Genomic DNA, 115,343 nt, shown 5'->3' with positions numbered 1-115,343 from the left:
TTTGGTCAAAACCAGTCAAGCTCACCGATTCTAACTCAAGACCGTTCTTTTCAAGATCGTTAGCCACGCTTTGCTGAACTTTTTGTACAAAGTCAGCACGCTGCTCATGCATTTCGGTCATGCTCATTTCAGCAGCTACGGCACGTAGTACGTCAACAAACTTAGACTCCATTAGCTTTTTAACTTCTTCAGCGCGAGTGGTGCGCGTTCCTAGCGTTTGCGCAGCCATTGATATGCCATTGGCATTGGGGGCCACGCGTAAATAAAAGTCTGCCTTAACATCAACACGCATGCGATCTTTGGTAATAAGCGCGTCTTTTTGAATTTTTTCCACTTCTATACGAAGGGTGTTCATATTTACTGGAATTATTTCGTGAACGACAGGAAGCACGATAGCGCCACCGTCCTTAATGACTTTTTCACCGCCTAAACCGGTTCTTACGAACGCTGTTTCTTTCGTCGCGCGGGTGTAAAGTTTGGCAAAGATAAGGCCAATAACGATAAGCCCTACAACAATAGCACCGGCAATAAAGAGTATTGACGGCAAGCTAGATGGTTGAATTGTATCCATACTTTTATCTCTTTTAGGTTATAGGTAGCGGGTTGCTAACCAGCTGTGTTGTTTTTTCTGAACTAAAATGACGCGCTCTCCCTGTGCGAACAACTCTTCATCTTCGAAAGGTTCTACTAACACAAAATGAGGCTGTGAATAATGGTCGGTAAACTTTGCTTCAGCTGGGTTGCCTCGGCTTGCTTTTCCAATCGTGATTTCGGCCACAGACCCAATGAAGTCATCGCTGTTAACCGCGCTAGACTCTACACTAGGCAACAAGCCTGAAATTACCTTTACGGTTTTAGCTGTTACGAATGCGCCAATAACAAATGCAAGAGGAACGGATAGGAAAGCTGGCAAGGTATAGCCGAGTGCACTCGCTGTTAAGCCGTTAACCATCAAGCCAACTAAACCGAATAGAGTAAGAAGTACTACCAGGTAAATAAGAAAGGGAACTTTATTGATATTAAGCCAGTTGGCAAACGAGGTATTCAGAAACCCATCGCCATCAAACTCTGCAAAATCATCGCCTAACCCCAACAGGCTTATACCAAAAATAGTGCTAACAAGTTCTAGTATGAAAATAAAGAAAACGGCTATAAGCGAAATGCTAAACCAGAAGTTTGTAGGGGAAAGAAGAACATCTGTCATTTACACCATCCATGATGACTAACTTGCTTTTATTCTTTATACCACAGAACAAAAATTAAGCCAGCGTCTGACACATGTACTTTCGGCTAGTTTGTAACAAATAATGATGGGGACTAACTGAAGTTATGTTTCTGCAGCATCACATCATTTTCAGTAACCTTCAATACACTGCCTTGATCATACCAATCGCCAAGTACAATACGAGTTGCAGGCTTGCCGTTTGCTGTAAGGCTATGAATGTTGGGTCTGTGTGTGTGGCCATGTATCATGCGCTGCACGCCCCATTTTTCCATGACTTTCACCACTTCTTCAGGCGTGACATCCATAATATCTGGCTTAAGATTTTGCTGCTTAGCCTTACTTTCCTTGCGACCGTTATCGGCAACACGCTGTCGATACCATAAAGGAAGCGCAAGCATTAAACGTGGCCACCACCAACCGCGGGATTTCTTGCGAAACTTTTGATAAGCAACATCGCGAGTGCATAGTTCGTCACCATGAGTAAGCAGGGTAGGTGTGCCGTATAAGTCTACAACTTCTTGTTCGTTTAATAACGTCATGCCGGCTTTTGATAGCCACTTTTCACGTATGGCGAAATCGCGATTACCGTGAATAAAGTAAATAGGGCAATGCTGACTCACTGCCTTGAAAGCTGATGCTATGGCAGTGTTAAATGGAGTAACGTTGTCGTCGCCAATCCAAACTTCAAACAAGTCACCAAGAACGTAAAGTGCATCAGCATTAATCGCGTCTTCTTTTAAAAAGCGCATTAAGCATTCTGTAATGTCAGGGCGGTCGGCACTTAGGTGCAAGTCGGCAATGAAGTAGGTGAACGACATAAATCTTCTTATTGTGGTTTAAAAAACCGCGTTAAAGTAACGCGGCTTGTTCTTAACTCAAGGCCTTAGTATGTCTTGAAAATCATATTGGCCAAGGCGTTATTGAGACAGCTATTCAAGCATAGATGTCAGCGGCTATTTAAGAAATAGTCGCTTTTTCAATGATAACAGGCTCAACAGGAACATCCTGGTGATAGCCGCTGTTACCGGTTTTAACGGCTTTAATTTTTTCAACAACATCCATACCTTCAGTTACTTTACCGAATGCACAGTAGCCCCAACCATTGACAGACTTGCTAGAGTGGTTAAGGAAGTCGTTGTTATTTACATTAATAAAAAACTGAGCCGTCGCAGAGTGTGGATCTTGGGTACGCGCCATCGCGATTGTACCCACTTCGTTTGCTACGCCGTTGTCCGCTTCGTTTTCAATAGGGTCTTTTGTGTCTTTCTGATCCATATCTGGCGTAAAACCACCACCTTGGATCATGAAGTTGTTGATTACACGGTGAAAAATAGTGTTATCAAAAAAACCGTCTTCAACGTAAGAAATGAAGTTAGCTACCGTTTTAGGCGCTTTATCTTCAAAAAGCTCTAGGGTGATGTCACCGAAATTTGTTTTTAACGTAACCATTGTGGTTTGTCCTGTGTGTTAGCATACATATAAAGTGGCGGCATTTTAGCGCAAAACGAGTCGTTAGCGCAAAGAGACGGTTATCGCAAAACCCAGCAATATCGTTGCAAAAGGCTTGTACCATTTAAATCGTGACAGTGCTAAACTTTGCGGCCGAAAAATTATGACATATAGGAAATATAGACATGCTACATCTTTACAACACCCGAACCCGTGAAAAAGCGAAGTTTGTACCGCTTCAAGAAGGGAAAGTGGGTTTGTATGTTTGTGGTATTACCGTTTATGACCTAAGTCATATGGGTCATGCCCGTACTTACCTGAGTTTCGATGTCTTAGTACGCTACATGCGCCACCTTGGTTTAGATGTGAAGTACGTGCGCAATATCACCGATATCGACGATAAGATTATTGCTCGCGCCAATGAAAATGGCGAAAGCTTTGAGGCGCTAACTGCACGCACTATTGCCATGATGCACGAAGACTTTGCGGCGATTAACTTACTAGAGCCAGACGTCGAGCCGACAGTAAGTGGACATATGGATGAGATCATTGAAATTATCCAGCGACTAATGGACAAAGGCTACGCCTATCAAGCCAAAAGCGGCGATGTACTATTCGACGTAAGCAAGTACGAAGATTATGGCAAGTTAAGCAAACAAGACTTAGATCAGCTTAAAGCGGGTGCTCGTGTTGAAGTGGCGGCAGGAAAAGACGACCCGCTAGACTTCGTACTGTGGAAAACCACCAAGCCTGGTGAGCCGGCATGGCAATCGCCATGGGGCGAGGGACGTCCGGGATGGCACATTGAATGTTCTGCAATGAATCATAAGCATCTTGGTGCGCACTTTGATATTCACGGCGGTGGCTCAGATTTAACGTTCCCACATCACGAAAACGAAGTGGCTCAGTCGTGCTGTGCGTATGACACACCTTACGTAAACGTGTGGATGCACGCGGGTATGGTACAGGTTAATGACGAAAAAATGTCTAAGTCATTGGGTAACTTTTTTACCTTGCGCGATGTGCTTAAAGAGCACGACTCAGAAACATTGCGTTTCTTCCTGATGTCGGCGCATTACCGTAGCCAGTTAAGTTACTCTCAAGACAATATTACTCAAGCGAAGGCCGCCCTAGAGCGTTTGTATACAGCCCTTCGTGGTGTTGAAGTAGATGAAAGCACTGATCTGAGCTACGGTGGCTATCTGAAGCGTTTCGAAGCAGCAATGAACGACGACTTAAACGTACCTGAAGCTTTTTCGGTGTTATTCGACGTGGCACGTGAGCTTAACCGCCAAAAAGACAATGCTGACGAAGCGGGTAAATTGGCCGCGGTTCTTAAAGGTCTAGGTGCAATTTTAGGTATGCTTCAAAGTGACCCAGATACTTACCTTAAAGGCGGTGAAGGCAATGACGACGAAGCGGCTGAAATTGAAGCGTTAATTAAACAGCGTAACGATGCCCGTGCCTCCAAGGACTGGGCAGCGGCAGATGCCGCGCGCGATGCGTTAAACGCAAAAGGCGTAGTGTTAGAAGACGGCCCAAGCGGTACTACGTGGCGTAAAGCGTAATTAGCAGCCAATACTTTTTAACAGAATGAAGGCCCGCATTTGCGGGCTTTCTTTTTAGTTAAGCGTAAAGCGCACACCGAGCTTTCGTCATTGAACAGCGGTTTTTGGATATACGCGCGAGGCTAAACATCTGAAAGTAAGATGGTATCTCCCGAGCTAACGTTTAATGCTTGTGCTGTTTTGCGAGAGATAACAGCTATTTCGTCTTGTTCTTCGGTTTCTGCCATCATTGCATAAAAAGGCTGGCTCAACGTGGCGACAAGCGTCATTTTACTCTCGGTGACACGCTTAGTACCTTCGCCAACTTTTATTCTTACTTGCCTTGTTGATTTGACAGTTTTTAGGCTTAAAACTTCAGCTTCCATACTTGGCGCACCATCAAAAATATCGATGTAGTTCGTGAATTTAAACCCTTCTTTTTCAAGCATTGCCAAAGCGGGTTGGCCGTCGTTATGTGGTTTACCAATAGCCAACTGAGCCTCTTTGGGTAACATATTTACATACAGCGGAAGTTTAGGCATTAAATCAGCAATAAATTGATTTCCGTTTACGGCACCATATAAATCCGCTTCAGCGTATGTCATAGGAAAAAAGTGACGTCCGACGGCATTCCAGAAAGGCGATTCCCCATCCTTATTTACATAGCCTCGTAGATCGGCCATGACCTGCTTTGGAAATACATGCTGATGTAAGCCCATAAAAAGGTAGCGGACTTTTGAAAGTAGTTTTCCGTTGAAGTGTTTTCTGTATTCGGGCAGTAAGTAGAGCGATGCCACTTCCGCGAAACCCTCAAAATGGTGACTTAGGTGCAGTATGTCATGGATGTAGTGTGCGCCTAGTGATTTATTTCGCTGTGCGACTTTTTCTCGTTTGTAACTATAAAAACTGTCTTCTTTTCCTAATTCACCAAAAATTGCAGATGTACCAATAAGCTTGCCAGTTCGAAGGTCCTCCAATACAAACAAAAGGTAGTCTGGACGCTCTTGACGCATAAGTTTTTGTTCTTCTCTAATGGAACGCTTTAATTTGTTATCAAGCGTTGCTCTATCCGGTGGGAAGGTTGTCATACCTGGCGATGCAGCTTCAGCTAACGCAAGCAAGCCTTCCAAGTCATCACCTTTTGCTAGCCTCACGCGGGTGTCAAAGCTGATGTTATTAGTCGTAGTTTGTTTAGCGCCAATCGTTTTACACTCAAGGTGAATACCCGCGACCATGCAGCGGACGGAGCCTCCTCCCATTTCAATAGTAGGCACTGCGATGGGAAGTAAAGTAAGATCGCTGGGTAGTAAAGCTAGTTGCTCTTCGTTCATTGAACTAAAAGCAGTGTCTGATATAAGTAATAAACGTTTTCCATTGCTATTCAAAAGCTCTAGGCAGTTTCCGGCAAAACTATTCACTTGTTCTTCGCTAATTTCGATGACGTTTTTACCCGTCTCCTTAAGTGTTGAAAGCACCACATTTTTGTCGCTTTCTTCTATCATGCTAGTAGCAACAATGGCAAAATCACTGCCCACACACATCATTACGTTGGTGTGGTAAATCGCCGTACCAGCAGTATCAAAGGCGCTAAAACATATAGGCGTTAAACCAATAGCTTTACACGCCGACATTACAGCTCTCTTATTGGCTCGTTGGGATAGGCAAACATAGGCTAGCGCGTTTACATGGTCGATCACCATAGCCCCTGTACCTTCAACAATATCTCCGTCTTCTTCAAGGAAAGATAAATCTTTAGCTTGCTGTACGATATAGTGTTGCTGCAGATAACTGACAATATCGTCACGACGCTCCGCTCGGCGGTTTTCACAGTACATAGGGTAGGTGACAAGCAAACCGTTGGGATGTGTACTTAACCAATTATTTGGAAATACGGCATCGGGCGTGTTTTCCCCTTCTGTTTCAAACACCTCTACCGTTATGTGGTTCATACGTAAAGTGCGAACCATCTCATCAAATTCCGCACACGCATTTTTTGATATTTCCGCTCTATTTTTTCCCGTCGATACAAGGGGCTTCTGAAAACTATTGTCTTTGGCTGTTTGTTCGTTGGGGCGAAAGGCACAGGGGCGTACCATTAAAACGGAATTTGGTGTAGTTAATCGTGAGTTTTTGATGTGACTGGCTTGCATATAACGTCCTACAGCCCTTAGCTGAAATATTTCCACTGAAAAGAGCGTGTATTTTATTCTCTGGCGAATTCACTTAACCATGCTCAAGGTGTTGCAAGTTGTTATTTAGTTTAAGCATAATGCTCAATTGTTTTATCATTATGCTTTTTCGCTAATTAGTCTTGGATAATGCGTTAATGACTCGACGATTTGTTTATCTATTGGGGAAACGACCATGTATGTAGATTTAGATGCGAAAGATCGCGAGCTTCTCGATATATTGAAGCGCGATGCGCGAACACCTGTAACCGTGCTAGCTGAAGTCCTCTCGTTATCGCGAAATACGGTGCAAAAACGAATCGACAGGTTAGTAAATTCGGGGGTGATCGACGGTTTTACTATTCGTGTTAACGAGCAGCTGCAACCAGACAAAATAAAAGCTCTTATGTCAGTCGAGCTTGAAGGGCTTAGTACAACACAGCTTATTAGTAAGCTTAGGCAGGTGAATGGTGTTGAGCGGTTTCATACTACAAACGGAAATTGGGATTTACTTATTGTTATAACCGCCGAAAGTCTCGCGCACTTAGATGGCATTTTAAAAGAAGTGCGCGGCGTTAAAGGCGTGCTTAATAGTGAGACGAGTATTATTCTGTCTACTACTGAAAAATAGTGTGTACGCCTTATCAGTCTTAGCAGCTATTGTCGCCATTTATCCATCGATTTACATCATCACTTAAATTTAAGTCTGTGCCCAAGTTAAACTCACCTTCTCGAACAGATACCTCGCTGCCGTAGGTTGAGTGGGTAACGGTGACGTGTAAAAAAGGATATTGCGGGGTGCTCCCTTCTTTACGACTGGCCGTGAGTTTGTAGCCGTTTTGTATTGTATACGTGTTTACGACTATATCGCTATGGATTGGCTGATGCAGTGTGGACCAGCATCGGTTTGCATTGTATTCAATGCGCTCAACTATTTTTTCAGGTTCTTGGTTGGTGGAAATAGAAGAGGTCGGCAAGATCACCATGCAGCCTGAAGCAAACGCCGTTATACAACTTGCAAGTATTGCGTGGTTAAATGAGCGGCTGAACATTCTGCAGCGTTTAATTTTCATCATAAGTCCCTCTAATCGTTATAATTATATTCGTAAGGACTTTATATTAGCTTATTTGTATGAACAGTGGCTGAACAGAATACTGCTAGCGTTCACCTTGACTCTATCGCTTTGCAAATTAATTAAATTTCGGGCTTGCCAGTGGGGATTGCCGATTCTTTTTCGGTGAGATGTGACTTCCAACGCTGCTGTGCAACGTGCGCTTTCACCAGTTCTAAGCATTCGTTTACAACGTTAAGTACTTCTTTATCAAGTGCATCGGCGGTAGGGGTATAGTCGTGCATGCCGACTGAAATGAAATGGTCGATGCGCTCTGCGTCTAAGTCGCTTAACAGGTTAACTAGCGATGTGGTCACGATATCGGTGACTGACTCTTCCAACGTATTCTCAATGGTTTTGCCGATAACAGGTAGGTAATGCAGGGAAGAAACTTGTGCATTACTTCTCACCGCTTTACCCACGCTCTTGCGCACGTGCTCCCGTATCACCTCGCCGTGCTCTTCGCTTTGAATTGACTGGCCTAAATGGTTGATAACGCCAGCCATCCATTGGGTAATGACAGGACGGCGGGGGGCCAGTACCTGTGCGTTGATATCGTCTAACAAAGGCGAACCTGCTGAGATGTCTTTTTGCGCATCGCTGAGCACTTTTACAACAATTCGGTCGCTTAACTCTTCGACAAATACATCGTAGTAAAACGCAAAAAAGCGAAAGACCGCGGTTTGATTTAAGTCGATGATTTCGAATTTGTGCAGGCGGTGCAAAATAGAAAATATGCGCAAGAAACGAAATAGGCGGGTAGGTCCAGTAGGGATTAGACCTATGATATCGTACCAATGCAAAAACGGAAAAAAGTACCAGCGTAAGTGTTCTTTACGCACAATAGCTACAACCCACCGGAAGCAAAATTCGCTGAAGAAAATGGCGATAAACACCAAGTCGACCAACAGAAAGTTGTTGTGAACGGGATCGTAAGCACTAAGAAAAGCGGGAAAATACGTGCCCAATAGACCATAGACAAAGTCGGTGGCGTATAAGGCATCGAAAATGAGCCATGTTAGGTTCACAAAAAGTATACCTAACATGACTAAATCTAAGATTAACCAAGGCGTTTCATGACTGTTTCGCAAATTTTCTCGGTTAATTCTTAGCATTTCCTTATCCTGTATTCTGACTTAAAGCGTAACGTAAATGCAGTTAGGCATGAACAATATTGAACTTTAAGTATTAAAGGTTAGCTTGATGCGTTCAACCTTGTTACGTCTACATAAAGTTTTAGCTTCTGACCAGGTTGTAGATAGCGCTTAGTATTAAGTGAGTTCCACTTGCCTATGTCGCTTACTCTAACATTGAACTTGCCGGCGATACGAGACAACGAATCGCCATTTCTTACTGTGTAGGTCACTTTTTTGGTAACACCGTCTTGCGCTTTACCTTCCTGCCAGATAACTAAGGTTTTGCCAGGGTGAAGCATATCGCCAGGGGCCATACCGTTCCATTTAGCTAATTGTTTAGTGCCTATATTGTACTTACGGGCAATATCCCAAAGCGTATCACCAGATTGTACGGTATGACGTACTTTTTGCTTAGACGTGTTGCCGTTCTGCAAGCTGGCTAGACGCTGTTCCTGAGATAATGTGTAGCTGTCCAGTTCTTGAAGTGCTACTGGTACCATTATCGCTTGACCCACGCGGATCATGGACGAGTCTAGCTCATTCACTTTTTTAAGAACTTTCACGGTGGTGTGATATTGCTTAGCGATTTTACCTAAGCTGTCGCCGGGCTTCACCGAGTGGCGTACCCAGTTCAATCGCTCTTTTTGATCAATTTTAGCCAGTGCTTGAGAGAACGCAGCAGCCTTATCAAGGGGAAGTATTAATCTATGTGGTCCTTCTGGTGACGTTGCCCAACGATTGAACCCTGGGTTTAACCCGTGTAGTTCTTTTAAAGACATACCAGCAAGTTCGGCGGCAAACGCTAAATCGACCTGTGAGCCGATATCAACCACTTCGATAACCGCTACATTCTCAACTTCAGGCCACGCATACGCATATTCATCTTTATTTTTTAGAATATCAGCCAGCGCAAGCAATTTAGGCACGTAAGCACGTGTCTCTTTGGGTAAATTTAAGTTCCAAAAGTCGGTAGGTTTACCCGCGCGTTTGTTAGCTTTAATAGCCCTTTGAACGCGGCCTTCGCCACTATTATAGGCGGCAAGTGCGTGCAGCCAATTACCATCAAACATTTCGTTTAGATAGGTTAGATAGTCAAGTGCACCTTGAGTAGACGCAACAACGTCTCGACGTCCGTCATACCACCAATTCTGTTGCATACCAAAGCGCTTACCTGTGCCAGGAATAAACTGCCACATACCAGCCGCTCGGCCATGGGAATAAGCAAAGGGATCAAAAGCACTTTCTACTATTGGTAAAAGCACAAGCTCCATCGGCATGTCGCGCTTTTCAATTTCTTCGGTAATGTAATAAAGAAAAGGCTTGGCGCGTTTTACAACGCGAGCCATATACTCTGGGTGCTTCAGGTACCATTTACGCTGTGCGCTAATGCGTTTGTCGTCAGGGATAGGTAAGGCGAAATTCGCACTTGCACGTTCCCATACGTCAGTAACGACCGCCTGCGTATGCATATCCGGTGTATCGGTAAGCTCAGCGCCTTCTTCTAGCGTATCATCATTGGGGTGAACAACATCAATAACGCCGTCTCTTGCAATTTCACAATCAGAAATGGCTTCTTCGTTGTTATGAATTTCACTGCACGCTTCTAGCGAAGCGGTTTCGTTACTTTCTAATTGTGCATTGTCGTTATTATTATCGGTTAACTGACAACCCGTTAAACCTAGCGCCAATATCAGTGGCGACAGTGGGAAAAACTTCAACTGCATATATGAAGAAACCTCGTGGAGCACTGCAAACCGACCATGTTACGATAATCGGCTTACTTTTGCATCAAAACTCATCTTTCCAGCGGCGAACTGCAGCAAATACCGCTACATCGTCAGCCAGGTTATTTTCGCAATAGGCTTCGGCAGCAGTTTTCACAGAAAGTTCATGAGCCCGTAAAAATGGGTTTATGTTTTTTTGCTCTTTGAGATTACTAGGTAGTGTAGGCTGACCTTGAGCGCGTTTTTCTGCCACCCACTGTGCGTAGTCACACAGCGCCTTATTGTCTGGCTCTACGGCTAAAGCAAACTGGACATTAGCCTGAGTATACTCATGTGTACAGAACACTTTCGTGGTGTCGGGCAGTCGCTTTAACTTATTCAGTGAATGATGCATTTGCTCTGGCGAACCTTCAAACAATCGTCCGCAACCTGCTGAAAATAACGTGTCGCCGCAAAACAATGCGCCATGCCCGAAGAAAGCAATGTGATCAAGGGTATGACCTGGCACTTCCATTACTTGCAGCGCCATTTTAAAAACAGGTAGCGAGACAGTATCGCCTTGAGAAACAGATTTAGTTATTCCTCTTATGTGATTGCCTCTTGGGCCAATAACTGGCAAATCTGGTACTGCAGATACTAATTTAGCAATACCACCTGTGTGGTCTCTGTGGTGATGAGTGATGAGAACTGCACTTAGCGTTAAGCCTTTAGCTTTAATAAAGGCCAGCACTGGCTCAGCATCACCTGGGTCGACAACAATAGCGCTACTCTCGTTATAAATACACCAAATGTAATTGTCGGTAAAAGCGGGAATAGGATGAATGGCTACGCCTGAAGGAAGTGTTTCTGCCGTCATAAGAGTACCTGCTTGTGTAGGTAGAATTATGCGTTACTATAGGGACTTGTGAAGAGCAGAGCAACCTAAGAGCGCGCAGTGTTAATGAGATCGGCGTTTAAAGCCAAACCGCCACGCTACCCTACAAATTGGAATGATTTCCCCGCGGGAGAGCACATTCGACATGCGGTCAATGCAGTTTGTAGCGATTATGCTGAGCGAATTTTTGGGTATCACTTTGCCAAACTAGGCTCGCTAAGTGCCGATATAAATCTCGATACCAGCCCAATTCGACACCACATCAATCACGTTCCGTTTAATGACCTAGCTAGCGAGCAGCCACACCACAATGAAGCGAAAGAGGGCTTTCCCAATCACAATGCATCGGGTATATCGTTAGGCGGTGATAAACGCGAACCGAAAATAAGTAGAGAAAACACGGTAGTGGGGCAGTCGCACTGCTTACCCTTCGCCGAAAACAGCATTGATGGCTTTCTACTTGCTAATGAATTAGATTTTGCGCAAGACCCTCACGAAATATTAAGAGAAGTAGACCGCGTTATTACACAAAACGGTTATGTGATCATAAGTGGCTTTAACCCCTTAAGCCTCGCCGGAATTGCCAAATTTCTACCTGTTAAGCGCGGAAATATCCTACACGATGCACGCTTTTTTACGTCCTATCGCATTAAAGATTGGCTTCAGCTGCTGGGATTTGAAATTGTTGAACAACGTCAAGTGATGTTTTCAACGCTCTTTTTTCAACAAAAATGGAAAGGGGCGGTTAAGCTTCAAGACTATTTAGCATCTTATTTTCCATGGTGCAGTGCGGTGTACGTAATACTCGCGAAAAAGCGGGTAATCCCCATGACGGCCATAAAACCTAAACGCAATTTAAAGCCGCGTTTTTCCGCGGTAGGGGCAAGTGTAAGGACTTCTACGATGAATCGCACGCTGCGCTAATATTGTTAATGTGTATGCCATGTGCAAAGAGAGCACGCCACGCTCTTAACTTAGAAGCGGTGACAGGCGCTAACCACCTTCTAAATTTACCAAGATGTTGTACTAAAACGGATGGCTTTCGCTTTTTTACACAAGTTTGAAAGGGGAATAGGAGATAGCATAGACTGCTATCTCCCAACTGAGACGCTAGTCGTCACTCGTTTTATAGAGGTGAACATCTCGCTGTGGATATGGGATGCTAATGCCTTCTTCATCAAAGGCTTTTTTAACTTTTTCCTGCATATCCCAGTAGTAAGGCCACAAGTCATCTGTGGCGACCCACGGTCTAAACATTAAATCGACTGAGTTATCGCCTAATCCGCCTACACAAATTCTTGGTGCAGGGTCGGTCAACGAGCGCTCATCTTCTTCAAATAGACGCTGCAACACCTTCTTCGCTTTATCGATATCGTCATCGTAGCCTATACCAAATGTCATGTCGCAACGGCGTTTATCATATACGCTAACGTTAATTAACGTGGCATTAGATAGGCTGCCATTGGGAATAACAATGCGCTTATTGTCAAAAGTGTTAAGTACAGTATAAAGAATTTGTATCTCTGACACTGAGCCTAAATGACCCTCTGCTTCAATGGTGTCACCCACTTTAAAGGGTTTAAAAATCAGTATTAGCACACCGCCAGCAAAGTTCGCCAGGCTGCCTTGTAATGCCAGACCAATAGCTAAACCTGCAGCACCCACGACGGCAATAAATGAGGTGGTTTCAATACCTATCATTGAGGCAACTGAAATCAACAGCATTACTTTTAGCACCGCACTGATAAGTCCGCACAGAAACTTATTTAACGTGGGATCCTTTTTACCTAGCCGATGATCTAATAGGTTTACAAAACGATTCACTAACCAAAGACCCACCACCAAAGTAAGAATAGCCAATAATAATTTGGGGGTGTAAGTCATCACCAGTGAAATAGCTTTTTCGGTTAATTCCGATAAATCGATATTAGTCCCGAAGAAATCTTCCATAAATACCTCTTTTATTAATTAACCACGTTGATTACGTTAAAAAAAGAGGGTTAGATCGCCTTGATTCAAACCGAACGGAGCTGCGCTGTTTTTTGACAAGAATTTTCTAGCCGATTTGCCTTAGGCAGATAAGGTTAGTGAGTGGGTAAGTAATTAGTGAGGGAGGAGTGTAGGATGATAAGGCTTATTAGCATACCAAGTTACGTGCTTGCACCTTGATTCTGGTTATATGATTTTTGCTTTATAAATCTAAGCGCCGCTTTGACCGCCCAATAAAAAAGGTGACATCCCGTCGCTCAATAGCGCTGAATGTCACCTTACTTTTAAGGGGGCGCTTTACAGCTTACTTAACACGCATACCCGGCTTTGCACCTTCGTGCGGCTCAAGAATGTATAGCTCGTCGCCACCAGGGCCCGCGGCTAATACCATGCCTTCACTCATGCCAAAACGCATTTTACGAGGAGCGAGGTTCGCCACCATTACCGTGTGCTTACCAATTAGGGCTTCAGGCGAGTAGGCCGACTTAATACCTGCAAAAACTTGCTTGGTTTCGCCGCCTAAATCTAGCTCTAAGCGCAGAAGCTTATCGGCTTTTTCTACGTGTTCAGCTTTAGCGATACGCGCAATACGTAAATCTACCTTGGCGAACTCATCAAACGAGATAGTGTCGCTAATAGGGTCTTTAGCAAGCGGGCTGTCTGGGTCGATTGCCGGTGCTGCTGGCGCTAGGCTTTCTTTTGAATCTTCAACCATGGCGTCAATTTTATCCATTTCTACACGCTGCATCATCGGCTTAAATTTGTTGATGGCGTGGCCTTTCAATAGGGTTTGCAGTGAATTCCAGTCGAACTTGTCGTTTAGGAATTCTTCTGCTTTTTCTGCAAGTACTGGCAGTACAGGCTTTAAGTAAATCACCAACAGACGGAACATGTTGATACCTAGCGAGCACACATCGTGTGTGAACTGCTGCTTAGTCTCGTCTTTAATGGTTACCCAAGGTGCGTTGTTATCAATGAACTGGTTTGCTTTGTCAGCAAGGGCCATGATTTCGCGCACGGCTTGGTGGTATTTACGCTTCTCGAAAAGTGCAGCAATGCTCTCTGACGCGTTTTGGAACTCTGCAATAAGCTCTGGCTCAATCACATTGTCAGACAATTTGCCGTCGAAACGCTTAGTGATAAAGCTTGCACAGCGGCTTGCAATGTTAACCACTTTACCTACCAAGTCTGAATTCACTTTTTGTGCGAAGTCAGTAAAGTTTAGGTCGATGTCGGTAACACCGTCGCCTAACTTAGACGCAAAGTAGTAACGCAGATACTCTGGGTTCAGGTGGTCAAGGTAAGTACGGCCTTTTATAAAGGTACCGCGCGACTTTGACATTTTCGCACCGTTTACGGTGACGAAACCGTGAATGTTTACACCAGTGGGCTTACGGTATCCCGCGCCTTCTAGCATGGCAGGCCAGAACAGGCAGTGGAAGTAGGTTATATCTTTACCAATAAAGTGATAAAGCTCAGCCTCTGAGTCTGCTTTCCAGAAGTCATCAAACTCTAGATTGTTTTGGTCGCAGAAGTTTTTGAAACTAGCCATATAGCCAACCGGCGCATCTACCCACACGTAGAAGAACTTGTTCGGCGCACCTGGAATTTCAAAACCGAAGTAAGGCGCATCACGGCTGATGTCCCACTGTTGAAGACCTTCAGTAAACCATTCTTGCAGCTTGTTAGCCATTTCTTCCTGCAGGGCACCTGAGCGGATCCACTCTTTTAACATGCCTTCAAATTTTGGCAGGTCAAAGAAGAAGTGCTCAGACTCACGTAGCACTGGTGTAGCCCCCGATACTACGCTGCGAGGGTTTTTCACTTCTGTTGGGCTATACGTTGCGCCACATACGTCACAGCTGTCGCCGTTTTGATCTTCTGCGCCACAGCTAGGGCAGGTACCCTTAACGAAACGATCCGGCAAGAACATTTCTTTTTCAGGGTCGAACAGCTGATTAATGGTGCGTTTGCTGATGTAGCCCGCATTATCTAAACGGGTGTAAATTTCTTCACACAGCGCCTTGTTTTCTGGCGAATGGGTTACATAGTAGTTGTCGTAATCTACATGAAAATCAACAAGGTCTTGGTGATGTTCAGCACGCGTTCTTGCCACCATTTCTTCTGGTGTAATGCCAAGCTCTTGGGCCTTAAGCATAACCGGCGTACCGTGTGCATCGTCGGCGCAAACACTGTAACATTCGTTTCCGCGAAGGCGCTGAAAACGAGTCCAGATGTCGGTTTGAATGTGTTCTAGCAAATGACCTAAGTGAATAGAGCCATTTGCGTATGGCAACGCACTGGTTACCAGAATTCGGCGTTTTTCTGACATAATGACGTTATTGATTCTTTGCGTTTCAAAATGGCTGCAAATACTAGCGGAAAACCGCGTTTTTTGCATTACGTAATTCACACAATTCTACTACTAGTAAGGCATTTTATGTTCTTTTCTCGCAAAGCAGAGCCGGTAACTCAAAAAGTTGCTGTAATTTTGGCCAAGTATTTTTCTTTAGATGTTGAAGATACCTTGCCATGGTGTGCTTTTAGCCAGCCAGAAAATGAAGATGCCGGTGTAACAGTTACCTTGCCATTTTGTATAGCTACACAGCTAGACGCGCTTAAACAAGAAGTGCTTAACCAGCTAAAAGGGAAGCTTGGCGATGACCAGCTTACGTTTAAACAAAACGTAGCAAGTGGAGAAACAGAAGTCGCACCTGTTACTAACATCAAAAACATCATAGCGGTGGCCTCTGGCAAGGGCGGTGTAGGTAAGTCGACAACCAGTATTAATTTAGCGTTCGCGCTTATGCAAGAAGGCGCGAAAGTTGGGATTTTAGATGCCGATATTTATGGGCCGTCTATTCCCATTATGTTGGGCAACCCCGATGCGCACCCTGAAAGCGAAGATAATAAGCACATGCAGCCCCTTATGGCACATGGGCTGGTGGCGAACTCAATTGGTTATTTAGTGCCTCAAGAAGATGCGGCGGTATGGCGAGGGCCGATGGCAAGCAGGGCGTTAAAGCAGTTGCTAGATGAAACCCTATGGCCCGTGCTGGACTACTTAATTGTAGATATGCCACCGGGTACCGGCGATATCCAACTGACGATGGCGCAACAAGTACCGTTGACTGCTTCAGTGGTAGTTACAACGCCGCAGGACTTAGCACTAGCCGACGCTCAAAAAGGTATAAGCATGTTTGAAAAAGTGAACGTGCCAGTATTAGGGCTTATTGAAAATATGAGTTACTACCAGTGTAGAGCCTGTGGTACCAAAGATTATGTGTTTTCAAAAGACGGTGGCGAGGCGCTTGCCGAACGCCACGGACTGCCGCTTTTAGGTCAGCTACCGCTTGATATCCATATTCGCGAGCATGGCGATGCCGGCACGCCTTTGTTAATTACCTCGCCCGAAAGTGCATTGAGTGAAAGTTATCGCGAGGCTGCTCGCGCCCTGTCTATGCAATTGGCCCTTACTGTTGCGCCACGCAAAGGGGCAGTAAAACACATTAAGGGCAACCCTATTGGCATTGTTGGTAAAGAGTAACTAGCTTGAAATATCTAGGTAACAAATATCAGGAATGCCCGATGGATAGGTAAATTCAGACAGGTGTAGTAAAGGTGAATTATAGCCAGGTTCGATTGCTTAAATTTAAAATTTGATAAAACTATACGAAAATTGCGCAAAAGCAGATAAAACAAGCCTTTGAGCAGTTGAATGCATGCGGCGACATACGCATAATAGCGGCCTAACGAAATGAGGAATACACCATGCGCTTGTGCGACCGCGATATCTACCAACATCTGCAAGATGGAAAAATTAAAATTGACCCTACACCCAGCTACGATCAAATAAGTGGTGTAACGGTAGATATCCGCCTAGGTAATAAATTTCGCGTGTTTGAAGATCACCAAGCGCCGTTTATCGATTTAAGTGGGCCGAAAGCACAGGTTCAAGAAGCGCTCGACCATGTTATGAGCGATGAAATTGAACTAGAAGAGGGTAAAGCCTTCTTTCTACACCCTGGGGAGCTAGCGCTTGCCATTACCCACGAGTCAGTAACCTTGCCCGACAACATCGTAGGTTGGTTAGACGGGCGTTCTTCGCTTGCGCGTTTGGGCTTAATGGTTCACGTGACCGCGCATCGAATAGATCCAGGCTGGTCGGGCAACATCGTTCTTGAGTTTTACAACAGTGGTAAGTTACCGCTAGCGCTTCGCCCTAAAATGAAAATAGGGGCACTTAGCTTTGAGGTTTTATCGGCGCCAGCCGAAAAGCCGTACAACGCACGAGTGGACGCTAAATACAAAGGCCAAGCAGGCGCTGTTGCAAGCCGAATCTCGTCAGACGACGAGAGTAAATAAAAGAAACCGTTTTAAAAACACGTTTTTTTTCGCAAAAGCGTAGTGCGTTTCCCGCTAATTACTGATAGAAAATATAAGAGCAATAACTAGCACTTATAATAAAGCTATTAGTAACGGGAAGCGCAATGCACACAAACTCTGAACCTTCTTCAGAAACTCTACAACGAAAGCCAACACGTAAAAACAGTATAATTCTATTTGCCTTTATCGCTTCAGTACTATGTGGCTTGGGATTGTGGGCCATTGATCAGCCCAGTGAGATCATTTTTACCGCAGCAATTACGCTGTTTGTCGCTGTGCTCTGGGTGACTGAAGCGCTCCCCATTCCCGCTACCTCACTTTTACCCTTCGCGCTATTCCCGCTATTTGGTGTGTTGTCTCACAGCGAAGCTGCCTCTGCTCTCGGAAGCCACGTTATCATTCTATTAATGGCTGCTTTCATGCTTTCAAAAGGGTTGGAGCGCGCTAACTTACACAAGCGTTTCGCCATTTACATGTTGCGTATAACGGGCAGCGGCAGCCCGCTCAAACTGGTACTGGGCTTCATGTTAACAACCGCAGTACTCAGTATGTGGATTAGTAATACGGCAACAATCCTAATGATGTTGCCAATGGCTATCGCTATTATCAACGCAGTAGACAATCCCCGATTTGGCGTGGCGCTTATACTTGGTATCGCTTATTCGGCAAGCTTAGGTGGGGTGGGGACACCGATTGGGACGCCACCTAATATTATCTTTATGAGCGTGTATGAAGAGACTCAAGGTATTGAATACAGCTTTATCGACTGGATGAAAACAGGCGTACCAATCGTAATACTAGGCGTACCTATTATGGCCTTATGGTTAGCGCGCGGTATTAAACAAGTGGGGAACATCGATTTACCTGTCCCAGGCACATGGACAAAAGCCGAGAAGCGTGTTCTTGCTATTTTTGGCACTGTCGCTTTAGCTTGGATTTTCAGACCTTTTTGGACTGCTTGGATAGGCATAAGCACAATAAGTGACAGTACTATTGCCGTAGCGGGTGTTGCTGCTATGTTCTTTACAAACAGCGGAAACGATAGCGGTGAAGTAGACGAAAAAGGAAACAACGACAAACTGCTTGATTGGAAAACCGCAAACGATATTCCGTGGGGCATGTTGTTATTGTTTGCTGGCGGTATTTGTATTGCCAAAGCATTTATGTCATCGGGCTTAAGTGTTCTTATGGGAACATGGTTAACGGGACTTTCTACGCTTCCTGTTCTTCTGTTGGTACTTGGAATTTGCTTGTTCGTTACCTTCTTGACGGAAATTACCTCTAACACGGCAACATCTACACTACTAATGCCAATTCTAGCGGCCGCGGGTATGGCTGTGGGCGTAGATCCTAAGTTGTTGATGATCCCCGCGGCAATTAGCGCAAGTTGCGCTTTTATGCTGCCAGTAGCTACAGCGCCTAACGCCATTGCATACTCAACGGAAAAGTTCGACATAAAAACTATGGCCAGAGAGGGTGTGGTGCTAAACGTGTTAGTTGCACTGGTAGTCACTGGGGTGTGTTACGTTACGCTGGCCTAGCTTGAACGCGCTTTTGTGAAGGAGATACGCCAATCTCTCTTTTAAAAGCCTTTGAAAAAGAAGCTTCCGTTTCGTAACCATATTGGTTTGCAATGGTAATTAACGGCTTGTTGCTTTGGATTATTTCTGTGCAGGCACAACGCAGGCGCCATTGCGTTAGGTATTTAATTGGAGTTACGCCTGCACAGGCTTTGAACTTTGCTGCGTAGTTAGATTTAGACATATTCGCAATACTCGCCAGTATTTCTACGTTCCAATGTTGTTCAGGCGCGTTATGCAGCGCTTGAAGGCTATTTGCTATGGCCGGATGCAGTAGAGCCCCTAAGGTTGATGAGTACTTGCTCATTAAATGCTTCACAATCAAAAGGAATACAACCTCAGCGATTTTGTTTAGCAGAACCGACGAAGTGAAGGTTGAGTCCGACACTTCTAACGACGCGCTGATAAGTAACTGCAGACTTTCATGTAGCACTCTACTTTCTTTTGATGCTTTTTTAATTATCCAAAATTCTGGCAGTTCTTTTGTTATTACTCTCATTAAAGGGTGCTGATACTCGAAGTAACCGCAAAGTAGCACCGGGCCTTCAGCTCTTAGTTTCTCGCTAAGAGGAATAGAGCTTGCGCTAACATTTTTGTAAGTGTGAGTTTTTGTAGGGCTTAAAAGGTGTGGGCTATCAACAGGCAGTAAAACCATGTCGCCTTTTTCTAACAGAACTGGGCCGTCGTCGTTACGGTGTAAGTAGCATTGACCGTGAGTTACGGCGTGAAAATTAATAAAGCCGGTGCCAGAAGTGTCAATTTGCCAGTTACCGCAATATTGTCCGTTGTGAAATACATTGGTGGTTATTTGAAGTTGGTCAAAAAGGCTTTCTAAATTTTTCATGGTGTTTTGGACAAGTATTTAAGCGTTTGGAGCATGTTTGTATAAGACCGAAGTACGTACCATATTCTTCGAACTTATACAGAGATAGTGTGAAAACACTCGAAACACCAATGTGGAGAAGAAATAGCATGAGAGTATTCTTAAAAGGTAGTTTATTTGCAGTTTCACTAATTGCTAGTGGCGCGGTATTCGCTGGCGTTGATACAGAGACCGACGAAAACGGAATTATTTTAGCCGGGCACGACGCTGTAGCTTATTTTACTGAAGGTAAGCCAGTGCTGGGTAAAGCGACTATAACGGCTGTCCACAACGACGCTATTTACCGATTTTCATCGCAGAAAAATAGAGACATGTTTGTAAGCAACCCAGACAAATACACACCAGCTTACGGCGGCTTTTGTGCCTACGGCGCAACTTTTGGTAAGAAATTTGAAATAAACGGCAAAGCGTTTGAAATTGTTGATGGCGTACTTTATGTGAATAAAGACGAAAGTGTATACAAAGCATGGGCTAAGAACATTCCTACTCATATAGATGAGGCGAATGAAGAATGGCCAGAAATCAAAGATGTAAGTGCAGACGACTTGTAATAAGCTTCGTTTTAGATGGGTTTTGTTTACCAAATAATCGTTTAGGCGGTTATTTGGTTTTTTTACATTGCAAAGTCGTTGAAATTGAGTAGACTTGTCGGCTCTTTCGGTCGGTGTGTAGCGCAGCCTGGTAGCGCACTGTCATGGGGTGTCAGGGGTCGGAGGTTCAAATCCTCTCACACCGACCAACTTCTCTCTCCCCATTCAATGGCTTATGCCATATATATCAAAGTAAAATCGAAACTCACTTTTCTTGTACCAATATACAGCAGTAAATTTAGCTCAATAAAAGAGTGCATACTTGTATATACACTCTTAAACATTATTAGCGCAAAGCCTAGTTGGTTTTAATGCTCAAGATGTCGAAAAGCATCAATAGAGAACCCGCCATAAATAACCATACTCCAGCGGTTGCAAATTTGCTGAAGGCTGGCAAGAAAAGGGTACTTCCCCAAAAAAAGCACAAGCAGGCGGCTACACCCAATTTGTTATTTTGTACTTGTTTCATGATAGTCATTTTCACGTCTTCCTTACTACTATATAGAAGGTTGAAACTGAAGGCTTACTGAAATACGGTTCCAGCTATTAATTTGTAGAATAATAGACGTGAGTTCTATCAGCCCTTCTTTTCCGAAGGTGCTTTCTACACTGTTATACATTTCTTCAGTAATAGTGGAAGAGTGGATAAGCGTTAACGCTTCCGTCCACGCTAATGCTGTTCTCTCTTCAAAACTGAAACAGTCTAGCTCTCTCCATGCAGACAATACATCAAGCCTTGACTGATTTTCATCAGACTCTCTCGCTTCTTCGGCGTGCATGTGTTGGCAGAAGCCGCACTGATTAATTTGTGACGCACGAAGCTTAACTAAATGTATGAGTTTATGACTTAAAGTACTTTTGACTGAAGGCTTAACCAAGCCTGTGAGGTGTTCAAGAATATGAGGATATTCAGAATATAGCTCAGATTGTGTAATACGTTTTTTCATAGTGATCTCCTTTAAACTGCGGAGAACTATAAAGTCTAAGCAAAACGCTTAATTGTAAATTTGCGACAACTTTCGCTTTCTATACTGAAGGGGCGTTTCCAGCGCGAAATCACTAAACGAATGCGTAAAGTGCGCTTGGTCGAAGTAACCACATGCCAATGCGATGTGGCTCAGCGCTTCAGAATTTGAGGTTAATAACGATCGAGCATGGCGTATTTGAGCAAATTGATACAGTTTGTTTGGCGAGAAACCAAAGTTAGTGCGAAATTGGCGCTCCAGCGTTCTTCGGCTGACGCCGAACTGATCGGCAAGATGTTGTGGGGGCACCAGTAAATTCATCGACTGATAAAGCATGCGCTCCCATTTCTGAAAGGCTCCATCAGTATTTTCTGCTAGCTCAATCAACCAGTGCTGTATTGCTAAGCACTGCTGGCTAATAGTTTTTCCAATAAGATAGGCTTGCAGTCGTTGATAGGAATCACGCTGCTTAACCATAGCCAACGCGATGTCGATTTGTTGGTTTTTACTGTCATCAAAGGTTAAACCGAACAAGTATTTCAAGGCACCGGGCCTAAATCTTACACTTATTTGTCTGCAAGCCAGTTCCCACGGCATGGCGCAGACCTGAGTATGGTAAAACAATTGTGCTTCACAGTTAGTTTGATCGAGATAAAAAGTCAAACTAGAACCTGCATCGGGATAAAATTTTTCGTTTAGCGTTGTAGCTGAGCCTTCTGGGTTATCAATCACCCATATGCATTGTACAAACCGTTTTATGGAAGCAGCAGGGGTCACGAAACCAATATCAATCTGCTTAAAGCTAGCGGCAGGAATAATTTCGTTGTTGGTTGAAGCGTCCATAAACGTTGGTTGCGAGTCTAGAGTTAAATCAGTGAAGCGTTATATTACCCCTGTCGCGTGCCGTATCAAGACAAAGTTTCACGTTTAGTTAGCGTAGCGACCTAAAAAGCTTGCTATAGAGTTCACCACGGCTTCAGCACTTTCAATTTGCGGATAGTGCCCAATTTGATCGAGTTCAATTACGTCTGCATTAGGAATGAGTTGTTTGTACCGCGCCACCATATGCGCGCCAGAGATTGGATCAGCCATGCCTGCGGTTAGTCGAAGAGGGGCATTGGCATTTTGCAGTGCACTTACCCAGCGCTCTCGGTATTGTTTACGTTGCTTCATATAGTCCAAAAGCAAGTGCATGTGTTGGTGACCATTATTTGTACTGATAAGTATCCAAAAATCATTGATGTCTTGATCTGAAGGAGGTGTGTTTGGGCCAAATATGTTGTGCATGCTTTTTCGAATTGCATTTTTGTTTAAAAAGCGAATGAGTAAACCACCAATTGGAGAGAGCAGCAGCTTTTGAATGGGCAGAGCACGATGTGTCTCAGGAAAAAGCCCACCGTTAAGTAAGTGCAGCGATTCGATGCGAAAGGCGAGGTCGTCTTCCAATTGCCGCGCCATCATTTCTTGCGCAACCGTATCACCGTAATCGTGAGATAGAACATGGGCACTTGTAATACCCAAATGCCTTATTACCTCACTTATCGTGTCGGCTTGCTCTTTAATTAAGTATTTTTTTGGTGACTTATCGCTAAAACCAAACCCCGGCATATCGAGCGTCACGCATTGATACTTGTTTGTAAGTGCTGGCCATATTTTAGCCCAATCAAAACTTGCGGTGGGGTATCCGTGAATGAGTAATAGTACTGGTCCCGTGCCTTCTGTTTTATAAAAAACTTGCTGACCGTCGACGTTTAAAAAGTGGCCGGAACTTCGCCATTGTGAAAGTTGCATTTCTACATGCCTTGTTATGCTTTTGTATTTAGCTTGCCCAGCCTTTGATGTTAGGTCTGTCGTGAGGGCGACATTTTAATAATGTCGCGCGCTGCACAGGGAATTTATAACGCAGGGTATAGGTTGTGGAAAATGAGAGGCACGCTAGGCTTCAACCGGAATACACACGGTTACTTTCGTACCCTCTCCTGGGGTTGATGTTAAGTCAATCTCACCGTTAAATTTTTGTCGTACTAAGTTGTATAAAATATTTAGGCCCAGCCCTGTACCGCCTTTATCACGAGCCGTGGTGTAAAATGGCTCGAATACCTTCTTGTGAAGTGCCTCTGGTATACCTTTGCCATTGTCTTGTACGCTAATCACAATGCCTTTGGCATTTTTACTGCAGCTCACACTCACTCTATTTACGTCGTTATTTACAGATGGACCAAAAGCGTGACGCTGAGCATTCGAGATTAAATTTGTTAGCAATTGGGCAATAATACCGGGGCAGGTGGTTATTACTAAATTGGGCGTAACGTCTATGCTTAGCTCAACTTGTTCTTTGCGAAGCATGGGCTTTAAAGGGTTACAGACTCTAGGGATATATTCGTCTAATGCAATTTCTTCTATTTCTAATGACGTTTGGTCAGCAGAAGTGCGCTTAAAGTCTTGTACTAAATTCGCTGCCCGCATCAGGCTCGTTTCAGCCAAGTTTAGCCCTTCAGAGCAAATAGCTTCAAAGTCTTTAAAACCCTGCTCGGTTAATTCATCGTTTTCGAAGTCTCGATAGATGTCTTTTAGTTCTTCTTTGCAGTTACTGACGGAGGTGAGTGCAATGCCTAACGGCGTATTAACTTCGTGAGCAATGCCTGCGACTAGATTTCCTAACGCCGCCATTTTTTCTGACTCGACGAGCTTTTCTTGTGCGGCCTCGAGTTCAGCCGTGCGGTCTATTACTTTTTGCTCAAGGGTTTGGTTGGCCTCAATTAGCCTCTGCTCGTAATCTGCGCGCTCATTTGCACTCACTGCACGCCCGTAAAGGTCTGCCAGTGACGCCGCAAATACAACTTCATCGGCATGCCATTCACGGGCTTTGCCTTGGTGTTCACAGCAAATTATCCCAATCATTTTGCCGCGGTGGCGAATAGGGACATCAAGCATAGAGCTAATCCCAAGCGGCGTTAAATACACTTCTGCAAATTCAAATGTTGCAACATCTGTTAATGCGTCGTGGGCCGCAATGGTTCTCTCTGAATCTAGCGCCTCGAAATAATGAGGAAAGTCTTTCCGGGTAAGCACTAAGCTTTCGTGGTCTAGGTCATTACCCTTATCAATGAGCAATGTGCACTGTACCAGTGTTTGCATTTCATCATAAAGCCAAATGCCAGCTCGAGTAATTTGCAAACCCTCACACACCGAGTTGATAATAAGTCTAGAAGCAACGTCTAATTCACCTTTATCAATATCTGCGCTTTGGCTAACGCGTAATAAGATTAGTTCTAGCGATTCTTTCATTCATCTTCGTCCGGTTCTGTGGCTCGAATTTCAAGGATCCTGTCGAAGTGCTCTATCATAATGTGGGTGATTAGCGGATCGAATTGTTTCCCGGAATTCTCATGAAGATAGGCTTTTACTTCCTCAGGACTCCATGCCGGTTTATAGCAGCGCTTAGATAGCAATGCGTCGACAACGTCGACAATTGCCATAATACGACCCTCCACGGGAATGTCGTCTCCAGCTAATCCTTCAGGGTAACCTTGACCATCCCACCGCTCATGATGCGTTTTCGCAATGATGGCGCCCATTTTAGCAACGATGCGATCAGATCCCGCAAGTAGCTCGTAGCCTTTTTGTGCATGGGTCTTCATGATCTCCCATTCTTCTGGGTCGAGTTTGCCCGGCTTATGTAAAATAGTTTCAGGAATGCTAATTTTACCCACGTCATGAAGTGCGGCTGAATACCGTATGGTCTCAATAAACTCTCGGCTCATGTGAAGCTTTTCAGAGAGAAATTCGGTCATAAGAATGACCCTTCTCACATGGCCACCGGTCTCTTTACTCCGCATTTCGATTGCGTCGCTAAGCACCATAATGAGTTCTTTTTGGGTTTTTTGTATGTCTTCTTTTTGCGTGAGATTTTGGAATATTACCGCCACATTAGAGGCAAACATCTCTAAGGTCTTGCGCTGCAGAGCATCCAGTGGATGATCTAACTTAACATACAAGATGTTGTGGCTATCTTCTCCAGTAGGGTAGTAGCCGATGAATAAATCTTTAGACTGATAGTGACTTTTGCTTTCTAAGACTTGTTTGATTTCTTCTTCGATGGTTTCAGGAATTCGGCTAGAAATTCCTGGTTCGCATAATCCAACTAGATCGCCGCTGGCACCTAGCACCGTCATGGTCGTATCGCCATATAAGTCGGTGTGCTGAGTAGACAAGTAGAGTACAGAGTTGTTTAGGTTAAGCAGTGTAAGTGTCTGTTTCAACACTGCGGTGCCAAATTGGGCTAAAGACTGGCTTGCTAAAACGGAAGACGAGGATTTTAAAACGTCTTCCATACCGCGCTTACCTTGCTCAATAGTCTGAATATCCCGATACGACCTTATTGCTGTGTACACACAAGACTTAAGTTTAAGCGATGATAATTCAGTTTTGGCTTTGTAGTCGTTTATGTCGTAACGCCTGATTACCTCTTCTTCCGGCGCCTGACCAGGTTGACCTGTTCGCAGAATAAGGCGGGCGGTATGGTTATTGAGCTGGTTGCGAATGGCATCAACCAAATTCAAACCCGCATCGTCAGTTTCCATCACCACATCAACGAAAGCGAGAGCGATGTCTGGATTTGCTTTGAAAAGTGCTAGGCCTTCAGCGCCACTGTGAGCTGATAGAAATTCAACCCCGCGTTTTTCGAAATTAAATTTCCGCAGAGTGAGTTTAGTGACCTCATGTACGCCTTCTTCATCATCGATTATGGCTATTTTCCATGGAGCTTGGCGAGAGGTGGATTGTTCTGTTTTTGACTTCTTAAATAACGACATACATAGCGCTATAAACGTTTAGATACATTAAACGTAAGCCACAATTTTCAATCTCGCAAACTTACTCGACAAGTTTTGTTCTAAAGTTCAATGAGCATATTTTGATGACAGAAGTCTCTTTATCATCAGTTAGATGTGTTTTAGGCAAGTATTAAAAATATGCCATGTTTGTTAAATTGTGGAGCCCAGCAGATTCCAGTAAGAGAAAACTGCTGGGCCGCGATACCTTACAACAATAGCGTTTAGCTATCTTCGATAGGGGTATTTTCAGTAATCGGTACCGTATTTACGTCGGTATCTAAGCTTTCTACCGCATTTCTTACGCCTGCGGCGTAATCTGGGTGTACCTTTTCTAGCACGGCGTACCAACGCTCTTTTACGCTATCTGAGCACGGGCCCATAGCGGCAGCGTAGTTTTTGTATAGCCGTTCTTTTTGATCATCAGAAAACATCTCATACAGTTTTCGCGGCTGCACGTAATCCACATCTGCTTCATCTTGATGATATCTATCAGCGTCTCCATCAATGCGAAGCGGAGGCTCTTTCACTGAAAAGTCAGCCACCGGACCTTCGTATTGATTGGGCTCATAGTAGGCGTCAGGGTTACCAAAATCATTGGTAAAGAAGCGCATCGCGCCGTCTTTGTGATAGTGGTTTACCTTGCTATTTTTCGGCGCGTTTGCGGGGAGTGCTTCATAGTGTGTGCCCAAACGATAGCGATGGGCATCAGCATAAGAAAATATGCGAGCCTGAAGCATTTTGTCAGGGCTAAAGCCAATACCAGGGACAACATTTGACGGACTGAATGCTGCGTTTTCTATCATTTGAAAGTAGTTTTCTGGATTTCTGTTCATTTCCAGTTCGCCAACTTCAATAAGCGGATAGTCATCGTGCGGCCACACCTTGGTTAGGTCGAACGGGTTATAGCTTTGCTGTCCTGCTTCCTCTTCTGGCATGGCCTGAATGTACATTGTCCATTTTGGGAAATTGCCTTCTTCAATGGCGTTATATAGCTCTTCTTGATATTTTTCCCGAGTGCTTCCAATGATTTTTTCAGACGTTTCATTGGTGTAGTTTTTAATGCCTTGTTGAGTTTTGAAATGGAACTTCACCCAATGACGCTTGCCTTCTTTATTCCACATGCTGAAAGTGTGGCTGCCATAGCCGTTCATGTGCATAGGTGACACCGGAATACCACGGTCCGACATTAAAATGGTAACTTGATGCACGCTTTCTGGCTGTGCAGCCCAAAAGTCGAACATGGCTTCTGGTGAGCGCAGGTTAGTTTTCGGATGACGCTTTTGCGTACGAATAAAGTCAGGGAACTTGTATCCATCACGAATGAAGAAGATAGGAGTATTATTACCTACCATATCCCAGTTGCCTTGTTGTGTGTAAAACTTCAAGCTAAAGCCTCGTACGTCACGCTCGGTATCAGCTGCGCCTGATTCTCCCGCTACCGTAGACCACCGGCTTAATACTTCAGTTTGTTTACCCACTTCCGAGAATAGGTCAGCGCATGTGTAATCGGTAATGTCGTGCGTGACCGTAAATGTGCCCTGTGCACCCCAGCCTTTCGCGTGAACGACACGTTCTGGAATTCGTTCGCGGTTTTGATGCGCTAACTTTTCAATGAGTTGATAATCTTGTAAGAGGGCGGGGCCGCGCTCTCCTGCTGTTTTAGTGGTTTCGTTACTTACTACGGGGGCGCCTGCCGACGTGGTTAATTGCGGTTTCTTAGCCATTATAAAACTCCTTTCGTATGCTTTTTTTGAAAGCCAAACTTCCATAAACATCATGTGTGCCTGACTCATGACATGCTTTTGCTACGCACTGCTAAATGAAAGGGTTTACAAACTTCTATATATATCTATAAAAACAAACAATCTGAATTAGGTTTGCCACCTATTGAAGAGCAAACTCGTCGTGTTTACTCTAACTTAACAAGTTCAATTACCGCGTTTAAGGAAGTGTATGAATTTTGCCGAGTTTGCAGCATCAAGAAAGAGTGTTAGAGGGTTCACTAAACAGCCTGTTACTAAGGAAACAGTAGACGCGATTATCAACGCAGCGAAGTGGGCGCCATCGTCCTATAACACGCAAACCTGGAAAATTCATGCAGTAACAGGCGACGTGCTTGATAAAATTCGTGAAGGCAACACCAAAAATACACTTGAAGGTAAACCGCACGTTCGAGACTTTCCCTACAAAGAGGACTACGAGGGGATTCACCGTCAGCGTCAAATTGATGTAGCCATACAGCTGTTCGACGTAATGGGAATAACCCGAGAAGACAAGGAAAAGCGTATGGATTGGATGATGCGCGGCTTTAGGCAGTTTGATGCGCCCGTTTCTTTGGTGCTTACCTATGACAAGGCTTTAGAGCCAGCAGGGATCACGCAGTTTGGTTTAGGGTCGCTGGCGTATGGCATCGTGCTAGCTGCATGGGACTTAGGGCTTGGTTGTGTTATCAATGGTCAGGGCATTATGCAGTCCGATGTGGTACACAAGCACGCTAACATCCCTGATGATGAGGCCATTATGATTTGCATAGCCTTGGGCTATCCAGACCCAGAGTTCGCTGCAAACGAGGTTCGATCAACTCGCGCCGACAATGAAGAGTTTGTGACGTATCACGGATTTTAGCGTTTTTCGATTTAGGCAGATTGTTATTTTTTCAGTAACCCAATGCTGCGTTAAGCCATCGGCATGAAAATGTCCGTTTGAAATATCATGAGCTTCTAAAACAGCGCCTTCACAACGGAACATTTCCGAATTTTTAGTGTAAGTGGTTACTTTGTTAGATGATTACTTAAAAATCGTTCTATCTCGGGCGCGGGGAGTGGCTTGCTCCAATAATAGCCTTGCCCCAAGTCACATCCCATTTTTATTAGCTTTTCTAACGCGGGTTTACTTTCAATACCTTCAGCTACCGCTTTCATGCCAAGGCTGTCGGCAATGCTGATAATTGCTGCAACTAAAGGTGCGTCGTTTTCCCCAATGCCCAAGGTGTTGATAAAAATGCGGTCTATTTTGAGTTTGCGAGCGCTAAATGTCTGTAGATAATTTAAATTAGAGTAACCGGTACCAAAATCATCAATAGCAAAGTGCACGCCTAACGATTTAATGGCTTCGAGTTGTTCGCCAGTGGTGCCATTTTCATCCGCGAGGATGGTTTCAGTTAGCTCCAGCTCTAAAAATTGCGGTGCTAATTGTGAATTTTGCAAGGCCTGCTCAACGACCGCAGGGAGCGTACCATCTTTGAATTGTGCGAAGGATAAGTTTACGGCAACCGTAAGATTAGTATGACCGTTTTCATGCTGTTTAGCGCAAAATTCACAAGCCTGGTTTAACACCCACGCACCAAGAGGGATGATCAGGCCACTGCTTTCCGCTAAAGGTATGAACTTGTCGGGGAATATCATTGATCCGTCTTTCTGAGGCCATCTCAAAAGCGCCTCTACTGCTTGAACCTCGTCAGAGGCAAGGTCTATCAACGGTTGGTAGTACACCTCGAATTCATTGGCCTGTACAGCCGGGCGCAAACGCTGAATAAGTGTGAATTTTTCATCGTTTTCTTCGTCAAAGCGAACGTCATAGTATTCGTATCTATTTCTACCGTTGCGTTTCGCTTCGTACATGGCAATATCAGCTTTTCGGCACAGCTGTTTAAATTTAATTCCGTCATAAGGCGCTTGTGCTACACCAATTGAACCCGATACTACCACTTTGGTTTGCAGCACTTCGAATTCGTTCGAACACCACGTAATTAAGTTCTTACATAAATCATCGATTTCAGATTTGTCTGATATTTCTGGCGCCAACACAATAAACTCATCGCCACCGAAGCGTATTAAACTTTGCTTTGTGGATAGGTGGTCGGTGATGGTTTGAGATATTTTTTGAAGAAACCGATCGCCCGCAGCATGACCAAGAGCGTCATTCACGGGTTTAAAGTTGTCTAAGTCTATGAACAGCAGCGCGAGCTGAAGCCCTTTTTCTTCACTCTCTCGTAGCTTTTCGTTGAAAAGTCGCTCGCCCAAAATCCTATTTGGCAAGTTTGTGAGCGGATCGTGATGTGCTAAGTGCTGGATATGTGCTCTATTTTGCTCAACTTTAGACACCTCTTGCTGCAGTGACTGCATAAGCCGACGAATATCCTGTATCAAAATAAAAACGCTGAAGCCCGTAATAACGTAAATAACCATGATGAAGAGCACGTGAGACCAGCTCAAAATAGGCGGGTTTGGTGTTACTACATCGTGCATAATCAACCACGTAAGCGTAATGCACTGAAGAAGCACTAAAGATAATACGGTGCCAAATAGGGCAATTCCACCTAATAAAGCCGCAAATATGATGACGCCAGGATAGCCAATCATGGCGATATCAAATACGCCTGCACCTGTTGCGGATAGGGCAAACAGCATTGACGACATAGCGCCTAAAAGTAGGTAACTGCTGGTGGTAACGTAATACTTGTATGCGAGCGAGCCAGTGACGATTAATGAGAACAAGCCCAGTAAAAAGATATCAAAAGTTATGCCTCTCGCGACCAGAGACGAAGCGAAAAGCCCGAAGCCTGTTACCGCGCTTATTTGAATGACACGGCGCCTTCGGAGTGACGTTAGATCAGCAAGCTTTGCTGATGAGGAAAAAAAATCTTTAACCTGCATTCTTCCAAATCTTGAAGGAGGTTTATAGCAACCTTAAACCTAACTTGGAAAAAAGCAAGTGCAGAGACGCGACGTTATACGTTATTGGCAAAAAACGAGGAAAAACACAGCAGTGCTCGAAAACACTGCTGCCTGTAAAGTCAATAATTACCTTTCGTCTGATGGTGCGTAACGCTCCAACCAGTGTGCATATGGTGCAGGCATTACCCAAGATGGTTTTTCAACGCCTAGCTTTTTCGCTGCAAAGTAAGACCAATGTGGGTTAGTAAGATGCATTCTACCTACCATAACAACGTCAAGTTGTTGGTTTTCAATGGTATCGTTGGCGAGCTCTGGTGTGTCTACTCCCCAAGCTGTAGCAACCGGGATCCCGGCTTCATCACGTACCTTTTTAGCAATTGGAGCAAGGAAAGCCGGGCCCCAAGGAATATTCGCATCAGGTGTGTTAAAGCCAACGCTAACGCTAACGAAATCAGTACCAATTTCTTTGAACTGTTTTACAAGTTCGATAGACTCGCTCAACGTCTGTTCGTCATCACCATCGTATTCGATAACGCCAAAGCGTACGGTAAGCGGTAGGTTTTCAGGCCAAACCGCACGCACTGCGCTCAGTGTTTCAAGTAAGAATCGACCACGGCCTTGCGCATCACCACCGTATTCGTCGGTACGCTTATTGGCGTGCTTCGAGAAAAAGCTTTGAGCCAAATAACCGTGGGCAAAATGCAGTTCAAGCCACTCGAATCCAGCTTCAAGCGCGCGCTGGGCACCTTTCACAAAGTCACTCTTAACGCGCTCAATATCGGCTTTGGTCATTTCTGTAGGCGTAACAGGTAAGTGTGCCCCAAAGGCTTCTGCCGAAGGTCCAATAGGCTGCCACCCTTTTTCTTCACTTGGCTGAATGTGGTCATCACCTTCCCAAGGGCGGTTAGCACTCGCTTTGCGCCCGGCATGTGCAATTTGAATTCCAGCAACAGCGCCTTGGCTTTTTATACGATCAGCAACATTTTTTAAGCCACTAACGTGTTCATCTTTCCAAATACCTAAGCAATTTGGCGTGATGCGTCCTTCTGGCGAGACGGCGGTTGCCTCAACGATAACCAATCCAGCACCGCCTCGGGCAAATGACTGGTAGTTTGCTTCATGCCACTGGTTTGTAAACCCATCTTCTGCAGAGTATTGGCACATAGGAGGCACAGCAATACGATTGCGAAGCGTCACGTCTTTTAACGAAAATTGTTCAAATAATGCAGTCATATTTCTCTCTTTTTAAATAAACACAAAAGCACTCAGCGAAGGCTGAGTGCTTTAAAATCTAGGGGTTATGCCGCAAGAGTTAGAATTTCACGGGCTTTAGCAAGGTCGATGTCACCATGCTCGCCAAGCGCTGTTAAGCCGTTGCGTTCAAGGTTCTCGATTAGCCCATCAATGGCAGACTTTTCAATGTTGTGGTCTGACAGGCGGGTTTTAACCTGCATAGTTTCAAAAAAGTCCTGAACCGCTTTTATGGTTAAGTCGATGGCCTTTTCTTTGTCATCTTCCTGAATGCCAAACACACGCTCACCTAGCTGCAGAATTTTTTCCTGCTTTTTGTCACGCTGCACGAACATTAACGACGGTAGAACAATTGCTAGGGTCACGGCGTGATCTAAACCGTGTAACGCCGTAAGTTCGTGACCTATCATATGTGTGCCCCAGTCTTGCGGTACACCTTTGCCGATTAATCCGTTAAGCGCCATTGTTGCTGACCACATTACGTTTGCACGCACATCGTAATCCTCAGGCGTCGCTAACGCTTTAGGACCTTCTTGAACTAAGGTTTGTAAGATTCCTTCTGCAAAGCGGTCTTGAAGCGGTGCGTTTACAGGGTAGGTAAGGTATTGCTCAATCACGTGAACAAAAGCATCAACCACGCCGTTCGATACTTGACGTGGTGGTAGTGAATAGGTGAACTCAGGATCGAGTACGGCAAAAACAGGCTGAACTGTTTCAGAAGAAAACGCGCGTTTTTGCGAGGTTTCTTTTCTGTTTACTACCGAGTTACCGTTACTCTCAGACCCTGTCGCAGGTAAAGTAAGTACTGCGCCAATAGGTAATGGATTTTCAAATGCAGCACCTTTAACAAGTATGTCCCACGGATCGCCTGCAAAGTTAACGGCAGCAGCTACGAATTTCGCGCCATCAATAACACTTCCACCGCCAACCGCAAGAATGAAGTTCACGTCATTTTCACGTGCGACATTCACAGCTTTCATCAGTGTTTCAAATTCTGGGTTTGGTTCAACACCCTGAAATTCAATGACTTCAGCACCTGCTAGTGCAGTCGTTACTTTATCGTAAATACCATTTTTCTTAATTGAGCCGCCACCGTAGAGGAAGAGGACTTTTGCTTGTTTCGGCAAACGTGAAGACACTTCACTTAGTTGCCCTTTGCCGAACAAAATTTCGGTTTGATTCTTAAACGTAAAATTAAGCATAGTGTTGCCTGTCCTTAATTAGATTGTGAATTTAACTGTTGTAAAAGCTTTTCAGCTAACAGTTCATCAGAAAACGGGTTTTGGCCTGTAATAAGCTCACGGTCTACTACTACATTGGGCGCCCACATTTCCTTGAATTCCATCTTGCCACCCGCTTGCGCCATGGCGTCTGCTGGGTAGTACAATAACGTTGCGTCGTTTAACGTGCTTTCAAAATAGGCCTCTTCCGGTGTGGAGAAGATTGTCATTTTGTAGCCATCATAAATCCAACTCTCAGATGAGGCTTGCTCACCGGATTTCAATGCCAGTTCAAATGCCTGCGGGTTAGATTGCCCAGAAAGTAAGGCGATTGGGCCATGGCAGATAGCGGCAGTAGGTTTTCCTTCACTGTGAAAGTGAGACAAAATTTCACCCACTTGAGGATTGTTTGCCAGGTCGATAAGCGGTGCATGACCGCCTGGAATGAATACGCCTTCAAACTCTTCTAGCCCTTGTCCAATCACTTCGCTCAATGACAGCGTGTCATCAATGCCTTCTATTGACGCTACAAACGTTTGAATGTCTCGCATTTGCGATTCGCCGCCATCAAAGTATTGCGGTATTACTGACTTTTTATCTACAGATGGCGCATTGCCTTTTGGCGTGGCCAATACCAGTTTGTAGCCTGCGTCTACCAATGCTTTTGCCGGCACACCAAACTCGTTAAGGTAATAGCCTGTAGGCTCTGTTTTGCCATCTGCAAGTTGCATTACATTTTCACTTGAAAGTAGTACAAGTATTTCGCCTTTACTGGCATTCGCAGCTTTAACGTCTGCCGCATAGGCCGACTGTGATAAACCCGCAATAATGGCGAGCGATAAAATTGATGATGCTGATTTCATGTGCAGCTCCTGTCGCATTTGAAAGTGCGTGTATCTTAGAGAGGTTGGCTTACATCGAGAAGTCAGATAAATTGTGACGAGTCATCAAAAATCTGATGGGTAGGGATTATGTCTTACTTAACACAGTTAAAAACCTTTGTAGAAGTTTATCGAAGCGGCAACATTACACGTGCTGCAGCTCGCCTTCATATGTCTCAGCCAGCGGTCACTTCTCACATACAAGCCATGGAGAATATTGTCGGTAAAGAATTGTTCATAAGAAAAGCGAGAGGCGTTGAGCCAACGGCTATCGCTGATGACTTGGCGCTGCAGGTCGCCAGTCACATTGATACGTTAGAGCAGAAAGTGGCTTCTATTCGCAGTCGTGCTTCCACCGATCACGGCACGTTACACCTAGCAGGCCCTGCGGAGTACCTCAGTCTGGTGGCAGGTCCGGCACTCGCTAACTTGCTTCAGGCCGATAAAGTGAATTTAGTGATCCATACCGGCAACAAAAGTAATATTTATCATTTGTTGGAGAACGATGTAGCGGAGCTTGCCATTACGGCCTCTGAGCCCACTGACGCGGTGTATGAATATCAGAAGTTAGATAAAGAGCGCTTAATCTTAGTGATGAATCGTGTGCAGGGAAAGTTGCTGGGAGAAAGAGAAATATCGGCAGCGCTACTCAACCAACATAAAGTAGTGACGTATGATGAACAGTTACCGCTTGTTCGGCGATACTTTTCGGAGGTATTTAATGCCGCGTGTGAGTCGCCTGTCGCGGCTGTTTGCCCCGATATAAGAGCAATAAGTAGTATTATCAAAGCGGGAATTGGTTATTCCGTTTTGCCTGACTACTTATGTAAAGAAGGTATTGCAAAAGGCGAATTGGTCGCGCTGGGCAAGCCAGGCCCAGAAAATGATGTTTATTTAGTGTGGAAAAAGGGAGCGCTTCGTCATCCTAGGGTCGACTTCGCCAAAGATGTCATAATGGCTTTTGCAAACATTAACTATCTTTCGACACTTCCGGATTGAAGCTAGACGCCTAAAAAGGGCGACGCATTTAGACAAGGCGTCGCCAATTGTTCCTAGTTTAAATAACCAGGGCTTGTTGGTCTTTGCTGAATATTAAACAACAGCAGGCCCTAAAATGTACCAACAACTTTTACCGTGCCATCAATTTTACCTTCATCCACAAAACCTATGGTATTGGGGTTGGTCGCGACAAGATTTAACATCTCATCCTCAGTTGCTATCATTTCAGGTGGTGTGCCTCTGCCAGTAAACACAAGCTTCGACCAGAATGCAGAGTATTGTGATTCAGATTTTCCAAGCACATTATTATTAAAAGCGTCTCTGATATTATTACCTTGTTCGAAGGTAAGGGGAATTGCGCGACTTCCATCGGGAAATGCTTTTACTTTTCCCAAATATATTTTCTTGACGGTATCGATATCGATCCCAGAATTGTTGTTGGCATTTATTATCACGGCTGTACCGGCATAAATCGGCGCAGACATTAAAAAGCACAGGGCTGCAACTATCTTCATTGATATTACCTTCGTTCTTAACTCGCTAACATCGAGGCAAGCATGCTAGTGGTTTGTACCCAAGGGCGACGCGCCCTCACGAAAGTATAACCGAGATTTACAATTTGTCGCATTTCGACAAAAGGTGAAATTTGAAGGATCCTAAAACATACAAAGAGAAATTATGGCAAAACCTAATGCAAAAGGGCCGGTCAGAACCGTGCAAATTTATTGCTCCAAGTGCAAATTCCAGCTATTTAAATATCGAAAAGGCGGCAAAGGCGCGTTGGTTAAATGCTTTAAAGAGAGAATAGTTGAGGACTTTACTCATGAAGAAGGAATATGTCCTTCTTGTCACGGACAGTTTGCAAGGAATGCCTTAATTCGAGGTGCACCGGCACTGAAAATTGTTGGCACAAAGGTGACCATGAAGTAGCACAGACTGATAATCGGTTGTTAATTGGACAACTTTTTTAAAATATAAACGTTTGGATAATTTGCTCTTACGTAATTTTTGCCTAAATTAATATAAAGGGATTGCTGCCTCAAGCCGTTGTGCTGTTTGGTAAAAAAATTTAAGGCCGAGGTTAGAAAGCTCAACGGAATGGCTTTGTATTAAACGTCTACATATCGAGATGATAAATGTCCATTCAAAGAAAGTTTCTATTTTCTATTTCTGCTGTTATCGCTTTGTTCGCTTTAATTGTTGCCGTGGCAACGGTTATCACCACTTCCTCAAATGTTTCAACCCTTGTTCAAGAGCAAAAGAAGAACACCGCCGATCGTTTAGTGAATATTCTTACTGTGACTGACTCTATCATGCTTGAACGCGTCAAAAGCAGTATGGCGTTGCTTAAACAACGAGGTGAGGCAATCGGTGAACCTAATCAAACCGATATTGTTACCGTTAAAAGTACGCAGGCTCGGCAGCTAAGGTTGGGCAATGCGGAGCAAGCCAACACATTCGATTTGGTCGATAACCTGACAAGCGTAATGGGAGGCACAGCCACGCTTTTTAGTAAAACAGGAGACGACTATATTCGCGTGAGTACCAATGTCATTAAAAATGGCGAGAGGGCGATTGGCACTAAGTTGGCCCCTGATGGCAAGGCGATCAAAAAGATTAATCAGCAGGAAGCGTATTACGGTGCGGTTGATATTTTGGGTAGCCCTTATTTAACAGGTTACGAGCCAATGTTTAACAGCAGTGGTGACGTTGTGGGCATCTGGTATGTGGGATACTCAGCCGACCTTAACGTGTTAGAGCAAGCCATTAAGCAAAGTCACGTGCTAAAAGAAGGCTTTGTTGCCCTTCGTGATGCAAAAGGTAACATTCGCATGCATTCCGCACATGTGAATGATCGGCAGGTGGCCGACGTCCTTCAACCTAATGATGACTGGGTTGTAGAAGTGGTACCGTTTTCGCCTTGGGGTTACGATATTATATTAGTGGCGTCGACGTCAGAAAAATCGGCAATGGTTCGAAGCTCAGTGTTGGTTGTTGTACTTAAAATCGTATTGGCGAGCGTGGGAATTTTGATCACCATTTGGTTGCTCGTTAAGTATATTGTTGGCAAGCCACTTGAAGAATTCATTGGGGTAGTAAACAACTTGTCTTCTGGTGAGGGAGATTTAACGTTCCGTTTTCAGGCATCAAGAAGCGACGAGTTTGGCACCATGGCAAGAGCGTTTAATGGGCTTCTTAGCCAGTTACAAGACACGTTGCAGAGTGTGGACGAAGCCACCGACCACATGCTAGCAAAGTCAGAAAGGTTAAATGCAACAGCGTTGCAATCCAAAGATACCGTTTCACAACTTAGCCGAGAAACGGAGTCAATTAATAACGCCATTTCGTTAATGCAGCAGAATGCACAAACGGTGTCGTCAACCATTCGCAGTTCAAGTGAAGCGGCACACGCTGCCGATCAAGATACGCGAAACAGCGTAAGCGTTCTGGCGCAAACCATTAAAGACATCCAGTCTCAGGCAAGCGATGTGGACGCGTCAGTACAGGTTATCACTGAGTTGGCTCAGGCAAGTGAAGAAATTAGCGGTGTAATGGAAGTTATCAGGAATATCGCAGAGCAAACGAATCTACTTGCGCTCAATGCAGCTATTGAAGCGGCTCGCGCTGGTGAGCAGGGACGTGGCTTTGCCGTTGTCGCTGACGAAGTCCGCTCGCTAGCAAGCAGAACGCAGTCTTCCACGGAAGAAATTCGCAATATGATTGAACGCCTTCAGCAAGGTAGCCGCGTGGCTTCTGAAAAAATGCAGCAAAATAAAGAAACCGCCTATAAAACCGTGGACACCACAAAACATGCTGGCGATTCGTTAAAGCAGGCGCTTGACGCTGTTGCACGCATCACAACGTTAAACCGAGACGCTGCCACAATGGCTGAAGGACAAACAGAGGTTGCTAACGATGTTAATAAAGGGGTAAGCAGTATTCAACAGGTGGGCAATGCCAATACTACCTATGCAAAAGAAGTGGTAGATAACTGTGAAGCCTTAGTTCAGCAAGTTAAGCAAATGCAAATGCAGTTGCGACGATACCATTTCTAGAGTTACTGGCTTATTCAATCGACTTAGCTGTCAGCAGGCAGCGAAGCAGAAACAAGATAAATCGCCAGAGTCAATGTACGCTGAAATGCACAATTCTTGCGGTTGACATGAATAGTAACAATTTGAACCAATGCCAAAAGGGCTTTAGATTGCTAAGGCCCTTTTTGATATTTATTCTTACCCATGGATGAATATAGGGATTTTCCCATAACATGGATAAACCATAATGAAACAACTATCTACACTAGCTGGTGTGGTTGCGAGTGTTTTTGCATTCACATCGCTATCGACAACGGCAGTAGTGGCGCAAGAAGCGCAAACTGCATCTGCAGTCGTATCACCCGCGAAAAAGACACTTGCTGATGTTGAATACCGCTTACCGTCAACAATCGCTCCCACTTTTCAACGCATTCACTTAAATATAGACCCTGATAACCCTACATATTCTGGAAAAACGAATATTGATGTAACGGTTAAAACCCCAACTAAGAAAGTGGGCTTTTATCAGCAAGATTTGACCGTAACCTCTGCGCGTTTAGTGTCTGGAAGCAGCAGCTTTCCTCTAAATGTTACGATTGGAGAATACGACATCAATTGGGGCGAATCGCAAAATGAGATTGCGCCTGGGAAGTATACGTTAGAGATTACGTTTGAAGGGAAAGTGAACACGTCTTCAGATGGCATGTATCTGTCACGTTTTGAAGAGACCAACTATATATTTACCCAGTTTGAAGATATGCATGCGCGAAAAGCGTTTCCAAGTTTTGATGAGCCAAACTTCAAAATTCCTTATCAAATGACCATCAGTTCTCCTGAACATCAGGAAATAGTGGGTAATACACCTGTTGAAAAGGTGACAGTGGAAAACGGCATAAAAACCGTAGTGTTTGAAAAAACTAAGCCCATGCCGACTTATCTTATTGCCTATACCGTAGGGCCCTTTGATAGTGCTGAAATTTCTGGGCTGTCGGTGCCAGGAAAAATATACGTTCCAAAAGGGTATGCCGATAAAACCAAATTTGTTATCAAACACATCCCAGAAATCCTAGCCTCGCTAGAAGATTTTTTTGGTATCAAGTACCCCTATAAAAAAATGGATTTCGTTGCCGTACCCAACTTTACCCACGGTGCAATGGAAAACGTAGGTTTAATTACCTATCGCGATAGTTTGTTACTGCTAGAAGATAACCCAAGCGTCACAGAGCGTTCACGACCGCTAAATGTTATTGCGCATGAACTTGCTCACCAATGGTTTGGCAACTTGGTAACAATGGCGTGGTGGGATGACCTATGGCTGAACGAAGCGTTTGCGTCTTGGGCTGCAAGCCATACCATGAAAACCTTGTATCCAGAGTTGAACTACGCCGATCGCATAGTACAAGAGGGAGCATTTGGTGCAGATGCTAGTCCCACGGTGAAACCTGTTAAAAAGGTAGTGAAAAGTCAGCCAGATGTGATGGATGGGTTGGGCTTGAACTACTCAAAAGGTGAGTCAATTTTACAAATGATTGAATCGCTAATTGGTACAGAAAAGTTTCGTGAAGGCGTTCAAAACTACATGAATACCCATGCTTGGGGTAATACCGTAGCAGATGATTTGTGGCGCGCCCTCGATGAAGTGTCCGATTTCAACTTAAGCGCCATGATGAAAGCCTACTTGGAACAGCCGGGCTACCCACTTATTCATATCTCAAAAGATGGCAAATTAACCCAGTCCCGTTTTCACCTTGCTGGCGCGACCGTGGAAGATAAGACATGGGCAGTTCCTTTAAAGCTGACTTATCAATCAAACGGAAAAATACTAAACGAAGTGGTTTTTATTGACAAAGAAACCACAGTTTTACCTCAGCTTGCTGAAGCAGACTGGGTGTACCCTAATGACAATGCAACAGGTTACTTCCGTTGGTCAATTGAACCAGCTCAGCTAAACGCACTGCTAAATAACATTGACGCGCTAAATAAGCGTGAAAAGAAAAATGTGCTATACAACTACCAGGCGCTGTTAAACGCAGATCAAGTAGGTGTAGACAGCGTGATGAAGGTTCTTAATAGCTTGGCAAAAGATGATGACCCTGCGGTCATTCGTGCGGCTGTTGGGGTGTTAGCTGAGTTTAGTTATTTAGTAAATGAAAACAATAAAGCCGCATATGCAAAACTTCTAAATCAAAATTATATGCCTTTGTTAAACAAGCTAACCTTGTCTCAAAGTGAGCAGGATAACGCAGATGTCATCCGCCTGCGTAACCAGCTATACAGCTTGCTGGGTACTCATTCGAACAATGATCAACTTGTTGAACAAAGCGTTAAAATAGCGAAACGGTACCTTGCAGATACTAGCAGTGTTCCTTCCGGTATTGCCGGTACAGCAATTGAAATTGCTACGCGAAATAGTGAACAAGGCGAGCAGGGCACATGGTTTAATATAATTGTAGAGGCTTTTAAAAAAGCACAGTTGCCAAATGTGAAAAGCACGCTGGTGTATTCGATGTACTTTGAAGACAAAGCGACCGTCTTTAAAATGTTAGATTTAGCGCTTACCGATGATATTACGCCTGCAAATACCATGTATATGGTGGTGAGAGTGGCACGTAACTTAGACGATCATACGCTATTGTACGAGTGGCTTAGTAAGAATAAAGACGCGCTACTAGCAAAAATGCCTGATTACCATGTAAGCAGAATGCCGGAATTTGTTTCAACAACCTGTTCGGCTGAAAACTTAGAAATGGCCAATGCGTTCTACGCGCCAATTAGCGAGACCTATCAAGGAATGGCACGCGGTGTCGAAATTATGCAGGACGAGTCTCAACAGTGTATGCGGCTGAAATCTGCATTTCAGGCAGACTTTAACGCCTTCTTAAACGAGCAGTTATAGACAACAACGAAAAGGCGTTTACTCAGCGCTTTTTGTCATAAAGTTATGATTTGAAGAGCGCCCACAAGGCGCTCTTTTTTTGTGCATAAAACTGTAATATGCACCACGGCGAGTCACTGAAATATTTCAAAGCTGAAACATTTACGCATTGTGACAAATCAACTTTCCCTGTACCAAAGTTCAGCAGAGTTAACCGATAAGTAAGTTTATTTTAAACGCCTAAGCTTCTGATTCTTAACGTGTGTTACGTTTATATTATTATTTTTATTAAGTGCTTGCTGCGTATACGTATGTATAAGAATTTATACCTTCCTTATACACAAAAGCGGAAAGCAAAATGATTCATGAGGGTAACACACAAAAGTATAAGCTGAGGAAGTCAGCTAAAGTAGTTAATGCATTGTTGGCGGGTGCATTGTCATTAGGCGTTGTTTCAATTAATGCCTCTGCAGATACAGTATGGCAAGAGGACTTCGAAGCAAATGAACTGCAAGGTAAGGGCGCAACTGGCTCAGACCCAGCGGGAGCAATTGTTGATCTTGAAGGTGTTGATCGTTGGTCAATAGACGTGTCAGCGAGTGACCTTAGTGCCTCTTCAGATTGGTTCCGTGTTGAAAGCGGCGCAATGCAAGCACGTGATACTGACGGTGAAGTAGTCTGGTTGAGCGAGTCTATCGATATATCTGGTGCCGGTGATATCACCATAAATGCCGTGCTTTCTCAAAGTGGAAATTTTGAGTCGACAGACTACATCGATGTATTTTACTCAGTAGATGGTGGCGCGTTCGAGCTTATTACGCTTTCAGAAGGGGCAACGAATACGGTTCAGGAAGACTTTGGCTCAGCAACACTGAACGAAACGATAGGTAGCGGAAGCACGTTAATATTAAAGGTAGCCATGGCCAATAATGCTGCCGCTGAATACCTTAATTTAGAGAGTATTTCAGTAAGTGGAAATGGAACTACCGATGGTGGGGATACTGGCGGTAACCCTGATGACGGCGGTGAACCTTCAAATGAACTTCTTTTCTTAAGTGGTACTTGTTTTAACTGCCCTGATTTGGAAGCAGTTAACCTAGCCAGTGACTTTGTTGCATCTGACTATTACGCAGCTCTCGACACAGCTATTGCAAACGGTGAAAGTGCGCAAACGTTAAAAGACACGGCGCATAACATCATTGAAAATGGTCATCGTACGCTTTCTTACTCAGAAGTGTGGACAGCACTCACTTACACTGATGAAGATCCTGCTAACACCGATAACGTTATCTTGTTCTACAAAGGCATATCACAAGGCAAGTTTACCAACGGTAGCGGTAGTCAAAGCACCAACCCAGACAATTGGAATCGCGAACATGTTTGGGCTAAGAGCCATGGTTTTCCTAGCTCAAGCCTAACGGCATACAGCGATATTCTGCACCTGCGTCCTACCGATATTTCTGTAAATAGCTCACGCGGCAACTTAGATTTTGATTTTAGTGATAGCACGCTTTCTGAAGCTCCGTTAAACCGAGTTGATGGTGACTCTTTTGAGCCTCGTGACGCAGTAAAAGGTGATGTAGCACGCTCAATGCTATACATGGACGTGCGTTACGATGGCAATACAGCTGGTGATACCGAAGACGACTTAGTGTTAGTAAATCGCCTTACCTCTACTAGCGAAGCCGCGTTTGGTAAGCTTTGCGTATTGCTTCAATGGCATGAAAGTGATCCAGTGGATGATTTCGAACGTCGTCGTAACGAGCGCGTTTATGAATTCCAAGGAAACCGAAATCCGTTTATTGACAAACCTGAACTTGCTTCACTTATCTTCAACGAGAGTTGTGATGGTACAGGTGGTGATACTGGCGGTGACACGGGTGGTGATACCGGCGGCGACACAGGTGGTGATACCGGCGGTGACACAACACCTTCTACCAGCAGTATTTACATTTCAGAATACATCGAAGGTGGCGGTTTCAATAAAGGTATAGAGCTTTTCAATAGCTCGACACAACCGGTAAGTCTAGCGGGTTATGAGTTAGTTTTACTCTCCAATGGTGAGACCGCAGATGCTGACCGTAAAGTGTTAGCACTTGAAGGCACAATCCCAGCAGGTGGCGTAGCAACATTCGCTCACGGAAGTGCAGATGCACTGTTAACTGCCGGCTCAACGATTAGCAACTTCGTGATTAATTTCAATGGCGATGACTACATAGAGCTCGTCGCTAACGGTCAGGTTGTTGATGCTCTAGGTACGTACGGCGTTAAAACTAACTGGGGTAAAGACGTTACTTTGGTACGCAAGAGTTCAGTAACGGCAGGCAACCCTAACCGCAATCCAGCGTTTACCACTGATGAATGGGATAGCCTACCAAAAGATACGCTTAACAATTTTGGTTCGCACAACGGTTCAGTAAGTGAGCCAACAGACCCAACCGACCCGACGGATCCTACTGACCCAACAGATCCTACAGACCCCGTTGGTGAAGTAGTACTAATTAGCGCTATCCAAGGGGAAGACGATGAGTCAGCAATGGTTGGCGCTGACGTCATTGTGGAGGCTGTAGTAACAAAAGTTGTACCAGCCATGAGCGGTTTCTTTGTTCAGGAAGAAGCAAGTGATTCAGACGATAATCAGGCAACTTCTGAAGGTGTGTTCGTTTACGCAGGTTCATTCAACCTGCCGGAAGCAGGGGATGCGGTGCGTTTGCAAGGTACAGTAGGCGAGCGCTTTGGTGTAACTCAATTAACTCTGTCTGCAGAACTCGAGATTACGGGTGTAGGTAGTAATGTGCTTTACACACCTGTTGCTATGCCATTTAGCCTTGAAACTGATTTAGAAGCACTAGAGGGCATGCATGTTAGTTTTGAGCAAACGCTTAAAGTTTCTGATATCTACAATCTTGGACGTTATGGTCAATTCAACGTGTCTTCAGAACGCTTATTCATTCCTACTAATCAGTTTGTAGCGGGTTCACAAGAAGCGTTGGCACTAGCCGAAATTAATGCACGAAATACCTTATTGGTTGACGACGGAGAAACATCACAGAATTTGGATGATATTCCTTTCCCTGTAGGTGGTTTATCCCACAACAATCCACTGCGTTTGGGCAACAGTATCGAAGCTTTGGAAGGTGTTTTACATTACGCCTTTGGTGCTTACAACCTCATCCCTGTTGGTGATATTCAAACTCTAGGCACTAACCCACGAACTGCTGCACCACAGCTAAATGCTATCGGTGATGTAAAAGTGGCTAGCTTTAATGTGCTTAACTACTTCAACGGTCCAGAATTCCCAACCTCTCGCGGCGCAGATTCAATTGCTGAATTTGAACGTCAGAAAGCGAAAACTATTGCAGCTATTGTAGCGATGAATGCCGATGTACTTGGCCTTGTTGAAATTGAAAACGATGGTTATAGCAGTGACTCTGCAATTGCGACATTAGTTGACAGCGTTAACGCTGAACTGGGTAGAGATGCATACAGCTATGTTGCATTAGAATCACAGCTAGGCGGCGATGAAATAGCGGTAGGTATTATCTATAAGCCTGCTGTAGTTTCGTTACAGGGCAACCCTGTGACTTCATCTGAAGCCCCATTTGACTATGGTAACCGTCAACCTTTACTACAAAGCTTTAACGTAAACAGTAACGGCGAAGACTTTACCTTAGCGATAAACCACTTTAAGTCAAAAGGGAGCTGTGGCAGTGCTACAGGCAATAATGCTGATTTAGGTGACGGTCAAGGCTGTTGGAACGAACTGCGTACCCAAGCAGCACAAGGCCTAATTTCTCTTGTTGAGCAAAATAGTGATGTATTGTCTGACCGCGTTATCGTAATGGGTGATTTGAATGCCTATGCGAAAGAGGAACCTATCCTTGCGCTTGAAGAGGCTGGCTACAGTAACTTGGTTAACTTCTTCGATGGCGACAGCGCTTATTCGTATAGCTTCGGCGGCGAAGTAGGTTATCTCGATCATGCCTTATCAAGCCCTTCATTAACTGAATATGTGGTAGATGCAACGGTATGGCACATTAATGCCGATGAACCTCGTGTGTTCGACTATAACGTTGAATATAAGACTGAAAACCAGCTTTCTAGTTACTACGGCGCTGATGCGTATCGCTCGTCAGATCACGACCCAGTAGTGGTAGTGCTTAACTTCCCAGAAGAAGTAACAGTTGGAGATTTTGATGGTGATAACGATGTGGATTACAACGATATCATGGCCTTCTATCAACTGTTTTTACAAGGGCAAGCAACGGGTGAAAACTACGATTTCAACGGCGACGGCCAAATAAGCTTCTTCGATATTCAGGCATTAATGGCGATGTGTACACGCGCTAACTGTGCAATTTAATTTTAGGAAAATAACAATGAAAAAATTCTTTTTACTATTAATGGCTGCCGCCACTTTTAATGCAAATGCAGCTTACATCTCGATTACAACAGATAAGGATATTTATAACGTTGGCGAGACAATTACAGCAACAGTGAGAGCTTCAGAGTTGTCATTAAATGGGGTTCAGACATACTTCTTCGGGTATGATATAGCAGTTTTGTTTGATTCGTTGTTTGTGAGTTTTGACCCAACTACAGTAACGGACCTAGGTGCTATTGGGATTCCACCGTTTGAGCCTCTCAACGATAGTTCTGCTAATTCAGCGTCATTAAGCAGTGCTACTATTGCGCCTGTTAAATTTTTTCAAGAGGGCAAAACTGAGGTAGATATTTTCTCTTTCGTTTTAGTTGCACTAGAAAGCGGAATGGTCGACCTTTCATTCTCTGAAGCTGAATTGTCAAATAACATAGGGTCTAATTTATTTATCGATACTCCTCAAGGCACAAGCTTTGAAATCGCTCAAGTACCTGCACCAGGTACCTTCGCGCTTTCGCTTCTGGCTTTAGGTGGTATGTTTTTCGCTCGCAAACGTGTGAAGTCATAAACCTAAATGGCTAAAAGTTTAAGCCCAGCCACGTGCTGGGCTTTTTTATTTCTATTGCTATTTACATACGGCTTTAAATAAACCACACTGAATAAAAATACAATAAGTGCGCACCATGTTAGAAACCATTTCTTTTTCTCAACGCCAACGACTGGCGTATATCGACTTCTGCCTTTTGTTTAAAGGGGCTATTCATCGCCAAGACTTAATAAATCGCTTTGAAGTGGGACTATCGGCTGGTTCTCGTGACTTTACACTATACAAAAAGCTCGCCCCTGATAACTTGGTCTACGATCCAAGGGAAAAACGTTACTTTCAAACAGAAAGCTTTATTCCGGTTTTTGAACACGATGCAAAGCGAACCCTTGTGAAGCTTGCCAACGACATATCAGATGGATTTGATGCGATCGGTGACATACATTTCCCTGTTGAAAGTGCATCTTCACTTAATGTTCCTGATATTTTTGTGGTGGCGAAAGTGGTACAAGCCATCGTGAACAAAAAGGCGATGAGTGTAATCTATACGTCGCTTTCAAGCGGCAGTGGCGCAAGAGAGTTAGTGCCTCACAGTATTGTTGACAACGGTCAACGCTGGCATGTTCGCGCATTCGACAGAAAATCACAAAGTTTTAGAGATTTTGTGCTAACTCGAATTAGTAAGGTAACGGTTAAAGCAGAACCTGAAACCCATGAATGCATAGATTGTGATGAAGAGTGGGGGCGACTTATCTCACTTGAAATTGTGCCGCATCCTAAGAATATAAAATATGCCACCGCAATAGAGCTTGATTACGCCATGGAAGAAGGCGTGCTTACATTGGAAGTACGGGCTGCCATGGCGGGATACCTGCTTAGACGTTGGAATGTTGATTGTACAAAACATGCAAGCTTACGTACCGGAGAGTATCAACTTTGGCTTAGGAATCAGCAGAGCCTTGCGAATACCGACAATTTAGCCATCGCGCCAGGGTACATTGCAGAGCAAGAACTCTATACCGTATAAAATGTGGAAGTGGCCTGCCAAAGAGCTCCTTGTTGAGTGTTAGTACATGCAGCTAACCGATATATTTCTTGATACAAACCAGTAGCGTGTCTTTGTCTAAAGGCTTGGCTAAAAAGTCAGTCATGCCGGCAGCCAAGCACTCTTCTTTGTCTTCTGCGAAGGCGTTTGCAGTGAGCGCAACAATTGGTGTGTCAACCTCCAGTGCCTTGCGTAATATTGTTGATGCCTCAATTCCTCCCATGACGGGCATATTGCAGTCCATCAAAATAAGGTCGAATTGATGTCGCTTGCCCACGTCTACGGCATCTTTTCCGTTCTTAACATGTAGGAACTTATAGCCTTCTGACTGCAATATAGTCTTCACGATTTCGGCATTGATTTCGTTGTCTTCAGCTAGCAGTATGCGTTTCTTCTTATTGCCTTCTTTAACATCATTATGAGATACGGGTTTTGTCTCAATTAACCTTCCTAAATCATGCTCAAGTTCTCGACGATTAATAGGCTTAGCATGCGTACGCCAGATAAGTTCAGAAACATCATTTTCATCTTCTAGTCGTTCCAGTTCAGCAGAGATAAGAATGATTTTAGGAAATTTATCTGGGTTCATCGCCTTCAACTGTTCTAGCAAATCGACCCCGCTCATCTCTGGCATAGACAAATCAAGAATAATAACGTCGAAAGCCAGTGGGCTGTCTGATAGGTAGGCTTTTGCACTATCATAACTTTGGGGCACAATCGACATGGAGGTAACGACATGCTCAAAATATTCGCGGCTGGTTTGTAAGTCATCAACTATCGCACAGCGCAAATTAGCACTGGGTTCAACGTTAATGTCAGGCAGCTGAGATTCTTCCGCTGCCATAGTAAAACTGAAGGTGCTTCCTTGGCCTACAAATGAGGTTACATTGATGTCGCCGAGCATGAGTTTCGCCAACTGCTTCGCAATACTTAACCCTAGCCCTGTGCCCCCGTACTCACGGGTGGTGGATTGGTCGGCTTGCTCAAATTTCTTAAAGATATTATCAAGCTTAGATGACTCGATACCAATGCCGGTATCAATAACATCGAAGCTTAAATAATTGCCGTTTGGGCGTTTGGTATAGGTGACCTTTAACGTGACAGAACCTTGTTCAGTAAACTTAATTGCATTACTTAACAAGTTGTGCAGAATTTGCGAAATACGAGTGATATCGCCTTTAATGACGTGAGGTAAGTCAGGGTCTTTTAAGTAATGAAATTCAAGACCTTTTCTTTGGCAGTAAACCCGCTGTAACGACACCACATCGTCCAAGACTTGTAATAGGTCGACTGGCGCCTGTTCAATTTTGATTTTGCCTGCTTCAATTTTTGATATATCGAGAATATCGTTGATTAACACAAGGAGTTGCCTACCAGCAGTTTTGGCTTTTTTAAGGTAAATGTTGCTTTTGTCAGGGTTGTCTATGGCCAACTCGATCATGCCAAACAGGCCGTTCATTGGTGTGCGAAGTTCGTGACTCATGCTTGAAAGAAACTCTGATTTTGCTTTGCTTGCTCTACGAGCCTCATCAGCCGAACTTTCCGCTTGCTCTTTCAAGCTCGTTAGTTTGGCAAATGACCGTTTAACGGTGCGCTCCATAGGGGAAAAGATGAATGCTGCCTCGATACATAATAGAGCGAGTGTGGCTAGCCATAAGTAAACTTCAATCGAAAGAACCACATCTACTCTAGCAGTGGCGTCTTGCTCGAACCGCGCGACGACATAATCAAGCTGTTGTAATAGCGATGTCAGCGCTTGAATATCTAAAAGCGTAGTGGGCTGACACTGTGCTGCATCTAAAATTTGATCGGCGCTTTTTATGTATCGGTTTACTTTGTTGTCGAGCTGGCCTTCGTTAAAGTAAGTATTAGAGATAGAGGCGGGAAGGTTATCGAGTGACACAAGCTGTTGATGATTTTGTTTGAAACGTGCTAACGATTGCGCCAAATACCTTTGCTCTTCACTGTCTTCGCAAATGTTTGGTGTAGAGGTGAGCAACGCAATACGCTGTGAAAGCATGCGTTGCTGACCCGCGATATTGATAATTTCAGCATCTTTCTTCTGATCACTGATTAATTCGTACAGAACAATAAAAGAAAGAGTGACGAGTGTAGCGGTTAGCAATAACGCAACGATATAACGAACACGTATAGACATAAGGGTAGTAGTGGCACAGTGATAACTAAAAGATAATAGATACCAAGTGGTTACGCAATGTGCCGAGCAAATTACTTACGCTTATGTTGCTCTATTTAATATCGTTCGGGATGTTATTAGGCACCCAGCCTCGCAATACCGCCTCTTTAGTGTAAAAAGCCGCGTTTTTATCATTCAGAAAATGAGAGTTTATTGCTGGTGAGGAGACTGCTTTAGGTGCACCTTCTCCATGAGATTGGTACTCGGAAAATCTTGCTTCTGTGTGGGGATTAAATGGTCTCTTTGTACCTGATGGCGTAGTTCCACCCATAGTAGTCCAGCGCTTTTGGATGATATGACCTGCCATATAGGTGTTGATAAACGTGGTTTTACCTACAGCGTAAGGGTTTGCATATCGGCCATCTGAAAAGGTGGTTGTAGGATGCCAAGGCCTTCCCAGTGCCACGCTTTCATCTGGAACGCCTTGTTCTCTTTCAAGCCTACAGTTATTGAACGTTAACCCATAAGGACGCTGTAAATGAGTGCTTGGGGCGGTAATGTAGCCTGTTAGTCCTTCGCTATCACCGCCAGAGTAACGTGTACGGGAAACAATAGAAACGCTTTCAAAAAACGCGGTGCCCTCACCAAAAATAAAGTCAATATGTCCTGCTATTGTTCCGCCTTCAATCAGAGCGCGGTCACCTTTTAAATAGAGGGTATCTTGGTAACCCCAAAGTGCGACATTTTTAAGGTAAGTGCGATCTGAGTTCACATCGGTTTTAAGCGCTACTGCCTGCGTACCTGATAATCGAGTAGGATCGTCTTTTGCTTTGACCTCGTTACCGGGATAATCAAAATCATTGGTGATAGTGATATTTTCCAGAGTGATATTATCACCTAAAATCTCCACAGTGGCAGTGCGACGAGTTCCCCATTTTTCTTGAGAATTCTCTGCGACTTGTTGACCTGCATACCGATTGAAAACGATAGTCGTTGTTTCTTGCGACTGGCCCACAAAGTGAACATTATCAACGTTTATGACGACACGCTCTCGATAAATGCCTTCGTTAATAAAGACGGTCCATACTTTATCTTTTTGTGGCTTGTGAGACGCGATATAAGCAACAGCTTGGGACACAGAGTTAAAATGAGGTAAAGCGTCCTTAGTTACGTCACTGTCATCGTCACTGTCATGTGATTTAGCTACCACTACATCCGTCGTTGCTGGCATTGCCGCGCTTAATCCACTGAAAAGTATACCTGCCAGCAACACAAAGGCTAAACTAAGACTGACACGTGCTTTATTAAATTCCATAGTATTTATTCTTCTACAGCCCGTGCTTGTTAAATGGTTGGCTATTAATAAACACATTGTTTATTGAAAGATGCGCTACGTTTTCGATAACGGCATCTTTAAGCGCACGTTTTATCGTTATGTTATTCAACGTCAACCCAGAAATAGGCGTATGGTCATACCCGCGAAGCACAAAGGCCCGGTTAGCTGACGCAACGTTCAAGTTCTCTATAGTGATATCTTCCAGTAGTGGAGGGAAGTTACCGGCATCACCTTCTTCGTAGAAGAAATTCACGACAACAGCGTCTTTCACCGTCCCAATATCGATATTGCGATAGTTTAGATTTTTTAGGTGACCACCCCGAATACTGTTGGTTTTAATTCTAATGCCGCGGTCTAAATCAGGGCTACTCATGGTGCAATGCTGAGCATAGAGATTCTCTACACCGCCGGATATTTCACTGCCGATTACAACACCGCCATGGCCAGCCTTCATCTCGCAATGTTCTATGACGATATTACTGCAGGGAACATTGACCCTTCTGCCGTCTGCATTGCGTCCAGATTTAATGGCAATGCAATCGTCCCCTGTATCAAATGTACAGTTAGAGATAAGAACGTTCGTGCAGCTTTCAGGGTCGCACCCGTCCGAATTTGGGCCGAAACTTTTACAGTACACGTCGTTAACGGTGACGTTCTTGCAAAGCACAGGGTTAACTAACCAAAATGGAGAGCGCAGGATGGTAACACCCTCGATAAGTACATTTTCACAGCGGTAAGGTTGTATAAACGGAGGGCGCAGGTAATTATTTTCAAAAACGCGGTCACTAACGGGTGTCCCGTTTTCTACCATTTCTTGCAGCGTGTCTCTGGTATATTTTTGGTTCTCAACCGGATCGTCACCCCATGTTGAAGCCTTCCACTTACCTTTCCATGGCCACCAGTTGTCTTTCGCCGCGCTACCGTCAAGCGTACCTTTGCCGGTGATTGCGATATTACTTTGCTCAAAAGCATAAATAAGAGGGGAGTAACCCATTAACTCCATACCTTCCCAGCGAGTAAAAACATATGGTTTGTAATCATCAGGATTGGTAGAAAATCGAATTGTTGCGCCTGCCTCAATATGCAAGTTTATATTCGACTGTAAGTGAATTGGGCCGCTGCATAGCCAGTCGCCTTTTGGCACAACCACTTTGCCGCCACCTTGGCGTGCGACTTGGTCGATAGCTGCATGTAACGCTTGCTTAAAGTCACTGCCATTTTCATTTAAAAAGTCGGTAACATTAGCTTCGCGCTTTGCAAAGGTGGGGCGCTTTATCATCCCTTTAATAAGGTTTGCTTCGGCGTCCCACTGGCGTTGAGTCCTTCCCGTTTCGGTCACATTTGCACATCCGGATAGGAATGTAGGAACACCTACAGCCATCCCAGAAGCTGCAACAGTGGTGGCGAGACCAGACTTTAAGAAGTGACGTCTGGCATTCGGTGAGTTAGGTCGGACCATCATATACCCCTTTTATTTACAATTTAGCGCTTTTTACTTATTCAAATAATGTGCAGCCAGAATGAATGGGCCTACACCTTTCGCATCGTTTGCTCTGATTGGCTCACTCATGTAGTAGTCGAATGAACCATCTCTATATGGATTTCCACCAAGACCAGCAACGGCGCAAACTTGCTCAAGGCTGATAACGTTAGTATCTGGATTAACCGAAATCATTTGATCAAGAAGTCCAGCAAACCCTTTTTCTGCGTGAGCTTTGTATTCCTCAGGAAGAAACTTAAGGCTTGCACCTTTGGCCATAGCGTAGGTCAACATTGCTGTACCTGATGCTTCAAGGTAGTTTCCTTCACGGCTTCCCAAGTCAGTAACCTGATACCATGTGCCTGAATTATGTTGATAGGTAAGCGTAGCGTCGATAAACGCTTTAAAGCGCGCTTTTAGCCACGGTGTCTTTGGGTGTTCGGCAGGAACAACTTCTAGCACATCCACCATTGCCATAGCATACCAACCTAGCGAACGTGACCAGTGATGTTGAGAAAGACCTGTTTCTTTATCAGCCCACTTTTGCTTTTTAGATGCGTCCCAGCCATGTAAGGGGAGGCCTGTTTTTTCGTCGTAAAGGTGCTCTTCAATGAGTTCAAATTGCAAAAATACGTCGTCTAGCTCTTTCATATCGCCGTACTTAACAATGTATTCAGCGTAGAAGGGGGCCCCCATGTATAGGCCATCAAGCCACATTTGGTTTGGATAGCGTTTCTTATGCCAAAAGCCACCTTGCTCGGTACGTGGGTGAGTAGTAAGCTGCGTTCTAAGTAGGTCAGCGGCTTTTTTGTATTTAGGGTTGCCGGTTTCTTCATAGAGGAAAAACAGCACTTTACCAGGGTTAACCATATCAATATTAAACTTATTGATATCATAGGTTTTGATACTTCCGTCTTGTTGAACCAACATGTCGTAGTAACCTTTTACATAAGACAGGAGACGGGGATCTTTAGTCTCTTGATAGACTTCTGTTATGGCAAGAAGGTTGAGACCGTGAACGTAATCCCATTGTGGCTTTTCATCCCAATCGATTTGCCAAGCTTCTGGGAAACGCACCATCTCAGACTCTATCATTCTCATAGACCATGATTGTGTGTTGTCGAGAGGCATTTGTACCCAATCATTTGCATTAGCAGCGGAAGAAACAAACGCCGTGCAAGCTACAACGGAAGCTGCGCGTAGAATACCTTTTAGCATAACAAACCCTTATTTTTATAACATTGTAAATACACTCTGTGCTACCGGTAGCATAATGGTTTTTATTTGCTCATATGTCAACGGAATTATTTACATTTTTTAACTTTTATTTTACGCGTTTAAAAAGTGTTAAATGGTACATAAATAACTGTATTTAAATGTTTTAATTAAAGCGCTCATCCTGCTTTGGTTAGTTTCTATAGTCTCTTCTTCTTTCATCATTGCATATCAAATTTCTACTTATTGTAAATTTTTTCAACAAAATTGTTGCCACCGGTAGCATAACTGTTTAGGATGTAAATCAAATGTAAAGCTTGAGTGTTGTTTTCGAGGTTTACATTATTGCCGAAGAGAAGTTTTGCGTTAATTAGAAAACATAGCTGTACCCTGCAACTCTTCTCATTCAAGGTTTTGGTGGTTTACGAGACCACTATAGAGAATGAATTAGAATTGACGCGTTTTCGCTTCCTTAACAGCCAAGACGTGCTATCGGATAAATGTAAAGCATTGACGGTATTAATCACCAAAATGTTATCCGGTGGCATAAAGGGAAGTGAAATGGTTAAATACGATAAATGTTGAATTTGTGTAAATTTGAATGGTTCACACACGTTTCAAAAGCATCTTCACCTTTTGTCAGTATGCGCGTCTCTTATAAATATAAAAACCGGAGAAACAACAATGTTACCAAAGAAAAAGCAACTCGCTGTTCTTGTTACGCTAGCGTTGTCAGGCGCACATATTCATGCGCAAGAAGCCACAGACGAACAAGCCAGTGAAACCGAAGCGCAAAATATGGAAGTCATTGAAGTATCAGGCTTTCGTGGATCACTTAATAAATCACTGATGGAAAAGCGAACATCAGTTAACAGTAAAGAATCAATTGTTGCGCAAGACATTGGTAAATTCCCGGACTTAAATATTGCTGAGTCAATTCAACGTGTACCCGGCGTAGCCATTTCTCGTGAAGGTGGAGAAGGGCGCCAAATTACTTTGCGTGGTTTGAGCCCTTCATTTACCCGCACAACACTTAATGGCATGGAGGTGCCAGCAAGTACAGATGGCACAGATTCAGGTGGCGGTGTAAACGGTGGACGTGGCTTTGACTTTAACATTTTCGCTTCTGAATTGTTCAACCGCGTAGATATTCAAAAATCTCCTACCGCCTCTATGGAAGAAGGCGGCATTGCAGGTACGGTTGATCTGTACTCGGCAAAGCCGTTTGATTACGACGGTTTTAAATTCGTTTCATCTCTTCAAGGCGGCTATAACAGCATTACAGAAGAGACCGATCCTCGCGCCGCTTTCATGATCAGCAACCGTTTCGCTGACGACAAAGTCGGTGTGCTTTTCTCGGCCGCGTTCTCAGAGCGTACAGTAAGACAGGAAGGTTTTGGTACAGTTCGTTGGACTACTCCAGTTCGCGATGGTGGTGGCATCTTTGGCGATACATCAAACACGGTTGTTAACGGCACACCTGACGTAGATGATTGCCAGTATGAAGGTGAGTCGGTAGACCCGATTAACTGTTTATGGACTCCTCGTTTACCTAGACCTGACTACTTTGGTAATGATCAAGAGCGTGTAGGCTTCACCGGTTCAATTCAGTGGGCTGCAACAGATAATTTCACACTAACGCTAGACGGTTTAGTGTCCAAGCTTGATAACACCCGTACCATGTATAACTTCTTCCACATGTTCAGAAGTACATTCGAAGAAATTACACCTACCTCCATTACTGTTCATCCTAATGGTCAACAGGTGCTGGCTGGTACGTACGACGGTATCAAATCGCGTATTGAAAGCCGTTTACAGGAATCAACCACTGACTTTAGCCAATTTGTAATTTCTGGCGAGTGGTTTATTGGTGAAAACCTTAAACTTGATATGATGGCCGGTACTGCAGAGTCTGACGCTCGTTCAGAGCAATATCGTTACAATATGACGCTGCTGGAAGAAACCAGCTACGGCTTTGACTTTAGCAATAACAGCAACGCGCCAGAAGTGACTTACGGTTACGATGTTAACGATGCAAGCAACTATAATCTAAGCGATGGCCGATTACGTGCTACTGATGTATTGCGTGAAAACGACACGGTCAAATTTGATGCGACATACTTAGGTGATGAAGTCACTATTAAGGCTGGCTTTGCCTACAATGACCGTGTTGTAACCTACAGTGAAGAGCAAATAAATGGCTTCCCAGATCAAGACTCGGCAGTAGGTTTTGCTGAAATTATGCCGGTAGACGATTTCGGAAGTGGTTTTGATGGCCCTCTTGACCCGTTCCTTGTTGCCGACTTTGACGCTATTAATAGCCAATTGTTAGATGTTGTTTGGACACCGCGTTCTGCACAAAGCTGGCAAGTAGGCGAAGAAACATCAGCTATGTACCTTGAGCTTGATACGAGCTATGAGATTGCCGACATGTTACTTCGCGCTAATTACGGTGTGCGTTATGTGAAAACAACCACAACCTCTGAAGGCTTTATTCAAGGCGAAACGGTACAAATCGAAAACGAGTACAATAACTTTTTACCAGCAGTTAACTTAGCACTTGAAGCAACTGATGACGTAGTTGTTCGTCTTGGCTTAACACAGTCTATGACTCGCCCAAGCCTGAACTCATTAAACCCTGGTAACCCAAGCTTTGATTATATTAACGGCTCGGTGAGCGTGGGGAACCCATTCCTTGATCCGTTTACGTCGAACAACGTTGACTTTGGTGTTGAATGGTACTTCGATGACGAAGCGCTACTAGCAGCAACAGTGTTCTACAAAGACATTGATAACTGGATTGTTCGCGCATCAGAAGAGCGTTTAGTCGACAGTGCTTACTACGACTTTATCGACAACGATGCACAGTTTGACCCTGTAATTGCGCTAGACCCTCGCACTATTCCATACGAGCATAGCAGTCCAATTAACGCTGAAGACAGAAGTGTAAGCGGTTATGAGCTAATTTATCAGCAACCGCTAAGTTTCTTACCAGGCCTGTTCGAAAACATGGGTATCGTGTCGAACTATACGCACGTTAACGCTGACGACATCGAAGGTATGAGTGAAACATCGTACAACTTTACGGTGTATTACGAAACAGACCAATACGGTGCGCGTGTGTCAGTTAACAAACGCGACGATTACCTGACAGACTTTACTGGCAGCAATGGTAACGTTGCGCACGGTACGACAGGACCTACGCAGGTAGATTTCTCGTCATTTTATAACGTAAACGACGAGCTAACGTTGACCTTTGAAGTCATTAACCTTACCGATGAGTACGAGCGCTTGTTTACCACGGGTGATGGCTCTTTGAACTTGGTACGTGAGTACAACCACACGGGCCGTCAGTTCTTCCTTGGCGCTCGTTATACTATGTAAAAAAACAGGCCGGCCAATTATGTTGGCCGGCCTGAGATAATAATTAAATGTTGTGTTCCGTGAAGACGGGTGTGTTTGGCCATCGTAATGATGGCCTTTTTTATGTGCAAAAAGTGTAGGCCGGGAGGAGTTCAGCACGCCTCTACCTCACTTTTCGAGCAATTTGCATCGCAACAATAGAAATATTGAAAAGGAGAAAAGGTGTGAAAAATTCAAGTAAACCCACCACAGGGAAAATATTCAACGCGCTGCGCTACAGTCTTGCAAGCGTTTTCGTTGTATCGAGTACTTTTGCAGTGGCAGACCAGCAAGGCACGAGTACACTTCACATTAGTTACGCGGCGCAATCTAGCGCTTATGCGCTTACCAGTTCGGGTTCCCAAAGTGCTTCAATCCAAAGCGCTACTAATAAAGGCAGTGAAGAGGCTGTAAAAGCTCCACCCTACAAAAAGCCAGTTACCCTACATCTGGTCGGCGATTCAACCATGTCAGACAAGCCTATGTTGTCATATCCAGAGCGTGGGTGGGGGCAATTGCTTTCTGAATTCATGCTGCCTAATCTTAATATTAAAAACCACGCGGCTAACGGCAGAAGCACAAAGCGATTTGTAGATGAGGGACGCTGGCAGCTTCTGTTATCCGATCTGTCTGAAGGTGATTTTGTGGCTATTCAGTTTGGTCATAACGATCAAAAACAGTCGGATCCTGCTCGCTATGCCGACCCGGAAAATGCTTATCCAGCTTACTTGAATCAGTTTGTTCAGGATGTTGAAGCAAAAGGGGCATCAGTGATTATCGCAAGTAGTATTTGCAGGCGTCATTTCACTGAGGAAGGTGTATTAAAACGGACGTTGCTGGCGTATGCCGATGCAGCGAAGAAAGTGGCAGCACAAAATAACGTGCCATTTATTCCTATGAACGCTTTAACTTGCAATTTTCTTGCACAGGTAGGCGAGCCTAACAGCAACCATTACTTCATTAAGGTGCCCGCCGACCTTTATGCGCGCTACCCTGAAGGCAAAACGGATGACACTCACTTGAACGTTGTGGGCGCGGCGAAAATGGCGCAAATATTCGTGCGAGAGCTAAAAGCGACAGCGCACCCACTGGCAAAATACGTATATCGAGACACGTTGTAAGCTCACATAAAAATGAAGTGGCGCGTTATTGCGGGCGTGCCGCGTTCTTTAGTGGGGGATCGCCTTTATCTTAATTAGCGTGCTTGTTTATGGTTACAATGGCAGGAAATAGAAGAGAAAAGAAAGAGGAATGTCACATACCGACTATAGCGACGGTATGTGATTAGTGAAGGCATCGCTTGATATAATGGCACCGGGGTAGGTAATCACAGTCGCTGCCACTTTTGCCCCATAGCTCGCGCTCTCAACAGGCTTTCTACCTGCAAGTCGAGCGGCCATATAACCGCCATTAAATGCATCGCCAGCAGCCGTTGTATCAACCACCTGTTCAACACGCTCAACAGGTACAATACATTGTTCTTGTTGACGGAGTATATGGACGCCAACCGCCCCGTTTTTCATCACGATTTCTTCAATCTGTTTGTCGGCTAAATAGCTAAATATTTCATCAGCATTAGTGTGGCCAAACAGCATTAAATGGTCGTCTGCACCTGGGAACGCCAAGTCTGCTTCAGCATATGCCTTACCCATCCAGTATTTGGCATCTTCTTGAGATGACCAAAGGCGAGCTCGATAATTAGGATCAAAGGCAATCTTACTTCCTTTGGCCTTGAGGGACGAAATTAGTTCGAAAAGTGTAGCGCGCTGTTCGTCATCCAAAATGGCAATAGAGATACCGCTCAAATAAAACCAATCACAAGCAAATTCAGCGCCCTTCATAATGTTGAGCGTCTGTGTTGCTGCAGATTGGTTACGCCAATATGCAAAGGTTCTTTCACCTTCGTTGTCGTTGCGGATCATATACAGGCCAAGGTTACGCGACGACGAGCGAAACACTAAATCAGTGTTAATTTCGTGCTCACCCATTTTAAACAGCAGCTCATCGCTTAAAAAGTCTGCGCCGATCGCCGTTAAGTAACTAATGGAAGATGAAGGCAAGCAGCGTTTTAAATAAACCGCAGTGTTGTACGTGTCGCCAGCAAAGCTTTTCGCCATCAGATTATTATCTGTGTTTTCATCGCGCGTACTAACTGATGACTCACGCTGAGTGCTTCGAAGCTCTACCATGCACTCGCCAAAAATAACCATTCTTTGGTTGGTATCAACTATGCTCATGCCGCAGCCTCATCAAACAATGTTAGGCTTTGTTGACATGCCAAAGTTATAGCTTGCCAATTTTTCGCTTCAATGGCTGCCTTCGGCATCATCCATGTACCGCCTACTGCTCTTACATTGCCAAGCGAGAGATACTCATTGGCGTTGTCGCCATTAATGCCGCCGGTAGGGCAGAAGCAAACATCGCTAAATACGCTTGAAATCGCTTTAAGAAAAGGTGTTCCGCCGCTAAGACTCGCAGGAAAGAACTTCATCTCGCGAATGCCTTTTTGGTGCGCCAAAAGAATATCGGCAGGCGTAGCGACACCTGGCAAAAAGGGTGCATTAGACGCAATCAGTGTATCGAGCAATGTCTCTGAGCTTGTGGGCGTTATCAAAAATTGCGCGCCTGCATCCAACGCTTCAAATACGTGGTTGCGATTTAACAATGTGCCCATGCCCACAACGAGTTCAGGAAACTGTTTTCTAATCGCTGACAGGGCTTCAAATGCTGCGTCGCTGCGTTTCACTACTTCTATGTTGCACAGGCCGCTATTTGCAATTGCTTCTGCTAGGTGAAGCCCCTCGTCAACAGATTTAGGCTGAATAATAGGGAGTAATGGGGCGCCTTTAAGCATGGAAAAGGTACTTTTCATCACGCGGTTCCTTTTAGTGAATCTAGCGAACTTTCTGTTAACGTAGTGGGAGCAGAACCTTGCTGACCTTCGTTGCTGTTTACGTGCGATAAAATGCTAAGCAGCTGATTAACTTTTTCGAGCACTTTTTCTTTGAACGTAGTGTTTACCGACAGTTCAGCGAACATGGTTTCAAGAGATAGCAATTTTTTAGCAAGTTCTATTGCCTGAAAGTCTACCGATTTTGCTGTGGCCCTTAACATACTATCTAGCGGGTCGGTGATAGTTTCGTTTAAACGTGCCTTGTTGTTTACAAATAGGCACCAGGCCGCAACGGCACTGCAGAGCAAATCAATATTTCGTTTTGCTTTTAGGTTATCGCGTACTGTGTCGAGAATTCGAAATGGGATTTTCTGTGACCCATCCCAAGCAATTTGCGACAACAAGTGGCGAATATGCTTATTCTCATAGCGCTTAACAATGTCTTGTGCGTAAGCGTTCAGATCGAAGTCTTGTGTTCCGCTATCGGCATTCTCGTTATCACTGGATAGAGACGGAACAATTTCTTCTTTCAACATGGTTTGAATCAGTTGCTTTATGGCTGGGGTACGCATTGCGTCGAATACGGTTTCCTTGCCAAGCAATAACCCTATGTAGGCCAGTGTTGAATGTGTGCCGTTTAGAATGCGAAGCTTAGCTTTTTCAAAGAAGCTCACATCATGAGTAAAAGTAACGCCAACTTTATCCCAAGCGGGTCGTGGGCCAGAAAAATTATCTTCAACCACCCATTGAGTAAATGCCTCTCGCTGAATAGGCCAGTTATCAGTTAAACCCAGCTCAGCGGCAACGTTGGCTTTAAAGCTGTCTTCAGTTGCTGGCGTAATACTGTCAACCATAGTGCAGGGGAAGGCGATGTTCTCGCTGATCCATTGGCCGAGTGATTCGTCCGTTTTATTGGCGAACTCGGTCACCGCTTTTTGCAGCTTTTTACCGTTGTCTGACACGTTGTCACAGCTGATAATGGTAATATCTGCATAGCCTGCCTGCTTACGTTGTGCTAGCGCTTGCACAATTAGGCCAACTGCACTTACCGGTGTTTCTGGCGTGACTAAATCAGCTTTAATATCCGGATGATCAGTATCTAGATGACCTTGCGCATTAAGGCAATAGCCCTTTTCTGTCACGGTAAGCGTCACAATTTTAGTTTGCTTGTTTACCAGTGCAGCAACAATGTCTTCACGATCATGTGCTAATGTAGAAAGGGTTTTAATTGCGCCGATAATGTGGGTTTCAGGCTCGTTATCAACAATACACAACGCATAGAGATTGTCTTGTGTACTCAACGCTTCTTTAAGAGATGCGCTGCGCATTGACACACCGTGAATGCGCCAGTCACCGCCATAAGCCAGCGCCTTTTCGGTATAATACGCTTGGTGCGCACGGTGAAAGGCACCTGGACCAATATGCACAATGCCACAACCGGTTGCTTCCAGATCGTAATTTGGTTTACTTACGCTGTCACTTAAAAGAGGTAGCGTTGAAATTGATAACGGCTTTGTCATGATTACCCCAGTTTGTACGCTTGTTTAGCAAAATCATAAGTGAGTTTTCTTGCAATGCTGGCCGCTTCTGTTTCACTGATGCGGTGCTCCACAACTAGCTGTGCAAGGAAGCGACAATCAATGCGTCTGGCAACATCATGACGTGCAGGAATAGACAAGAACGCGCGCGTATCGTCATTAAAACCAACAGTATTGAAGAAACCTGCGGTTTCTGTCACTTGATGTCTAAAGCGCAACATGCCTTCAGGGCTATCGTGGAACCACCAAGAAGGACCAAGTTTCAGGCAAGGGTAGTGGCCTGCAAGTGGTGCTAATTCACGGCTGTACGTGGTTTCATCTAATGTAAATAGAATAATGTCGAGGTTAGGCTCGTTACCGTATTTACCGAGTAACGGGCGAAGCGCTTTAACAAAATCTGTTTGCATTGGAATGTCGTGGCCTTTATCGCGACCAAACTGTGTAAAGAGCTGACTGTTGTGGTTTCTAAACGAACCAGGGTGAATTTGCATCACCATGCCGTCTTCTACACTCATTCCCGCTAATTCGGTAAGCATTTGCGCTCTAAATAGCTCTTGCTCTTCAGCGTTACTGTTTCCACTTCTTACTTTATCGAATAAAGCAATACACTCAGCTTCACTTAAATCAGCTGTGTTCGCCGTTGGGTGTCCGTGATCCGTTGCTGTTGCACCGTGTTCTCTAAAGACGGCACGTCGTGCACGAATTGCGTTCAGGTAGCCCTGCCAGGTTGCAGTGTCTTCACCGGTGAGTTCACCAAGTTTCTCAATGTTTGAAACAATATCTTCGCGTGAAGCATCGACTACATCATCAGGTCTAAAGGTGGTGATAACCCGCTTTGCCCACGGTGTATCTTTAATCGCTGCGTGATGAGGAAGGGCATCAAGGGCGCCTTCGGTGGTAGCAATCACTTCAATATTGAAGCGGTCCATCAGTGCACGGGGTTTAAAGTCATCCCCTTGAAGCTGCGCAGTGATGTGGTCGTAATAATGCGTTGCGTTGTCGCTACACAACATCTCTCGCAAACCAAATACATCGTGAAATACAGTGTCTAACCACAAACGCGATGGTGTGGCAGCAAATAGATGATAGTTATCTGCCAGAAGTTTCCAGATTTTACGTGGATCCTTTTCCGTTTCGCCGCCGTCCCAACGTGGCACACCAATATCGGTTAATTTAATACCTTGGCTATACAGCATTCTGAACACATAGTGATCAGGGGTGATAAACAACTCGGTTGCATTGGTGAAATTATTGTTTTGTGCAAACCAACGTGGGTCAGTATGGCCATGTGGACTTATGATAGGGAGATCTCGAATTTCCTTATACAGCGCCTTTGCAACACTTCGGGTTGCTTCATCGGCAGGAAAAAGTCTATCTTCATGTAATAATATCGATTCCATAACGCTCTCTTTTAGAGGGTGACGCCACGTTTCCAAATAGCAATCTCATGGCTGCCATTCTTCTCGTTGCAGGTTTGTTGACCAGATGCCACTGCCAAACAATGTTGGAGTAGCGCTTCGGCACACTTATCGATAGAGACGCCTTCTAGAACTTGTCCAGCGTTAAAATCTATCCAATGTGGCTTCTTATTAGCGATATCTGAATTTGACGATATCTTGACTGTGGGTACAGGAAAACCAAGGGGCGTGCCTCGGCCTGTGGTGAATAAAACGATATGTGCCCCCGATGCTGCCAACGCCGTTGAACTAACGGCATCGTTACCAGGTGCTTGTAATAAACTTAAGCCTTTGTCTTGCTTTGGCTCGCCATACTGCAAGATGGACTGAATAATAGAGGTTCCACCTTTTTGAACCGCGCCGAGTGACTTTTCTTCTAGCGTGGTTAATCCGCCAGCTTTATTGCCTGGAGACGGGTTTTCGTAAATAGGTTGGTTGTGGGCGATAAAGTAGTTCTTAAACTCATCAATCAGCGAGTTAAATGCCTCAAATACGTCTTTGTTTTTAGCGCGATTCATTAAGAGCTGTTCGGCACCAAACATTTCTGGCGTTTCGGTTAAAATGACCGAGCCACCTAGATTACACATTAAATCGGTAACACGCCCTACTGTTGGGTTGGCAGTAATACCGCTAAAAGCGTCGCTACCACCACACTTCATGCCTAAGGTTAATTCGCTAGCGTCGATAGGCTCACGTTTGTCATTAGCCATTACTTTTAACAAGTCATAAACTGCGTTTACGCCTTCTTCTAACTCATCTACCACTTCTTGTGCGTTGTAGAAGCGAACCCGATTTGCCGGTTTATCAACGTGAGGCAGTAAACTCTTAAGCTGATTGTTTTCGCAACCCAAGCCTACAATTAACACCGCACCAGCGTTCGGGTGAGATGCGAGAGAGGCTAAGATAGTGCGCGTGTCATCTAAATCATCGCCCAGCTGAGAACAGCCAAAAGGGTGGGTAAATGCGCGGAACCCGTCGCACTCGCTAGCGAAACGACGATTACATTCGTTGGCAATACGGTCTGCTGTTCGATTTACGCAGCCTACGGTATTGATGATCCATACTTCATTGCGAATACCCACTTTTCCATTTTCTCTTCTGTAGCCCATGAACTGTAACCCAGAAGTAAGATGGTTTTGTTTTGAAGCGGTATTTGACGGCGCGTAAACGTATTGTTCAGTGCCTTTTAACTTAGTCTTTGCGTTATGGCTGTGAACATGTTCGCCGGGGTTAATTTGGCTTGTTGCAGCACCAATGCTGAAACCATATTTTACGATGTCGCCACCGTCTGACAGGGTAACTAAGGCAACTTTATGGCCAGCAGGAATGTCTTGGCTAACTGTAATGTCATATTCAGCGATGTAAGTGCCAGCCACGATAGGGCAGGTTGCAACCGCAACGTTATCGTTATTATGCACTTTAACTAGTTGTGTTTTAACGTCCATTACAAGTCCTGCTTTATCTTTACGGCTTATTTAACCGCTAAGCGTTGTTAAATAAGCACTGTGTATTTAAAAAGAGCGATAGATTAGAAAACGTTGCTTTTTACGCTCTGTTTACAAATTGTTTATTTTTAACATTCTTTTTTATTGCCGTGCCACCGGTGGCATAATAGGTCGAAAAAGAAGTGTTAGCAACACTTGATTGTAAAAAATCACACTTTTTTGATTGAATCGCGAATAATTAGGTGAGGTTTGACCAGATACGTTTCGGTTTCGCTAACTTCACTGCCTTCGATGTGCGCGATGATTTTACGCGCTGCAATAGCTGCCATATCGCCAACGGGACGTTGAACAGTAGTAAGGGCAGGGATTACACGGGCAGCAAGTAGGTTGTCATCGAACCCCGCGACGGATAGTTCGTCAGGTACGGTTATTCCCATTTCATGAGCCACTTTCAATACGCCTGCTGCCATTTCATCGTTGTTTGCAAAAATAGCTTTAACTCGAGGTGACTGAATAAGCAATTGACGCGCGCATTCTATACCGCTTTCGAAGCTGTTTTTACCCTCAATTACCCTGTTTTTAGGTACATCGACACCCAGGCCGTTAAGCGTTTCAACAAAGCCTTCCAAACGCTCTTTTGAGGAATAATACTGTTGCGGACCGCTGATGATACCAATGTCTTTATGACCTAGTGAAACCATATAGCGCGCTAAATCACTTAAAGCAGCTCTGTCGTCACTCACTACGATATTTTGATGGTCATCTAAATCTACTGACGCCATTCGCACATAGTTAATGCTCTTTTGTTGCAGCGCGTCGGCTAATAACTTTGATTCGGATACCGGTGGCAATATGATGACACCGTCTATGTTTGAACGACGTACAAAGTTAATACAGTCTTCTACAAAACCTTCGGCATTATAACTACAAGGGTGTACAACTAACTCATAACCCTTTTGAGAACATATGCTTAACACGCCTCTTTGCACTTGGTCGATATACAAGGCATCGGGGTTGTCGTAAATTAGGCCTATCAAGTATGAGCGGCTAGTACTTAAACCACGCGCTTGCTTGTCAGGGGCAAACCCCGTTTCTTGAATGACCGCTTCAATGCGCTCACGTGTTGCTTTTCCCACATTGGTCGCACCGTTAATGACGCGTGACACGGTACGCTTTGAAACACCTGCTAGGGCTGCAACATCATTGATAGTCGGGCGCTTGTTCATAATTCTCTGTTTTTCCGCGCTATTATGTCGTTACTTCCGATATTACCACACAAATACGGGCAATATGTTTTTGTTACTCAAAAGTGAAAGTTCGTGTGATCAAACTCCGCCTGACCACACCTTCAGTTTTGATGATTCTACCTTACTAAAATCCTAGTGCACGCGGTAGCGCTTCGCTGAACCATGCGACATACGTAACTAGCATAAGAACGACAAACATAGCCACATATAAAGGTATTAGCGGTCGAATGATGTTCTCAAGTTTGGTTTTAGCAATGGCACAGGTAATGAAAAGTACGGCGCCGACGGGCGGTGAGCACAATCCAATAGACAGGTTGAGCACGAGCATGATGCCGAATTGCAGTTCGCTCATTCCAAGTTCTAAGGCCACCGGCAAAAATATGGGCGTAAAAATAAGGACGGCAGGTGTCATATCCAAGAATGCACCAACTACGATAAGCAATAGGTTGATTAAGAGAAGAATAAGTAATGGGTTATCGCTTATCGACAACAGTGCGTTACTTAAGGTTTGCGGAATGTTCTCAAACGACAATAGCCAAGACATCGCTGTTGAGGCCGCGATAAGCAGCATTACAATTGCCGTCGTTTCTGCCGCCTTCAAGAAAATATCAGGTAGGGCTTTCACATCCACTTCTTTATAAAACACCACAGCTAACAGCAATGAGTAAACCACCGCAATGGCACCTGCTTCAGTAGCGGTAAAAACGCCGCCCACAATGCCGCCAATCACTAAGAATATGAGGAATAGGGAAGGGAGTGCTGCGATAGTTTTTTCGACAACTACTTTAATAGGAAGTCGCGGCGATAGCGGGTATCCCTTCATTTTTGCGTAGATAAAGCACACCAGCATGAGCGCTAGACCCACCATAATGCCTGGAATATAGCCAGCCATAAAGAGGGCGGCGATGGACACGCCACCGCTAGCGATTGCGTATACAATTAAGATATTACTTGGCGGAATTAACATTCCCGTAGTTGATGCAGCGGCAGTGACCGCTGCGCTAAAATTCGGCTCGTAGCCAGCTTTCTTCATTTCGGGCAACATGAAGCTGCCAATAGCAGACGTAGTCGCTACTGCAGACCCTGAAATTGCACCAAACAGCATGCAGGAAACAACATTTACTAAGGCTAAACCACCGGGAAGGGCACCAATAAGCGCCATTGCACATTCAATTAATCGCTTGGCTATCCCGCCGCGTCCCATGATAAGGCCAGATAAAACAAAAAATGGGATTGCCAAGAGCGCAAAGCTATTAAGACCACCTGCCATACGCTGGGCAATAGTAATGGTTGCCGGAGCAATGTCCATGCTCATTACCATAGCAAGCAGCGTGGCTACACCAATGCTGATTGAAATAGGAACATTTAAAAGAAGGAGTACAAAAAAGGCGACGACTAAGATAATACCGGTCAGTTCCATTACGCTGACTCCTTATTGTTGTTTCGCCAAAGTGCAGTAATGTTAACCAGTGCATAGGCAATGATAAGGCCTCCAGATAAGGGAAGCACGCTATAGATAAAGCCCATTTTTACACCTAGCGCGGCTGAGATTTGCTCTAGCTCTAATGTAAGAGACACTAGTTCAGCGCCGCCGTAAACCATCACCAAAACACAGAAGATAATGACAATGACTTCAACGCAGGTAAGTAGAAGGCGTTTCACTTTACGAGACTGACGCTCAACAATTAAGTTGAACCCCAAATGCGCGTTTTGGCGATAGGCGTAGGCCGCACCTAAGATGCCAATCCAAATAAGTATGAACCTAGACAACTCTTCGGTGACCGAAGCAGGGTCTTTAAGTACGTAACGTGAGACCACTTGCCAAATTACGGTAAGTAAAATACTTACCATGGCAATAATAAGGGTGCCGGCTAAGGCTTTATCGATGAGGCGTATTATTGTCATTGTTACATCGCTTTTATTTGCGTAATTAAGTCGCCAATTGGCGTGTCTTCAAAGCTCTTATGAAAAGGCTTTACCGCTTCAACGAAAGGCGCTTTATCAGGCGTAATAACTGTGACGCCTTCGGCTTTTACCTTTTCTAAAGAGGCTTGCGTAGATGTTTTCCAAAGTTCGCGTTGGTATTCAACAGAGTCTTCCATTGCTTTGGTTAGCCACGTTCGCTGCTGTTCATTCAAACTTTCCCATACCGGCAGCGATGCCAGCATGACGTCTGGAACACTGGTATGCTCGTCAAGGCTGTAGTAACGGGCAATTTCATAATGACGTGAAAGGTAGTAGCTGGGCGGGTTATTCTCTGCGCCGTCTACAACGCCTTGCTGAAGCGCAGTGTACAGTTCTCCCCAGGCAACGGGGGTTGCAGCTCCTCCGAGTGCGCGAACTGTTGCTACTGCAGTAGGGCTGTTCAATACGCGAATTTTGAGCCCGTTCAGATCGCTTGGTGTTTCTATTGGTTTATCGTTGGTGTAAAAACTACGGCTTCCCGCATCGTAATAGCCGAGACCTTTAAGTCGGAAGTCTTCAACACCAGATAACAACTCATCGCCTAAATCGCTGTTTAATACACGCCAGAAGTGTTCGTTATCGCGGAAAATGTAAGGAATGCTAAAAATCTTCATTTCGGGAGCAAACCCTTCCAAAGGACTTGCCGACACCTTAGTCATGGCGAGTGAGCCAATCTGCAGCAGTTCTACCATCTCCCTTTCGGTTCCCAGTTGGCTGCTCGGGTAAATAACCACACTCATTGTACCGTCAGAATAGTAATCTAGGCGCTCTCCAAGATATTCCATTGCTTTATGTACTGAGTGTTGAGTGTCCAATGTATGCCCCAAACGCAATACGGTGACTTCGCCTTGCAGTTCATTTTGCGAACACGCCGAGGTTAGCAACAGGGCCGTGGCTGACAGTGTGAGTTTTATATACCGCAACATAATCATTACACCTAATTAGAGCAGGGCTGCTTAACGCAACTGTGAAGGCGGAAACTTATCCATATCATCGTAATCCAGGTTTTCACCTGCCATTCCCCAGATAAATGCATAGCTTCCAGTACCTACACCACAATGAATGGACCAAGGTGGCGATACCACGGCTTCTTCATTCGCTACAAAAATATGGCGAGTTTCGTGAGGTTCGCCCATGAAGTGACATACGCGGCTTTCGCTATCCATATCAAAGTAGAAGTACACTTCATTGCGTCGGTCATGTTGATGAGCTGGCATGGTGTTCCAGACGGAGCCTGTGTGCAGACGCGTTAGTCCCATTTGAAGCTGACAAGTATCGACAACAGTATTGATAAGTAACTGTTTGATATCACGCTTGTTGGAGGTTTCCTGACTGCCTAAGTGAAGGATGTTTGCATCTGTGCTGCCTATTTTTTTGCAGGGATAGGCGTGGTGAGCCGGCGCCGAGTTTAAGTAATATTTGGCAGGATTGGACGCATTGTCCGACTCAAAAATGACTTCTTCATTGCCTTGTCCGATGTACAAGGCCTCTTCATTATCTAGGTGATAAGTGGTGCCTGAAACAGTAATGGTTCCGGGCCCGCCGATATTAATTACACCGACTTCGCGACGGGCGGTAAAGAACGGCATCTTTAACTGATCTTCAATGGTTTCTAGTGTTAGCGCTGACGTTGTCGGTACGGCACTTCCAAGCATAAAGCGTTCGTAGTGGGTGTATATCCATACGACTTCACCTTGTGTCATTAGGGTGTCGACTAAAAACGCGTCACGCAATTCTTGCGTGTTGTAAGCATTGGCCTCTTTACGACCGATAGCATATCGGGTGTCTATTTTCTTACTCATGGCTGTATCCCCCATTCGTTAATTAACGTGCTAGAAAGCCGCCGTCGACAGCAAGGATATGGCCGTTTACGTAATTGCTTGCTGCGCTCGCAAGAAATACCGCCGCACCTGCTAAATCATCACTTTCCCCCCAGCGATTAGCTGGAATGCGGGCACAAATTTCAGCACTGCGCGTTTCATCATCTTGCAGTGCTTGGGTGTTATCGGTTTTGATGTAACCTGGCGCAATTGCGTTCACCTGCACATTGTATTGGCCCCATTCGTTTGCTAGCGCTTTCGTAAGGCCCGCAATGGCGTGTTTACTCGCCGTGTAGGCAGGAACGGTGATGCCTCCTGTATAACTTAACATTGATGCAATATTGATGATTTTGCCTTGTCCCCGTTCTACCATCGTCTTGCCAATAGTTTGGCTAAGTAGGAAAGCTGAATCGATGTTGACAGCAAGCACGTTTCTCCACTCGTCAAAAGGAAAGTCGGTTGCTGGTGCTCTGAAAATAGTGCCGCCGTTATTCAGCAGGATGTCGATGTGTCCTTTAATGCTTAACGCATCTTCAGCAAGTTTAACTACCGCGTCGGCATCAGCGAGGTCGGCATCTAATGCCATGGCTTGACCACCTTCACTTTGAATTTTACGTAGTGTCTCGTCACATCCACCTGGTCGAGAACTGGCGCAGATGACGAAGGCGCCAGAAGTGGCGAGTGCTAAAGCAAGCGCTTGGCCTATACCTCGACTTGCTCCGGTCACTAATGCGGTTTTACCTTCTAGGCTAAAGTTGACCATGTAATTTACCTTTCACTAAATGGTTCATGGGTATGACGAATTTTATCGACATACTAAATTGAAAAATCTCGTTAACAAAATTTAAAATAATTGCCACCGGTGGCATTTGTCAATATATTGTTTATAAATATCGTTAATTAGTTAAATGCGTTAACAACCGATGGAGAGCATAAAAGTGATGAAATTTAGTAAGATAGGTCTAATTTTGGTGCCATTATTGGCAAGTTGCTCACAAGGGGATATAAATTCGGCTTTGTCTGTTAAGGTGAAAAATTCGGCAGACGGTGGTAGCGGCGATCAAATTTTTGAAGTATCTCTGCCCCCGCAATATTCGGGGTGGAAGTTAAAGCAATATCCGTCAGAATGGATTGAGAATAGCGAAGGGAAAGCGGTGTTACTAGGTGCAGCATCCATTGCGCCAGGAAGTAGTGCGTCATTGGAACTTATGCCACCTGAGCAAGCTACGAATGTTAACCTCCAAGACCGAGCGCACGCTGAACTTTCCGTAAGAACAGGAGGAGAATGGCAAGACGCAGTATATAGCGCTGAGGGTTTTTCTTTTGAAGAAGTTACTTCATTCACATCGCCTCCGCAATTGACCGATCATTCTTACTTTTTGCGTTACGAAGGACCAGGCTGGGAGTCTGATCAAATGGGCTATCGCCTTTATCTTGATTGGCGTAACGCTATTGATGTCTTTGTTAAAGCGAACGACAGTGTAGTATTACCTGAGGTGGGGCAAGACGGCTACGATAGCTATCATAATTTATCTTCGTGGGGTGGAGACGCGCTTAAAGTTGGTAAATCGTTGGGCGTGGGTGCGCTAGGTCGATTAACAGAACAAGAAACCCAAGACTCCTCAACGCAGACAGTTATGCACTTTCAGCATGTAGAGAATACGCAATACCAATTAGTCTCGAATTCTCAGTTGCGGGCTGAGTTCGAGGTTGGCTACGAAGGGTGGTCATCGTCTGATGCGAAAGCGGACAGCATCGACGTTACCACGCACTATCGAATTGATGCGTTTGACCCCACAACCCACATCAGCGTTTTTGTATCAGAGCCATCGGATAATATTGTCGCAGGTTTAGTGGCGCATGATGGAATGCAGGTGATTAAAGCCGAGCGTGGAGAGTGGGGCGTTGTAGCGACTTGGGGAACGCAAAGTATCTTGGCAGATAATGACAACTTAGGATTAGCCGTTGTTTATCGATTAGATCAGGTCGAAAAGGTATTCGAGGGTGAACATGACCACCTTGTATTGTTCAAACCTTTAACCGCTTTAGATTATAAAATTCTCGCGGTTTGGCCTAAGCGCAGCAGCGATGTACAAACTGCAAAGCAGTTCGAAGATTATCTGGTTAATAAATTAAAGATGTATAATCATCCTCTTACCGTCTTAAACTAAGTATTACTTAGCGACCAGGCTAGCGGGCTGTAGCGAAATGCGTAGCCCGTTAGCTTATATTATGCCTTTCTCTAATTGCCTTCTTCAACTACCCACTTTTTCCATTTTAGCCCATCCAACTTTCAAGCAGTTATGTGCTGTTGTGTTCACGGGCACAAAGCTCTGACCAGTATTGTGAAACAAATAATTCATAAACTGACTGAGTGGTTTAGGTTTTCTTGATTGAGTATTCAATAATCCCAATGATTACAGCGCCTTCGTAAATCTTCGCATTTGTTTTATTCGTTTTTTCATACCCTTGTGTCAATAAAGCTTCATTTTGGTGTCAATTCACTGTCACCGGAATGTCACAAATGTCCTCCAGACTTTCGCCCGCTAAGACCGTTTACTGAGGTGAGTCTTCTGCTTACCTCCACTCAACATCGAAAACAAGTATAAGCAAGGAACTATAATGAAAAGCGAAACTCTTCGTGGAATTAAGTATTCAGCGATAGCACTGGCTGTAACACTAGGGATGACTGCCTGTTCACTGGAAGGTGACGATGGCGAAGACGGTGTACAAGGCCCTGTAGGTGAGCAAGGCCCAGTAGGAGATCAGGGCCCGGTGGGGGATCAAGGTCCTCAAGGTGATAGTGCAGGTACGCTAACACGTATTGCTACGGTTCCACTTGGTGCAGAAGTGACCGGTATATTCTTAACAGACGAAGGCGATTTATTTTTTAACGTTCAGCACCCGTCTGGCACTAATGCGGCGACAACCAGTGTAAATGCAATGCCTATCAACACCGGTACAGTGGGCGTGCTTGCAGGTGCTAACTTCAACAATCTGCCAGTAACATTACCAAATTCACCTGTACCAAGCTCAGATGAAGAAAAAGAGCTGGTGGTTTCTGCCATTGGTCAATATCAAGTACTTGGACAAACGGGCGACACTTTCGGTACTGACCTACCAGAAGGCTTAGGTCACATCTACACGTTGGATGGCGAAGAGTTGGTTCTTGAAAATGACATGCCTGATTTTAACGGCTTCATCTCAACCGCCGAAGGCGAAGGTTACCTTTTCTCGAACTGGGAAGAGCTTCCTGGCGGTATGAGCCGCATGAAAGTTGAAAAAGACGAGTTTGGTATGTGGGAAGTAACTGAAGCCATGATGCTGGATTTCTCGCCAGTGTGGGGAACGGCGGCAAACTGCTTTGGTTCAATGTCACCTTGGGGTACACCGCTTACTTCAGAAGAGTGGGTGGTTGATTCGGCGGTGGATACGACAACATCACCAAGCTGGAATAACCCAGAGGCCGTTTCTACAGATGCGCGCTTAGGTCGTATGTGGCAAATGACGGCGCCAGATGCGCCAAACCCGTACAACTATGGCTACATTGCGGAAGTAACAGAGCCGTTGGCTGATGAGCCGGTTATTGTTAAGCATTTCGCCATGGGCCGTTACGAGCATGAGAACTCAACGGTCATGCCTGACGGCAAAACGGTTTACCTTTCTCAAGATGATACGGGGGGCGTACTGTTTAAGTTTGTCGCAGACACAGCTGAAGACTTATCGGCAGGTACACTTTACGGCGCTAAGCTCACTCAGGACGCAGGTCAGAATGATCCTGCGACAACTGGTTTTGCGGTTGAATGGGTGGAATTAGCTAGCGGTGATAACCTGACTATTCGCGCGTGGATTGATGAATACAATGGTATTGGTACCGACGATTACGTGGATGGACAAAGTTCTTACATTACTATGGCCGACGTTCAAGCATGGGCTGATGGCGATGCGACCTATCCAACGGTAGAGGAAGGTGGCTCTAGCGTAACAGCAGGACAGCCAATGGATAACCGCGTAGCGTTCTTAGAGAGTCGTGCAGCGGCCCGTCTTAAAGGGGCTACCGCAGAGTGGAGAAAACTGGAAGGTATCTCAATCAACCAGAAACGCGCAAAGGAAGCGGTTGAAGGTGTAGATACTATCGAAGGTGAAGTGGTACAGAATGCATACCTTTACATCGGCATCGCTGATATCGACAACACAATGATTGACGGTGAAGGCGATATGCAGCTTTCAGCCCGCGTTAAAGACTGTGGTGGTGTTTATCGTGCCAAGCTTGAAGAAGGCTATAACATCTCTCGTATTGAACCTGTGGTGATGGGCGGTACGTACCGTTCAAGCCTAACTGGCGCCGAGCGTTGTGACGTTGAACAGCTTTCTCAACCAGATAACGTAGTGGTGATGAACGACGGCCGTATTCTTATCGGTGAAGACGGTTTCCAAGAAAACAATACGCTGTGGATGTATGAGCCAGCAGATAAGTAAGTTTTCCGTTTAATTTAAAATTTGCCGGGTGTTTATACACCCGGATTTTTCCGTTGTGACGATTATGAAAATGTTAAAAATAACTTCAGGTGTAAGCATTCTGCTTTCACTACTTATCAGTGCAGGATGCACTGATAACACGGATACTGACGTGAACAATCAGTCAAACTATGAGCAAAACTCAACAAGCTTTACAGTTGACACGCAACTGCCTCCTTCTACTCACGAAAAGACCGACAGCACCCACGCTTATCCTTATCAAGAAGGCGATGCTATTCCCGCTCTGGCATATATTGAACACGATGAAGTGTATAACCCTGAATCGGTAATTCCTCCCCAGTGTTATACCAAAACAGAAGGTGTTAACAACCCATGTTATGCATGCCACCAAAGCTACGATTCAATGGAAAAGCGTCCAAATCAAATGGGCGATGGCACGTTACAGGGCAACTACGAATTTTCTGACGTAGGGTTAACAAACAGCTGGAAAAACCTGTTTATTGACCGTACATCACTGATTGCGGGCATTGATGATGCCACGATTAAAAAATATATAGCGCAAGACAACTACACCGCTTCGCTTAACAATGACGCCATGCCAGACTACATGCGTATTGAAAATTTGAGCGCCGCTGACAAGGCATTTGATGGCGACGGTTTTGCTAAAGATGGCAGTGGATGGGTGTCGTATAATTACAAGCCTTTCCCAAGTACTTTTTGGCCGACTAACGGGTCAACCGGCGATGCTATGATCAGGCTACCTGAAAGCTTTCAAACGCTAAAAGGCAAGTATAATAAGGCTATCTACACATTGAACCTAAGCTTGGTTGAAATGGCACTTAAAGAGCTGGATACGTTAACTGTGGCGCCGGTCAACGAATTAGCGTTGAACCTTGACGTAAACCAAGACGGAAAACTTACCAATTCAGTGACTGAAATCGCTCGTTTGTCGCATTATGTTGGCGACGCAAGCGATGTTCCGCTAGCGCACATGCTTTACCCCGAAGGTACAGAATTCTTACATACCGTGCGCTACATTGGCGTGGATGAAAACGGGAATATTTATAACGCGCCGCGTATGAAGGAAGTGCGCTACATGAAAAAGCATATGTTCAGAAGCAGAGAAAGCTTAGCGTCTGCCTATTATGCGGAAGCAAAAGATAAGCATTTTGAAAAGCTGCCCCAAACCCGCTACCTAGGTGAAAAAGGGATAGACAACGGCTTTGGCTGGACAATTAATGGCTTCATTGAAAATGAGCAGGGCGAACTTCGTGCACAGCACGATCAAGAGCTTGCGTTTTGTAACGGCTGTCACAAAACAGTAGGGTCAACCTTCGACCAAACATTTTCATTTGCACGGAAAGTTCCCGGACAAGCAGGGTGGGGCTATATAGACCTGCGTGAAATTGAAGATGTGCCAAATATTAACGAGGAAAAAGGCGAGTTCCTTACTTATATGGAGCGCGTGGGCGGTGGCGATGAGTTCCGTCAAAACGGAGAAATGCTGGCCAAATGGTTTGATGAAAAAGGCATGGTCAAGGTAGAAGAAGTGCAACGTGCCAAGTCAGTGTACGACATCATTACTCCTTCACCAGAGCGCGCGTATGCGTTGAACAAAGCGTATTTGACCATAGTGAAAGAGCAAAGCTATTTGTTCGGTCGCGACGCAACGCTGACTAAGGCGACTAATGTGTTAAGCACTATTGATGCCGAACAGCCACCGCTTAAGCCTGAACATCGTTTCAAGTGGGATATGCGACTTAACTGGCAACAAGAAAAGCCAAGCGCCATCGCAGAAGCGCGTCAACAGTAACCAGTAGTAGATGCCTTCAGGCGCAAAGTTTGATATCTAACAATTACTGCACTCGCGAGCTTTCTATTGCTCGCGAGCATCTAATTCGAGTGCTTTCCCGCCACCATGCAAGATCGCTTAAGCTGAAGTGCTCAGAAGACCAGACTCTTTCTCTGGGGAATGAAAAGATGTGAACGCGATATTGTTCTGAGCGTTCGTTACCATTGGCTTCTCGGCCGGAGCTCCTGGTGAGTCTTCCTCTACTTGCTGGGGGAGGTGCTTGATCTTAATGCCGTTTTGCTTGAAGTCAGCATTAATAAAACCTTGGTCTGCATACGCGTTCAATACATTGATACATGGGTAAAATCCCCATTTCGAGTGAAAACGCTGCGCATTATGAACAAAGTCTAAAAGGTGATTTATCGGGCATTGATAATTAGGGCGGTGTGGTGCAAATGTTCGCGTGGGCAATTGCTCTAACGAAAACCCTAATGCTCTACAGTTAGTGAAGAAATCTTCGTCGTTTAGTCCGAAACCCGCGTAGCCTTCATCGAAGCCGCCGGTTTTCTGAAAGTCTGCCTTACGAATAAAAAACACTGTAGAACAAATACTATCGTCACTAAACTTTCCATGATTAATTTCCTGATCTCTTGAAGGTATTTCGTTATTGTCGTCTTCGGGTAACGTGTCGTCATTACTTGCTAAATAACCGATTTCTTTTTCATCTTTTGAAATTTGTCGGTAGGGCTTACAACAGCGCTCATTGGGTAAAAACACCACTGATGTAAACACTACGGTGTTGTCACGAAGCGCAAGTAAGCCATCTCTAAAAAGCGATGGGGCAATAACTGCGTCTACGTTTAGGTAAACTAAATTCGCGTGCTTGGCTGCTGACAAACCCTTGTTGCGCGCTTTCGCTATCGGAAGAGCATCTTGAGTCACAAACTTGTGAACAATGTCGAATTTGTCACTGCGTACGAGTGACAAATCAGAAGGAGGTGCCATCCAAACAATGACTAGCTCATCTGGCGTAGGAGAGCATTGCTCAAACTGAGTTATCAAATTGGTCAGCTTCTCAGTTCTGCTCTTAACAATAGTTACTGCACTTATTGGTGAACGCATACTCTTCCTCCCTTTCTAAGTTGTTGAACCTGTAATAACGACGACATGAAACGTTGAACGTTATACTTTCGTAGAAGCAAAGAGTGTTCCTGTTTTGTAAATTGTTGATTATCAGCTAAAAGTTTTATTTTGAAGTTCTGTTTTCGAGAATTTTCAGCAATGGTTGAGCGCCAAGGCAAGCAAGAGGTGCAAAGTGAGAGAAAAATTTACAAACGAATGTATGGAGGCCAACAGCAGTTTTTTATGTTAATTTTTGGTGGTCTGTTCTAATTTGCAGATTAACATGACGCTTCTTTTCATAAGTCTTGTTTTACTGTGCATCTAGCGCGTAATTGCTTTGCCGTTCCCACATATTTTGATATGCTTGGTCAGTAGGTTAAACATTACAATTCAATAGTTTAAATATTCCTACAAATATTGCTTAACACGTTTTCTTTCGAGTAGAACTAATCTCATATTATTGGTTTTTACTCACTCAGAGTGTAGGTAAATCTTCAGCCTTACTTGTAACGTATTAATTTCTGAATTTCGTATTTTTTCTGGTGGACAAAGGCTGTGGAATCACAATCGTCTGTATTCATTCGACACTATGACAAACAATCATTAAAGGTGGTTGATGTTATATCTGGTATCTCACCAAATGCTATGCGCAGAGTATTTGGCGGCTGGATATTTTTCGCAGCTGTTGTCGGCGTTATTGTAAGTGTAGCACCAGATTTGAGCGCTCAATTTATCGGTTTAACACTTTTCGTTCTTGTTGCTTTTACACTCGTAATGTTTGGACAGAGCAGAATAACGGAAGGCTGGCCAGCTATAATTTGTGACAACAACTACATCGGCGTGGTGAGAGACCCTGTTAAGAGAGAGTATATTTGTGTGAACTCTGCTCTGGTCAAAGAAGCTAACCCCACATTAATAAAACCCAACAAAAAAGCGGTTGAGATTGTGTTAGATAGCGAACAACTATCGGCAGAAGATCAAGAGGTGCTAAACCAAGCGGTTTGGCCTCGGGATAACAAGCTAATAGGGCTAGCCCATTTTAAAAAGCGTGAAGAGGCGTGTGATAGCCTCATGTGGTGTGTCAAACACCGTAGCTCTCATTAGATTTACAGTCTTGAGTATTACTCCTTGTCCGTGATTAGCGCTAGTTCGGTATAAAGCGGGTAGTGGTCTGAGCCTATGCTTTCAAGCTTCTCTATATTGACCAATGCAAAATGTTCCGAGTGAAATACGTGGTCTAACGGCCATTTCACTAAAGGATATTTCGCGTGAAATGTATTGAAAAAACCGCGCCCCTCTCGTGGGTCTAAAAGTCCGCTTATTTTCTTGAACTTTCTGGTAGTAGGTGACCAAGCCACATCGTTAAGATCGCCAGCGACGACAATTGGGCCCTCTGTTTCAGCTATTTCTTCCCCCACAACAGTAAGTTCTACGTCTCTGGGCTTTGCATACGTGTTTTCTGTTGGGCTTGGTGGTTTTGGATGAAGAAAATATAGCGTGACATCTTGTCCGTGGTGATTGATTTTAACTTTCATAGACGGCACATCTTCTTCTATTAGAAATCGCAATGAGACCTCTTCAAAGGGAAGCTTACTATAAAGATGCATACCGTAGAGATTTTCAAGTGGGCAAAATTTACGATATGGGTATTCAGATTCAATTTCACTGATGCCTTTCTGCCACTTCTCATTAGATTCCAACGTTACGAGAAAATCAGGTTGCTTATTACGTACATGTTCAATGAGCTTGCGAAAATCGTCATTAGGCATATACACATTGCTTGATAAAACACTTAGCTTTTGGCTCGCACTCTCAACCTCGACGTGCCTAACTTCTCTTTTATACAGAGGGGTATAAGGAATGATCCAGATAACCTGATAAATAAGGCTAACTGTTAATCCAGCGACAATAATTACTGCTAGGCTATCTATCTGTGCGTAATAGGTTGATTCAAAAATATGCCCAGCAATTAACAAAGAAATGATAGCTGCTATTTGTAGTCGCGGAAATTCCCACACTCTTACTAACCAATGAGAAGAAGGAAGCAAAGGGGCCCAGCTTACGGCTATAAATAAGACTGAAACAGCAGTAAGTGCAGTATCCATGTCTAGTTGGTCCTTGAGTTTAATTAACGAAAAACACTCCACCTGTTGCTTCTGTCTGCAAAACTAAATTCTAGTGAAGCGACACAAATCGTTATAACTACGGCAGCTTTGTGAAATAAGTTTAACCTAAGTATCACTGCAACTTAGCGGCGGCCAACGACGAAAAGTTATCCCCTAGTACAATTGATAGGTGCTTTTCTTAAGTGAAGTTGACGAGTTTTGGGCATTAACAAAATTAAGTAAAAAGTTCTCAAACAAAGGCAAAGTTTGCAAAACAAAACTTACTTAACTAGCCCTGGATATTAATATTTATCATATAAAACAATGTCTTATTTTGTTGGCAAGGAATTGGCATGACTATCTACGAGTTTCGACAAAGGAGAAATGTTATGAAACGTTCACTTATTTCTATGATTGTTGCTACAACTTTGACTACAGCTGCATATGCAGGTGACATGGACACAGACAACAAATGGGAGAAAGGTGCCAAAGACGCATGGATTGATGGCAAAGCAGAAGCAACGCTGTTGTTCAATGGTAACCTTGATTCATTCGACATTAATACTGACGTTAAAAACGGTAATGTCGTTCTTACTGGTAAGGTTGAGAACTCTGTTGATAAAAAGCTAGCGGAAGAGCTAGTTGCGAATATTGACGGTGTAACGTCTGTAGACAACAAGCTAACGGTTGTCTCTGACAAAGATATGGAAGGCGACATGTCAGATGACATGGAAGATACTGTTGACGAAGGCACAAGCGAGTTAACTGACGCCAAAATCGCCACAGTAATCAAAACTCGTCTTCTTATGGATACCGATATTTCAGGTTTCGACATCGATGTTGACGTAGAAAACGGTGTAGTAACACTGACTGGCGACGTTGATTCTGATGCTGAGCGTGACCTAGCTGTGGAAATTGCTAAGAATGCGTCTGACGTGAAAGATGTTGAAAGCAACCTTCGTGTAGTTACTGAAACTGCGATGAACTAATATCATTGTTGCTTTACACAAAAAAGGGGCCTCGGCCCCTTTTTTTCTGGTCACGATTTACAGAGCTTTCCAAATCGCAAAAAACAAGGGAAGCACAGATGCTAATATTTGTCAGGAGAACTCATTCACCATTCTCCACTTTTTTACCATTTAGTATCATCTTACGTGCTCTAGCATCCGATTGGCGTATCATATCGTTAATAAGCGACGTCTCAGGCATATTCTTCCAGTATTTTTTGGGCATTGAACTTAACATTGCCTTTGTTTTTACGCGGGCAGGATTAAATATATTTGCATAATACGTGAGCCAGTATTTTTCAATTCTGTCATCATTTGGAATGATACTTGGATCAGGATTATCTTCCAAAACAAGTGTTTTAGTATTCCAATGCGCAGCTCGATAAGGGGTAAGTATTGACCAACACATATTTTTAAAACGAGTCTGAAAAAAATCGAGCTTCAATTCCAAGCTGAAGTGTTCTGGTTCATACCACGCAATAAAATGCTCTTGTCCGTCAAGTACAACTTCTCGAAATCTCAAAAAAGCACTTATCTTATATGCATCGCGTTTTACTGCTTTAGCCAGCACGTTGAGACGCAACACATCTTCGTCAGTTTTTAAGTGAATAAGGTTTCTGTTTTCGAAAACTACTCGCCATAAAACGCGGTAACATAAAGCGAAACGATCGGGGGCTTGGTGGCATAACGCATACTTCAACAGCGTTAAAACTGATCGGGGAATTCTGTAATTCGTTTGGCTTTCACCAATAGCGTTGGCCGAATCGGTCACGGCAAACAAGTCGTCTTGGTTAGATTGCGAAGTTTGCCATGTAACGTTCTCCGGAGGTATGTGTTGGGCTAGACATTCTCTCGATGCTTTTCGCCATTCGTCGTATCCGGGCACTGATGAAATTGTTACTTTTTTCATTGCGGTACCAATTAGATTAGGCGCTGAACAATTCAAACTGTTTTGGTTGTTTAAATTGCTGTTCAAAGTTACTGCTATCGAGCAAATGTATAGCGGGGGAATAATCACTAACAGTAATGAACGGTTTTAATTTTTGTAAGGGTAAACGCATTTTTGTGAGATCGAACCAGCTAAGCTTTGTGTAACGTCGAATAGCCAAAATTTTTTGTACTGTGCGTGCTCCCAGTCCAGGAACTCGCAATAAAAGTAGCTTGTCAGCTTTATTTAAATCGATGGGAAATATGTGGCGATTGCGTAGCGCCCACGCAAGCTTGGGGTCGTGCTCCATATCTAGCATGTCGTTGTGTACGATTTCATCTAAACCAAATCCATAAAAGCGCAGGAGCCAATCGGCCTGATAAAGTCGGTGTTCACGGATAAGTGGCGCCGGTTTAAGAGGCAAGACTTCAGACGCATCTGGGATGGGCGAAAATGCAGAATAGTAAACGCGCCGCAATTTTTGTTGACCATACAGTTTGACACTCGTGCCAAGGATAACTTTATCATTTGAGTCATCGGCTCCTATGATCATCTGAGTGGACTGTCCGCCAGGAGCAAAGCGAGGTGGGCGTTTGCCCGAGTAGGTTTTATCTACTTTGTGTTCATTTATTTTGTCTTTCAATGTATTCATTGAACCGTGAATTTCACCAAGGTCTTTTTCCGGGGCGTATTTGTTCAACGAATTTTGCGTCGGCATTTCGATGTTTATACTTAGCCTATCGGCATATAAGCCAGCTTCAGCCTGTAGTTCAGGAGATGCATTCGGAATGGTCTTAAGATGAATGTATCCTTTAAATCCGTGATCAATGCGAAGAGACTTCGCGATGCGTACCATGCTCTCCATAGTCAGGTCAGGAGAGCCGACAATACCAGAACTTAAAAATAATCCCTCAATGTAGTTACGCTTATAAAAATTAAGCGTTAAATCAACTGTTTCTTTAACGGTAAAACGCGCTCGTTGAACGTCGCTAGACACCCTATTGATGCAGTAATGGCAATCGTATATGCAATAGTTGGTCATTAGGATCTTTAGTAATGATACGCATCGACCATCAGGGGTAAAGCTGTGACATATCCCTGACCCTCCTGTGAGCGAACCTATTCCTGTTTTGTCAGTTTTACCTGCTTTTCGTTTACCGGCGGAGCCACTTGCGCAAGAAGCGTCATACTTAGCGGCATCTGAAAGAATTTCGAGTTTTTGAATGAGTTTGTCATGCATTGCAAATGGTCACTTTCTCTAGGCAAATGTACGTGGTAGACGGTCTGAAAAAAAACAAGATTCCATACCAGTACTTTGCTTGTTGTGGTATATCTCAATACTGTATAAGTGTACAGCATTAAGGGGAGTGAGTTTATTAAATTTGAAAGGAAAATTTTATCTTGCTGTGTGTAGAAAGTACCTTATACAACTTTAGTATAAGTTTTGGGTTGGTCTAAGCTGCTGAAAAATAAAGATTAACTATATGGTGCGGAAGGTGCATATGGTTAAGTGGATATGAGTGAATTACTTGATGTATTGAATAGACGAAAGTTTGTATTGTCAGGCAGAAAACATCTGCTGCAACGTGAAAGCTAGAAACTTAAATAGTCGAATGACTCAATACATTGGTGATAAATACTTTTAATTAAGTGGATTGTAGCGAGCTTATCGATACAAGTGCAAAATCGTTCAAGGAGTGGGGCATGAACTTTTTAAAGTGGGTTTATTCAGGCTTAGTGGTATCAGCAATCATTGTTATAGTCGGTGTAATTGGGCAAGGAAAGCTATCCGTAAGCCAGGCATCAGCTGATGACGAACAGCGCCCCGTTCACATGGATATTCAAAAAGTACAGCGCAACTTCTCATTGGTAGAATTTGATTTGTCGAAAAAGGCACATCTATTGAGAAAAACGCGTCTAGAGCACTACATTGCACAGGCTAAACAAGCCGATTTAAGAGGTTGGAAATTTAAGCGTGATGAGTTTGTTGAGCGCGCCGAAAATATTCTAAATCACCATCTTACTCAATACGCGAATGATGTTAGTCAAGATGCGGAAACTTATACCGCTCAAGCAATCTAATACAAAGGCTATTCATGAAAACGCGCCCTACATTCTTACAATGTAGGGCGCGTTTTTCGGTTGAGTGTTTTCCACATTTATTCCGACAGCGCAGAAATATAAGCTCTTACCACTTTTTCAACAAAGGCCTGACAATCTTTGGCCGTGGTTGGGTCATATTCACCATGGTTGGTAATGTTGTTCGACAATACGCGAATACCTAAAAAGGGAACGTGGTAGGCATGTGCAATCTGCGCTGCAGAAGCGGTTTCCATTTCTTCCACACTCGTTCCCATATTCTTATGGAGCCATGCTATTCGATCTAACTCATTATTCCAAAAGTTACCACTGCCAATCGTTCCTTTAACGACGTTCCCGCGTTTGTACTGCTTGGATAGCGATAGAGCTAGGTTGATGAGCTGTTTGTCTCCTAAATAAAAACGCAACTTTTCTGCGTCCTTAGCGCTACTTCCTTCTCCCGCGCTGCCTTCTGACGCCATAAGATCCATCGGCAGCCAATTAAACGGTTGAGAACCTTCTCCTTGAGCCAGCTTGGGCGTTTTAAAATTGGATGCATTAATACTGCGTTCGCCAAGAACAATATCACCAACTTTTAAGGAAGGATCGTGGCCACCTGATGTTCCCTGATTGATGATAAGGCGAGGGTGGTATCTCTCTATGCCAATAGCGGTGGCGGCCGCAGTATTTTCTAAACCCTTACCGGTTTTAGCTACCACAATGGGGTACCCGTTTAGTGTCCCTTTATAGAATACGGCATTACCTGAATACTCTGTTGTAGTGTTATCCAAAAGCGCAGCAAAGTATTCAGCTTCAATGGGCATGGGGCCTTGAATCATTATTGGCTGTAATGGTGCATTCTGTGAAGCTACTTCTACACGCTTCATGGTGTGTACGTGCTGTGTATTTGCCCATACGCTATGAGTGAAAAGTGCCAAGAGCGTTATAATTGCTGAAAAACGTGTGTAGCGATTGAAAATGAGCTGCATATCTATCCTTATTTTTGTCGTTGTTGTCCCGAGGAGTGTTAACGAATTCTCGTTGTTTTGTTGAATATGTTTTTTGTAATTTTGATACTGACTTAGATGAGTGTTCTTATTATAAGCGTCAGCTTACCACTGCTTTAGTAAATTACAGGCAAAAAAAAGCGAAGCATTTGCTTCGCTTTAATAGTGTATTCGTCGCTATTCGACTTCTACGATTTTGAGGGTATTGGTCGCGCCCACTTTTTCCATTTCATCGCCGTAAGTCAGGATGATACTGTCGCCGCTTTTCACTAATCCTTTCTCTTTAAGTGATGCAATAACATCGTACTTCAATTTGCCAGGTTCACTGTTTGAAGAGTCAAAGAAAACCGGCTTAACGCCGCGGCAAAGCGCCATTGTGTTAAGCGTTGATTCGTGACGAGACATCGCAATAATTGGCAGAGATGTAGTAATGCGAGACATTAACGTTGGTGTAGTTCCACTTTCAGTCAAACCTACAATCGCTTTAACACTTGGCAAGTGGTTCGCAGCGTAAACCGCTGACAGAGCAATTGACTCGCTAGTAGAAGAAAACTGCTGATCCATGCGGTGCTTGGAAATTTTAACGCTTGGATGTGTTTCCGCGCCTTCACAAACACGAGCCATAGCTGCAACTGTTTCAATAGGGAAATTACCCGCCGCTGTTTCAGCTGAAAGCATTACCGCGTCAGTGCCGTCTAGTACAGCGTTCGCAACGTCCATTACTTCTGCACGTGTAGGCATAGGGCTGTCAATCATCGACTCCATCATTTGCGTCGCGGTGATCACAACCTTGTTGAGCTGGCGAGAACGGGCAATCAGTTTCTTTTGAACACCAACAAGTTCCGCATCGCCAATTTCTACACCCAAGTCACCACGAGCAACCATTACCGCATCTGAAGCGCTGATGATATCCGTCATGGCTTCGTCAGACGCCACCGTTTCAGCACGCTCGACCTTTGCACAAATTTTTGCGTAGCAGCCAGCTGCTTCGGCAAGTTCTCGCGCGTAGTTCAAGTCTGCGCCGCTGCGAGGAAATGACACTGCAAGGTAATCAACACCAATTTTCGCGGCGGTTTTAATGTCTTCTTTGTCTTTTTCGGTAAGTGCATCTGCAGAAAGACCACCGCCTTGACGGTTAATGCCTTTATTGTTTGAAAGCTTGCCGCCTACTGTTACTTCAGTAATCACTTTGCGGCCTTCAACGCCAGTTACTCGAAGCTGAATACGACCGTCATCAAGAAGCAGAATATCGCCTGCTGATACATCATCAGGAAGCGCTTTGTAATCAATACCTACTTGATTAATATCACCTTCGTCGCGGCCTAATTCAGCGTCTAGAATGAATTTTGCGCCAACCTCTAAACGAACTGCACCATCGGCAAAACGAGCAACACGGATTTTAGGACCTTGAAGATCACCTAAAATCGCTACGTATTTACCTAGGTTCTTTGCCGCCTGACGAACGCGCTTTGCACGTTCAATGTGGTCTTCGGCTTGTCCGTGTGAAAAGTTCATGCGCACAGTGTTTGCGCCTGCGGCAATAAGTGCCTGAATCTTTTCAAGTGAGTCGGTTGCAGGTCCTAGGGTGGCAAGAATTTTCGTTCTTCTGGTCATGTGATTCCGTCGCTGTTTCTAAGTTAGAAAAGACAAAGAGTGATAGGCTACGCGTTTATACGGTATGCCTGTAATCGCTTTACGTAATTTTATTACAGAATAATAGTTGAATTTGACAAAAATGTGAATGAAATAAACAAAAACGCCTAACTGGCTCGACCAGTTAGGCGTTTTCGCTGATTTATTGAACCAATATTGTTACGGTAAGTGGTTCTTATATGATCACGTGGGAAGAAAATTACTCACCACGCTTTTCATAACGTGAACCACGCAGCGTATCTTTTACTCGCTTCAGATTCTCTCTAAACTTGTTGCCTCGGCGCAATGTAAAGCCGGTTGCCAGTACATCAATTAGCGTGAGCTGCGCGATGCGAGAGGCCATAGGCATATACATATCAGTATCTTCCGGCACTTCCAGCGATAACACGTAACTGCACTCTTGTGCCAGCGGGCTATCTGCTGAGGTAATTCCTACCACAGTAGCGTCGTTCATGCGGGCAATTTGCGCTATTTCTACTAAGCTTTTAGTTCGGCCCGTATGGCTAATCAATACAACAACATCGCCATCTGAACAGTTCATGCAGCTCATGCGCTGCATTAGAATATCTTCAAAGTAGACCACTGGAACATTGAAGCGGAAAAACTTATTTAGTGCATCGTGTGCCACTGAAGCTGAAGCGCCTAAGCCGAAAAATGAAATTTTCTGTGCCTGTGTAAGTAAATCAACAACGCGATTTACCACGTTCACATCCACAGATTGGCGCGCCACTTCCAGGGACGCCATGGTCGATTCGAATATCTTATTGGTATATTCGTCTGGGCTGTCGTTTTCATCAACATGGCGGTTTACATAAGGCGTGCCGTTAGCCAGGCTCTGCGCTAAATGCAGTTTAAAGTCTGGGAAGCCTTTAGTATCAAGTCTTCGGCAGAAACGGTTTACGGTAGGCTCACTAACATCCGACATCTTAGCGAGGGTTGCTATACTCGAATGAATGGCCGTTTGTGGGTTAGCTAGAATTACTTCAGCTACCTTTTTCTCAGATTTACTGAATGCCGCTTGGTTTTGTGTGATTTTTTCTAAAATGTTCATACAGATATAGCAATTAGTTAGCACAATTTATTGTAAGGTACACCCGTAATAGTACCCAATGTGAAGTCTGTGACAAGAAAAATGTAATTTTTTGACAATTTTTGTTATTTCAATCGGGTTAAATGAGGGTAAACTGAGGGAAATAGTAAAGATTCAGATCCTATAGTTGGTACAAGTTGTAATTTTACTACATTTGGTGTTAACTATACGGTAAAAATAGTCGTTAGTGTTGTAAATAACTGTACAATACGCCGCGGACACATACATTTAAAAGGTCGACGAATATGGTATTGGATAATTCCTACGAACCCTGTGATTTTGTACTTTTCGGTACACTGGGAGATCTTTCACGACGCAAGTTGTTGCCTTCTTTATATCAGCTTGAAAAAGCAAACTTGATGCACCCAGACACCACTATTGTGGGTGTTGCGCGTCAAGAAATGGAGCTGGATGCCTATATTGAAGAAGTTCATGCCAACCTAATCAAGTTTGGCGAGAAGAACTTGTGTGAAGCCACTTGGGAAAAAATGAAAGCGCGTTTGCACTATGCATGCGTAGACATGAAGGACGTTGAAAGCTATTGCGTATTAGACGACCACGTTGACCCAAGCCGCACCATGGTTTGTTATTTAGCGACGCCACCGGCGATATACGGTGATATCTGTCGTGGCCTGCATAGCTGCAAAATTATCGACTCAAGCGTTCGCGTTGTGCTAGAAAAGCCAATTGGTCACGATTTGGCATCGTCTAAAGTGATCAATGAGCAAGTTGCAGAATACTTCGACGAAAAGCAAATTTACCGCATTGACCATTACCTTGGTAAAGAGACAGTACTAAACCTAGTATCACTGCGTTTTGCCAATTCTATTTTTGCTACTAACTGGGACCACAACTGCATTGACCATGTTCAAATCTCAGTTGCAGAGTCAGTGGGTATTGAAGGGCGTTGGGGTTACTTTGACGACGCGGGTCAAATGCGAGATATGGTGCAAAACCACTTGCTACAAATTTTAAGTTTGGTAGCGATGGAGCCTCCGACAACGCTCGACGCTGACAGCATTCGTGACGAAAAATTGAAAGTGCTTAAAGCGCTTCGTCCGATTAACTCGTTTAATATTAATGACAGCACAGTACGCGGTCAGTATACCTCTGGTTTCGTGAAGGGCGAAGAAGTGCCTGGATACCTTGAAGAAGAAGGTGCTAATACGCAAAGTAAAACCGAAACCTTTGTCGCTATTAAAGCGGAAATTGACAACTGGCGTTGGGCTGGTGTGCCGTTCTACCTACGCACAGGTAAGCGCATGCCAACTAAGGTGAGTGAAGTTGTTATTTACTTCAAGCGTCAGCCACACAACTTGTTCGGTGACAGCTTCAAGAATCTCCCACCCAATAAGCTCGTTATTCGTCTACAGCCAGACGAAGGTGTAGAAATCACCGTAATGAATAAAGTACCTGGCTTAACCAGCTCAGGCTCTATGGATCTACAAAAATCCAAGTTAAACCTAAGTTTCTCTGAAGCGTTTGCCGATGAGCGTATTCCTGACGCATACGAAAAACTCCTTCTTGAAGTTATGTTGGGTAATCAGGCGCTATTCGTTCGTCGTGACGAAATTGAGCAAGCTTGGACGTGGGTAGACTCAATTCTTGAAGCGTGGAAGCAATCGAGCGAGCCGCCAGAACCGTATCAAGCAGGTACGTGGGGGCCGGTAGACTCTATAGGTCTTCTTGCTCGCGAAAATCGCAGCTGGTACGAGAGTAAAACAGGGAAGAAAAAGTAATATGGCGTTAACAACTCTATCATTTGAAACACCTGATGCGCTGACTGATGCATTTGCGCAAGACTTAGTCAGCATTTTAAAAACAGGTATTAAAACTCGCGGTCGAGCTTCGCTTGTCGTTAGTGGTGGTCGTACACCGCTGGCGCTTTTTAAACAACTAAGTGAAACCGAACTTGAGTGGGATAAGGTTGATATCACCCTTGCCGACGAGCGCTGGGTTGAAGAGGGCCACGAGGCCAGCAACACCAGCCTAGTCAAAAATAATCTAATTCAAAATAAAGCCGCAGCAGCTCGTTTTATCGAATTGAAAAGCGATGCTAATGATGCAAACGAAGGCGTAAATGCCGCAGAGTCAAATCTGGCTAGCATGTCACAACCTTTTGATGCATTGATTCTTGGCATGGGGGAAGATGGTCACACTGCATCACTTTTCCCTTGCTCTGAACAAGTACTTGACGGCTTAGATATGAGCAGCGGCAGAACCTGCATCGCTGTTCAACCTACAACAGCACCTCATCAACGTATTTCATTAACGCTACCAGCGTTACTCAATAGCCGTAATATCTTTTTGCATTTAACAGGCGAGAAGAAAAAACAAGTCTTACTTGATGCTATTGAAAATGCCACCGAAGCGCAAAAGCCCATCACCGCCGTAGTTAACCGCGCGCCGGTTACTTTGATGTGGGCGCCATAGGAGACAAACATGAATCCAAAAATTGCTGAAGTTACGCAACGAATTATCGAGCGTAGTAAAGAAACGCGTAAGGCGTATCTAGAAAAAATTGAGAGTGCACGACGTCAAGGACCACACCGTGGTGTGTTGTCATGCGGTAACCTTGCTCACGGCTTTGCAGCATGTGGAACAAGCGAAAAATCAGATCTTCGTTCAATGACCAAAGCCAACGTGGCAATTGTGTCTGCGTATAACGATATGCTTTCAGCGCACCAGCCTTACGAGACGTATCCTGCGCTCATTAAGGATGCAGTGAAAGAGGTAGGCAGCGTAGCCCAGTTCGCAGGTGGCGTACCCGCTATGTGTGATGGTGTTACACAAGGCCAGTCTGGCATGGACTTAAGCCTAATGAGCCGTGATAACATTGCTCAGGGGGCTGCCATTGCGCTTTCTCACAACATGTTCGATAGCGCACTGATGCTAGGTATCTGCGACAAAATCGTTCCTGGGCTACTAATGGGCGCACTAACGTTTGGTCATTTGCCAACCGTTTTTGTGCCAGCCGGTCCAATGCCATCGGGTCTTCCAAACAAAGAAAAAGCCCGTGTTCGTCAAGAATTTGCCGAAGGTAAGGTAGGGCGTGACGCGTTGCTTGAAGCTGAATCTCAATCTTACCACTCTGCGGGTACCTGTACGTTCTATGGAACGGCAAACTCGAATCAGCTAGTGGTTGAAATGATGGGCTTGCACCTTCCGGGTTCGTCGTTTGTTAATCCGGGCACACCTTTGCGCGACGCGTTAACTAAAGCGGCTGCGGTTCAAGCAACACGCTTAACTGACCTTGGCGACAACTATACGCCAATTGGTCACATTGTAGATGCAAAAGCCATTGTGAACGGCCTTGTAGGTCTTCTTGCTACGGGTGGTTCTACTAACCACACCATGCACCTTATTGCGGTAGCACGCGCTGCAGGTTACATCGTAAATTGGGACGACTTCTCAGACATCTCTAATGCTGTGCCTCTTCTTACTCGCATTTACCCGAATGGCTCAGCTGACATTAACCACTTTGTTGCAGCAGGTGGTATGTCATTGCTAATTAGACAGTTGCTTGATGCGGGTCTACTACATAACGACGTTAAGACTATTTGTGGTGAAGGCTTAGACTTCTACACTAAAGAGCCTGTGCTTAAAGACGGCGAATTAGAATGGCGAGACGGCCCAACTGAATCCCTTGATAAAGAAGTACTAGCAACTGTTGACGCACCGTTTAAGCCAGATGGTGGTTTGAGTGTGCTTGACGGCAATCTTGGTCGTGGTGTTATTAAAACCTCAGCACTTCGCACGCCTCACTGTAATATCAAAGCACCAGCGGTTGTGTTTGAAGACCAGTTTGAACTCGATGACGCGTTTAAGTCTGGCAAGTTAGACAAAGACTGCATTGTAGTTGTTCGCTTCCAAGGTCCTTCAGCGATTGGTATGCCAGAACTTCACCGCTTAACGCCACCTCTTGGGGTGCTTCAAGATCGCGGCTTTAAAGTGGCGCTAGTTACTGACGGTCGTATGTCTGGTGCATCAGGTAAAGTTCCTGCAGCTATCCACGTGACTCCAGAAGCTTATAAAGGCGGTCTACTTGCTAAAGTGCAAGAGGGCGACATTATTGAGCTAAACACACAAACTGGTGCACTAACACTGCATGTGGACGATGAAACACTGGCTGCACGTGAAGCAGCGCCAGCGAACCTAGCTAAGCATCACGTTGGAATGGGACGTGAAATGTTTGCGGGTATGCGCGCTATTCTGACGGGTGCAGAAGAGGGTGCATGTTCACTGTTTTACACGCAGGAGCAAGCATAATGAGCCAGAAGTTTGTGGCTGATGTTGGCGGTACGAATATTCGTGTTGCAAGGGTAACCGAGTCAGGTGTAGCCGACATCAAAAAATATATGTGTAATGATTTCGCCAGCATAGACCTTGCTATTGCACAATACTTTAGCGACATGCCGGAATACAGCTTTTCGCAAGGTTGTATTGCAATTGCATGTCCAGTATTGGGCGATCAAGTCGAGATGACGAATCACAGCTGGGCATTTTCTCAAAATGCACTTCGCTCTCAGCTTAAACTAGACGCGTTGTTCGTTATCAATGACTTCACTGCCGTAGCGCACTCTTTGCCTGTATTGGGCGAAGAGCAAGTGGTACAAATTGGCGAAGGCACTGCGAAAGAAAATGGCAATATCGCTGTTTTTGGACCTGGTACAGGATTGGGTGTTGAGCATATTACAATGACCTCAACTGGCTGGCAGACGCTGGACGGTGAAGGTGGTCATGTAGACTTTGCACCGGTAGATGAAACCGATGTTGTCGTATGGCGTCACCTTCAATCTACCTTAGGACGTGCTTCTGCTGAAGAAGTAATGTCTGGACGCGGTCTGCATAATATTTACACCGCGCTAGCAAACCACGCATCAGCACCAGTTGTATTTACCGAGCCGGCTCAAATCACTGACGCTGCGCTGAACGGTACCTGTAAAATTGCTGAAGCGACGCTTACCCAATTCTGCCGAATTATGGGAAGCTTTGCGGGTAATTTAGCACTTAACATGGCGACCACGGGCGGCATCTTCATTGGTGGTGGTATTGCTAACCGTTTCCCTGAATTTATTCAAAATAGCGATTTTAGAGCGCGTTTTGAAGCGAAAGGGCAAATGAAGCACTACGTGAAAGACATTCCCACCTATTTAATTGCAGAACCTGATCATGGTTTATTGGGTGCGGCTGCATATCTGAATCAAAATACAGCGAGCTAAATTATGACAACGAAATGGAAATACTCTCCAGAGGAAATTTTTGCGGCCGGTCCAGTTGTACCTGTTTTGGTAATCAATGACGTAGAAAAAGCGGTTCCTCTGGCAAAAGCGCTGATGGAAGGTGGTATTAAAGTACTGGAAGTAACGCTACGTACCCCTGCTGCTATTGACGTGATTAAGCGAATTGCACAAGAAGTGCCTGACTCGCTAATTGGTGCTGGAACCGTGACTAACGCCCAGCAGCTTAAAGCGGTAGTTGAAGCTGGCGCTAAGTTCGCAATTAGCCCAGGTATGACGGCTGATTTGCTAAAAGCGGGTATGGACTCAGAAATTCCACTTATCCCTGGTATCTCTTCAACTTCTGATTTGATGAAGGGTAAAGATGCGGGTTATACCCACATGAAATTCTTCCCAGCAGAGGCTTCAGGTGGCGTTAAAGCCATTAAGTCAATCAGTGGTCCTTTCCCTGATGTGACGTTTTGCCCAACGGGTGGCATTGGTCCAAACAACTACAATGACTATTTAGCGCTTAACAACGTTAAATGTGTAGGTGGTTCGTGGCTTGCCCCTGACGACGCAATTGAATCAGGTGACTGGGCGCGTATTACGCAGCTAGCAAAAGAAGCTGTTGCGGGTGCTAAACAGTAATTTGCTGAACCTTTAAATGAAAAAACCTGCTCATTGGCAGGTTTTTTTATATCTCTTGATCGTGAACTGCGACTGTCTACCTTCCAAAGTGTCAGCGAAATTGCGCTTGCACTTCAAATAATTTACTTCGGAACAATAGTTTGTTTCAGTGTGTGGCTAGCACCGGGGGACAGTGTCTTTCCCTGAGTTAGCGATGTTTCTACGCACAACATATGCTTATAGCCAAATGGGTCCATGTCTGAAATAGACGCTGCGCCTAACCACGGGTTCCACACTACCATAGAGTCATTGCCGTCGGATACCACTTCCGTAAACGTGTTGCCTTCGACTTCAATTTCTGCTGTTTTAATCGGCGCAACATGAATGCGATCCGTTTCCCCTGTGATGGTGTAAGGACTCGGTGTCGTCTTAAGTCCCCAGTCGTCAAGTTTGTCTTTATATTGACCTTCAATTCCAGTTATTTGGGTATGTTGAATGTGATCAACGTGGAAATATGTATGTAGCGCACAGTTAAATTCGAATGGTACAACACCCGTATTTTCTGTAGTTAACGCAACGTCCATCGTCTCACCAACTGTAATTACCATGGTCACGTTACAATCATTCTCAAACCCTTCTGCTCGGGTAAAGCTTGGCGAAAGCGTAATCGTTGTTCCGCTTTCTGTATCTTCTGAATGAATCAGCTTCCACACTTGTGTTCTCAAAAAGCCGTGAGCGGGGAGGGCACCTTTTTCTCGACCGTGATCATCGCTAAACCAAGGCCAGCATACCGGAATACCACCGCGAATAGGTCGCTCTCCGTTCAAGTAAGCATGGGGGCTTACCCAAAGACGCTCTCTGCCATCGCTTTTAGGCACATATGACAAGATATGACCGCCAAATAGGCTAATACGCGCAGAGGCAAACGCATTATCTACGTCTAAAAAGGTAAGTCCATTAGACTCACTAACGGTAACTGAACTCACAGGTGGCATAAGCCCTCCTTGGACTAATAAGAAAACAACAAAGGGTAAGCGACGGGAAAGCGTATGTCGCTGGAATATCGTTATTATGCGTGTTTACGACCACGAAAAACAAAAAAGGTGCAAACGCCGTGTTTACACCTTTAGATTAACTCAACTTTAGCGTGAATAGTTTAACTATTTTAGCTTAATACCGTTAATTACTTAGAAATGTGAGCCACAAGGTCTAGAACCTTGTTTGAGTAGCCCCATTCGTTGTCGTACCAAGAAACGAGTTTAACGAATGTATCAGTAAGTGCGATACCTGCAGTGGCGTCAAATACCGATGTGCGAGCGTCGCCAAGGAAGTCGTTAGACACAACCGCATCTTCTGTGTAACCCATGATACCTTTAAGCTCGCCTTCTGAAGCTTCTTTCATTGCTGCACAAATTTCATCGTAGCTAGCAGGCTTCGCAAGGTTTACAGTAAGGTCTACTACTGAAACGTTTGGCGTAGGTACACGGAAAGCCATACCTGTTAACTTGCCGTTAAGCTCAGGGATAACTTTACCTACTGCTTTTGCTGCACCGGTTGATGATGGAATGATGTTCTGACCAGCACCACGACCACCACGCCAGTCTTTCATTGAAGGACCGTCTACCGTTTTCTGTGTTGCAGTTGTTGCGTGAACCGTTGTCATCAAACCGTCTACAATGCCAAATTTATCGTTAAGCACTTTGGCAAGTGGAGCAAGACAGTTAGTTGTACAAGACGCGTTTGAAACAATAGTTTCGCCAGCGTAGCTTTCTTGGTTAACACCCATAACGAACATAGGCGTGTCATCTTTAGAAGGTGCAGACATAACAACTTTCTTCGCGCCAGCTTCGATATGCTTCGCGGCAGTTTCTTTAGTCAGGAACAAACCTGTTGATTCAACAACTACGTCAACGTCTACTTCATCCCACTTAAGTGCAGCTGGATCTCTTTCAGATGTAATGCGGATAGTTTTGCCGTTTACAACTAGGCTATTGTTATCTACTGTAACTTCACCGTCGAATAAACCGTGAGTCGAGTCGTATTTCAATAGATAAGCAATGTAGTCCGTGTCTAGTAAGTCGTTTATTGCAACAACTTCGATGTCGTTGCGCTCTGCTGCTGCGCGCATTACTAGGCGTCCAATACGGCCAAAACCATTGATACCGATGCGAATTGTCATAACGTACCCCGATTATTTAAATAAAATGAAAATAAATTACGTAAAGTATGGATCAAAATGCCATAATTAGCAAAATAAAAAGCCAAAGTGTTGCAAAATTACGAATAAGTGCTATTGCAATCGTATTCAGATATCGCCAAGCCCTTGTTTCTAGAATAATGTTAAAAATTTGTTTGTAGACGCACTATGCTTAATTTGCTTTGCGTCTTTTACCGAATAACAGGAATGACACACCATGACACAACAACTTCTGCAACAACTGGTTGAAATGCGGGGAATTGAAACCCAATACGTCGACGCATGGGGAAAGCCAGCAACCATCGCAGAATCAAGTAAAGCAAAACTGCTTAACACACTTGGCTATGACACCAGCAGTGATGAAAAAATTCAGTCACAAATTACACAAGATATAAAGTCGGTATGGTTGTCGCCGTTAAATCCTGTTCAAGTGGTTCGCAATACCCAAGAAATTAATCTAGCTGTTCGTTTGCCTATCGAGTTAGTGAACGATGATCACACGCTCACGGTCACCTGTGAAAATGGTGACGTGCTCACTCATCAATTTACGCCAGTTGACCAAGAAATGACGACGATGGCGCATATCGACGATGTAGAGTTTCATGAATACGTAGTAACACTGCCTTTGGATTTGCCCCTTGGTTATCACGATGTAGCCTTAAGCGCTGATGACGATGAGTTTGCGCGTTCTCGCTTAATTGTGGCACCAGAAGCGTGCTACACGCCAAACGAAATTAAAGAAGGCAAAAAAATATGGGGCTTAAGCGTTCAACTTTACTGCGTTCGCAGTGAAAAGAACTGGGGGATTGGTGATTTTTCTGATTTAGCTCTGCTTATTGAAAAAGCCGCTGGCGTTGGCGCAGACTTTATCGGACTTAATCCTATTCATGCGCTCTACCCTGCAAACCCTAACGCGTGCTCGCCTTATGGGCCAAGCTCACGTCGTTGGCTTAATTATTTGTATATCGATGTGACTGCCATTGACGGCTATGACGATGCATCAGTACAAACCGTAGTTAATAGCGATGAATTTAAAGCCACGCTTGAACATGCACGTAACGTAGAACATGTAGACTACGAGGCAGTCGCCCATGTGAAATTGGCTGCGCTTAAAACAGTATTTGATGTTTACGATGCCAAATACCTTCGTAAAAGCACCAAGCAAAATAAAGCGTTTAAAGCCTTCGTAGAAGCGGGCGGTGAAAGCTTAGATATGTTAGCGGTGTACGACGCTTTGCAATCGCACCTAAAAGCTGAAGGTAAAGACAGCTGGGGATGGCCGGTATTCCCACAAGAATACAAAGACTATTACAACCCAGCCGTGGCTAAGTTTAAGAGTACAAACGAACAAGACGTCAAATTTTACTTGTTCCTACAGTGGATTGCCGCCCAACAGCTTGAGCTTGCAAGCAACAAAGCTACTGATGCAGGCATGACCATTGGTCTTTATCGCGACTTGGCGGTAGGCGTTAGTGAAGGCAGTGCGGAAATTTGGGGTAACAAAGACCTATACTGCACAGGCGCAAGTGTAGGTGCTCCACCGGATATCTTGGGCCCACTAGGCCAGAACTGGGGGTTGCCGCCTATGGACCCTCGTAAGCTGTATGAACAGGGTTACCAGCCCATTATTGACCTGTTTGCGTCTAACATGGCGTCGTCAGGCTCATTGCGTATCGATCACGTCATGGCGTTGCTGCGTTTATGGTGGGTTGTGAAAGGTGATAACGCTAAAGATGGCGGCTATGTTTATTATCCTGTAGACGATTTACTCGGTATTCTAGCGCTAGAAAGTCACCGCAATCAGAGCCTGGTTATCGGTGAAGACTTGGGTACTGTACCCGAAGAAATTCGCAGCAAGCTTGCTGATAATGGCGTGTACTCATACCGCGTATTTTTCTTCGAACAAGCGGAAGACGGTGGTTTCTTCTCACCTAGCCATTACCCTGTTCAGTCTATGTCAACGTTGACTACTCACGATATGCCAACGCTGATTGGTTACTGGCACTGTTTAGATTTAGAGCTAGGCAAAGAAATAGGGCTTTATCCAACAGAAGAAATCCTTCAAACGCTTTATGCGGATCGTCATGAAAATAAACAGGCAATACTTGATACGTTGCACGGCCACGGTTCAATTGGCGATAATGTAGGCCGCGATGTTAATCATACGGGTATGAATCGCGAACTGAATAACGGTATGCAGGTGCATATGGCAGGTGGCTCAAGCGCATTATTGAGCCTGCAATTGGAAGACTGGTTAGAAATGGATAAGCCGGTCAATATTCCTGGTACTTTTGACGAATATCCAAACTGGCGAAGAAAACTCACAGAGAATATCGAGTCGATGTTCGATAGACATGATATAAATGAGTTGGCGTCTAAACTTACTCATGCCAGAAAGCAAGCAAGCCAGGGTTAATTGCCATTATCAAAGAAATGATAATAGGCGGTTGCCTGGGTAACTTAAACGAGTAAGATAAAGTACCAAGACGGTACTTGATAGAGCTTAAATGTATACAACGCATTTAAGCTCACAATTCAACCCGCTGCCATGCGGGTTTTTACTAGGAGTAGCGAATGCAATTAGCGCAGCAGTTTGAACAGGTATTATGTTCTCAGCCGTTTTCCCATTTAGGTGTAGTTAAAAATCAGCAGAAGTCGGTACTTCGCGTTTGGCGTCCTAATGTCAGCGAGATAACGATTGAATGGGAGAATGCAGCGCTCGCAAATGTAACCGTTACCTCCAAAAATGGACTTTTTGAAACACCGCTGCCTAAAGAATATCAGGGTGAGGTTTATCGCGTTATCGCCGAAGGCTTGAATGACGATAAGGGCTATATCGATCCTTATCAATTCTCCGAGCAGGCGTATCATGCGGTACACTACATCGATAGCAAGCCTTCAAACTTGTATGAGCAAGCGGGCGCGCAACTTTTAACACTCGCTTCTTCAAAAGGCGATGCGATAAAAGGTGTCAGGTTCTGCGTTTTCGCGCCCAATGCAAGCACGGTGTCGCTCATTGGCGATTTCAATCAGTGGGATGGCCGCACGCATCCTATGGAAAAGACCTCTATGGGATACTGGGTACTGTTTGTGCCAGAACTCGCAGAGGGAGAGCGCTACAAGTACCACATTAAAGATGCACACGGCCACGACCTACCGCACAAGGCTGACCCACTTGGCTTCAGTGCAGAGCAGTATCCTTCTCATGCTTCGAAAACTTACAACCACAATAACTATGAGTGGAATGATAGTGCATGGATGAAAAAGCGAAAGGGGAATAAATACAACAGCCCAATGAGCATTTATGAGGTGCACCTTGGCTCTTGGAAGCGCCCGGGTATTGAAACTGATGCGCGCTATCTTACTTATAAAGCGCTGGCCGATGACTTAATAAGCTACGTCAGCGATATGGGTTACACTCACGTTGAATTGCTGCCTATTTCCGAGTTTCCTTTCGACGGTTCGTGGGGCTATCAGCCCGTGGGAATGTTCGCACCAACGAGTAGATTTGGAAACCCAGATGAATTTAAATACTTTGTTGATAAGGCTCACCAAGCAGGTATAGGTGTAATTATCGACTGGGTACCTGCACATTTCCCGGAAGACGGCCATGGCTTGGCGCGATTTGATGGTTCTTGTGTTTATGAATATGAAGATCCGAGGAAAGGTTGGCATCCGGATTGGAATTCTTGCATTTACGATTTCGGCAAAGACACAGTTCGTCAATTTTTAGTTGCAAACGCACTGTTTTGGCTAGACAAATTTCACGTTGATGGACTCAGGGTTGATGCAGTGGCATCCATGCTTTATCTCGATTACTCACGTAATGACGGCGAGTGGATCCCGAATGTGGATGGGGGAAACGAAAATTACGAAGCCATTAGTTTACTGAAATGGATGAATGAAGAAGTGTACAAGCACTTCCCTGACGCCATGACAATTGCCGAAGAATCAACGTCGTTTCCTAAGGTTTCTCGTCCAGTATTTGATGGCGGTTTGGGCTTTGGCTTTAAGTGGAACATGGGGTGGATGCACGACTCATTACATTACATTGCTAAAGACCCAGCATACCGCAATTACCACCATGGCGATATTACCTTCAGCATGGTTTACGCGTTTGACGAAAACTTTGTGTTGCCTATCTCGCACGATGAAGTGGTACACGGCAAAGGCAGTATGCTGCACAAAATGCCTGGCGATGAATGGCAGCAAGCCGCTAACCTGCGTTGTTACGCGGGCTTTATGTACGGTCACCCCGGCAAGAAGCTTAACTTTATGGGGAACGAGCTTGCGCAGGCACGAGAATGGAACCATGACAGTAGTTTAGACTGGCACTTGCTCGATTACGAAAAACACAAAGGCATTCAAGCGCTTTATAAGGCGCTCAACCACCTCTATACGTCTACGCCAGCGCTTTACGAGCAAGACCACGAACCAGGGGGCTTTGCTTGGCTGGACCACAATAATGCAGACCAAAGCGTGGTTTCATTTGTTCGCATGTCAAAAGATGCGAAGCAAAAAGTATATGTGGTATCTAATTTTACGCCTGTGCCACGTCAGAACTTCAGAATAGGCGTAGATGATGCATGCACGCTAACGCTAGCACTAAACACTGATGATGGTGCATATTGGGGTAGTGACTACGACGTTGCTTCTACTGTAAATACGCAACCCATACCTTGGAATGAGCGTACTCACTCTGCAGAAATCACGTTACCGCCGCTAGCCACGGTATTTTATGTTGCCAATGTGGATTAATCCGACTAGGGCGACACGCCCTAGTGAAGAGATAAATTGAGAACGAAGTGAACGAAATTCGAGACACCGCACTAATTGTAGAAAGTGGAATGGGGAAGGCATATCCACTTGGCGCAACAGTTACACAAGATGGTTGTAATTTTGCCGTATACGCGCCCGATGCGAAGGCGGTCGTGTTGTGTTTTTTCAATAGTGACACAGAAGAGGCGGTGAGTGAGCATCCTTTGCCTGAGAAAACTGGTGATGTTTGGCACGGTCGTTACAGCGGCGTTAGCGCAGGACAATACTATGGTTATCGCGTAGAACGTGGTGAGAGAGGGTTACATGCGGTACCCACCGACAAACTGCTAATCGACCCTTACGCCAAGAAAATTAGTCGCGCAATAAAATGGGACGCTAGGCAATACAAACACGACTCTCAGTTTATGATCCCCAAGTGCATAGTAATTGATCAAAATGACTATGCGCTGAGTCATGTTAGCGCGCCTGTTATACCGAAACACAAGCGAGTAGTTTACGAAGCACATATTAAAGGGCTCACAAAACTCCATCCCGATGTACCTAAAGAACACCGTGGCAAATTTATCGGTGCTGCCCATCCGAGTGTCATCAAGCATCTCAAAGCATTAGGCATAACCACGGTGCAATTTATGCCGTTGTGTTCATTCATGCCTGAACCATTTATTACAGAGAAAGGCTTAACCAATTATTGGGGATATAACCCGGTTAACTTCTTTGCACCTGAACCACGCTACGGTGTGTCAGATGCGCTTGCTGAACTGAAGTCTATGGTAGATGCTTATCATACTGCCGGACTTGAGGTTATTGTTGATGTGGTATTTAACCATACAGCAGAGGCAGGCAATGGCGGTCCTATTCTTTCTTATAAGGGGTTTTGCCCTTACCAAGCGTACTTATTAGAGCAAACGAAAAACGGAGAATTGGTTTATTCCAACCACTCTGGCTGTGGTAACACGGTAAATACCGCGCAGCCATTTATGATGGGACTTATTTTAGATGCCATGCGCCACTGGGTATCCGTAATTGGCGTTGACGGCTTTCGTTTCGATTTAGCAGTATGCTTGGGAAGAGAGCCACAAGAATATAGTAAAAAATCTGGGCTGCTGAGAGCCATTAGTAGCGACCCTGTTCTAAAAGAGAGGGTATTGCTTGCCGAACCCTGGGATATTGGGCCTGGCGGCTACCAAGTGGGTAACTTTCCGTCTCCGTGGTTAGAGGTGAATGATAAATACCGCGATACGGTGCGCGCCTTCTGGCGTGGAGACGATGGCGTTACCGCGGACTTTGCTACCCGTTTAATGGGCTCACGAGATATATTTCACAAAGGCCATCGACATATCAGTACGTCGGTAAACAACGTGACATATCACGATGGGTTCACGCTGCACGATATGGTGACCTACGCCGAACGTCACAATCTCGATAACTTAGAAGAAAATCGAGATGGCCATGGACACAACCTGTCTGCCAATTATGGTATTGAGGGGGAAACGAATGACGAGCAGATACTCGCTATGCGTGAGCGTCAAAAGCGCAATCTCTTTGCAACGCTGATTTTCTCGCAAGGTACACCGCATATTCTTGGTGGCGATGAATTAAGCCGCACCCAAAATGGCAATAATAATGCCTATTGCCAGGATAATCCTATTAGCTGGATGAATTGGGAATTAAACAAGCGCAAGCAAGATTTTCTTAGCTTCTGCCAATATGTGATCCGTTTGCGCCAGTCCTCTTCACTGTTAAGCGAACTAAAGCTGCACGATGATACTTTTACGCTCTCACGAAATGTAAAAGAAATAAATTGGTATAAGCCTGATGGTTCTGACAAAGCGTCTGAAGACTGGAATGCGCATCATAACAAAGCGTTTGGTGTGGAAATAAAAGGTTGTGTAACGGGCGACCAGAAGCCAGAGCACTGGTTCTTGTGTGTTAATGCAAGTGAAAGCGACGTGCGTTTTCACCTACCTTCTGTCATACCCAGGGGAGGGTGGACCATGCACTTGGATACGCGCTACAGCTCTCTTGAAGAACAGCCTTCAATTTGCATTCAGAAGGTGTTTTTACAGGCCAGCAAATCGCTAACGTTGTTCAGTTTTTCTCAGTTCTCTGGATAGAATAATGGCTTACAATACGACTTTATACTTGGTTAAGGATGCCTTTAAAGAATTTAAGAGTACCGCTAAACGGCTCTAAACTCAGTACACGTTAGCTGAATAAGAAACAGAGTCTTTACCTTTGTGTGAATTTCATACAGCATGGGCGAAAGCGCGTAACGCAGGTGCTGAATGCGTGCCAAAATCTCGGCTAAACTAGCTTACAAAACCCGTTAATGTTTACCGCTGGTGACAATTACACCACTGCGCACTAAATTGTTAGCTTAGACTGTTCTTTATTCTTTCAGGTGGTATCATGCGCAGCCATCTGAAATGTGAGGGTGTTCCTATGCAAAAGAAAGGTGGTAATTCGCACGAAGACAAGTCGTGTGATATTGGTTTTATCGGTTTAGGGGTGATGGGTAGTAACCTAACCATGAACCTAGTGGACCATGGCTATCGTGTAGCGTGTTTCGATTTAGACCAAAACAAAGTTGAGTCTATTCTTGCCAAAGACGCAAGCGAAAGAGCTGAAAATACTGAGCCTCGTGTTGAAGGCTGCAGTTCTTACACCGAGCTTTTAAGCAAGTTAAAAGCCCCGCATCTTATTATTATCTCTGTGCCTGCTGGCGATCCTGTTGACCACGTTTGCAATCATCTTATTGACGCCGGAATTCACGCTGACGATATCGTGGTTGATACTGGCAACAGTTTGTGGACAGACTCTGTAGCACGTGAAGAGCAGTACAAAGGTAAATTTATCTTCTTCTCTACCGCCGTGTCAGGTGGTGAAGTAGGCGCTCGTTTCGGGCCATCTCTTATGCCTTCAGGCAACCCTTATGCATGGACACGCATTGAGCCTGTTCTTAAAGCTATTGCTGCAAAGGTTGACCCAGAAACAGGTAAACCATTAGAAAGCCATACGCCAGGTCAACCAGTGTTAGAAGGCGAACCATGTGCGACCTACATCGGTCCGGTTGGAGCCGGGCACTATGTAAAAATGGTGCACAACGGTATCGAATACGCCGACATGCAGCTTATCTGCGAAACTTACCATGTTATGCGCGAAGCGCTACATATGGCGCCAGCTGAAATAGCAGAGGTGTTTCGTCGCTGGAACGAAGGCAAGCTGAATAGCTACCTGATGGAAATTAGTGCTGAAGTTCTTGAGCAAATGGATCCAGAAACACAGCAGCCGTTGGTTGATGTGATTTTAGATAGAGCAGGTCAAAAAGGTACAGGCCTTTGGACTGCAGTAAGCGCATTACAGGTAGGTAGTCCGGCACAGACCATCACTTCTGCGGTATTCGCGCGCAGTATTTCTAGTTTGAAAGACGAGCGTGTAGCTGCGAGCAAGGTTCTTGCTGGCCCTGATGCGCCATCGTTCAGCGATAATGAGAAAATGTCGATCATCAACAAGCTAGAGCAAGCGCTTTATTGCTCTAAAATCTGTGCGTACGCTCAGGGCTTCCAGTTAATGGCTATGGCAGGCAAAGAGCACGGCTGGACACTGGAGTTTGGTGAAATAGCTAAAATATGGCGTGCGGGCTGTATTATTCGCGCCGTATTTCTTCAGTCTATTTCTCAGGCTTACGAGAATAACGAAGACTTAGCCAACTTGCTTATGGACCCATTCTTTGCGGAACAAATTACACAGTACCAATCTGATTGGCGCGAGTCTATCGCCCAAGCGACACTGGCTGGCGTGCCTTGCCCTGCCATGATGTCGGCGCTAAGCTATTACGATTCATATCGCACAGCTGTGTTACCTGCTAATTTGCTGCAAGGCCAGCGCGATTATTTTGGCGCACATACTTATCAGCGTGTAGATAAGCCAGCAGGTAAAAAGTATCACATCGAGTGGAGTGATCCTGCACGTCCGCAAACGGCTATCAAAAAATAGTATGAGCTAAATAGTGTTACACGCGCTCATAATTGAGCGTAAACTATTAAAAGGTGTATTTGTTTTCAAATACACCTTTTTTGTTTTAAGAGGTAAGTTATGTCGACAGATGAAAAAGCAAACGCATCAATAGCTAAAAAAGACTGGAAAACTGAGCTCACTGACGAGGAATATTATGTATGCCGCGAAGCGGGTACTGAGCGACCTTTCACTGGAGTATTGCTAGACGAGCAGCGAGATGGATTGTACGTGTGTAAGTGCTGCGAAGCGCCACTTTTCCCCTCAGATACTAAATTTGATGCTGGTTGTGGATGGCCTTCTTTCTATAAGCAGCTTGATGACGGTAATGTAGATTACAGAGAAGACTTGAGTCACGGTATGCGTAGGGTTGAGATTTTTTGTAAGCAGTGTGGCTCGCACTTAGGCCATGTATTTCCAGATGGTCCTGCGCCAACGGGTCAACGCTACTGCGTAAATTCGCTATCTATGACCTTTAAAGGCGAAGATGATACACAAATTAAAGGTTAAAAAGCCCTAGGTGAGCGCTTGATTAAGGTAAACATCTGATTAAATTTTGACCTCATGTGGAAAGTAGAGAGATCCAATCATAAAAAACCGCCCATAAACGGCGGTTTTTTTAATTATTTACCAATGAAATTGTGTAATTGAGTTTCAAAAAATTAGAGCTTATCCAGTTTCAATGAATCTGCGTTGAAGGTCGCGCTATTCAAATTACTGACTATTTCATCAACAATGTTATCTAGAATGCCTACTGGAAGGGCATAGCGTTCTCCAAGTTGAACACGCTGAGTGTCGTTAAGTCTCTCATCGAAGGCTTCAGCCACACCATACCAAACATAGGCAAGGCGATAGTTGTCCATATCCATTCCCATTGAAGCAAGCGAGTAGAAAATACTGACATCAATGTCGTCGCTATCTGTATATAAACTTAGCGCGCGATATAAGGTTTCAATAGTACGCTTTTGGTCTGTTTTAATTTGAACAGAGGCCAGTGCGACCAGTAGCTTTGGATCGCTTACACGGTTGCTGGCAGCGTAGCGCTCAAAGCGATGAAAAGCCTCTTTGTCGTTATATCGTGTCCAATGATAGTAAGAAAGGTAAGGATCAAGGGAGTCTTTCGTCTCGCGGCTTAGGCGTTTAATTTCACGCTGAGCAGTAATAACGCCTTTTAGCCGTGTCGCTTCCTTGCCTTTGCGTTTAACGTGTTCGATATGCTGCACTTCTTCAACGCAGGTTAGATACTCTTCGAAGTTCAGAAGGAGCGGGTACTTGTAAGCGTCGTCTTTTGAATCTTGATTGTAGTAACGCAAGCGAATAATCTCAGCTCGCTCGCCGCGACAACGGGCATCCAAACTCAAATCTAAGCAAATCTCGCTGTGAGATTCACAAATTTCACTGATAGTAGGTTCAAAAAGATCGCCACAACCCGTCAGTGTTGTCGCTGCTGCCAGCCACACCGTCGTTACATAACCTTTTGTTGGAAACTTACTAAATAAACTCTCTGTTATACGAGTTTTCATAGAGGTTTTGAAACTTATCAACAATTTGGTCTTCCTTGCTTGTTTATTTAAGATACTGCTCGTCACCGTCAGGCGAAAACTCACCTAGTGTACCCTAAAAATAATAAAAAGCTGACGCGTAATTAGGATTAGTTATGTGTGTTTGTGCCAAAAAAAATTGGCCGCGCATACAACAATGACAACACCGTTAAATTAATATCGATGAAGGCAGAAGCATGAATCAACAGTTTGAGCAGGAATTACAAAGCAGCTGGCAAGAGCGTCAGGAATACGCAGAAATGATGTTGCCCCTTATTGGTAAATTGTATCGCAATAAGGCAGTTGAAATTTCGGTTTATGGACGCTCGCTACTGAACGCCAGTGCTATTGATGTTATTAAAGCGCACCGCAAAGTGCGTCTGCACGAAGGTATTAAGCTACGCCTACGCGAAAGCTATCCAATCTTAGAAGCCTTGAGCAACATGAAGCTTGCTCCTGCACAAATTGATATTGGTAAATTGGCTTTTGATTTTCACTACGGTTCTGCGGTCGACAACAACGACCTTACGGCCTACCTTAACGAAAAACTAAACGACGTTGCCGATAAAGAGGACGACCAGAAACCTCAGGACGTTGTACTATATGGTTTTGGCCGTATAGGTCGTTTACTTGCTCGCTTGCTTATTGAACGCCAGGGTAAAAACAATAAGCTTCGCTTACGTGCCATTGTGGTTCGTGGCGGGCGCGATGGCGACCTAGAAAAACGCGCAAGCTTACTGCGCCGCGATTCAGTGCATGGGCCATTCAACGGCAGCATCACAGTTGACCACGAGCGTAACGCGCTAAAAGCAAACGGTTCATACATTCAAGTCATTTATGCCAACAGCCCAGATGAAGTGGATTACACGCAATATGGTATCGATAACGCTATCATCGTAGACAACACGGGTATTTGGCGTGACCGCGATGGCCTTGGCCTACACCTTAAAGCTAAGGGTGCAGCGAAAGCTATCCTTACTGCCCCGGGTAAAGGTGACATCAAGAACATCGTACACGGTGTAAATGACGAAGAAGTAACACCTGAAGATACAATTGTATCTGCTGCAAGCTGTACGACTAATGCAATAACGCCGGTACTTAAAGCGCTAGACGAAGAATATGGCATTGAAAACGGTCACGTTGAAACCGTTCACTCTTACACTAACGACCAAAACCTTATCGATAACTACCACAAAGGTGATCGTCGTGGACGTAGTGCGCCACTTAATATGGTTATTACCGAAACGGGCGCTGCGAAAGCCGTTGCCAAAGCGTACCCGAAACTGGCAGGTAAACTTACCGGTAATGCTATCCGCGTACCTACACCTAATGTATCGCTAGCGATTTTGAACCTAAATCTTAAAACGCCGGTGGATCGCATTGCAGTTAACGAGTTCTTGCGCGATACCGCGTTGTTCTCAAAGCTTCAACACCAAATTGACTACACGGCAAGTAAAGAGATTGTATCAACAGACTTAGTCGGCTCTCGCGCTGCGTCTGTGGTTGACTCTCAGGCGACCATCGCCGCAGATAACCGCCTGACACTATACGTGTGGTATGACAACGAGTTTGGTTACAGCTGTCAGGTACTGCGTGTAGTTCGTGATATGGCAGGGCTTAGTTTCCCTACGTTGCCGCTTTAAGCAACACGCAGTTTAATTAACTGTATAAAAAACCGACCTAAGTGGTCGGTTTTTTGATGGTGTAAACATTTTGTATACTTTCGATAGTACAAAACCCGCTGTGTGCGTGGAATTTGTGTTTACGTCTATGCTAAATTAGCGCTCAAATAATGAGGAAAACGACAGTCTATGCATATTTCCAGTCAATTCGACAGCGGTAACATTGAAGTTGTTAGCGCACAATCACCAGACGATATCCGTCTAACCATTCCCAACGACAACCAATCTGAATTTGCTCAGTGGTTCCATTTTCGTTTAGTGGGCGAAACTTTTGTAACTCACACAATGACGATTGGTAATCTGGCTAAGTCAGCGTATCCAGAAGGTTGGAAGGGATATAACGTTCTAGCGTCTTACGACCGTCAAACTTGGTTTAGAATTCCTAGCGAATTTGACGGTGACAATCTTACGTTCTCACTAACGCTAGAACAGCCAAGCGTGTACTTCGCGTATTTCATTCCTTTTAGCTACGAACGTCACCTTGATCTTGTGCACGACGCGCAGATGTCACTACTGTGCGAGCACAAATTCCTAGGCCTTACCCTTGATGGCCGTGATATGTCTATGCTGGTTATCGGTGAAGAAACACCAGAAAAGAAAAAAGTCTGGATCACGGCACGTCAACACCCTGGCGAAACCATGGCCGAGTGGTGTGCCGAAGGTATTATTTATCGTCTGCTCGACGAGCAAGATGGTTTGGCGCGACAGTTGCTTGATAATGCTGTTTTCTACATTGTGCCAAATATGAACCCAGACGGCAGCGCACGCGGTCATCTGCGTACCAACGCTGTAGGAACCAATCTAAACCGTGAGTGGGCGACACCATCGAAAGAAAAAAGCCCAGAAGTACTTTACGTACTGAATGCAATGAGCGAAATTGGTGTAGACATGTATCTTGATTTGCACGGTGATGAGGCATTGCCGTACAACTTTGTCGCAGGAAGTGAAGGTAACCCTAGCTACAATGACACCATCAAAATGCTTGAAAATACGTTTAAAGATGCGCTGTTGAACGCTACGCCAGAGTTTCAAGATGAATTTGGTTACGATAAAGATGAGCCAGGCAAGGCTAATTTAACCGTAGCGTCAAATGCGGTGGGCGAGAAATTCAAATGTATGGCATATACGGTGGAAATGCCATTTAAAGACAATGCAGATGTACCGGACGATATCTACGGTTGGTCGGTACAGCGTAGCCGTCAATTAGGTGAAGATTTACTTATTGGTGTGAATGCAGTTGTTAAAAAGCTAAAAGCATCAGAGCAATAAAATAAAAATAAGGAAGCGAAAGTTTCCGCAAAAAGGCCTCGACAAAAAGAGGCCTTTTAATTATTAAAATAAAACAACAATTAAACATAATAAAAAAGGGGAATAACGTTGGAAGGGTTATATGGTTTTCTAACTATGCTCGATGGATTCTTAGGAGGCGCGTTCTGGTTTCCTTATGTACTGTTAGGCGTAGGTCTTTTCTTTACGGTTTATCTTAAATTTCCGCAAATTCGTTTCTTTAAACATGCTTGGCAGGTTGTTACCGGTAAGTTTGATAAAGAAAGCGATCCAGGCGACACCACGCACTTTCGCGCGCTAACTACCGCACTGTCTGGTACCGTAGGTACAGGTAACATCTCAGGTGTTGCATTCGCTATTTTCCTTGGTGGCCCCGCTGCACTATTTTGGATGTGGGTAACCGCCTTTTTGGGTATGACTACAAAATTCGTTGAAGTTACTCTGTCGCACAAATATCGCGTAAAGACAGAAGACGGCACCATGGCCGGTGGCCCTATGTATTACATGGACCGTCGCCTAAACATGAAGTGGTTAGCGGTTGCATTTGCTGTTGCAACGGTAGTCAGCTCATTTGGTACCGGAAACCTTCCTCAAAGTAATGGTATCGCGCAAAGTATCGAAGCAACGTTTGGCTTCGAACCTTGGATGGTAGGTAGTGTACTGGGTATTCTTCTAGCCTTGGTAATTCTTGGTGGTATCCAACGCATTGCCGCGTTTACAGCGCGTGTTGTTCCAGTTATGGCTGTTATCTACCTTATCGGTGCACTAGCGGTTATTTTCGCTAATCTAGACAACATTGGGCCTTCGTTTGCCGCAGTTATCGGTGATGCGTTTACTGGTTCAGCTGCCGCAGGTGGTTTCTTGGGGGCGTCGTTAGCTTATGCGTTTAACCGTGGGGTTAACCGAGGCTTGTTTTCAAACGAAGCGGGTCAAGGCTCTGCACCTATAGCTCACGCAGCAGCAAAAACGAAAGAGCCAGCGTCTGAAGGTATGGTGTCACTGCTTGAACCCTTTATCGACACTATTCTAATTTGTACCGTAACGGGTTTGGTTATTTTGTCATCTGGCGTGTGGAAAGAAAAACACGAAAACGTCTTCGATCGTTCAGACATGTACTTTGTTGCAGGTCAATACGACGACTCGAATCAGGATGACGTAAACAAACTATATGGTTACTTGAATGAAATTGAAGGTAACAATGTACAGCCTTATAATGGCTCAATTACCGTTGTTAACGGCACGGCGGTAAGCGATGGTTTTACACTGCTTAACGCTAGGTCTGTAGCAGAAGACGTGAAGTATGCAGTAGGTAGTGAAGACTTGTTTACTGGCACGCTTAAGATTGTTGACGGAAAGCCGGTTAAAGAGAACCTTGAAGTAAGCGGTAAGTCACTGGTTCACTCGGCAGCGCTCACCACCATTGCCTTTACTCGCGGTTTCTTTGGCGATTTCGGTCAATATATCGTGTCAATTGGGCTTATGCTGTTTGCGTTCTCAACCGCCATCGCTTGGTCATATTATGGTGATCGCGCTATGACATATTTGTTCGGTCCTCGCTCCGTAATGCCGTATCGCGTCATCTACGTCGCCGGTTTCGTTTGGGCTGCATTCTCTGACACCACATTAGTTTGGGCACTTTCAGCTGTGGCTATCGTGGTAATGACCTTGCCAAACTTGTTCGGCATCATGTTGCTTTGCAAAGAGATGAAAGAAACGGTTAACGACTACTGGTCTCGACATAAAAAATAAGGTGAGTATTGCCTAAAGCATCGCCCCCTCTTGAGTTTCACTGAAGGGAAATGCAACTTGGCTATCAGGTAAAAATGCGTAGCGGTGAACTTTGTATAAAAGTTAACACCCTGCGCATTTTTGTTTTATGGCGATAAGGTTAATCCACAGAATCGACTTCATTGTTGTGATGAACTTAAGTATGATACCCATCCGCGTATAAATGCGTATTCGCTCAATAGCGAGTTGCGCATTTCCATTTCGCACCCAATAAACAGGAGCAACATATGGCATTAGTTGACTGTCCTTCGTGTAACAAAAAAACGTCTGACAAAGCGAAGACGTGTCCTCACTGTGACTTTAAAATCGGTGATGCGACCTCTGAAGATATAGAGCGCAAACAAAGCTTACAGAGATTTAAAAAGTTAGCCAGTATCCAGAACCAATCCCTTCTTGCTATGCTGATATTCGTTGCGAGTTTTGGCTTCATGTATTGGGGCGGAACACGCCCAGGTGATTTGCAACATAATTTAGCTATTTTGGGCGCAGTGGTTGGCTTTGTTTGGTACTTAGTAAACCGCGCGCGTATTGTTTACATAAAGCGTTTTTCCTAAATGAATATAGAAGCACTTTTAGCCAGCATGACGCCGGAGATTTACGAGCGTCTGCGTCAGGCTGTTGAAACAGGTAAGTGGCCAGATGGCACGCCTTTAAACGAAGAGCAAAAAGCAAGCAGCATGCAGGCTGTTATGCTGTATCAAGCAAAAATAGAAAAGTCCTCTGAGCATATGACAGTAGGTGAAAGCGGCGAAATCGTACATAAGAGTAAAGCCGACTTTAAACGCTCGTTACGCGATGAGCAGGATGATAATAATACAATAGCGCGGTTTAAACAGGATGATATTTAGTCGTATATTTGCGCCTTCACACCAAAGCCCAAAGCCTGAAAAACGGATGCAGGCAATCGAGAGTCTCTCTCCCGAAAAGGCACAGGAAAAAACAATTCTTCACGAACTGGCATTTAATGACGAAGATGCAAATGTCAGTTTAGCAGCACTCGAAAAGCTTAATAGCTTTGTGCTGTGGCTTAAAATGTCACAAATTGCCAAGCAGTCTCGCGTTAAAAAAGCGGCGGAGAAAAAGGTAAACGCCGCTTTGTTAGGCGAGGGGAATGTCACACTCTCCCGCCAAGAGATATTCTCTTTTTTAACTGAAACAGCCAACGCCGATTTGGTAGTGCAGTTAGTACCGCAAATGTTGAAGAAAGAGCCTATGCTCTTACAAGATGATGCGCTAGCTAACGCGCTAATCGAAAAAGTAGCGAAGCCATCTTTCACCCAGTTTGTTTTTTTAGAAGGCGCAAGTCCCCAACTGCAGACTCAACTAGTCAACGCACATTCAGACGTATCAGATCTGCAAAAGCTTGCTAAGAAAGTGTCAGAAGATGCCCTTGTTACGCAAATTAATGCGCGGATAGATGCTATCAAAGAGGCTGCAAAGCGCCCAGTGGAGCTTAAAAAGCAGCTCACTCTGGGACTTTCAAAATATCAGGCTTTACTCGACAAATCAGATGTAGAAACCATTGATGAAAAGCGCAATGAACTTGAGAGCGAATTGACAGGGCTGTTTGCTCAAATTGACTTACTCACTTCAGAAGAACGCGTTGATTATGAAGAAAAGCGCGCGCGTATTGGTGAGCAGCTCGAGCGATATTTAAGCCGTATCCGCCCAGCATGGGAAGAAAAGCAACAAGCGTCGCAACGTGCTAATACCAGAGCATTGTGCGAACAGCAGCTTACTTATGCCAAGGAGCAGGTAGCTTGGTTGTACAATAACAGGCTTTGTGAAGCGACGCTTGCTGATGTTGCTACGGTTAATGAAAGCGTGCGCGGTGTTGAAGCAACGCTCGAACAGCTAGCACGTCTCGATGATGAATCTGCAACTGATAAGCGAATTACACAGATTAAGCGCTCTGTCGACGAACTAAACGAGCAGCTTGATCGCTTCTCTATGCAGCAGCAATACGGCCAAAAGCTACTGATAAAACTTCAGTCGCTCGAAGACATTGCCGCTAAGATCGTTTCGGCAAGCGATAGCGAGTCGGACAAAGATACCCGTGATGTGAGCGTTGAAGAAGCTAGCGCATCGACTGAGGATTTGAGTCAGGTAAATGGTGGCTACGCATTACAAAGCAGTAGTGTAGTGGCTCTTAAAGCGGAGTTTGACGAAGCACGTCAAGCGTATAAAGCGCTTAGTCGCGAAATCGATGCCATTCCTAAGGCGTTGTCTAAACGTTTCAACGCAGCGACAAGCAGTGTAAATGCCAAAGAGCGTGCTCAAAAATCCAAAGAAAATGAGCAAGTAAAACACATTAGAAAGCACATTAGCGTTATCGATAACTTAATTGCTCAGGGTAAATTCCGCGTTGCTATTTCAAAATTTGCAAAGCTTCAGGAAAGTTATGCTGCGCTTCCTGGTTCAGCGAAAAAGTATGTAGAGAAGCGTTTTGAAAAGACCGCTGGTGATGTGTCGCGCTTAGAAGGATGGCAGGATTACCTTGCGGCGCCGCGCAAACCCGCTCTTGTAGAAGAAGCAAAAGCGTTAGCCAGCGCTGATGCAGAAAATATTAAGCAAAGAAGTGAGGCCATTAAGTATCTGCGTAAGCAATGGTTATCACTAACACCGTCATCGTCAACGAGTGAAGAAAGTAGTGATGACGCGTTGTTACAGCAGCAATTTGATGATGCACTTGAAAAGGCCTTCGAGCCTTGTAGAGCGCATTACGCGAAGTTAGATGCACAGCGGGCTGCTGCGCGTGAACAGCGTATGTCGATTATCGCTACCGTTAAGGCAATGGACATTAACATGCCGGAAGCCGAGTTAGTGAAAGTTTTCGATAGAGTGTCTAAACAGTGGCACGCTGCAGGTCAGGTTGAACGTGAAATTTATGAACAGCTGAAGCAAGAATGGAAGGCGGTATCATCGCCCATTCAGGCTAAAGTAAATCAATGGCAAAGTGACAACCAAGCCCAAAAGCGTGCGTTAGTCACCCAAGCTTGTCAACTTGCTACGGAAGAAGATGTCGCTGGCGCTGCCGACAAGGCTCAGCAATTGCAAAGCCAATGGAAGCAAGTAGGCCATGCAGGTAAACGTGAAGAGAGTAAGTTGTGGGCAGAATTTAAGGCTGCCAATGACACCGTATTTGAACGTTTAAAAGCCGAGCGGAAAGTACAGAATAATGCATTTAACGCGTTAGTAGATTCGCTACTCAAGCAAGTGGAAGCTGTTGACATCAACAGCGATGATGCAACGTTCAGTCAATCAATAAGCGACGTTCGCGCTCAGTTAACCGACTTGCCTAGAGCGCAACGTACGAAAGTAGATAAAAAGATTGATTCACTTGAAAGTAAGCGCGCGGCGCAAGCGAAAAATGCACAATCTCAAGCCCGATTGGCGCGAGCTCAGGCTCTGATTTCTTTACTACAGCTAAGTGTAGGTGAGGGAAGTGGTGATGAGCAATCTCTAGCGGAAACGTTAGGGAAGCGTTGGTCAAGCGTATTGGGTCAGTCAACTGGAAATAAAACAACTCAGCACGATAGACAATGGTTAACGGTAGCATTAGAGGTCGCAACTGGTATGCCAAGCCCAGATGCAGACGCATCTATACGCTCTAGCGTACAGCTACAAATGATGACATCTAAGTTGGAACAAGGCGAAGCGGCAACAGCTCCCGACATTCTTGCTGACTGGTTATCATACGACTCGATAAGCGAAGAAGATAACCATTTGCTGCAACGAGTTGTTTCAGTTATTGATACTCATCCTGAAATTGTTGCTTAAACGGAAAGCCTAAATGGAAAACAGTGTTGAGTTTCAATTTGAAACAGAAATGTCTGCCTATCGCTTTTTGAATACCGTGAAGCATATTGACGCAGAAGGGTTAAGAGTGAAGTTCGGGCGTACGGATCATCACGTGAGTGTAAAATACCGTTACGGCGTAGGTGAATTTGATTCGACGCTATCTACACTAGACGATCTTGCTCGTGAATTAGGTGGTGAAGAAGTGTCTTAACTAACCAGTTAGGTCAAACCACGTCGACTGTAAATACAAAAAGGGCCAGACAATTGTCTGGCCCTTTTTTGATAAAAACGTGATTAACAGTCTTTATCTTCAGCGTCTACGCCTTCTTTCACATCTTCACAAGCGTCTTCAACGGCATTACCTGCATCGGTAACAATTTCGTCTAGCTCTTCGCCTGCGTCTTCCGCTTCACCGTCACCGCAAGCTGCTAGTGATAGTGCAAATGCTGATGCTACTAGTACCTTTGATAAGTTTTTAAATGAAAACATATCCTTACTCCTTTTTCCTATTAAAATACTTCTAACTCTTAGGCTCTTGGTGCTCTACCACGTAACGCATTTGCGATAAGTGAGATTACGAGCAACGCGATAAACACAAAGAAAAGAAACTGTGCGATACCTGTTGCTGCACCTGCGATGCCCCCAAAACCAAAAACTGCTGCAATAATGGCGATGATAAAAAATGTGATTGCCCAACCTAACATAACTAAATCCTCGTATTGCTTCCGTTACTTTCACTTTAACTAATGCTATCTTTGTGCCTGTTTTTTAAGTTATTGAAATATATTGATATAATTTAATTTTTCTCTGGTTGTCAGGCCGTATCTGCAGGCAATTAACGTCACGATTACACGTACGAATGCATTTTTTACATGATTGAGTAAGGCCCTAGTCACCCAACTTTACTCTTTGTGTGTTAAGGGCCTTTGGCTGGGGGGATTCTTTGATCCTTACCAGCTTCCGAAGAATGTGAGAGCAAGGTTGTGGTTTGTTATGGCGTCTGAATTGGCGCCTGGCGACGCAATATGATTATGTAAGTATCCCATCTCGACGCGCCATTTCTTGTTGAGGTGATAGGCCGGTCCCAAGTAAAGTCTATTTTGATCAAACCCGCTATTTTGGCCCCAGTCTGTGTCGTTCAAAGCCCAAAATACCTCGTCCCACACGACTATTGACCATTGCTCATTTAAAGGTTTCGACCACCGTATAAATTGTCTAAACCTATAGCCTGTATCATCGCCTTCATCGCTCCTGAATCGCTGCTCCAAACGACTTCTACCTGAAATGGTACCGCCCATAAATTTGCTTAATGAATACGTGGCTTGCTGCCACACCCTGTCTTCTTCAATTGAACCGCTGTCTGAGTCTATCGTTACTCTTGCAACACCCAGCCACAAGGTCGTATCGCTTGATAGTTGGTAGCCGACACCGGGACGAACGATAGAAACGCCTAGGCGAGATGCGTCGTCTTTAAAGCGTAAATGACCGTCAAACCAAAATTGCCATTTACCTTTATCATCGGCATCTCCAGTGAGTGCGAGAGCGTTCCAAGATTGAAAATCTGACTCGGCGTGTGACTTAACGACGGCTGTCATCGCCATCGCAAGTAGTAAGACGCAACGCGTCATAATTCGTTTTGCGCACATAGTTTTTCTCGTTGAAAATAAAAAAGAGGCAAAGCGAAAGGGAAGGAACGCCTTGCCTGTAAAGGGAGAGTGTTTCGCCCCTCACACTTCCTAAGAATGGAGGGGCAATGGCCTATTTAGTTACCGTTTGGGTTGTAAGGTAACGAAGATTGGTGAGCAACAATACGCAGGTCGCCGTCACTATCTTTGACA

Annotated in this window: 93 protein-coding genes and 1 tRNA gene (2 of these 94 running past the window's edge); 41 read left to right on the top strand and 53 right to left on the bottom strand. The window is 44.6% G+C overall.

The genetic code is table 11. The annotated features are described in order from the left end of the window. The 4 genes from AWH61_RS14825 to AWH61_RS14810 form a co-directional block, all read right to left on the bottom strand. Positions 1-571, bottom strand: the 5' end (the start) of a protein-coding gene (locus tag AWH61_RS14825; RefSeq protein ID WP_039236487.1) for a flotillin family protein. 1,199 nt of this gene lie to the left of the window's left edge; only the first 571 of its 1,770 coding nucleotides appear in the window; its start codon is at positions 569-571; the stop codon falls past the left edge of the window. Between the two features lie 18 nt (positions 572-589). Further along, complete coding sequence (locus AWH61_RS14820; protein WP_014949924.1) at positions 590-1,204, bottom strand: OB-fold-containig protein; 615 nt, start codon at positions 1,202-1,204, stop codon at positions 590-592. Positions 1,205-1,317: 113 nt separating this feature from the next. Next, positions 1,318-2,043 (bottom strand): UDP-2,3-diacylglucosamine diphosphatase, encoded by a 726-nt coding sequence (gene lpxH, locus AWH61_RS14815; protein ID WP_014949923.1) that lies wholly within the window; start codon positions 2,041-2,043, stop codon positions 1,318-1,320. A 139-nt stretch (positions 2,044-2,182) separates the two neighbouring features. Further along, the gene (locus AWH61_RS14810) at positions 2,183-2,674 is read right to left on the bottom strand and encodes a peptidylprolyl isomerase (protein WP_014949922.1); all 492 of its coding nucleotides are present in this window, start codon (positions 2,672-2,674) and stop codon (positions 2,183-2,185) included. Between the two features lie 185 nt (positions 2,675-2,859). Between AWH61_RS14810 and cysS the strand changes: the two genes are divergently transcribed. Continuing rightward, on the top strand, positions 2,860-4,242 hold the full coding sequence (cysS, locus tag AWH61_RS14805; protein ID WP_075177473.1) for a cysteine--tRNA ligase: 1,383 nt from the start codon (positions 2,860-2,862) through the stop codon (positions 4,240-4,242). 122 nt (positions 4,243-4,364) lie between these two features. Here the strand turns inward: cysS and ctlX are convergent, their stop codons facing one another. Beyond that, positions 4,365-6,371 carry a citrulline utilization hydrolase CtlX gene (gene ctlX / locus AWH61_RS14800; RefSeq protein ID WP_075177472.1) on the bottom strand — a complete coding sequence of 669 codons (2,007 nt, stop codon included), beginning with the start codon at positions 6,369-6,371 and terminating at the stop codon, positions 4,365-4,367. Positions 6,372-6,585: 214 nt separating this feature from the next. On the opposite strand from ctlX, the gene AWH61_RS14795 reads away from it, so the two are divergent. Then, complete coding sequence (locus AWH61_RS14795) at positions 6,586-7,020, top strand: Lrp/AsnC family transcriptional regulator (protein ID WP_014949919.1); 435 nt, start codon at positions 6,586-6,588, stop codon at positions 7,018-7,020. Between the two features lie 19 nt (positions 7,021-7,039). On the opposite strand, the gene AWH61_RS14790 is transcribed toward AWH61_RS14795, so the two are convergent. The 4 genes from AWH61_RS14790 to gloB form a co-directional block, all read right to left on the bottom strand. Continuing rightward, positions 7,040-7,465 carry a halomucin gene (locus tag AWH61_RS14790; protein ID WP_231514300.1) on the bottom strand — a complete coding sequence of 142 codons (426 nt, stop codon included), beginning with the start codon at positions 7,463-7,465 and terminating at the stop codon, positions 7,040-7,042. A gap of 119 nt (positions 7,466-7,584) precedes the next feature. Continuing rightward, on the bottom strand, positions 7,585-8,616 hold the full coding sequence (locus tag AWH61_RS14780) for a hypothetical protein (RefSeq protein WP_014976870.1): 1,032 nt from the start codon (positions 8,614-8,616) through the stop codon (positions 7,585-7,587). Between the two features lie 80 nt (positions 8,617-8,696). Continuing rightward, positions 8,697-10,361, bottom strand: a complete 1,665-nt coding sequence (locus tag AWH61_RS14775) for a lytic transglycosylase (protein WP_075177471.1) — start codon at positions 10,359-10,361, stop codon at positions 8,697-8,699. 64 nt (positions 10,362-10,425) lie between these two features. Beyond that, positions 10,426-11,217 (bottom strand): hydroxyacylglutathione hydrolase, encoded by a 792-nt coding sequence (gene gloB, locus AWH61_RS14770; RefSeq protein ID WP_039225290.1) that lies wholly within the window; start codon positions 11,215-11,217, stop codon positions 10,426-10,428. Between the two features lie 84 nt (positions 11,218-11,301). Here gloB and AWH61_RS14765 point away from each other — a divergent pair, with 84 nt between their 5' ends. After that, the gene (locus AWH61_RS14765) at positions 11,302-12,159 is read left to right on the top strand and encodes a class I SAM-dependent methyltransferase (RefSeq protein ID WP_075177470.1); all 858 of its coding nucleotides are present in this window, start codon (positions 11,302-11,304) and stop codon (positions 12,157-12,159) included. Positions 12,160-12,345: 186 nt separating this feature from the next. Here AWH61_RS14765 and AWH61_RS14760 read toward each other — a convergent pair whose 3' ends face one another. Both AWH61_RS14760 and metG read right to left on the bottom strand, forming a co-directional pair. Beyond that, a complete protein-coding gene (locus AWH61_RS14760) occupies positions 12,346-13,185 on the bottom strand; it encodes a mechanosensitive ion channel family protein (RefSeq protein ID WP_014949914.1) in 840 nt (279 codons plus the stop codon). A gap of 343 nt (positions 13,186-13,528) precedes the next feature. Next, positions 13,529-15,556 carry a methionine--tRNA ligase gene (metG, locus tag AWH61_RS14755; protein WP_075177469.1) on the bottom strand — a complete coding sequence of 676 codons (2,028 nt, stop codon included), beginning with the start codon at positions 15,554-15,556 and terminating at the stop codon, positions 13,529-13,531. Between the two features lie 108 nt (positions 15,557-15,664). Between metG and apbC the strand changes: the two genes are divergently transcribed. From apbC to AWH61_RS14740, 3 genes are all read left to right on the top strand, one after another. Continuing rightward, a complete protein-coding gene (gene apbC / locus AWH61_RS14750) occupies positions 15,665-16,771 on the top strand; it encodes an iron-sulfur cluster carrier protein ApbC (protein WP_075177468.1) in 1,107 nt (368 codons plus the stop codon). Positions 16,772-16,995: 224 nt separating this feature from the next. Further along, entirely contained in the window at positions 16,996-17,589 is a 594-nt protein-coding gene (gene dcd, locus AWH61_RS14745; RefSeq protein ID WP_014976864.1) for a dCTP deaminase, read from the top strand. A gap of 125 nt (positions 17,590-17,714) precedes the next feature. Continuing rightward, a complete protein-coding gene (locus AWH61_RS14740; protein ID WP_075177467.1) occupies positions 17,715-19,151 on the top strand; it encodes an SLC13 family permease in 1,437 nt (478 codons plus the stop codon). On the opposite strand, the gene AWH61_RS14735 is transcribed toward AWH61_RS14740, so the two are convergent. Beyond that, positions 19,138-20,034: an AraC family transcriptional regulator gene (locus tag AWH61_RS14735; RefSeq protein ID WP_075177466.1), complete on the bottom strand. Its 897-nt coding sequence runs from the start codon at positions 20,032-20,034 to the stop codon at positions 19,138-19,140. The two genes, AWH61_RS14740 and AWH61_RS14735, sit on opposite strands and share 14 nt — an antisense overlap. 128 nt (positions 20,035-20,162) lie before the next feature. On the opposite strand from AWH61_RS14735, the gene AWH61_RS14730 reads away from it, so the two are divergent. Together AWH61_RS14730 and AWH61_RS14725 are read left to right on the top strand one after the other, a co-directional pair. Continuing rightward, the gene (locus tag AWH61_RS14730; RefSeq protein ID WP_075177465.1) at positions 20,163-20,624 is read left to right on the top strand and encodes a YHS domain-containing (seleno)protein; all 462 of its coding nucleotides are present in this window, start codon (positions 20,163-20,165) and stop codon (positions 20,622-20,624) included. Positions 20,625-20,735: 111 nt separating this feature from the next. Then, a tRNA-Pro gene (locus tag AWH61_RS14725) sits at positions 20,736-20,812 on the top strand. 149 nt (positions 20,813-20,961) lie between these two features. Here the strand turns inward: AWH61_RS14725 and AWH61_RS14720 are convergent. From AWH61_RS14720 to AWH61_RS14690, 7 genes are all read right to left on the bottom strand, one after another. Beyond that, the gene (locus AWH61_RS14720; RefSeq protein WP_039225298.1) at positions 20,962-21,141 is read right to left on the bottom strand and encodes a YrhK family protein; all 180 of its coding nucleotides are present in this window, start codon (positions 21,139-21,141) and stop codon (positions 20,962-20,964) included. Positions 21,142-21,160: 19 nt separating this feature from the next. Then, positions 21,161-21,610: a carboxymuconolactone decarboxylase family protein gene (locus AWH61_RS14715; protein WP_049586902.1), complete on the bottom strand. Its 450-nt coding sequence runs from the start codon at positions 21,608-21,610 to the stop codon at positions 21,161-21,163. 48 nt (positions 21,611-21,658) lie between these two features. Beyond that, positions 21,659-22,471, bottom strand: a complete 813-nt coding sequence (locus AWH61_RS14710; RefSeq protein WP_075177464.1) for a helix-turn-helix domain-containing protein — start codon at positions 22,469-22,471, stop codon at positions 21,659-21,661. An 84-nt stretch (positions 22,472-22,555) separates the two neighbouring features. Next, positions 22,556-23,419, bottom strand: a complete 864-nt coding sequence (locus AWH61_RS14705; protein WP_075177463.1) for an alpha/beta fold hydrolase — start codon at positions 23,417-23,419, stop codon at positions 22,556-22,558. 144 nt (positions 23,420-23,563) lie between these two features. Beyond that, a complete protein-coding gene (locus AWH61_RS14700; protein ID WP_069944535.1) occupies positions 23,564-24,916 on the bottom strand; it encodes a sensor histidine kinase in 1,353 nt (450 codons plus the stop codon). Further along, positions 24,913-26,442, bottom strand: a complete 1,530-nt coding sequence (locus AWH61_RS14695) for a DUF3369 domain-containing protein (RefSeq protein ID WP_075177462.1) — start codon at positions 26,440-26,442, stop codon at positions 24,913-24,915. Before AWH61_RS14695 ends, AWH61_RS14700 begins: the two co-directional genes overlap by 4 nt. Before the next feature lie 242 nt (positions 26,443-26,684). Continuing rightward, entirely contained in the window at positions 26,685-28,187 is a 1,503-nt protein-coding gene (locus AWH61_RS14690; RefSeq protein ID WP_039225577.1) for a catalase, read from the bottom strand. A 229-nt stretch (positions 28,188-28,416) separates the two neighbouring features. On the opposite strand from AWH61_RS14690, the gene AWH61_RS14685 reads away from it, so the two are divergent. Continuing rightward, positions 28,417-29,088 carry a nitroreductase gene (locus AWH61_RS14685; protein WP_039225304.1) on the top strand — a complete coding sequence of 224 codons (672 nt, stop codon included), beginning with the start codon at positions 28,417-28,419 and terminating at the stop codon, positions 29,086-29,088. Between the two features lie 146 nt (positions 29,089-29,234). Here the strand turns inward: AWH61_RS14685 and AWH61_RS14680 are convergent, their stop codons facing one another. From AWH61_RS14680 to AWH61_RS14665, 4 genes are all read right to left on the bottom strand, one after another. Continuing rightward, positions 29,235-31,118: a putative bifunctional diguanylate cyclase/phosphodiesterase gene (locus tag AWH61_RS14680; protein WP_075177461.1), complete on the bottom strand. Its 1,884-nt coding sequence runs from the start codon at positions 31,116-31,118 to the stop codon at positions 29,235-29,237. Positions 31,119-31,265: 147 nt separating this feature from the next. Further along, positions 31,266-32,372 (bottom strand): NADH:flavin oxidoreductase/NADH oxidase, encoded by a 1,107-nt coding sequence (locus AWH61_RS14675; protein WP_014949897.1) that lies wholly within the window; start codon positions 32,370-32,372, stop codon positions 31,266-31,268. A gap of 65 nt (positions 32,373-32,437) precedes the next feature. After that, positions 32,438-33,592 carry an iron-containing alcohol dehydrogenase gene (locus tag AWH61_RS14670; protein WP_014949896.1) on the bottom strand — a complete coding sequence of 385 codons (1,155 nt, stop codon included), beginning with the start codon at positions 33,590-33,592 and terminating at the stop codon, positions 32,438-32,440. A 14-nt stretch (positions 33,593-33,606) separates the two neighbouring features. Then, positions 33,607-34,473: a type 1 glutamine amidotransferase domain-containing protein gene (locus tag AWH61_RS14665; protein WP_039225307.1), complete on the bottom strand. Its 867-nt coding sequence runs from the start codon at positions 34,471-34,473 to the stop codon at positions 33,607-33,609. Positions 34,474-34,581: 108 nt separating this feature from the next. On the opposite strand from AWH61_RS14665, the gene AWH61_RS14660 reads away from it, so the two are divergent. Beyond that, positions 34,582-35,490 carry a LysR family transcriptional regulator gene (locus AWH61_RS14660; protein WP_075177460.1) on the top strand — a complete coding sequence of 303 codons (909 nt, stop codon included), beginning with the start codon at positions 34,582-34,584 and terminating at the stop codon, positions 35,488-35,490. A 110-nt stretch (positions 35,491-35,600) separates the two neighbouring features. Here AWH61_RS14660 and AWH61_RS14655 read toward each other — a convergent pair whose 3' ends face one another. Further along, positions 35,601-36,005: a type 2 periplasmic-binding domain-containing protein gene (locus tag AWH61_RS14655; protein WP_075177459.1), complete on the bottom strand. Its 405-nt coding sequence runs from the start codon at positions 36,003-36,005 to the stop codon at positions 35,601-35,603. 163 nt (positions 36,006-36,168) lie between these two features. Here AWH61_RS14655 and AWH61_RS14650 point away from each other — a divergent pair, with 163 nt between their 5' ends. The 6 genes from AWH61_RS14650 (at position 36,169) to AWH61_RS14625 (ending at position 47,352) form a co-directional block, all read left to right on the top strand. Further along, on the top strand, positions 36,169-36,420 hold the full coding sequence (locus tag AWH61_RS14650; RefSeq protein WP_014949892.1) for a hypothetical protein: 252 nt from the start codon (positions 36,169-36,171) through the stop codon (positions 36,418-36,420). A gap of 206 nt (positions 36,421-36,626) precedes the next feature. Further along, complete coding sequence (locus tag AWH61_RS14645; protein ID WP_075177458.1) at positions 36,627-38,546, top strand: methyl-accepting chemotaxis protein; 1,920 nt, start codon at positions 36,627-36,629, stop codon at positions 38,544-38,546. 226 nt (positions 38,547-38,772) lie between these two features. Next, complete coding sequence (locus AWH61_RS14640) at positions 38,773-41,421, top strand: M1 family metallopeptidase (RefSeq protein ID WP_083605964.1); 2,649 nt, start codon at positions 38,773-38,775, stop codon at positions 41,419-41,421. 337 nt (positions 41,422-41,758) lie between these two features. Beyond that, the gene (locus tag AWH61_RS14635; protein ID WP_075177457.1) at positions 41,759-45,763 is read left to right on the top strand and encodes an ExeM/NucH family extracellular endonuclease; all 4,005 of its coding nucleotides are present in this window, start codon (positions 41,759-41,761) and stop codon (positions 45,761-45,763) included. Positions 45,764-45,779: 16 nt separating this feature from the next. Continuing rightward, positions 45,780-46,349 (top strand): PEP-CTERM sorting domain-containing protein, encoded by a 570-nt coding sequence (locus tag AWH61_RS14630; protein ID WP_075177456.1) that lies wholly within the window; start codon positions 45,780-45,782, stop codon positions 46,347-46,349. Positions 46,350-46,464: 115 nt separating this feature from the next. Then, on the top strand, positions 46,465-47,352 hold the full coding sequence (locus tag AWH61_RS14625; RefSeq protein ID WP_075177455.1) for a WYL domain-containing protein: 888 nt from the start codon (positions 46,465-46,467) through the stop codon (positions 47,350-47,352). A gap of 52 nt (positions 47,353-47,404) precedes the next feature. Here the strand turns inward: AWH61_RS14625 and AWH61_RS14620 are convergent, their stop codons facing one another. The 4 genes from AWH61_RS14620 to AWH61_RS14605 all read right to left on the bottom strand — a co-directional run bounded on the left by AWH61_RS14620 (position 47,405) and on the right by AWH61_RS14605 (position 53,541). Next, positions 47,405-49,528 carry a response regulator gene (locus tag AWH61_RS14620; RefSeq protein WP_014976843.1) on the bottom strand — a complete coding sequence of 708 codons (2,124 nt, stop codon included), beginning with the start codon at positions 49,526-49,528 and terminating at the stop codon, positions 47,405-47,407. A gap of 91 nt (positions 49,529-49,619) precedes the next feature. Continuing rightward, the gene (locus tag AWH61_RS14615; protein ID WP_075177454.1) at positions 49,620-50,822 is read right to left on the bottom strand and encodes a pectinesterase family protein; all 1,203 of its coding nucleotides are present in this window, start codon (positions 50,820-50,822) and stop codon (positions 49,620-49,622) included. A gap of 13 nt (positions 50,823-50,835) precedes the next feature. Continuing rightward, positions 50,836-52,302, bottom strand: a complete 1,467-nt coding sequence (locus tag AWH61_RS14610; protein WP_014976841.1) for a glycoside hydrolase family 28 protein — start codon at positions 52,300-52,302, stop codon at positions 50,836-50,838. Between the two features lie 33 nt (positions 52,303-52,335). Beyond that, on the bottom strand, positions 52,336-53,541 hold the full coding sequence (locus AWH61_RS14605) for a glycoside hydrolase family 88/105 protein (RefSeq protein WP_075177453.1): 1,206 nt from the start codon (positions 53,539-53,541) through the stop codon (positions 52,336-52,338). A 681-nt stretch (positions 53,542-54,222) separates the two neighbouring features. On the opposite strand from AWH61_RS14605, the gene AWH61_RS14600 reads away from it, so the two are divergent. Both AWH61_RS14600 and AWH61_RS14595 read left to right on the top strand, forming a co-directional pair. Continuing rightward, entirely contained in the window at positions 54,223-56,922 is a 2,700-nt protein-coding gene (locus tag AWH61_RS14600) for a TonB-dependent receptor (protein WP_014949881.1), read from the top strand. Positions 56,923-57,125: 203 nt separating this feature from the next. Further along, positions 57,126-58,061 carry a rhamnogalacturonan acetylesterase gene (locus AWH61_RS14595; RefSeq protein ID WP_075177452.1) on the top strand — a complete coding sequence of 312 codons (936 nt, stop codon included), beginning with the start codon at positions 57,126-57,128 and terminating at the stop codon, positions 58,059-58,061. A gap of 144 nt (positions 58,062-58,205) precedes the next feature. Here the strand turns inward: AWH61_RS14595 and AWH61_RS14590 are convergent, their stop codons facing one another. The 11 genes from AWH61_RS14590 to kduD all read right to left on the bottom strand — a co-directional run bounded on the left by AWH61_RS14590 (position 58,206) and on the right by kduD (position 70,068). Further along, positions 58,206-59,177 (bottom strand): sugar kinase, encoded by a 972-nt coding sequence (locus AWH61_RS14590; protein ID WP_075177451.1) that lies wholly within the window; start codon positions 59,175-59,177, stop codon positions 58,206-58,208. Then, positions 59,174-59,812, bottom strand: coding sequence for a bifunctional 4-hydroxy-2-oxoglutarate aldolase/2-dehydro-3-deoxy-phosphogluconate aldolase (gene eda, locus AWH61_RS14585; RefSeq protein ID WP_014976837.1), 639 nt, complete (start codon positions 59,810-59,812; stop codon positions 59,174-59,176). The genes AWH61_RS14590 and eda overlap by 4 nt, the downstream gene beginning before the upstream one ends. Continuing rightward, positions 59,812-61,353, bottom strand: a complete 1,542-nt coding sequence (locus tag AWH61_RS14580) for a mannitol dehydrogenase family protein (protein ID WP_075177450.1) — start codon at positions 61,351-61,353, stop codon at positions 59,812-59,814. Before AWH61_RS14580 ends, eda begins: the two co-directional genes overlap by 1 nt. A 2-nt stretch (positions 61,354-61,355) precedes the next feature. Further along, positions 61,356-62,771, bottom strand: a complete 1,416-nt coding sequence (gene uxaC, locus AWH61_RS14575; protein ID WP_039225321.1) for a glucuronate isomerase — start codon at positions 62,769-62,771, stop codon at positions 61,356-61,358. 11 nt (positions 62,772-62,782) lie between these two features. Beyond that, the gene (locus AWH61_RS14570; protein ID WP_075177449.1) at positions 62,783-64,273 is read right to left on the bottom strand and encodes a UxaA family hydrolase; all 1,491 of its coding nucleotides are present in this window, start codon (positions 64,271-64,273) and stop codon (positions 62,783-62,785) included. A gap of 209 nt (positions 64,274-64,482) precedes the next feature. Continuing rightward, complete coding sequence (locus AWH61_RS14565) at positions 64,483-65,499, bottom strand: LacI family DNA-binding transcriptional regulator (protein ID WP_014949874.1); 1,017 nt, start codon at positions 65,497-65,499, stop codon at positions 64,483-64,485. 145 nt (positions 65,500-65,644) lie between these two features. Further along, positions 65,645-66,940: a TRAP transporter large permease gene (locus tag AWH61_RS14560; protein WP_075177448.1), complete on the bottom strand. Its 1,296-nt coding sequence runs from the start codon at positions 66,938-66,940 to the stop codon at positions 65,645-65,647. Beyond that, positions 66,940-67,425: a TRAP transporter small permease gene (locus AWH61_RS14555; RefSeq protein ID WP_014949872.1), complete on the bottom strand. Its 486-nt coding sequence runs from the start codon at positions 67,423-67,425 to the stop codon at positions 66,940-66,942. Before AWH61_RS14555 ends, AWH61_RS14560 begins: the two co-directional genes overlap by 1 nt. Before the next feature lie 2 nt (positions 67,426-67,427). Then, complete coding sequence (locus tag AWH61_RS14550; RefSeq protein WP_075177447.1) at positions 67,428-68,411, bottom strand: TRAP transporter substrate-binding protein; 984 nt, start codon at positions 68,409-68,411, stop codon at positions 67,428-67,430. Positions 68,412-68,441: 30 nt separating this feature from the next. Beyond that, on the bottom strand, positions 68,442-69,287 hold the full coding sequence (gene kduI / locus AWH61_RS14545) for a 5-dehydro-4-deoxy-D-glucuronate isomerase (RefSeq protein ID WP_039225580.1): 846 nt from the start codon (positions 69,285-69,287) through the stop codon (positions 68,442-68,444). Positions 69,288-69,309: 22 nt separating this feature from the next. Further along, on the bottom strand, positions 69,310-70,068 hold the full coding sequence (kduD, locus tag AWH61_RS14540; protein ID WP_039236598.1) for a 2-dehydro-3-deoxy-D-gluconate 5-dehydrogenase KduD: 759 nt from the start codon (positions 70,066-70,068) through the stop codon (positions 69,310-69,312). Between the two features lie 178 nt (positions 70,069-70,246). On the opposite strand from kduD, the gene AWH61_RS14535 reads away from it, so the two are divergent. The 3 genes from AWH61_RS14535 (at position 70,247) to AWH61_RS14525 (ending at position 75,597) form a co-directional block, all read left to right on the top strand. Then, complete coding sequence (locus tag AWH61_RS14535) at positions 70,247-71,476, top strand: DUF4861 family protein (protein ID WP_075177446.1); 1,230 nt, start codon at positions 70,247-70,249, stop codon at positions 71,474-71,476. Positions 71,477-71,927: 451 nt separating this feature from the next. Next, a complete protein-coding gene (locus tag AWH61_RS14530; RefSeq protein WP_014949867.1) occupies positions 71,928-73,784 on the top strand; it encodes an alkaline phosphatase PhoX in 1,857 nt (618 codons plus the stop codon). A 64-nt stretch (positions 73,785-73,848) separates the two neighbouring features. Further along, complete coding sequence (locus AWH61_RS14525) at positions 73,849-75,597, top strand: Aq_1262 family (lipo)protein (protein WP_075177445.1); 1,749 nt, start codon at positions 73,849-73,851, stop codon at positions 75,595-75,597. A gap of 117 nt (positions 75,598-75,714) precedes the next feature. On the opposite strand, the gene AWH61_RS14520 is transcribed toward AWH61_RS14525, so the two are convergent. After that, positions 75,715-76,698, bottom strand: a complete 984-nt coding sequence (locus AWH61_RS14520) for a glycosyltransferase family 2 protein (RefSeq protein ID WP_075177444.1) — start codon at positions 76,696-76,698, stop codon at positions 75,715-75,717. A gap of 555 nt (positions 76,699-77,253) precedes the next feature. On the opposite strand from AWH61_RS14520, the gene AWH61_RS14515 reads away from it, so the two are divergent. Continuing rightward, positions 77,254-77,802, top strand: a complete 549-nt coding sequence (locus tag AWH61_RS14515) for a hypothetical protein (RefSeq protein ID WP_014949862.1) — start codon at positions 77,254-77,256, stop codon at positions 77,800-77,802. Positions 77,803-77,819: 17 nt separating this feature from the next. Here AWH61_RS14515 and AWH61_RS14510 read toward each other — a convergent pair whose 3' ends face one another. Then, the gene (locus AWH61_RS14510; protein WP_014979601.1) at positions 77,820-78,803 is read right to left on the bottom strand and encodes an endonuclease/exonuclease/phosphatase family protein; all 984 of its coding nucleotides are present in this window, start codon (positions 78,801-78,803) and stop codon (positions 77,820-77,822) included. A 389-nt stretch (positions 78,804-79,192) separates the two neighbouring features. On the opposite strand from AWH61_RS14510, the gene AWH61_RS14505 reads away from it, so the two are divergent. Next, entirely contained in the window at positions 79,193-79,792 is a 600-nt protein-coding gene (locus tag AWH61_RS14505; protein ID WP_014949860.1) for a BON domain-containing protein, read from the top strand. A 121-nt stretch (positions 79,793-79,913) separates the two neighbouring features. Here the strand turns inward: AWH61_RS14505 and AWH61_RS14500 are convergent, their stop codons facing one another. Both AWH61_RS14500 and AWH61_RS14495 read right to left on the bottom strand, forming a co-directional pair. Next, entirely contained in the window at positions 79,914-80,720 is an 807-nt protein-coding gene (locus AWH61_RS14500) for a TIGR03915 family putative DNA repair protein (protein WP_075177443.1), read from the bottom strand. Positions 80,721-80,736: 16 nt separating this feature from the next. Beyond that, complete coding sequence (locus AWH61_RS14495; protein WP_075177442.1) at positions 80,737-81,978, bottom strand: putative DNA modification/repair radical SAM protein; 1,242 nt, start codon at positions 81,976-81,978, stop codon at positions 80,737-80,739. Positions 81,979-82,442: 464 nt separating this feature from the next. Between AWH61_RS14495 and AWH61_RS14490 the strand changes: the two genes are divergently transcribed. Beyond that, positions 82,443-82,820 (top strand): hypothetical protein, encoded by a 378-nt coding sequence (locus AWH61_RS14490; protein WP_014949857.1) that lies wholly within the window; start codon positions 82,443-82,445, stop codon positions 82,818-82,820. Positions 82,821-82,897: 77 nt separating this feature from the next. On the opposite strand, the gene AWH61_RS14485 is transcribed toward AWH61_RS14490, so the two are convergent. The 3 genes from AWH61_RS14485 to AWH61_RS14475 form a co-directional block, all read right to left on the bottom strand. Beyond that, positions 82,898-83,806, bottom strand: coding sequence for a 5'-methylthioadenosine/S-adenosylhomocysteine nucleosidase (locus AWH61_RS14485; protein ID WP_052234892.1), 909 nt, complete (start codon positions 83,804-83,806; stop codon positions 82,898-82,900). A 195-nt stretch (positions 83,807-84,001) separates the two neighbouring features. Continuing rightward, entirely contained in the window at positions 84,002-85,438 is a 1,437-nt protein-coding gene (gene pyk, locus AWH61_RS14480; RefSeq protein ID WP_075177441.1) for a pyruvate kinase, read from the bottom strand. Between the two features lie 238 nt (positions 85,439-85,676). Then, positions 85,677-86,528, bottom strand: coding sequence for a MurR/RpiR family transcriptional regulator (locus AWH61_RS14475; protein ID WP_014949854.1), 852 nt, complete (start codon positions 86,526-86,528; stop codon positions 85,677-85,679). Between the two features lie 284 nt (positions 86,529-86,812). Here AWH61_RS14475 and zwf point away from each other — a divergent pair, with 284 nt between their 5' ends. Genes zwf through AWH61_RS14450 form a run of 5 tightly spaced genes read left to right on the top strand, consistent with a single transcriptional unit; the run spans position 86,813 to position 92,437 of the window. Continuing rightward, entirely contained in the window at positions 86,813-88,306 is a 1,494-nt protein-coding gene (zwf, locus tag AWH61_RS14470; RefSeq protein ID WP_014949853.1) for a glucose-6-phosphate dehydrogenase, read from the top strand. A gap of 1 nt (position 88,307) precedes the next feature. Beyond that, positions 88,308-89,000: a 6-phosphogluconolactonase gene (gene pgl / locus AWH61_RS14465; RefSeq protein WP_069944511.1), complete on the top strand. Its 693-nt coding sequence runs from the start codon at positions 88,308-88,310 to the stop codon at positions 88,998-89,000. Positions 89,001-89,009: 9 nt separating this feature from the next. Then, positions 89,010-90,836: a phosphogluconate dehydratase gene (edd, locus tag AWH61_RS14460; RefSeq protein WP_014949851.1), complete on the top strand. Its 1,827-nt coding sequence runs from the start codon at positions 89,010-89,012 to the stop codon at positions 90,834-90,836. After that, a complete protein-coding gene (locus AWH61_RS14455; RefSeq protein WP_014949850.1) occupies positions 90,836-91,789 on the top strand; it encodes a glucokinase in 954 nt (317 codons plus the stop codon). Before edd ends, AWH61_RS14455 begins: the two co-directional genes overlap by 1 nt. 3 nt (positions 91,790-91,792) lie before the next feature. Continuing rightward, entirely contained in the window at positions 91,793-92,437 is a 645-nt protein-coding gene (locus AWH61_RS14450) for a bifunctional 4-hydroxy-2-oxoglutarate aldolase/2-dehydro-3-deoxy-phosphogluconate aldolase (protein ID WP_014949849.1), read from the top strand. A gap of 122 nt (positions 92,438-92,559) precedes the next feature. Here AWH61_RS14450 and AWH61_RS14445 read toward each other — a convergent pair whose 3' ends face one another. Both AWH61_RS14445 and gap read right to left on the bottom strand, forming a co-directional pair. Then, positions 92,560-93,411, bottom strand: coding sequence for a D-hexose-6-phosphate mutarotase (locus tag AWH61_RS14445; RefSeq protein ID WP_075177440.1), 852 nt, complete (start codon positions 93,409-93,411; stop codon positions 92,560-92,562). Between the two features lie 188 nt (positions 93,412-93,599). Then, on the bottom strand, positions 93,600-94,595 hold the full coding sequence (gene gap, locus AWH61_RS14440) for a type I glyceraldehyde-3-phosphate dehydrogenase (protein ID WP_014976817.1): 996 nt from the start codon (positions 94,593-94,595) through the stop codon (positions 93,600-93,602). A gap of 235 nt (positions 94,596-94,830) precedes the next feature. Here gap and malQ point away from each other — a divergent pair, with 235 nt between their 5' ends. The 5 genes from malQ to msrB all read left to right on the top strand — a co-directional run bounded on the left by malQ (position 94,831) and on the right by msrB (position 103,916). After that, positions 94,831-97,029: a 4-alpha-glucanotransferase gene (gene malQ, locus AWH61_RS14435; RefSeq protein WP_075177439.1), complete on the top strand. Its 2,199-nt coding sequence runs from the start codon at positions 94,831-94,833 to the stop codon at positions 97,027-97,029. Between the two features lie 158 nt (positions 97,030-97,187). After that, complete coding sequence (gene glgB, locus AWH61_RS14430; RefSeq protein ID WP_075177438.1) at positions 97,188-99,371, top strand: 1,4-alpha-glucan branching protein GlgB; 2,184 nt, start codon at positions 97,188-97,190, stop codon at positions 99,369-99,371. Positions 99,372-99,418: 47 nt separating this feature from the next. Beyond that, the gene (glgX, locus tag AWH61_RS14425; protein WP_083605962.1) at positions 99,419-101,506 is read left to right on the top strand and encodes a glycogen debranching protein GlgX; all 2,088 of its coding nucleotides are present in this window, start codon (positions 99,419-99,421) and stop codon (positions 101,504-101,506) included. Positions 101,507-101,834: 328 nt separating this feature from the next. Next, the gene (gene gnd / locus AWH61_RS14420) at positions 101,835-103,388 is read left to right on the top strand and encodes an NADP-dependent phosphogluconate dehydrogenase (protein ID WP_069944591.1); all 1,554 of its coding nucleotides are present in this window, start codon (positions 101,835-101,837) and stop codon (positions 103,386-103,388) included. A 99-nt stretch (positions 103,389-103,487) separates the two neighbouring features. Then, entirely contained in the window at positions 103,488-103,916 is a 429-nt protein-coding gene (gene msrB / locus AWH61_RS14415) for a peptide-methionine (R)-S-oxide reductase MsrB (RefSeq protein ID WP_039216559.1), read from the top strand. A gap of 152 nt (positions 103,917-104,068) precedes the next feature. On the opposite strand, the gene AWH61_RS14410 is transcribed toward msrB, so the two are convergent. After that, on the bottom strand, positions 104,069-104,953 hold the full coding sequence (locus tag AWH61_RS14410) for a DUF2989 domain-containing protein (RefSeq protein ID WP_039225585.1): 885 nt from the start codon (positions 104,951-104,953) through the stop codon (positions 104,069-104,071). A gap of 191 nt (positions 104,954-105,144) precedes the next feature. Here AWH61_RS14410 and AWH61_RS14405 point away from each other — a divergent pair, with 191 nt between their 5' ends. The 7 genes from AWH61_RS14405 to AWH61_RS14375 all read left to right on the top strand — a co-directional run bounded on the left by AWH61_RS14405 (position 105,145) and on the right by AWH61_RS14375 (position 113,716). Further along, the gene (locus AWH61_RS14405; protein ID WP_014979588.1) at positions 105,145-106,590 is read left to right on the top strand and encodes a glyceraldehyde-3-phosphate dehydrogenase; all 1,446 of its coding nucleotides are present in this window, start codon (positions 105,145-105,147) and stop codon (positions 106,588-106,590) included. A 168-nt stretch (positions 106,591-106,758) separates the two neighbouring features. Continuing rightward, the gene (locus tag AWH61_RS14400; protein ID WP_039225346.1) at positions 106,759-107,898 is read left to right on the top strand and encodes a M14 family metallopeptidase; all 1,140 of its coding nucleotides are present in this window, start codon (positions 106,759-106,761) and stop codon (positions 107,896-107,898) included. A 108-nt stretch (positions 107,899-108,006) separates the two neighbouring features. Then, positions 108,007-109,665, top strand: a complete 1,659-nt coding sequence (locus tag AWH61_RS14395; protein ID WP_075177437.1) for an alanine/glycine:cation symporter family protein — start codon at positions 108,007-108,009, stop codon at positions 109,663-109,665. Between the two features lie 266 nt (positions 109,666-109,931). Then, a complete protein-coding gene (locus tag AWH61_RS14390) occupies positions 109,932-110,258 on the top strand; it encodes a zinc ribbon domain-containing protein (protein WP_014949837.1) in 327 nt (108 codons plus the stop codon). Then, positions 110,259-110,552, top strand: a complete 294-nt coding sequence (locus AWH61_RS14385; protein WP_014949836.1) for a YeaC family protein — start codon at positions 110,259-110,261, stop codon at positions 110,550-110,552. Then, positions 110,542-113,484 (top strand): DUF349 domain-containing protein, encoded by a 2,943-nt coding sequence (locus AWH61_RS14380; RefSeq protein ID WP_075177436.1) that lies wholly within the window; start codon positions 110,542-110,544, stop codon positions 113,482-113,484. The genes AWH61_RS14385 and AWH61_RS14380 overlap by 11 nt, the downstream gene beginning before the upstream one ends. A gap of 13 nt (positions 113,485-113,497) precedes the next feature. Beyond that, positions 113,498-113,716, top strand: coding sequence for a hypothetical protein (locus AWH61_RS14375; protein ID WP_014949834.1), 219 nt, complete (start codon positions 113,498-113,500; stop codon positions 113,714-113,716). Between the two features lie 83 nt (positions 113,717-113,799). Here AWH61_RS14375 and AWH61_RS14370 read toward each other — a convergent pair whose 3' ends face one another. The 4 genes from AWH61_RS14370 to AWH61_RS14355 all read right to left on the bottom strand — a co-directional run. Continuing rightward, positions 113,800-113,994: a hypothetical protein gene (locus AWH61_RS14370; RefSeq protein WP_014949833.1), complete on the bottom strand. Its 195-nt coding sequence runs from the start codon at positions 113,992-113,994 to the stop codon at positions 113,800-113,802. A 38-nt stretch (positions 113,995-114,032) separates the two neighbouring features. Continuing rightward, positions 114,033-114,209, bottom strand: coding sequence for a DUF1328 domain-containing protein (locus AWH61_RS14365; RefSeq protein ID WP_014949832.1), 177 nt, complete (start codon positions 114,207-114,209; stop codon positions 114,033-114,035). A 246-nt stretch (positions 114,210-114,455) separates the two neighbouring features. Next, the gene (locus AWH61_RS14360) at positions 114,456-115,151 is read right to left on the bottom strand and encodes a DUF2490 domain-containing protein (protein ID WP_075177435.1); all 696 of its coding nucleotides are present in this window, start codon (positions 115,149-115,151) and stop codon (positions 114,456-114,458) included. 116 nt (positions 115,152-115,267) lie between these two features. Next, positions 115,268-115,343, bottom strand: partial view of a metal-independent carbonic anhydrase family protein gene (locus tag AWH61_RS14355; protein WP_014949830.1) — the end only. The gene runs 569 nt beyond the window's last position; only the last 76 of its 645 coding nucleotides appear in the window; its start codon lies beyond the right edge, outside the window; the stop codon is at positions 115,268-115,270.

The sequence above is a fragment of the Alteromonas sp. W12 genome (assembly GCF_001924945.1).
Taxonomy (GTDB): domain Bacteria; phylum Pseudomonadota; class Gammaproteobacteria; order Enterobacterales; family Alteromonadaceae; genus Alteromonas; species Alteromonas macleodii.
The sequence above is the reverse complement of the archived record's forward strand: the minus strand, read 5'-3'. Positions and strand labels throughout refer to the sequence as shown.

Excerpts from the sequence above, each read along its gene's own strand:
- AWH61_RS14530 (WP_014949867.1), top strand. The coding sequence starts at position 71,928 with ATGAAAAGCGAAACTCTTCGTGGAATTAAGTATTCAGCGATAGCACTG.
- pgl (WP_069944511.1), top strand. The coding sequence starts at position 88,308 with ATGGCGTTAACAACTCTATCATTTGAAACACCTGATGCGCTGACTGAT.
- AWH61_RS14445 (WP_075177440.1), bottom strand. The coding sequence starts at position 93,411 with ATGCCACCTGTGAGTTCAGTTACCGTTAGTGAGTCTAATGGACTTACC.
- AWH61_RS14375 (WP_014949834.1), top strand. The coding sequence starts at position 113,498 with ATGGAAAACAGTGTTGAGTTTCAATTTGAAACAGAAATGTCTGCCTAT.
- AWH61_RS14385 (WP_014949836.1), top strand. The coding sequence starts at position 110,259 with ATGAATATAGAAGCACTTTTAGCCAGCATGACGCCGGAGATTTACGAG.
- AWH61_RS14510 (WP_014979601.1), bottom strand. The coding sequence starts at position 78,803 with ATGGATACTGCACTTACTGCTGTTTCAGTCTTATTTATAGCCGTAAGC.
- pyk (WP_075177441.1), bottom strand. The coding sequence starts at position 85,438 with ATGACCAGAAGAACGAAAATTCTTGCCACCCTAGGACCTGCAACCGAC.
- AWH61_RS14570 (WP_075177449.1), bottom strand. The coding sequence starts at position 64,273 with ATGGACGTTAAAACACAACTAGTTAAAGTGCATAATAACGATAACGTT.
- msrB (WP_039216559.1), top strand. The coding sequence starts at position 103,488 with ATGTCGACAGATGAAAAAGCAAACGCATCAATAGCTAAAAAAGACTGG.
- AWH61_RS14780 (WP_014976870.1), bottom strand. The coding sequence starts at position 8,616 with ATGCTAAGAATTAACCGAGAAAATTTGCGAAACAGTCATGAAACGCCT.
- AWH61_RS14495 (WP_075177442.1), bottom strand. The coding sequence starts at position 81,978 with ATGCATGACAAACTCATTCAAAAACTCGAAATTCTTTCAGATGCCGCT.
- AWH61_RS14655 (WP_075177459.1), bottom strand. The coding sequence starts at position 36,005 with ATGAAGATAGTTGCAGCCCTGTGCTTTTTAATGTCTGCGCCGATTTAT.
- AWH61_RS14390 (WP_014949837.1), top strand. The coding sequence starts at position 109,932 with ATGGCATTAGTTGACTGTCCTTCGTGTAACAAAAAAACGTCTGACAAA.
- AWH61_RS14405 (WP_014979588.1), top strand. The coding sequence starts at position 105,145 with ATGAATCAACAGTTTGAGCAGGAATTACAAAGCAGCTGGCAAGAGCGT.
- AWH61_RS14660 (WP_075177460.1), top strand. The coding sequence starts at position 34,582 with ATGTCTTACTTAACACAGTTAAAAACCTTTGTAGAAGTTTATCGAAGC.
- AWH61_RS14605 (WP_075177453.1), bottom strand. The coding sequence starts at position 53,541 with ATGCTAAAAGGTATTCTACGCGCAGCTTCCGTTGTAGCTTGCACGGCG.
- AWH61_RS14610 (WP_014976841.1), bottom strand. The coding sequence starts at position 52,302 with ATGGTCCGACCTAACTCACCGAATGCCAGACGTCACTTCTTAAAGTCT.
- AWH61_RS14625 (WP_075177455.1), top strand. The coding sequence starts at position 46,465 with ATGTTAGAAACCATTTCTTTTTCTCAACGCCAACGACTGGCGTATATC.
- dcd (WP_014976864.1), top strand. The coding sequence starts at position 16,996 with ATGCGCTTGTGCGACCGCGATATCTACCAACATCTGCAAGATGGAAAA.
- AWH61_RS14740 (WP_075177467.1), top strand. The coding sequence starts at position 17,715 with ATGCACACAAACTCTGAACCTTCTTCAGAAACTCTACAACGAAAGCCA.
- edd (WP_014949851.1), top strand. The coding sequence starts at position 89,010 with ATGAATCCAAAAATTGCTGAAGTTACGCAACGAATTATCGAGCGTAGT.
- AWH61_RS14715 (WP_049586902.1), bottom strand. The coding sequence starts at position 21,610 with ATGAAAAAACGTATTACACAATCTGAGCTATATTCTGAATATCCTCAT.
- uxaC (WP_039225321.1), bottom strand. The coding sequence starts at position 62,771 with ATGGAATCGATATTATTACATGAAGATAGACTTTTTCCTGCCGATGAA.
- AWH61_RS14520 (WP_075177444.1), bottom strand. The coding sequence starts at position 76,698 with ATGCGTTCACCAATAAGTGCAGTAACTATTGTTAAGAGCAGAACTGAG.
- AWH61_RS14640 (WP_083605964.1), top strand. The coding sequence starts at position 38,773 with ATGAAACAACTATCTACACTAGCTGGTGTGGTTGCGAGTGTTTTTGCA.
- AWH61_RS14730 (WP_075177465.1), top strand. The coding sequence starts at position 20,163 with ATGAGAGTATTCTTAAAAGGTAGTTTATTTGCAGTTTCACTAATTGCT.
- AWH61_RS14775 (WP_075177471.1), bottom strand. The coding sequence starts at position 10,361 with ATGCAGTTGAAGTTTTTCCCACTGTCGCCACTGATATTGGCGCTAGGT.
- gap (WP_014976817.1), bottom strand. The coding sequence starts at position 94,595 with ATGACAATTCGCATCGGTATCAATGGTTTTGGCCGTATTGGACGCCTA.
- AWH61_RS14690 (WP_039225577.1), bottom strand. The coding sequence starts at position 28,187 with ATGGCTAAGAAACCGCAATTAACCACGTCGGCAGGCGCCCCCGTAGTA.
- AWH61_RS14760 (WP_014949914.1), bottom strand. The coding sequence starts at position 13,185 with ATGGAAGATTTCTTCGGGACTAATATCGATTTATCGGAATTAACCGAA.
- AWH61_RS14630 (WP_075177456.1), top strand. The coding sequence starts at position 45,780 with ATGAAAAAATTCTTTTTACTATTAATGGCTGCCGCCACTTTTAATGCA.
- AWH61_RS14700 (WP_069944535.1), bottom strand. The coding sequence starts at position 24,916 with ATGAAAGAATCGCTAGAACTAATCTTATTACGCGTTAGCCAAAGCGCA.
- AWH61_RS14485 (WP_052234892.1), bottom strand. The coding sequence starts at position 83,806 with ATGCAGCTCATTTTCAATCGCTACACACGTTTTTCAGCAATTATAACG.
- AWH61_RS14795 (WP_014949919.1), top strand. The coding sequence starts at position 6,586 with ATGTATGTAGATTTAGATGCGAAAGATCGCGAGCTTCTCGATATATTG.
- ctlX (WP_075177472.1), bottom strand. The coding sequence starts at position 6,371 with ATGCAAGCCAGTCACATCAAAAACTCACGATTAACTACACCAAATTCC.
- AWH61_RS14695 (WP_075177462.1), bottom strand. The coding sequence starts at position 26,442 with ATGTCGTTATTTAAGAAGTCAAAAACAGAACAATCCACCTCTCGCCAA.
- AWH61_RS14720 (WP_039225298.1), bottom strand. The coding sequence starts at position 21,141 with ATGACTATCATGAAACAAGTACAAAATAACAAATTGGGTGTAGCCGCC.
- AWH61_RS14615 (WP_075177454.1), bottom strand. The coding sequence starts at position 50,822 with ATGGAATTTAATAAAGCACGTGTCAGTCTTAGTTTAGCCTTTGTGTTG.
- AWH61_RS14600 (WP_014949881.1), top strand. The coding sequence starts at position 54,223 with ATGTTACCAAAGAAAAAGCAACTCGCTGTTCTTGTTACGCTAGCGTTG.
- AWH61_RS14380 (WP_075177436.1), top strand. The coding sequence starts at position 110,542 with ATGATATTTAGTCGTATATTTGCGCCTTCACACCAAAGCCCAAAGCCT.
- AWH61_RS14590 (WP_075177451.1), bottom strand. The coding sequence starts at position 59,177 with ATGAGCATAGTTGATACCAACCAAAGAATGGTTATTTTTGGCGAGTGC.
- AWH61_RS14665 (WP_039225307.1), bottom strand. The coding sequence starts at position 34,473 with ATGAAATCAGCATCATCAATTTTATCGCTCGCCATTATTGCGGGTTTA.
- AWH61_RS14650 (WP_014949892.1), top strand. The coding sequence starts at position 36,169 with ATGGCAAAACCTAATGCAAAAGGGCCGGTCAGAACCGTGCAAATTTAT.
- AWH61_RS14645 (WP_075177458.1), top strand. The coding sequence starts at position 36,627 with ATGTCCATTCAAAGAAAGTTTCTATTTTCTATTTCTGCTGTTATCGCT.
- AWH61_RS14490 (WP_014949857.1), top strand. The coding sequence starts at position 82,443 with ATGAACTTTTTAAAGTGGGTTTATTCAGGCTTAGTGGTATCAGCAATC.
- AWH61_RS14810 (WP_014949922.1), bottom strand. The coding sequence starts at position 2,674 with ATGGTTACGTTAAAAACAAATTTCGGTGACATCACCCTAGAGCTTTTT.
- AWH61_RS14365 (WP_014949832.1), bottom strand. The coding sequence starts at position 114,209 with ATGTTAGGTTGGGCAATCACATTTTTTATCATCGCCATTATTGCAGCA.
- AWH61_RS14525 (WP_075177445.1), top strand. The coding sequence starts at position 73,849 with ATGAAAATGTTAAAAATAACTTCAGGTGTAAGCATTCTGCTTTCACTA.
- glgB (WP_075177438.1), top strand. The coding sequence starts at position 97,188 with ATGCAATTAGCGCAGCAGTTTGAACAGGTATTATGTTCTCAGCCGTTT.
- AWH61_RS14555 (WP_014949872.1), bottom strand. The coding sequence starts at position 67,425 with ATGACAATAATACGCCTCATCGATAAAGCCTTAGCCGGCACCCTTATT.
- AWH61_RS14370 (WP_014949833.1), bottom strand. The coding sequence starts at position 113,994 with ATGTTTTCATTTAAAAACTTATCAAAGGTACTAGTAGCATCAGCATTT.
- apbC (WP_075177468.1), top strand. The coding sequence starts at position 15,665 with ATGTTCTTTTCTCGCAAAGCAGAGCCGGTAACTCAAAAAGTTGCTGTA.
- AWH61_RS14705 (WP_075177463.1), bottom strand. The coding sequence starts at position 23,419 with ATGCAACTTTCACAATGGCGAAGTTCCGGCCACTTTTTAAACGTCGAC.
- kduD (WP_039236598.1), bottom strand. The coding sequence starts at position 70,068 with ATGGTCAACTTTAGCCTAGAAGGTAAAACCGCATTAGTGACCGGAGCA.
- AWH61_RS14400 (WP_039225346.1), top strand. The coding sequence starts at position 106,759 with ATGCATATTTCCAGTCAATTCGACAGCGGTAACATTGAAGTTGTTAGC.
- lpxH (WP_014949923.1), bottom strand. The coding sequence starts at position 2,043 with ATGTCGTTCACCTACTTCATTGCCGACTTGCACCTAAGTGCCGACCGC.
- cysS (WP_075177473.1), top strand. The coding sequence starts at position 2,860 with ATGCTACATCTTTACAACACCCGAACCCGTGAAAAAGCGAAGTTTGTA.
- AWH61_RS14675 (WP_014949897.1), bottom strand. The coding sequence starts at position 32,372 with ATGACTGCATTATTTGAACAATTTTCGTTAAAAGACGTGACGCTTCGC.
- AWH61_RS14765 (WP_075177470.1), top strand. The coding sequence starts at position 11,302 with ATGAGATCGGCGTTTAAAGCCAAACCGCCACGCTACCCTACAAATTGG.
- AWH61_RS14635 (WP_075177457.1), top strand. The coding sequence starts at position 41,759 with ATGATTCATGAGGGTAACACACAAAAGTATAAGCTGAGGAAGTCAGCT.
- AWH61_RS14360 (WP_075177435.1), bottom strand. The coding sequence starts at position 115,151 with ATGTGCGCAAAACGAATTATGACGCGTTGCGTCTTACTACTTGCGATG.
- AWH61_RS14790 (WP_231514300.1), bottom strand. The coding sequence starts at position 7,465 with ATGATGAAAATTAAACGCTGCAGAATGTTCAGCCGCTCATTTAACCAC.
- AWH61_RS14710 (WP_075177464.1), bottom strand. The coding sequence starts at position 22,471 with ATGGACGCTTCAACCAACAACGAAATTATTCCTGCCGCTAGCTTTAAG.
- AWH61_RS14685 (WP_039225304.1), top strand. The coding sequence starts at position 28,417 with ATGAATTTTGCCGAGTTTGCAGCATCAAGAAAGAGTGTTAGAGGGTTC.
- AWH61_RS14580 (WP_075177450.1), bottom strand. The coding sequence starts at position 61,353 with ATGACAAAGCCGTTATCAATTTCAACGCTACCTCTTTTAAGTGACAGC.
- AWH61_RS14455 (WP_014949850.1), top strand. The coding sequence starts at position 90,836 with ATGAGCCAGAAGTTTGTGGCTGATGTTGGCGGTACGAATATTCGTGTT.
- AWH61_RS14450 (WP_014949849.1), top strand. The coding sequence starts at position 91,793 with ATGACAACGAAATGGAAATACTCTCCAGAGGAAATTTTTGCGGCCGGT.
- AWH61_RS14670 (WP_014949896.1), bottom strand. The coding sequence starts at position 33,592 with ATGCTTAATTTTACGTTTAAGAATCAAACCGAAATTTTGTTCGGCAAA.
- AWH61_RS14620 (WP_014976843.1), bottom strand. The coding sequence starts at position 49,528 with ATGTCTATACGTGTTCGTTATATCGTTGCGTTATTGCTAACCGCTACA.
- malQ (WP_075177439.1), top strand. The coding sequence starts at position 94,831 with ATGACACAACAACTTCTGCAACAACTGGTTGAAATGCGGGGAATTGAA.
- AWH61_RS14735 (WP_075177466.1), bottom strand. The coding sequence starts at position 20,034 with ATGAAAAATTTAGAAAGCCTTTTTGACCAACTTCAAATAACCACCAAT.
- AWH61_RS14560 (WP_075177448.1), bottom strand. The coding sequence starts at position 66,940 with ATGGAACTGACCGGTATTATCTTAGTCGTCGCCTTTTTTGTACTCCTT.
- AWH61_RS14550 (WP_075177447.1), bottom strand. The coding sequence starts at position 68,411 with ATGTTGCGGTATATAAAACTCACACTGTCAGCCACGGCCCTGTTGCTA.
- metG (WP_075177469.1), bottom strand. The coding sequence starts at position 15,556 with ATGTCAGAAAAACGCCGAATTCTGGTAACCAGTGCGTTGCCATACGCA.
- eda (WP_014976837.1), bottom strand. The coding sequence starts at position 59,812 with ATGAAAAGTACCTTTTCCATGCTTAAAGGCGCCCCATTACTCCCTATT.
- AWH61_RS14565 (WP_014949874.1), bottom strand. The coding sequence starts at position 65,499 with ATGAACAAGCGCCCGACTATCAATGATGTTGCAGCCCTAGCAGGTGTT.
- gloB (WP_039225290.1), bottom strand. The coding sequence starts at position 11,217 with ATGACGGCAGAAACACTTCCTTCAGGCGTAGCCATTCATCCTATTCCC.
- AWH61_RS14535 (WP_075177446.1), top strand. The coding sequence starts at position 70,247 with ATGAAATTTAGTAAGATAGGTCTAATTTTGGTGCCATTATTGGCAAGT.
- AWH61_RS14680 (WP_075177461.1), bottom strand. The coding sequence starts at position 31,118 with ATGCAGGTTAAAGATTTTTTTTCCTCATCAGCAAAGCTTGCTGATCTA.
- kduI (WP_039225580.1), bottom strand. The coding sequence starts at position 69,287 with ATGAGTAAGAAAATAGACACCCGATATGCTATCGGTCGTAAAGAGGCC.
- AWH61_RS14500 (WP_075177443.1), bottom strand. The coding sequence starts at position 80,720 with ATGAAAAAAGTAACAATTTCATCAGTGCCCGGATACGACGAATGGCGA.
- gnd (WP_069944591.1), top strand. The coding sequence starts at position 101,835 with ATGCAAAAGAAAGGTGGTAATTCGCACGAAGACAAGTCGTGTGATATT.
- AWH61_RS14475 (WP_014949854.1), bottom strand. The coding sequence starts at position 86,528 with ATGAACATTTTAGAAAAAATCACACAAAACCAAGCGGCATTCAGTAAA.
- AWH61_RS14820 (WP_014949924.1), bottom strand. The coding sequence starts at position 1,204 with ATGACAGATGTTCTTCTTTCCCCTACAAACTTCTGGTTTAGCATTTCG.
- AWH61_RS14505 (WP_014949860.1), top strand. The coding sequence starts at position 79,193 with ATGAAACGTTCACTTATTTCTATGATTGTTGCTACAACTTTGACTACA.
- zwf (WP_014949853.1), top strand. The coding sequence starts at position 86,813 with ATGGTATTGGATAATTCCTACGAACCCTGTGATTTTGTACTTTTCGGT.